This is a genomic window from Paenibacillus sp. Y301 (assembly GCF_059445505.1).
In genome coordinates this window covers 57,672-173,014 of record NZ_JCAIUL010000002.1, presented here as the reverse complement: position 1 = coordinate 173,014, position 115,343 = coordinate 57,672, and the positions used below count along the sequence as shown (strand labels likewise).

The following is a 115,343-nucleotide window of genomic DNA, read 5'->3' as shown; positions in this document are numbered from 1 at the left end:
TTCTAATGAATACGACTCGCCATCCACCGTCACCTTACCACTGCCGCCAACATTAAAAACACCCAATTCACGGCGTTGTAAGAAATAGTCAGCTTTAATCTCATCATATCCTTCTAAACGGACAGGTCCATTTACGGGTAGAATCCCCCCAGTAATCATTCGATCTTCAAGCGTATAACACAATTTCACTTCATCTGGAACGAATAAATCCTGAACCAGATAATGACTGCGTAATTCTTCCGTAGTAAAAGACTTCGCTTGTTCAGGATGAGTAGCATATCGTTTTTCCATAGCAACAAATTCCTCCTGTTTAATTAAAAGTTTAGTAAACTTTATAAATATGTTTTGTGATTACACTTGAAATACTAATTATAAGAGTCATATTAGTCAATATCATTTTTCACTATATTATTTTTATTTATTTATGCATATATGATAAACCCCTTATATATCAAGGATATTTTCATGAAATAAGAATTGATTTATTTATTTAAAGTCGTCAACAGCAGGAAATGTAATTGTTAAAAACCGATTTATGTGATAATTTCTAAATGAGCATTTTTGAATGCGATTTCATAAATCGAATTACTAAATTTTTTTTGCGATGGATAAACAGGAAGTACTTTGTTGATCTAATACGATAAGGAGGCATTTATAATGAATACTCATTTGGATGTAGTTACTTTTGGAGAACCTATGGCGATGTTTTATGCCAATGAACCCGGACCACTGCATGAGAGCAACTCTTTTTCCAAAGCACTTGCAGGTGCAGAAACGAACGTAGCGACAGGATTGTCCCGTTTAGGATTGCATGTGGGTCTAGTAACCAAACTAGGTGAAGATAACTTCGGTAGATTCATCATAGACGCTCTAAACAAAGAGAAGATTGATACCCAAAGTGTAGCATTTACAGAAGACTATCCGACGGGGATGTTAGTGAAATCTAAAGTTCTTACAGGCGATCCTGTTGTAGAATATTTCCGTAAGAATTCGGCTGCATCTAAATTAGATGTTTCTGATTTCAATGAGAATTATTTCTCTTCAGCCAGACATATGCATATGACGAGCATACCCGCAGCCTTATCTCCAGAATGTCGCGAATTCTCTATCCATGCTATGAAGTTCATGAAGAAGTCAGGAAAGACGATCTCCTTCGATCCTAATCTTCGTCCTAAATTATGGGCTGATACGGAAACGATGGTGAGTACCATTAACGAGCTAGCTACCCAATGCGATTGGTTCCTTCCAGGAATTAGTGAGGGTAGAACATTAACTGGATTGGAGAAACCAGAAGATATTGCTTCCTATTATCTAGACCGTGGCGTTTCGCTCGTCATCGTTAAATTAGGTGCTGAAGGAGCTTACTATAAAACAGCCGATCAAGAAGGATATGTACAAGGATTCCCTGTTGCAGAAGTCGTTGATACCGTTGGTGCTGGTGATGGATTTGCTGTAGGTGTTGTCAGTGCGATGCTTGATGGACTTTCGTTTGAGGAAGCAACACAACGTGGAAATGCAATCGGTGCACTTGCGGTCATGTCACCTGGAGATAGCGATGGATTGCCTACTCGTGAGGGTTTAGAGACATTTATGAAGAAGTAACTAACTAATTAAGACTAGTAAATAATAGGTAGGGATGCTAAATCAAGATTCTGGCGCTGTGGGAGTCACGTTAGCTGGAATTTCTCCTGCTAAATCGAATGGTATCCGCTATAGCGACTCGTATACGCCACTATGCAGGGAAACCTCCAGTAACTTATTACTTGTATCACACTTGGTGCAATTTAAGTCACATTAGCTGGAGGTTATCCTGCTAATTCGGATGGTATCCACCACAGCGACTCGTATTCTACTATAACGGGGAAACCTCCAGTAACTTATCCCCTAGTACCGTGCGAACTCTTGTTGGTTCGATGCTCGATGCTCGATGTTGGATGTTGGATGTTGGATCATTAGTAGGATCAAGGTCATAAAATTAAAGAGTGTTTGAGCAGAAACAACCTTCCGCCTAAACACTCTTTTATCATTTAAAATATATTCAGATATGTCCTAGTACATACTCGCCTAGTTCATATCTGCTTCTATGGTCTTAACAGACTTTCCTCTGTGTAATTGTGGGACGAAGCGATAGATGATCGGCACTGCTGTGCCCGTCTCTTCGATGCATTGAAGTAATATTTTGGCGGCTTGCTTGCCCATATCGTAAGTTGGTTGGCCGATGGTTGTAATGTTCGGGTTATAAATATGAGCAAAGTCAGCATCATCTATACCCATAACCGATATGTCCTCAGGAATCTGTATATTATGTGAACTGGAGTATTTCAACATCTCAGCGAGCACGATATCATTACCTGCAAGGATCGCCGTAGGTGGTTCCTGCATTCGAAGCAATTGCTCCATCGTCTTCTGGATATCTTCCTTCGGGACACTTCGGATATATTCTTCTCTGACCGTAAGGCCACATTCATCCATCGCTCTCTTGTATCCGCCCAATCTTTCCACCCTTGGAGTGATACGATGTGTCTCATGTGGCAAGGTAATTAGCGCAATTCGGTCATGGTGATGGTGTACCAACTCTTGAATGCCGATTTTGACAGCCATTTCATTATCTAGAAGTAAGCTATGTGTCGTGACCTGCTCAACAAGTCGATCCAGAAAGACCATTGGGAAGTTCTCAGCGATAAGTCGACTATAGGCTGCAGCATTATTCCCCGTTGGGAAAATAATCAATCCATCTACCTGGCGAGCTACCAACATCTCAATATATTTACTTTCTTTCTCCGGGTTCTCATCTGCATTGCAAATAATGACCTGTACGCCATGAGTTTGAAGCTCGCTCTCAATAGCTCTAATACACTGGATTGATAGGGTATAGTCGATATTCGCCACAATAACACCGATCATATGCGTCCGATTATTCTTTAGACTTCTGGCAAGCCCATTAGGCTTGTAATTTAGTTCATCCACAACTTCTTCAATTCTCTTTTTCGTGGAGTCACTCATATATTTGTATCGTTTATTTAGAAATTGTGACACAGTGCTCTTAGATACTCCTGCTTTCTGTGCTACATCATCAATCGTTAACTTCTTCATATCTTAAGCTCCTTCTTATCCTAAAAGGAAAACCATAAACAACTTTATAAAAGTATATCTTTTTTTTAGTAAATTTACCATAACAACTAGGACACACCATCCCCTATAGCCTCACTCGACGTATTTAACATCTTTTTTACAATTGTATGAGCTAACGTTAATCATCAACCGATAAAATACATTTATGATCCATCCACATCCCCGATGAACGTTAAATGAAGGAGACGACATTATGAAGATAGACTTTCATTTTCATCTAGAACAAGGAACTTATTCCCTAGAATGGCTTAAACGTACAGGATTAGCACTAGAACAAACTTCAAGAAATCATGCCCATCCGACAGAGCCCGAGTCACGTGCCTGGATTGAACATATCAGTAGAAGTTTAGCCCGCAGAATGAAAGAAGGATGTTATTCAGAGGATTGGATTACTAGATACTTAGAACAAGGACGCAAGAAAGGAATTACACAATTTGGGGTCGTTGATCATTTGTATCGTTTCCAAGAGTTCAAGGGTTATTACGAAGAATTCATGTTGGTTGATGATAGTCCACTAGGCAGAATGCAGCGAAAATGGTTGGACCTCGTATGTACTTACTCTATAGAAGATTATTTAACGGGAATGCGGAATGCAGCAAGATTCTATGAAGAATTATCTATTGGGGTTGAAGCTGATTATTTCCCTAGCAGTCAGGAGAAATTGAAGGCTCTTCTTGAACCGTACTCGTTAGATTATGTCATCGGTTCAGTTCATTTTCACGAAGGATTGAAGTTGGATCAACCCGAAGTACAGAATAAGTTGGCGAGTTACGACCCATCTTTGCTGTATATACAATATTATCACACTATCATTGAAGCGATACACAGTGGTATTTTTCAATTCATGTCTCAATTGGATCATATCACAATGTTCAGTCATACACCTCCAGAAGAGGAACTAGCCGTTCATTATAACGATGTAGCTGCTGCCCTCTGTATTGCCGATGTCGCTACAGAGATAAATACAGGGTTAGCCTATCGCCATCCAGCCATGGAAATAGGTCCAAGTGCTTCATTTTTAACTATTCTAAAAGATTATGACGTACCGATTACACTCGCTTCCAATGCTCATTATCCGGATGAATTAGGAACGATGCTCGATGATGCCATCCAACTTCTTCAACAAATCGGATATGAGGAAATCGTCTATTATAAAAATAAACAGCGACTCACGGTCCCCTTATCTTCACCTTCAACGCTTCCGCTTGTTACCCTATCTTAATAGCAGGATTCCTATGAAGACGATAAATACATGTGTGAATAAACTGTACGTTAAATATAGCAAAACAGGATACTCTTCCTTCAAAAGATCGAGGAAGAATATCCTGAAATGGAGGGACTACTTATTTATTCTCACTTCGGAATTTTAACCAGTACGTTATATACGACATCTTGTTGCAGGTCCTTGATGATGCCATCTTCTATATATTTGCCATTCACATATACTTCGGTTGTTGTAACCTCGGCATCTCGCTTCATATCGATATGCAGTTCTGCTCCTCTAAACAACCGCTTAACAGTAACCTCTTGCCACTCAGAAGGTAGTTGTGGCTTAATATGAATTCCTTCTGGACTGCCCTGTAATCCAAAAAGACCATCAATTAAACAGCGATACACCCAAGGAACCGTCCCTGTATTAAATAAATGACTGGATCGCCCAGCGGTATCCGGAAATTGTCTATAAGCACCACGATAATAATTGGGTATAAATACAGGCAATTGACCTCGTCTAATGATATCTTCTGAGTCTGGCCCTGGAATCATTTTTCGAAGTAGACGATACGCATTATCCTTCCCTCCTACAGCGTAGAGCCCATAAATATAAAATGCCGCAGCATGATTATATACCGCTCCATTCTCTGCCGTTCCCGGGTGTTTCTGCGTTACTCTCCCAACATCCTCTCGCATCACTGTGTAGGATGGCGCTAGCTTCTCCACACCATACGGAGTCTCCAACTGTTCCTCAACAGCCTGAATCAGCTTCTGTTGCTTCAATTCATCCGCAGCACCGCTGAGTAATGCCCATCCTTGAGGATTAATGAATATTCTACCTTCCTTATCTTCACTAATCCCAAATACAACATTGTCATCCGTTATGCCGCGTGCATACCATTCTCCATCCCACAAATACTGATTCACTACAGCATTCGTCTCTTCCGCAGCCACTAAGAATTGCTCGCTAATATTGGATCGGCCACTTCTACTAGCGATATCAGCCCATATCATAAAGGCATATGATGTAGCAATCGTTAGCCACCCGGAAACCCCTTTTCCTTTGTAGCCAACCATATTCATGGGGTCACACCAATCGCCTTGATTAATAAAGTTCAACCCTCGCTCATCCCGATCGTTCATAAGCCAGTGCATCGCACGGTTGATATGTTCGAAGACAGATTCGGTTTCCACACTATCCGCAAAAGGAAGCATTTCATCCAATACCGTATAATCATTTGTTTCATCTAAGTAGGTACTCAAACAGATCGGTAACCACACGCAATGATCCGTATGTGGGACTTGGTTAATATATTTCAGCTCCGCACCTTCGTACAGAATGATGCCGTCCGGCATGGATCCGTTTGCTTTTTGTTGGCTTAATGCTGTTAGAAAAGCATTTCTTGCTATCTGGGGTTTAATATAACTCATTCCCATATTGTCTTGAAGGTAGTTCCGAGTCTGAGGATCCGTTGAGAGACGGTTGGTCTGACCATGATAATACATTTGGCGCGGTAGCCAGTGGTTCACGAATTGATCGAGATCCGCATCTGGCGTTGTAATCTCAATACATCCTCTGCCTTCCTGTATGTATTCAGCATATTCCCGTTCAGCCAAAACAAAACCATCCTCACCCCTAGCATTCTTATCTAAGAAATAGCTTTGGCGGATTTGAGCAATCTCTTCCTCTGTTCTAGCTGGACCAAATATAAACCGATAGGCTTGTTCCTCACCCGGATCCAGATCGATTCTGTATTGCAAGGCAGCAACGGGCAATTCATAGCGGGATTCCCCTTTGGACAATGCTTCATTTTGGATCGCTGATGGGTTATGAATACCCCCTTCTCCTTCGAATGCCTCTTGGTTCACTTCCCATGCGAAAGGCTCTTGCTCTGCTAACAAAAATGTTTTATCTTTCAGGTTTTTGATCTTATCGTAATCTTGATATTTCTGATATGGCGTAATCGCAGAGCACACGATCCCTTGCAGATCTTCCTTGTACTCGCCTGATTGATTCATCCATGACATATAGCCTACGGTAAAATAAGGATAGATACTTAACTTCCTTTTCGTCTGCGAAAGGTTCGTCACTTTCACACGCCACAGTTCCATTGGATCCTCTTTAGGTAAACTCAGACTCATTTCGATCAGGATATCATTACTTTCAATTTTCCAGACAATGTTATGTTCCCCTACAGAAAATGTATAGTTATCAGGGAGTACGCGAACAGGCTCATACGGTGCAGAGAAAATTTCACCACTCACTTCATCCTTCACGTACACGAAACGGCCAGGATGATGCGCATAATAAGGTTGCTCAGGTTGCATGAACGTCTTGGCTTCCAAATTGGGTGCATAGGAGTACTTTCCAGGTTCCGGCTGCATAAATTGTGCCACAGCATACCCACGACAATTCATATGTATCATCATATTTTCATTCCACAAAAAACCTGAAGCCTTTGGAAGAACTGTAGGACTCGTCAATTCAACATATTCATTATTTTCAGTTGCTCTTATCATCAACGTACACCTCTTTATTTAGTATTTTAGAGAAAATTATTATTAAGTCCATTTAACTCAACGAATGATCAATGATTACCCTTTCATTTCATGGATGTAAATCCCCTAAATTATACTTGTCTTCAAACAATATTGCACCCTTCGCATCAGGACTTATTCGTAATCATGCAACAAATAAAACCACGAACCCCAACGATGAGTTGAGTATTCATGGCTTTTTCATGATCTTCGTTAGACTTTCTTTATAAATATTTCACTTAAGTCTACCGGTTCGTTTTCAAGAATGTTAATCCTTCTTCATAATTCTCCCAGTGTGTTTCAGTAGTATGTAATGATTCTCTTGTTGTTCGTTTAAGCTGCATTTTGGCTATAGTACCTGCAACAATAACGGCAGCCCGTCTCATTCCAAAGTTCTTTAAAGCCTTTTGATGCTCGACAAGTTTGGCTTGGGATTCTGGCATGAATAGTTTTACACTTCTCACGTCCACAATAACATCAAAACTACCCCCAAGTTCTTGTGCGAGGGCCTGAACCTCACTGGTCACTCTATCGAAATCTTCCGAATTGGCTTTAGCATCCCATACAATCTCAATGATTCCAATAGTACGATCTAATATATTCGTAGATGACGTACATATCCCCCTATAGTTGCTTATTCTGTATACGATTTAATTGCAGATATATCCATTGAGTATAACAGTATGGGTTGTCGAAGGATAGATTATATTCCCGAAAATAATAACACTCACGGTTAGACCGAGACATGGGTCTCAAGGCTATCAAAAAAGAGAAAACCAAAAAAAGCAAAGCCTCTGGGCTTCGCTTCTCTTGTCTTCTCTTGCCTTGTCTTGCTTTAACCAACCTGTTAATTTCTGTTAATTGCTGTTATTCAGCTTTCACAAGAATCTTCACTTGATTTTTTTCTTTCAAGAGTGCTTCAAATCCCTCTTCAACAACTTCATCAAGTGTAATTCGTTTCGTTACAAGCTTCTCAGCAGAGAAGTAGCCTTGAGTCATCAAGCTAATAACGGCAGGGAACACGTTGCGATAACCGATAATCCCTTTCATGGTACGTTCCATCATCACAATATCATTAGGTTTAATAGACGCTTCTTTCTCGAAAATGCTGACGATCATTAATTCGCCGCCAACTTTTGTCGAATTAAGAGCCTGTGTAAGAACAGGAGGCACACCCGTAACTTCATAAGCAACATCTACCCCACCGTTGGTACGATTGTGAATTTCTGCAACGACATCATATTCTTTAGGGTCAATGACGATTGCGCCAAGTTCAGTCGCTTTTTGCTTCCGTTCAGGTGACAACTCAACAGCGTAGATTTCTGCTGCGCCTGAAGCTTTCAACGCTTCAATAACGAGCAAGCCGATTGGACCTGCGCCGAATACGACAGCTTTATCACCAACTTTGAATTTGCTTTGACGAACAGCATGAAGCGCAACTGCGGAAGGTTCTACAAGTGCACCTTGTTCATAGGATACACTATCTGGAATTTGGTGAACCATATATTCTTCAGCGTTCACGTATTCGGAGAAACCACCGCCGCCGCCTGCAAGTCCAAGGAAGCCCATGGTAGAGCAAAGGTTATAGTAGCCTTCTTTACAAGCATCACATTTACCACATGCATAGATTGGTTCTACAACGACACGATCACCCACATTGACTTTGGTTACACCTTCGCCAATCTCTACTACTTTCCCGGAAAATTCGTGTCCCATAACGATAGGTGCTTTTTCTCCAGTGATTGGATGTGGTGTGCCCTCTGGAATAAAGATTGGACCTGCTGTATATTCGTGCAAGTCGCTGCCGCAAATACCGCACCATTCGACTTTAATTTTCACTTTACCTGGTTGAGCTGTTGGTTCTTCAATGTTCTCTAGACGTAAATCTTTCTGACCATGCCATCTTAATGCTTTCATTTGTGTCATCTCCCTAGATAAGTATAACCACGAATAATACGCTATAATTATGGAAATATAATAACTAATTCGGAAACGTTTCCATAAATAATTATGTCACTATATCAACATATTGTCAACCGAAATGGTGCAGTAAACATGATAGTATTCATATAATTCCCAAGTATGTTATACTTTAATTCATATTTTATGTATACTATTGTGGAAACAATTTCATACAGTTAAAGGAAGTGCTGGGATTGGCAAATAATAAAGTTACGATAGAGGATGTAGCTGCTCGAGCAGGTGTTGGAATCGCAACCGTGTCTAGAGCTATTAATAATACAGAGGGTATAAGTCCGAAGACAAAAGAAAAGGTGCTGACAGCTGTCGAAGAGCTTGGATTCGTTCCTAATTCCTTTGCACAAAACTTAAAGTTTCGTCAAACCAAACACATCGCCTTGGCTGTACCTGATATTCGCAACGCTTTTGTTCCGGAAATTGCTTATTCCGTTGAACAAGCGGCGAAGCATTATGGCTATCGTGTTGTTCAGATTAATACATTAGGGAATATAAGATCAGAGTTAGAGCTACTACGTGATATGAAGAAACTTCATGTGGATGGCCTTATTATTTTACCGCTTGCTTATCCCAAAACCATGAAAGATCTCATTAATAAAGCTAATCTTCCAATCTCCATCATCAATTATGGCAAGACATTAGAATCTGATGTTAAGGCCGATATTGTAAGTCTCTCCACACCCGAGGGCAGACTAGTCATGGAACATTTGCTAAGTATAGGGAGAACGAGAATTGGGTATGCTGGTGCTCCAAAAGAAATCATTGAGGAAAGATTCTTTGCCTATGAGGATGCACTAGATCAGATCGATCGATCATTAATCTATTTTGGGGATGACTTTTCTCTGCAGACCGGAGCTAAAGCAGCTGATTATTTTGTTAACCTGACGCACATTCCAGATGCGATCTACGCCGGAAATGATATGGTCGCGATTGGGCTATTGAATCGCTTCAAAGAACTAGGTATTCGCGTGCCAGAGGATATTGCTATCGTTGGCGTTGATAACAATTTATTGTGTACGATTACGACTCCAAAGATCAGCTCCGTCTCCATCATGGGTGCGGAGGTTGCAAAGGTGGCAACAGAACTGCTGTTACAACGTATAGAAGAACAGAAAAGGGGCCTTTATGAGAGGATACAATTCGAGCCAAGACTCATCGTTAGAGAGTCTAGTTTAAGCCGAACGCGTACTACGCAGTATATTGAATAGAGTGGAATGAACCTACATTCAAATATGTAGAGCGCCATAAATGTGTATTGCTAACTACACTCATTTACGACGCTCCCATATTGGAAATTATTGACTAAGTATAGGATGAGTCCTAGGAATAAATATCCATGTCAACGAGTTTACCTGCTACATATGTGTAGTCAACCTTTGAAAGCCCAAATCCTTGCATTGTTTCACTTACTTGAAGAACTTCCAATGCGGGTACAGTCCATTCTTTTTTAGTCATATTGTTCACCTCCTTTCAAGTGGTCTATTTCTTATTTCAACCTTTGGAGAAAGCGATGTGCGATTAAGCTTCGCATGAGGTATTGTACATGTGGATCCTCCGCTTGCTCTGGCTTAATTGTTGATCCTACCCGATCAAGTGAACTCTTTACTTGATCCATATTCAGATAGGAAGAAGTCAATTCATCACTGTATGACAATCGAATCTCTTCTTGGACAGCGTTCCAATTCGGAGCAATGCGATGTACCCAATCCATCCCTTGAGCACCACGAGTTCTCTGATTCAATCGAACTTTATCCGGAAGAACGTTTTCTGTTGATCTACGAATAAGAGAACGACCGAACCCATTATGGACGTATTGACTGAACGGAACTCCCAAACAAAATTTCACAACTCTCGAATCGCTAGTAGGATCTCGTTCCCATATCCCATAACGATAGGATAATTGGGCTGATATGGTACTCTGCATATTGAGAATAGACAGATTACCGAAGAAACTTTGTCTCTCATTCATAATTTGAACCGGAGATTCTCGCAGACCGACATCGTAATGCTCTAACTTCTCGTATATACCTGATTGAGCTGCGAATTCTGGATGAATAAGAGAAGGAACAATAGGTTGGAACTGAGAGGTTACCTTTTCTGGGAAAGCTTGCTGGCGCACCGCATGGATAATACGCTTCCTACCTATCCTAAGCTGTTTCCCATAATCCGATATTCCTTGGTACAATCGAATCCAACTAAGTCTTTTTAATAGCAAAGCATAGTAACCGACTGCCGAGCCCCAAGATACAGAAAAATTCCCCCTGACTCCTGTCAGTAACACACCTACTCCTTGCTGTGCCGCTTGCTGCTGAATACTTTTAATCCAGAATGAATTTTCTAAATTTTTGTAAGGTGCGTGAAGTATATCTAGCCAGTCATCAATCTCTGACAATGGACTCATTCCAGGAAAATCAAGATAATTCGCTTTTATATTCCCTACATAATCCACAACAGATTGTATATAGGGAGTTTCATCAGCAAATATGTTGCGAGATGTCCAATCAACGAAATCACGCGAGGGAATTGAACTATAAGCCTGTAAACATTTCCCTTCCTGCTGCAGCATCCCCGCTGCAAATCCTGCAACAGATCCAGAATCAAGTCCGCCACTTAAAGTAACGCCAACTTGCTTATAGGTCCGTAATCTTGACCGTATCGCTTCCTGATATATTTCCTGAAATGCCTCAACATACTCTCCATCCGTTCGATATGATATATCCTTCGTATCTGTAACTAGTGATCCATATTGCGTGAAAGAGAGTTTACCCTCATATAAGGTAAATGAATGTGCAGGTGGTATTTGCTTAATATCCTGATAAAATGTTGTATGTACATTAACTGCATCCAGTAACGTGGGAATCGCCAGAAATTCTGCGAATCTTTCTTCACACAGTCGCTTAGGTAAGTTACTTAAAGAAAACATGGGTTGTATGACACTACAGAATGCAAAGCGCTCTATATTGTGGGTATAATAAAGTGTGCGACTACCCACTAAATCCCGAGCACCAAAGAGGGTGTGGCTACGCCGATCCCATATAACAAAAGCAAAGTCTCCTATTAAATACTTTGGTGTTTCTTGGCCCCACTTGACATAAGCAAGAACAATTAATTCGCTATCTGTCATACTTAATCGTATGTCCCGCTTCACATTCAATCTCTCAAAAAGTTCATAACGATTATCGATAATGGCATCGGCTATTATGGCTACCCCATACTCTTCATCCCAGTAAGGAAGTTGTTCATGAACTGATTCTGGCGTAATCCATTGTGAGCGGCATCCGAGAATAGTTGAACCTTGAACCCACGTATCGAAGTCATCTCCTGGGAGATCTCGAATCGCATCCATAAAAGGGGCGACTTCATTGGGAGAAATAAAAGGCTTGTCGAATTCTATAACTCCTGCTATAACGCTGATGTCAACCGCCTCCTATCTATATTGATACAATTTGTATCATAAACGAAAACCTATTATTTTACAATTGTTTTTTTCAGAAAATTTTTAAATATAGTATTCATAGTATCTAATGACAAAAAGCTACCCATTAACCCCTATCTGATAATCCAGCAACTGCCTGAATGTCCCTTTCACTTCCTGCGATAGCTGGTGATATCCACCTTGTTGAATAACCTCACCTTGCTCCATAACAATCACCTGATCTGCATTGCGAATTGTAGATAGGCGGTGAGCGATAACTATAATAGTCATACTTCCTTTGAGCAGCTCCAGTGCTTCTTGAATCAGTCGTTCATTCTCACTGTCAAGCGCGCTAGTCGCTTCATCAAGCACAAGAATGGTAGGACGTTTCAATATGGCTCTTGCCAATACAATTCGTTGCCTTTCTCCTCCCGACAATCGGACGCCTCGATCACCAATGATCGTATCAAGCCCTTGTGGAAGTTTCCGTACAAATTCATCAGAGGCAGAAAATTCCAAAGCTTTCCATAACTCAGAATCATCAACATAAGGTGCCACTAGTTTCAGGTTATCACGAATCGTCTCATTGAATAGAAAGGGATCTTGTGCAACATATCCAATGGAGCTACGGAGAGACAACAATTGCTGATCATCTCGTAGCGTAATACCGTCTATTGTCACTTGTCCACTCTCAGGATGAATGAGACCCATAAGCATATCAATCAAGGTACTTTTACCAGCACCAGATTTACCAACAATGGCTGTCATCCGATTGACAGGGATATGGACATTAATGTCACGAAGAGCATATTCAGACTCACTAGGATCATAACGGTAATCCACTTGATTGCACGTTATTCCTTCTTTCATAAGAATAGGTTGGATTCCTTCAGTGGTATTGATTCCTTCAGTCAACTCTCTATCGGAGTCATACTCTCGCTGCAAATTTCTTAATGCCTTAAAAGCAGGAATATTCGATACAAGCTGTTCCATACTATTCTGTAGAAGAATAAACCTTGGCCATAATCTAGAGAAGATGAGTACAACAAGAATTAATTGTTCAGCAGGTGTATGAATAACCTCTAGAGCTAAATAGACCAACCCTACAATAAAAAGAATAGAAGATATCTTGTAGAAGAACTGCGAAAGTGAGTTAAGCTTAGCAAATTGAATGACATTACTCTCTAATCTCTGGCTAAGATGTTTGAACCAATTGATGTGTGAATATTCTAGCTTGTTACTCTTAATATCCTTGATCGCATTAAAATGATCACTAATGCCAGCAAAATAATGCTGAGATAACACTGAAGTCTCATCACCGATATGTTCAGCTTTCTTAATAAACCTACGTGAGAACAAAGCGAGGAAGATACCACTACCAAGTACTACAAGAGTTAAAACTGGCGATAATAAGAAGGCCAATCCCAACTGAATGATCGTGAATATCGTCGCAGTAATCATCTGAAGAAAGAGCGAGGTACCGAAGCTAACCCTTCCAAGCTCATTGGTCATAATATGATTAAAGTCTGACTTACGTTTTCTCAAGAAAAATTCCCACTTCGCCTGCATCAGTCCCTCATAAGTATTCATTCGAAGTGAACGGACGAATTCTTGGAGGATCTTTGTATTCATCACTAATTGGCTTCTCTGTAGTAATGCCTGCCCCCCCAAGATCATCACATAGATGGCTAGAACGATGGGTAGATTAAGATTGATAGACCATGAATCAACAAATCGAAATAGCGTTGACACAAGGGGTACCCCATCCAAATCCATTTGAATTACACCAATTATACTTAGAAGAGGGACGATCAAATAGATCCCTATGCCATCTAATAAGCTAATCACAAGTGTCATAAACATGTTGAGGTACAGTTTTATTCCTGCGACACGATGCATTTTACGAATATAATAGAATAGATCCTTCATTATACTAACCCCTTATGCGGATCACCGCTTCATAGTCGCTAGAGTTTCAGACTGCTTACTATTTCCGAACATCCCTACGACAGCATACCTTTCGTGTCCTTCACTTCCGGTTACAATATAAGATCCACTACGTAGCCAAGCATGCGCTACCATGTTCCCCGTGTCATCTCGCCCACTTCCCAAATACAAAGTACTTGGAATCCCTCTTCGCTTAAGCATCTTTAGTGCGGCAATACCCTTAACCAGGCATTGGCTCTCCCACCATGTTACGCGACTCATCGCATGAATGGCTATCGATATCTTACGCAATAGTATGAGCTCCTGCTCCGTACATCTAACATATTCCGTTTCCTTCATTCTCTCTCCTAAGGAAGGTGCTACTCTAGAGAAAGGAAGAAGCTTTAAGACTCTTCCCCATGCCAAATAGAAATAAGCTTCTATGAACATCCACTTAACATCCATCGGATAAGAAATGAATTTATGAGCTTTCTTATACAAGCTCATTATTGCTTCCTCACCTGTACGAGTCCATCAGTGGCAAGTTGCTGTATAAATGTGCATACTTGCTGTCTACACACATCTGGTTCAATTTCATACTCTGCCACTAATTGTTCGACCACTCCATTTATGGTGACAGGAGAAGCGATAAGTTCCCATATTTGGCCCCCAATCTGACCAAGGTTGTAATACTTACCGTTTTCGATGCTCAACATCACTTTCTCGCCATCCATATCACTTACCAGGTTACCTTCAGACTGAACGATAAGGTCATTAGCTGTGATTAGTTCAACGCTCATGATTAAAAGCCTCCTCTATTAGAATACTGTACAAAATCATGTATGATACAGATTGTATTATTAATTGTAAATTAGGGGAAGTCGCTCCGCAAAATTTATACAGACAGTCGTTTCAATCGACGCAATAAGCTTAGAAAAGGCCGAAGTGGGAAATATAGAAAATAAAGTGATTTAGGCAATGGTAACATTAAAGCATCGAGTGTGCTAGGAAGAAGTTTGTTTAACATGTATGCTATTATCTGTTTTGCCGACATTAACATAAAGAGGTAGCGATTATAATGCCAAGCGATACTTTTCTCCGGTACGGGATTTAATTTAACGATTCTTTTGACATAATATAGGGCCATTTCTGCTAGTCGTTGAGATTTTGAGTTGATCGTTAATAATTCTAAATCTTGAGAAATCTTCGTTAAAAGTAGGTTCGACAATAGGATGAATGCTTGTCCAACGTATTGCTGCCCACCATATTGATCGAAATGAATTTTCATATTTCCACTGCTTATTGTAGGTAGTAACCTTTCAATATCCATTAACCAGCGTAATCGGAACCAGCCATGTCTAGCACCATGATCCGTAAGATAGCAGAGTAGATCTTCATTTCCCAAACAGTAAAACGTTTGATTAGATATTGTCACATCATTTCTACGTTCCCATAGTTTATCGAATGAGTATGACTTACTGAAATGAGGGTTTAGTCTCCAATGAATTTCAATTTGTGCCGAATGTTCCCTATTCTCGAAGGATAAGTGGTGTGTTTTCTTCTTCCAGTTGTTTAAGATATATGGATCCTTCATCTCGTAACCAAGCTGAACTAATATTTCCTCGGCCTTCTCCACATCATCTGCATGAACTAGAATATCTATATCTTTGGATGTCCGATGAGTCAGATTACCGTAGAGTTGTATAGCTAGAACAGGACCCTTCAATAAAAGAGTACGTATGCCACTATTGGTTAACGCTTTGCATATATGATTCATTTCTCTGCTAAGGTGTAACATCTTCAGGGTATTGGTTTGATATTGATGATGAAGTGTTTCCATAACATTAGCTGGAATTAGTAGTGAGGTGCTAATTCTTTTCAACTTTAAATAAACAAGAGGATACACACGATGATGCATAACAAGCTTCATAAACAATGTCCAATCCAGATCGGATGTATATGGCTCAAGAATACTCTCATCTAGCATATCCTCATGTAAAATCAATAGTAAAAAGGATAACTCTTTGGATACATCACTCAGGTCCAACTCAATTGCATCTAACTTCAAAGTAACTACCCCACTATCTTTCGATATCAGTGATTGCTCGTAAGCTACGCTTCGCTTCAGGAAATATGACGATTACGTCTCCCATTCTGCTCTTACGTACATATCCATCTAATACCATTTTACCTTGTCCTGATATAACCGTCCATACCTCTCGCCGTAAAATATCAAAAGGGATAAGAACTGAACCTATGCACTTTCTTATAAAAGCTCATTATTGCTTACACATATCTGGTTCAATCTCATACTCTACCACTGATTATTCGACCACTTCATTTATGGTTACAGGAGAAGCGATAAGTTCCCATATCTGTCCCCGATCTGACCAAGAATGTAATATTTCCCGTTCTCGATGCCAACATCACTTTCTCGCCATCCATATCGCTTACCGGGTTACCTTCAGACTGTACGATAAGCTCATTAGCTGTGATTAGTTCAGTGGTAATGAAATAATTTTCTCCTTGGTTATATTTAAATTTATGAAAATTATAGTTCTAGTAGGCGAAAAAATCATGTTAACTTTCACAGTATGTATATCATGAAGATTGAAACTTTTTAAAATAACGCCATACTAAGAAAACAGGCCGTAATGGAAAATATAAAAAGTGCATTGTTTTAGGAAGTGGAAATTCAATGACATCCCAAGAATTAGGATAAAACCTAGTCAGTATATATATTACTTTTTGTTTGTTTGTTTTTAAGTTAAATAAATAACGTTGATAATACTTTTTTATATTTGGCTCAGGTTTTGGAGCTAACTGGTACTTATTCTCGATGAAAACAATAGTTTTATTAGCGAGATTATAAGCGTGTGGTGAATTTCTATAGGGGTTGAATTCATTTGGAATATTAGAATTTAACAATTGTTCTGTAAGCAGCAATGTTTGTCCTGTGACAAGTTGTAGACCTAGTTTATTTAATGTGCTAATCAAATGTTCGCTACTAAATGAATGTTTCTTTAACAATCTATCAATATCCACTAACCACCTAAGTCTAAACCAACCGTGACGCGCGCCATGAGAAATTAAATAAGCGAACATATCTGTATCCCCAAGTTGAAATGTAGGTGTTGTAGTTAGATTACTTAAATTTTTTCTATTCCATAATTCACCAAATCCAGATTCTGAACCAGCGTCAGGATGTAAACGCCAATGAAGCTCAACCATAACTTGATTTTGAGGATTAATATATCCAACATGATGGGCTTTACGTTTCCAATCATTAAGAACTCGAGGAACGTCAGAAGTTATTACATAACCTAAATTGATTAACACCTCTTCTGCTTTATTAATAGCTTCTATGGGTATTAACATATCTAAATCTTTTGATGTTCTAAGAGATAAACTACCATATAGTTTTTCAGAAAGTAATGGTCCTTTTAACATCAATACTGGTATTTCACTATTCGTAAAAGCTTTCGTTATTTTATCCATTTCATATGTTAAACCAAGCATTTTATATGTATTATTACTGTAATTTGAATATAGTGAACTAAGTACATAGTCTGGGATTGATATTTTTATATTTGTTAATTTAGTATAAATTAGAGAATATACTCGGTGATGATACACTAGTCTAAGAAATTCACTCCAATCGATATTATCCGTAATTAATGCAGCTATTGTTTCTTCCTCAGAGTAGTTACCAATTAAAAGTATTATTAATTTCAGTTCTTGAGAAAAAGAGCTCTTATCGATTATATAGCCTTGTTTCAAATACATTCACTCCTAGTTTACTGAATTAATAAGCACTCATTAATTACGCTTTTGATACATATTGTATCGTAAAAATAATATATTCACAAGTTACATTTGTACAATAACAGCCATTTCCTGTAAAACAATTTTACTATTATGGTCATCTGCCGACACGACCAATACCCTCTAAAGATAAGATATTAAGAATCGAAAGATCTAAATATCTAATATCTTATCAAAATCTTCTTAACTATTTTAAAGATAAATAATCTCATTAACTTGGACTGGAGGCTAAATCATGGCTAGAGTCATAAGAGGCTATAGAGGTTTAAAAGCAGCAAAGAGTTCAATTGAAAATATAGAGATTGAAAACCAGGTTAAGATAGATCACATAACGAAGAAGTGGGGATTGAAAAAAAACATCTTGGATTTCGGTATTGAGAACAATGGCTCCCAACCATCTCAATTTATTATTCAACAAGCTGAAGATGAAGCTAATCTATTAGCAACAACATTAGGCATTAGAGTAGCTTTGGAATTCCCTACTGGTGTTTATATGACTGAGAAAACAATAAATAAAAAATCTAATGTAGATTGGATTGGGCAAGGTATGATCATACGCGACCCCAATAATATCACCTCTCACTATGCCTTGTTATTAGCAGATGGAGCATCTGATTTTATTATTAGTGGAATAAAATTTTCTAATTTGCCTCATCATATAGCCCACACAATACCATCAAGCTACAGTAAAAGTATTAGAAACTGTTGTATTCATTTATATGAATCAGTGAATGCAGTTATTGATAAATGTTCCTTTGAAAACTACTCTGAAGGGGTTGTTAGAACTGCAAGTAAAGGCTATAAAATTACTGATAACTATTTCAACTCCAAAGTAGAGGGGAAATCTATAGATCAATTCTTAGATGATTCCTACACAGATATTGCAGGGGCACAGACTGGTGATATAACTGGCTGGGTATTGGCACTAGATGCACATAAATGTGATGAAGACTTTACTATATCAGGAAACCACTGTTTGAGTGTTGGATTACGAATAGGGATTGAAGTTATGACTCAAGCCGCTACTCATTCAAGAGGAATAATTACCGGCAACATAATAAAGGGACTTCACCAAGGAATTAAATTATACAAAGGGACATATGGAACATTATCTAATGCAGTTACAAATGTTCGCCAAACCATAATTTCAAATAATCAAATTAGTTACTGCAGGGAAATCGGAATATATATTCGTGCAAATCTTGGCACTTTATGTACTAATAATTTTGTATCCTATTGTGGTTTGTTTAATACGGGTGCTGGTTCTGCTTATGGGGGTATCGTATCTCGAATATCAGCAGAAGTTACCGATACGACATCTACTCTTGATGCAGGTAACTTTATTACCGGTAACTATGTTTATAATTGTGGAAAGTCTAATGGTATGCCAGTACCTCCACGAAGTATTCATGTAAGAAATGCTAATATTTCTGTGACTAACAATTATATTGTTCAAGATTCCAGACATACAACAAAAGTTGGATTTGGGATTCAGGGGGGTTCTGGTGATGATGCTCAAAATTTTAATATCTCGAACAATAGAATTTTCAATTTTGATGTGGCTATAGACATAGCAAATAATGTTACATTAGATCCCATGAATGTTTGTACAATTAATAATAACAATATTAGTAATGCTAATAAAGGAATATCCATTTATAAAGCAAATAGTATTCATATTCTATCTAATTTAATTAGTAGAACTACAGAAGGAATCTATATTAGGAGTTCTCTCTATTCTATTGTAAAAGACAACAGAATAATGAATGGGAATTTTGGGATAACTATCGCAGACGGAACATTTGCTAACAATATCAAGAGAACAAGTGCAACTATGGTTATTATCGGAAATATATTAGTGAGCATGACAGAACCCTTACGTGTAGTTAACACAGCTGTTGGAGATATTACCTTCTCTGGACGATGTAAGTATTTTGCAAATAATTTAGTGGATTGGATGGAAACGCCAATTTAATTGTTACAACTATAATAATCAAGTGTATTTATTTATCCTGTTAAATAAATACACTTGTATTAAATTTGAAATATTGATGTAAATAATCTATTTTTCAAATTTAAGTATTATAGAATTCGGACTAGAATTGTGTTTAATTCTTTGATTTGTAATATTAATTATATTTTCTTTTTTGTACGTGGCTATCATTATCCCACAAAAAACAAAAAATAATTTATGCATCCAAAATGTGAAGCTAAATTGCATTTCAATAAAGTTCATTAGTACCATACTTGCAATAAGTAATCTAATATCACTGTATTTAAACATTGTTCGCAACAATACAACTAATATTATTAAACTCATGATTGTAAAAATTATTCCACCTATTAAACCATTTTCACTTAATATTTCAAGAAATATATTGTGTGGGTATTCAAGGGAACCATAATATTGAAACCCCCCAGTACCAACTCCTACAATGTAATTATCTCGAAAAATTTGAATTGCTTCGGCATGAGCAACATTACGTTCATTGATTGATGATCCCTGGTCGTCACTTGTAATAAGTTCAATATTATTAATTACTTTAGTATAGGTTTCGGGTAGGATTTTAGACACTAAAAGTACGCAACCAACTATAACTATTGAACCTAGTAAAATGTATTTTAGTTTCACCTTTTTTTGAACTATAAACGCAAACATTATGAATATAAGTGATACAAATAAAGATAAAATCGTTCCTCTTGTATTTGTTGATATAAAAACAACAAATAGAACGAATAGCGGGAGCACAAGAATAAGTTTTTGTTTTTTTGTTTTTTCATTACCAAATAGCCAATAAATATTAACTAAAACACCTGATGCAATGAGCAAACTAAATGGAATAGGGTGTGCATTACCAATCGTAAGTCTAAAATAATCCATTCCAAATGATTGAATATAAGCGTAAGAACCTAATACAATCGACAACACCCAAGTAGTTACAAAGAAGTTATTCACGGCTTGAACATGGTTTTTATGCTTTGAAAAGTACAGCCTTGCAACATAATAATAACTAATACCAATAAAGAATAATCTTCCTGCCCTTCCAATTCCATCGCTTACTACAGGCGAATACGATACTCCGTATAATATAACAATTGCCAATAACATTAATAGCGTATCTAAATAACTAATGTTATATTTGTCTCCTTTCTTAATACTTTTTAATATAATAATAACAAAAACTACCAATGGTACTATGATGCTTATAATTTGATTATTATCTACAGATGCGCTCGAATTATTTATTAAATACGCAGGTGGATTAGGTGCAGATCGTATTAAATAAGATTGTAGAGCTATCGCAAGACCAACTTCTGGTCTCCAAATTGAAGTTGAAATAACTAACACTACTATCGCTATAGTAAACATCACAGTCCGTAAACTCCTTTTCTCAAATTAATTTGTAGAGGATTTGTAATTTATACTAGTACTTTTATAAACCTAACTATTTTTTTTACATTCATTTCATTTCCATTATCTGCTACACGATGTAATCTTTGTTCTGAAACCATACCTTTTAATGTTCTTTCTATATCTAATTCTATTAGCTCATTCCACGAAACTAGTTGGTATGATTGCCTACTACTTAGTTCCACAATCGTATTTTGGTCTTCATTCATTAAACCTCTATTAAGCAAAATTAGAGGCTTATTACATATAATCGCTTCCCCTACTGTTCCCCAGCCAGGCTTTGAAATGATGACGTCTGCTGCCGCAACATAATTTTGTGACTCCGTATAGTGATGTGGAATATGGTGGACATTTTTCCCACTAATATTCATATTGCTGGAAACGACAAATAAGCATGAATCATCATGCCACATCTTTAATGAATCTAGATTACCAACTTGAATACTTATACCAAGAGCGAAATAAACAATACATTTATTTTGTTCTGGATTTAATTGATGAGATATACGATTGATCTCTTCCGTATTAGGAGTTCTGCAATAAAAACTTGACTTGAGGACATTCCCACTACCCCAACGAGGTTCTATTGACCCCGATAAGTGAATAAAGGCATCCATATGGGAGTAAGCATCATATAATGGTTTGAGGAACTCCTGATCAATTAATTGTTGATAGGCTGTATACCACGTAAAGTTAGAGATTCCCATCGATTTAACATTTGCTAGTTTCGCAGAGCAAATTGGAACTGGCGATATGTCGGAAATGACCAGATCAACCTCCTCCTGGAGAATGAACTCTGCTTCCCTCTGAATTTCTATTGGCATTGTCTTCATATAATCTAAGTACATAGATTTAAATAACATCAGATCCGGCTCAATAGAATCCTTCTTTAGTATGTATCCTAAATCGGAAGCACATTCACGGAAATCTAAATTTAACATATCTAAATCTCGTAAAGAATCCCGTATAAAACCAAGTCCTTTACCGGAACAGATAATAATATGATAACGCTTAGGAGTATATAACATCAATGCTCTGATAATTGCAATACTACGAGTTGCATGCCCGTATCCATAGTCTGAAATATAGTAACAAATAGTCTTCAAAATGTAGCCCTATACCTTAATACAGTGTTGTTCTATCTCATTCCAAGTCTTATATAGCTCAATCATTTGATTGCATTCATGTGTGAATCCACTCTGAACCACAATAATTTCGAGTTCAGAAAAGGCTCTTATGCTGTGTAATGACTTCATAGGAATATGAAGAACATTTCCAGCATTCACATTCACAAAGTTACCATTCTGAATAAATTCGCCTTTGCCTTTAACAATTGTCCAGACCTCTTCACGACTTGCATGCATTCGATAGCTCAAACTTTTATCTTTTTGAATACTCACCCGTTTTGTGGTTACACAACGACCATCTTCGTAATTCTGATCATCTAATATTCTAATCCAGCCCCATTGTCTTTCTTCGTACATTGGACCCTGTTCAAAATTAATGAAATCCTTTATACGCGGGCTTGAACTTTTATCAGTCACTAAAATACCATCAGGACTTACAGCTACAACTATATTGGATAACCCGAGTATTGAAACTGGAATGTCAATTTCATTAATAAGATGTGTATTAACGCAGTCATCACTAATAATACCTTTACCAATTTGTCGATTCGGCATTTCTTCTGTTAACGTATTCCAAGTACCGAGATCCTTCCAATAACCTTCATAAGGAAGTACTACTATTTGAGATGCTTTTTCCAATACTTCATAATCAAAACTAATTTTAGGTATTTTATGATATTGCTTTGTTAACTCTTCGAATTGAATAGGTAGTCCTTTGCGTTCAAGCAGTTCAATAACATAACCAAGCTTGAATGCAAATACACCACAATTCCAAAGTGCATTTTGATCTATTAGCATTTCTGCAATTTCTTCTGTTGGCTTTTCCTGAAAATGGCTAACAGACATATATTCATTATCTTTCTCAATATTGTTCTCGGGATTTGTAGGAATGATATATCCATACTTTGTAGAAGGGTAAGTTGGTTGTACACCAATAAGTGCAATTTCAGCATCTGAGGAATTTAATATGGATTCTAATTTTTTTACAGAATCAAAGAAATGATTCTCCACGTAAGGATCTACAGGTAACACGACAACGACTTCATCCAATCCCACTCCGGCATAGGAATATAAATAGGTAGCTACCAACATGATAGCCGCATATGTATCTCGCCGATCAGGTTCTATGATTAAAGGAACATATTCTCCGATTTGACTTTGCATAATCTCAATTTGAGACTTACTCGTTGCGATATAACTTGAATCTTCTAATCCATTTGCAGTTATTTGCTCCCATACACGCTGTACCATGGAAACCATTTCATCACTATCATTCTCAAGCAACTTAAGAAACTGTTTCGATCTTGCATCATTGGATAAGGGCCATAATCTTTTGCCTGATCCTCCTGACAGCAGTACCAATTTCATATCTACACCTCCATTTATATTGTTGTTTTATATTGATATTAAAAGGCTCCGATACTTATCCAACGATTGTTCTTTTCTTAAATACTGTTCTAAGTATTCCCTTCCTTGTATTCCTTTGTATGCTAACAAATGTCGATCAAGTTTATACAAGGATTTCAACTCCTCTATCACCTCTGAGTAATTCTGTGGCTCGACAACGATTCCACATCCACTATTTTCGATTAATAGACAAGCCTCGCTACCTTTCTCGAGAACGCCTAATATAGGTTTACCAGCAGCCATTACACCATATATCTTGCTTGGAACAGAAACACCCTTAATCCCTTTCTGATTCACAACTAAATGAACGTCTGCTGCATTTAATGTATATTTAATCTCTGCCTTCGGTTGAAATGGTAGAAAGAAAACGTTGTTTAGTTGATTACGCTCCGCATATGTTTCCATTGTATTTTTCACTGCCCCATCCCCAATAAATGCAAATACAATATCATCATAATTGGAGAAGTCCTTCGTTATCTTAATCAAATTCTCTAAGTCATAGTAGAGTCCCATATTGCCAGAATACATAACTATAAATTTATTCTCCCAGCCATTCCCTTTAATAAATTCCTGTACTTTAAAATGGTCTTTCGCAAGAGGGACAACTTCCTTCTCGTCGGTCCAATTATTAATAACCGTACAATCTGTAATTGCCTGGTTAGCAAATCTCTTATACAGTGTTTCTTGCATATCGTGGCCAACCGTAATAATATGATCTGCGTACTTACAGTTCATTGTGTCAATCCACCGTGCTACACGGTAAACCGACTTATTCTTCATATAACTTACTGCTTCCGCCTGTTCTGGATTGAAATCTTGAATATTGTATATGTGCTTTGTACGTTTAAAGAACTTTCCAATCGTACCTATTAGTCCACCTAGAATAGGAGGTGTTGAGATGGTATAGAGAATCTGAACATCCTTTTGTTTCAGAACCAGTAAAATCGCATAAAAAAAATAAGTTGCAATATATCGCAACCTACTCCATTTATTTCGTTTATCCTGTTGGGGAAGCCTGATTCTTATGATATCGATATTCTCCATTCGATCTTTGGAAAACCTTTCACTTTTATTATTCCTCTCTATTTCTTCTTGTGTTTGGGCTGCTATGACCGTTATTCGAAAGTCATTTTGTATATGAAGGCATAGTTCTGTCAAAAGTTGTCCTGTTGATGCATAGTCAGGATAAAAGTAATTAATTATAAATACAATCTTTGGCTTCATATGGGCACAACCTCTTTCAATTGTTCTATCTCTTCTTTATCTTCAAATCTATACTTCATAAACCTTGCAGGTGTTCCGGCATGGATTTCATTTGATGATACATCCCTTGTAACTGTACTTCTTGCGGCTACTATCGACATCACACCTATTGTAATACCAGGATTCACAAAGACATCACTTGCGATCCAAGCGCCATCGCTGATTTTTATAGGCTTTGTAGTTAATCCGAATTTTGGATCATGAATATTATGCGTTCCAGTGCAAAGATAGCAATGTTGAGACACTACACAATGTTCACCGACTTCTATGTGATCTAGACTATAGAACTCTGCGTGATCTCCAATCCATGAATAGTCACCTATTGTTACTTTCCATGGGTATGTAAATGTAGCCGTAGATCTTATCTGAACTCCCTTACCTACATGTGCACCGAATATACGTAAAAGAAAATTACGCCATCTATACATAGGATGCAGAGAGAATCGAAACAGGCTTCCTTGAACAAGCCACCACAGTAATACGAACCATCCACTTCTTCCTCTTGAGTAACCGTCTTGATGGTAAAGGTCTAATCTTATCCTGTTACTTTTCATGAACGATCTTACTCCTATTATTAATTGGTTTACTGCTTAACAGTGTATTGTACACTGATAGGGTTGAATTCAAATAATGTTCACGTGTAAATCTATCAAGAACTTGTGTTTTACTATTAAGGCCAAATTGAGCCCTATCTTCATTATTAATCATTCGAATAATTGCGTTGGCAAGAGCATCGGCATTCATTGGGGGTACTAAATATCCTATATCTGGAGTAACCATTTCTGGAACTCCTCCGACATCAGTCGCTACGATTGGTAGTGATGCAGCCATGGCTTCAAGAATAACCGTTGGAAAGATATCATATACGGATGGTAGCACGAATACATCTGCTTGCAATAATAAGTCAGATACATCCCTTCGCAATCCTAGAAAGTAAACATTATTCAGATCTAATTCGGTTGCTAAGGTTTTTAATTGTTCTTTATAACTCATTTCCGATTCAAACGCCACATCACCAATAACCAAATACTTTAAATCTGGGTTTGATTGCTTAGTAATATACGCGGCCTGAAGTAAGTATTCAATCCCTTTCATAGGAGAGAGACGTGCGACGGTTATAAGAATCTTATCATTAGTAGCAATGCCTAACTCTTCCTTCAAGCTGTTTTCATATTTTTTATGAACTACTGATTGATTTATTTCAATTCCGTTATAAATTTTGATGAGCTTATGTGAGTAGCCCTTTCCCCACTTAAACATCACCTTACTCCGTTCACATAACACGATTACTTTGTCGTTGAATAAATGATTTAAGTACCCAATAAATTTATAAGCAACTAAGGGTTTTCTAGGAAGTTCATGAACAGTTTGAATGGTTGGAATACTAAGCAACTTCCCAACTATATTACCTCCCATTAATTCCATCTTGTGAGAATGAATAAGGTCAATTTTGTATTCTTTCACAATTTTTTTAATCGACTTAATGGATAGAAATAAATTTTTCAGATTTCGAAAATAATATGCAAGATCGGTCGGTTTGCCAAATACAGCAAGTGTTGTAAAAATCACCTTAGCTCCTGCTGCTTCATACTTTTCAACATAGGGACTAGGTGCGGGTAATACGACATATGGTCTATATTCTGTTTTATCCAACCCTTGAACGAGTTGAAGTAGCACGGTATCCACACCACCTACATGACTGGCATAGGGTTGAATATAAAGTATGTTAATCACTTTCTAAACACCTCCCGAAACTGCCTGTTTAATTGCTGTTGTAACAGCATTAGCATAAGAATTAGGATGAAGCTTCCTCCATAAGCCTAAGCTCATTCTCCAATTGGAGCGTACATACTCTTGATTATCCATTAACCAACGAAAAGCTCTAAGCAAATCTTCTTCATCCAATGGATCTATAATTAAACCATTTTGCTGATCTACGATAATATCCTTTGTTGCCCCAGCGTACTTCGAGGCGAGAACAAATGTATTTGTAGCTAAAGCTTCGTTTACAACCAATCCCCATACTTCAATTAACGAAGGAAATAGTAAGCAATCACTTTGAATTAAATAGTCAGTTAATGCTTCCTTTTGTTTATATCCTTCAAAATATATTTGCTTTTCTAAACCAAACTCTTTAACTCTTTCTTTCAATTTCTGCTCATCTGGGCCAGATCCAACAATTTTTAATTCCCAAGACGGATTATCAAGTATTCTAAGAGCTTCGATAATCTGCACTAACCCTTTACGTTCGATCAGTTGACCAATGAATAATAACTTCACCTTATCGTTCTTGGTCAGTTCCGGTTCTACATGAATAGAATTCTCATTATACTTGTTGCGAAAATACCGTATATCGACGGTATTGTAGCCTACAATAATTTTACTATCCTGTACACCATAGTGTCTTAGACATTTTGCCGATTCGGTACCGTAAGTTACAAACGAATCGGCGGACTTAAAAAATACCTTGCGTGTTCGATTAACTATGGTATTCTGAACTCTGCTACTCTCAAGGGTACTTCCCCACCATACAAGAAGTTTTTTTCTGAAAATTCTACAATAGAAGAGTGCCGACCAATATCCGAGTGAATCATATCCAGTAGTAATAATCACATCAGGATTTTCTCGTATGAGCTTATAAAAAATACCTAGGTTAACATGCACACCCATATCCAATCTTTGAATATAAGTATGAACCCCAGGCAAGCATTCATAATCGTATTTAATTTCGTGATGATTTATATTCCAATGCCTATTCTTTTCTCGTTCTTCTAAATACCAAACCTTTAGCTTAATATCACTATTCTCAACTAATTTATTGAGCACTGGTATTCTATAAGGAGCAATAGTGTTCGTAAGGAGAAGGGTTTTTATCATACACTCACCTCGAGCATTCTATATTTAACGTACGATGACTTATCTCTAATTAAATGATCAATATAATTTATTGTTGAGTGTACCCATCAGTCTGTCCCCATATTTCTCCCAAGTATATTCTTGGGCTTTGTTGGTCGCGTTCTGCTCCATACGTGTAATTTCTTCAGGATTCTCTACAAAGTATAGTATCGCCTGTTCAATAGCACCTACATTCCTAGATGGGATGATTAGTCCTTCTTCCTTATCAGTTATTACACTTCCAGCATTTATGGTAACAATTTGTGGTAATCCACAGCCCATAGCTTCATACGTAACAACAGCACTCCCTTCACAGAGGCTTGGAAATATAAACACATGTGAGGTATTATATAATTCCAGAAGCCTCTGTTGAGGAAGGAAATCGACATGTTTAAATACATCAGAATATCGGTCTAGATAAGAAACAAACTCTTTATCTACTCCTCCAACAAGTAATAGCTCAATAGGAACTCTTATATGCATACTCTTTAAATTTTTCACAGCCTCCAATAAATATTTTAAGCCTTTGCGATGTCCTATTTGACCCACAAATAATAATCTCAAACAATCTTTAGGCTTGATCATATTCATATCTCTTTTAAATAGTTTGGAGTCGTATCCGTATGGAACTAGAAGTAATTTGTTTTTTGAAATACCATTATTAATCATGGATTGATAAACAAATTCACTAGGAACAAGAATATAATTTGCCAACTCATACTCTTTTAACTTTCTTTTCACCATCAATGTATGTAAATTTGAAGGCACTTTTCCAAACTCAGTATTATAAATTTGAATTTCCGTCAAGACATGAGCTATTCGTTGCTCGAGGAATAATATAGTGTCCTGTTTCATTAACCTTTTCATTTGAATGAGTGTGTAGTTATTAAATCCAATTATAAAGTCAGCTTTACCCATCCTTATGGACACCATAAAGTCGAATAATATATCTGACAATAAATTATATGGGATGTGATGGCCTAGTAATGGTATCTTTCGCAATACATAACCTAACATTAGAGGAAGCGAAATACAACTTATATGCTCTTTTGGAATCGTGTTACTATTCACTTTTTTTCCGATATAGAACCTTTTTAACATCCCACTTCTTGCTAAGGATTCAGCTGTAAATGTAGCATGAAACTTAGATCCTACGGATACAATCCCTTGTTTCAGCATTTTATTCACCTATAACTTTCAGAGTATTTGCAGAGAAAAAAGCTTCATATTGCTGCCAAAAAAAGTCCTCCGATACCACTGCTTTATATCGTTCAACTCCCTTTTGATTCACCAAGCGCTCTCCACCTCTAAATTCATCAATATATCTCCCCAGGCTGATGGCAAGATCATTGGTATCTTCAACTGAATAGGTATATCCTAAATCGTATTTATTAATGGTATAACCTAACTCACCATGATTTGGGCCTATAATAAATTTCCCATTCGCAACCCCTTCAGTTAGCGGACCACTTTGTCCAGTAAATATCTTTCTATATGGTAAAACCACAGCATCAGTCATTCCAAAATAATAGGGAACTTCTTCGTCAGGGACAAATCCTAACTTGAAAATAATATTGTTTTTTACGGTAGTTCCTTCAAGCTTCTCCTCAAGAAACTTTCGATCGAAATGTTCTTCTTTCCCAATAATAAATAAAGTATATTTACGATCCCCAATTTTTTTAAGGGAGTCTATTAGTAAATCAAGACCTTTATCATAACGAAGCCCACCAAATAGCAATAAAAAGGGCCTTTCTAAATGTTCAATATTTGAGTTGTCTTCTATAATTAAATCATCCTCACTTGATTGAGATAATTCATGAAGATTAGGGTAAGGAACCGAAAATACTTTCTCATTTTCTGTTGGACCTAATAACTTTAATATATTATTCTTCGTATATTCTCCATGAACGATAATTTTTTCTAAAACATTTCCCTTTATTAATCCTTTTAATAATATCTTCTTCAATGTCTTATTAGGGGACCAATGTAACGTTGCTGTTACCTTGAACTTGAAAAGAATAATCAAAGGCCACATGAATAAAAGTAAAATGAGCAAACTGTCAAGATAAAGTAGATGAATATGCTTCAATTTTCGATTTCTTGCTATCTGTCCCATTTTTATTAATAAAGAGCAATCATGGAGTAAATGATGTTTTCTTGCTGTCGTAATATGCATGTAATTTACACCTTCTTTTTCAAGTAGATCCTGCATATTATTTGTAGTTTTGCTTACAAACAATACTTCCCGATCTTTAGACACTCCCTTTATCAGAGAGAAATCATATCTGGATCGATGTCCGCTGCAAGTAGTATCAAACAACAAAATTTTATCCATCTTTGTCCTCTATTCCAAGAAAACTAATCTTCCGGAGAATGATTAGTTTTTCTTATAACTTTATTCATTTCATTGTAATTTCATTTGTAGCTCCGTAACATTTACATCAGTCTCATGGTCATTCCTTGATTTAAATACTTTCTTTCGAACGAAATAAATTGAAAATAATACCAATGGTATAGCTACTAACTTTGAAATGCCTGTTGCAATATCTCCGATATATGGTGCTAACAGACTTAACAAGACTAATGTGAGAATAGAGCTGGACAATGAAATTACTGTGTTAATTCTTACATATCCAGTTCCATTCAAGCAGTAATAAGGAATGACACCAAAGGCTCCTATCGAAGTAGAAACTGTCAGCATACGAAATAACGTTACATGTTGATTAGCAAAATCTGCATCTATCCAAATTGTTAATATTTGATTTGCAAAGAAACATGCAACAAATGATGATGCAATTATAAATATAGACTTATACAACAGTGCTTTTGAATAAACTTCTCGTATTTTACTTATACTGTTGCTCTCGTATAGTGAACTAAATTTAGGCAAAAGGAATGCTGCTGCTGCAGTTGGGATTTCATGAATCTTTGCAATAAGTTGCATACAAACTGAATAATACCCCAGAGCACTTGGGCCTAGTAAAATTCCTATAATAAGTTTATCAGCTTGTGCATTTAATGCACTAATGATTAGTTGAAACCATGAGTATATACCGTAGCTAAAGATCTTTACAAAGGTTGCTTTATTTAAGGATAGCTTAAGCGATAAGTTTTTATTACTCTTTTTGGCTATATATACATTAGCTAAGAGCAGTATCACCGTCGATATGAACAAAAAGATAACGAGCACCTTAATATCTTTATATAGCAATGCCAATATTGTAAAAGTAATAGATGTAATTAAATTAAACACAATTATTATTTTACTATTAATGTCATAACGTTGTTTAGCCATATATGATCCAGATATTATGCTATTGATGATCCGTAATCCAACAACACCACCTACGAGATGAATAACGGGCATTATTTCTTCCATTCCTACGCTACCAAAAAATATAGGAAATAAATAAACTCCAAACAAAAAGGTTAATATGTTTATTGTTATAGCTAAAATAACTGAAAGTGTGAAAGATACAGAAAATAACTGATTAAACATTTTGCTTTCATTTGAACTCTCATATTCTGAGCCGATCTTGATAAACGCATTTCCTAATCCGAAGTTGGAAATCCCTAATACATTAATCAGAGAGTTTATTAAGACCCATATTCCATAGTTTGAACTACCCAAATTCGTGAGTAGCATCGGTGTAGTTACGATTAATACTATTGGTGTAATAACATAAGATAAGACGCTATAGAGTACATTTTTAAAATCCCTATTATTCTTAATCAAGGAAAGTTTGTTTATCAACTTCATGATAATGCGCTCCACTCTAAGAAATAAATATATATGAAACAAAATTCATACATTTAATAACAGGACTGAAATTCAGCCCTGTTGGACAATATCATTATACAGGAAGTACCAATTCACTATGTTTCATCTGTGCTTCTGCTCTTTTTAGATCCTCGTTTACCATCATATGAACAAGTTCTTCAAACCCGACTTCAAGCTCCCAACCTAAATTTTCTTTTGCTTTGGAACAATCCCCCAGTAAGAGATCCACTTCCGCTGGTCGAGCAAATTCAGGATCAATCACTACATAATCTTTATAATCCAACCCTACATAGGAGAAGGCAACTTCAACCAGTTCTCTAACTGTATGCATTTCACCAGTAGAAATTACGTAATCGTCCGGTTCCTCCTGTTGTAGCATCAGCCACATAGCCTTGATATAATCTCCAGCAAATCCCCAGTCACGTAAAGAGTCTAGATTACCCATACGGAGCTCACTTTGGAGACCGAGCTTAATTCTAGCAGCAGCATCCGTAACCTTTCTTGTAACAAACTCTAATCCTCTTCTTGGAGATTCGTGATTGAATAGAATCCCCGAACAAGCAAACATATTGAAGCTCTCGCGATAGTTTACAGTAATCCAATGCCCGTATACTTTTGCAACGCCATATGGACTGCGTGGATAGAAGGGTGTTGTTTCTTTCTGTGGAGTTTCGATTACTTTCCCAAACATCTCAGAACTTGATGCTTGGTAGAATCTAGCTTCAGGCTTCATGATCCGCACAGCTTCCAACATATTTGTAACTGCAATTGCAGTAATCTGCCCTGTCGCCAAAGGCTGTGGCCAGGATGCTGCCACAAATGATTGAGCAGCTAAGTTATAGACTTCATCCGGATCAGAAATTTTAACCGCTTCTATTAAGGAAGCCATATCGGTCAGATCACCGGAGATCCACTTGATTTTATCTTTGATATGCTGCACGTTCTCATAATTTGGTGTGCTTGTACGCCTCCGCATACCGAAAACCTCATATCCCTTTTCCAACAAAAATTCTGCTAAATATGAACCATCTTGGCCCGTAACTCCAGTAATTAATGCCCTTTTCATTGTTGATTCCTCCACATATCTTCAATTATTGGTTAATCAGATATTCCTTCTGAAATGATTGATATACAGACCGCAATCCATCTTCTAATGAGATCTTAGCTTCCCATCCCAGTTGATTTATCTTCGTTACATCTACAAGTTTCCTCGGAGTACCATCAGGTATCGAACTATTGAACACAATCTCACCTTCATAACCGACGATCGACTGAACAAGTTCAGCCAATTCTTTGATTGGAATATCATCGCCAACACCGACGTTAATAACTTCACTTTCGTTGTAATGGTTCATTAGAAACAAACAGGCTTCAGCCAGATCGTCTGCATGGAGAAATTCGCGTCTAGGATTTCCTGTCCCCCACACTTCTACCGTAGGAACATTATTTTCCTTTGCATCATGGAATTTTCGTATCAATGCGGGCAATACATGAGAGCTTTTCAAGTCGAAGTTGTCATTAGGACCATACATATTGGTCGGCATAACAGATATATATTTTGTTCCATATTGTCGGTTATAGGATTGGCACATGGTAATACCAGCGATCTTAGCAATTGCATATGGCTGATTCGTTGGCTCTAGTTCGCCAGTGAGCAGATACTCTTCTTTAAGTGGCTGTGGAGCAAATTTCGGATAGATACATGTAGAACCAAGAAATAATAACTTCTCCACATTGAACTGATATGCTGCATCAATGACGTTCGTTTGAATAAGTAGATTATCTCTTATGAAATCAGCAGGATAATCATTATTGGCTGCAATTCCACCAACCTTAGCGGCAGCTAAAAACACATATTCAATCTGTTCTTCATGGAACAAGCTATTTACTTCTTCCCGGTTCCTTAAATCTAATTCTGTACTCGTACGTAACACGAAGTTGTGATAACCTTTGCTCTGTAATGCTCTTAAAATTGCGGAACCCACCAGACCTCTATGTCCAGCAATATAAATTCTTGAATTCAATTCCAATTTACGGGTCAACTCCTGTCTTATACTTTAGTTCAATACATTAGCGATTTATTCGAACAAGATGTTCTCGTTGGAGTATAGTCTCCATCCCTTGCAACAATGGTTTACGCAATTCTTCACTCTGCAAAGCAAAGTTGAGAGTTGTCATGATGAAACCCAGCTTCTCACCAACATCGTAACGGGTTCCCTCGAAGTCGTATGCGTACACGCCTTGGCTCTCATTCAACTGTTGTATAGCATCAGTCAACTGAATTTCTCCGCCAATTCCTTCCTCTAGATGTTCAAGAATTTCGAATATTTCCGGTGTCAATATGTATCTGCCCATGATTGCCAAGTTAGAAGGTGCTTTGCCTGCTGGCGGCTTTTCCACAAAATAACCTACCTCATGCAAACGTCCCAACCTATCGATTGGAGCAACTATGCCATAGCGCTGTGTTTGGTCTTGGGGAACTGCTTGAACGCCAATCACAGACTTTTGTACTTGCTCAAATTGGTCCGTCAGCTGACGAATGCACGGTATCTCAGATTGTACGATATCATCTCCGAGTAGCACAGCAAACGGCTCGTTACCGATAAAGTTGCGAGCGCACCATACCGCATGACCAAGTCCCTTCGCCTCTTTTTGTCGTATGTAGTGAATTTCTACATTAGAGGAACGACGTACTTCCTCAAGTAAATCATGCTTCCCTTTACTGAATAAATTACTTTCCAACTCAAGTGCATGGTCAAAGTGGTCTTCAATGGCACGTTTACCTTTTCCCGTCACAATGATAATGTCCTCAATGCCAGATGCTACTGCTTCTTCCACAATGTATTGAATAGTCGGCTTATCGACAATCGGAAGCATTTCCTTCGGCATGGCTTTCGTTGCAGGTAAGAAGCGCGTCCCAAGACCCGCTGCAGGAATAATTGCTTTTCTCACTTTCTTCATCCTTGGTCCACATCCATCTCTATTTATTCTTGTACTAGTATCAATAGGAATTGCTTATATAATAGAAAAACCTAGCTATGTACTCTTCAATGGAGAAAAGAACATAGCTAAATTTTCTAATAAGGGCATTCAACCCATCCTCACATCACACTCTCGACAATCATGTCTAAGGTCCCTTATGACCCACAGCGTGAACGAGTGCCTACAGTAATAGAGGTGCAGTAGACATTACCTTTTATCCCAAACATTTCTCTAGTTATCTAGCCTTTCATTCCGTAATAATTCATGTAGAAGCCAGCTTGATTATCTCGATTGATCCGATTAACCACAATTCCCAACATACGAGCGTTGACATGATCCAACTGTTCTTTAGCTTTCCTCAATTGATTTTTCTTCACCTTACCTGCAGCAACCACCATAATAACGCCATCGCACAATGTGCTGATGATGACACTATCCGTTACAGCTAATACTGGAGGGGAATCAATGAGAATGACATCATATTGCTGTCCCAACTGCTCCAGCAATTCTCGCATGGCTAGAGAATCAATCATATCTGACGGATTACCTAGCATCGGCCCAGAAGGGATCAACGATAACTGACTTACCATGGTTTCTTGGATAACATCATGTACATTTATATGTCCAGCTAACACCGTACTTAATCCCTGGCGATTCGATTGAGAGAAAAGAAGGTGCAGTGATGGCTTACGCATATCCATATCAATAAGAAGCACATTCTTCCCTTCCTGTGCATAAGTAATGGCCAAGTTGCTTATCGTTGTGGTCTTTCCTTCTCCTGCCTGGGAGGAAGTGACCATGATAGTCTTCAATACCTGATCATTAGAAGAATAATTAATATTGGTTCGAAGCAACCGATATACTTCCGATATAGGTGATTCGGGATTCATCGAAACAATTAAGCCGCTACTATTGATTGATCGACGCATATTTTTTCTCACCTACTTTTTGATTTTGTAATGCCTTCATCCTACGAGAGGTCTTTAACTCTTTCTTAGTGATCTTTCCAACAACTGCAAGTACAGAAATATCCAAAATCTCAACAATTTCGTCTTCAGTCTTCAACGTATCATCAAGATAATCGAGCAGAAATACCAGTCCGATCCCAAGCATAAGTGAGACAATAATGCTTATTATAATGTTCATAATTGGATTAATATTGATCGCTGATGGAGCTAATGACGTGTTCGCTTTACTTAAAATGGTGATGTTATCAACATTCATGATGTGAGGAATTTCATCTTTAAATACCGTCGAAACAGCATTTACGATAGCGGCAGCTTTGGCATAGGAGGTATCCTGGTAGACTAGATTCATTACTTGTGAATTATTCGCTGATGTAACAGATATCTTGGAGGATAATTCTAGAGCAGTCACTCCCAAGTCAGGGAATTTATCAACGACTTTATCCATAATGGCAGATGATGTGATAATTTCTTTATAAGAGTTAATAAGAATGATACTCGTTTGTATAGTACCCGGATTGAGTGTTCCCACTTCATTCGCTGAAGCCGATTGATTAACGATTATCTTGGCGTTTGCCGAATAGATCGGTGTTGTAAAGTAAAGGCTCTTGAATCCTGTCGCTGCCATTGCGATAACAACAATCGCTACGATCAACCACCATTTCTTCTGAACAATCCTAAAATACTGTTTGAGTTCCATACTCTCGCAACCCCTCGCTCCACTTGTGGAATATAAGTAACAGACAAAAATTGTATTTGACTTCCATCATAGATAATTTGACAAAATATCTCCGGAATTCACTTACCCAAAAAAAATGTTGATACATTATGTATCATTCTTACCCCATACTTTACGATACAGTTTGTATCATGTCAAGAATATATTTCTATCACTTCTTCTGATAGCGCTTACTATTTTATCTATCTCATTCCTCTCTAACTAGTTGGACTACAACTGCGATTATGTTATATCATTCTGTACGTCATTCTACCGTTCGAGGTACAAATAACGACAAAAGAAAACAGCGTTAATGATATACTCATCATTAACGCTGTTTCCTTTAATTAGGAAATTTCGATCTTGAATCGCTAGTAGAGCTACTATATACTAACTTGGTTAGTTACGATTCATATCAAAATACTCATTCCAATTTCATCTCACAAAATTATACATATAATAGAAGAACTTTAAAATAAAGGAGATGTCTTATGCGTATTATCCTCACAGTAGGTTGGGCTTTCATTCTATTCGTATTCACTTGCTCGGTAAACTTTCATCTGCTCATTAGATATCATATTGTTGTTTTCAATTTTAATCCGACTCCAGATTGGTCTGAGTTACTTAAGCTTGATTTTCAATGGACAAGTCATGATTGGATGAATCGAAAAATAGGCCATTTCTTCGGTTTCTTTATCCTAGCCATACTCTCATCAAGCTTGGGCAAATATAAGTCCGCCTTCTTCTTCTCTATCGTCTACGCAGCCTTGACCGAAATTCTTCAACTATTCTTCTTCCGAGGCGGTAGGATCTATGATATTGCCAATGATTCTGCTGGTATTCTCTTAGCTTATATAATATGTCTATTCCTCTTACGCAAAAGTACGAGACGTACAAGTTACATAAACAAAGAGAAATAAACCATGAGTTGCTGAAGTGTGGTCTGGAGGTCCAGATCAAGCGTGTGGAAAACGAGACTGTTCAGTTATGGAATGTTGTTGTAACATAGAAGGGAAAGTTGAGTTGATAATAATATTATTAAAAATAACTTGATACAAAACATTTGTACGTTATATGATGATACGAATTGTATCGCGAAATTGTTACTCTAATTGATTAACAGAGGAAGTACGAATGAGCCCGCGCTTGTCGGTATTTATTTAATCGAGGATCCGTTCAGATCGAGTATGACAGCCTTATGCTAGGAAACTTTGGCTTTCCCTTTTTCAAAAAAATATAATTAATAGGGTGATGACAGTGGTTCATACAATGAGTACAACTATATATAAGGCTTTCGGGTATTCCATAAAAAGCGATATCCCGCTGCCTGAGCTGCAGCAGTTAGACATTCCTCCGAATAATATCGATATTTCCATCCGCTATGCTGACTTAACAGAAAGATGGGCAGAACTCTCTATGTTGACTAAGAAATACGTAGTAACCGAGAATCTGATTATGTTCTGGATACCGAATCAAGCTGTCTTCTCAGTGGAAGGCGGAACAATCATCACTATTTCTCCCGAGAAAGATGCGGATGAAGATAAACTCCGACTATACATTCTTGGGTCATGCATGGGTGCTATTTTACTGCAACGAAAGATCCTTCCATTGCATGGCAGTGCGGTAGTCATTGACCATAAAGCTTATGCATTCATTGGTGAGTCCGGACATGGCAAATCAACGCTTGCATCTTCCTTTATCCAACGGGGATTCCAATTATTAACCGACGACTTAATCGCCGTTACACTTGGTCCAGACAATATCCCTTATGTGACACCAGCCTATCCACAGCAAAAGCTTTGGCAAGAGAGCCTAGATAGCTTCGGCATGAATTCAGATGAATTCCGTCCATTATTTGATCGCGAAACGAAATATGCAATTCCTGTCGCCTCTCAATTTTCTACCGACATACTTCCTCTAGCCGGTATATTTGAACTGATCAAGATGGATTGCAGTCAACCCGATATTCGATTAATAAATAAGTTAGAGCGTCTTCCTCTCCTTTATCGCAATACATACCGTAATTTTTTTCTTCCAGACAGTGGGTTAACCAACTGGCATTTTGATATGACTGCCCGCATGTCTAGCAATATCGATATTTATCAACTCCAACGCCCATTACACGAGTCTACTGTGCAGCAGTTGACAGACATGGTTCTATCTACAATTGAGAAATAAACAACTGATAGCAATAGCCAATATATCTCATACGTACTACTAGCTCCTGAAATATAAGAACATAAAAACCCACTCCTTAATCATTCTACTTAGGAGTCGGTTTAGGTTGTTTCAGTCTTTCACTTAAATTTAATCCGATTCAACTTCTTTAATGCTATATTTCAATTGCGTGCTCCTTCCATTGAATTAGACCCGTGGGAATTTGACTCAGCTTACTGAATTTGATAGGAATATTGCATACAAATGTTTATAATTTAAATAGTTAAAATAATGACATGAAAAAAGGAGCGAAATACATTGATTAATATCGTCGGGCAAATTATGTTGTATGTAAATAACCAGGAAGAATCATTGAAGTTCTGGACAGAAAGGGTTGGCTTCTCCCTCATCTCAGAAACAGATAACGGCGAAGGAATGAAATGGTATGAAGTTGCGCCTACCAAGGGTGCTCAAACAAGCATCGTTCTACATAACAAGGAATTAGTTGCACAGATGTCTCCTGGAATCCATCTGGAGACTCCGTCATTATTGTTTTTCTCGGAGGATCTTGATCAACTGTATAAGGACTTCTCAGATAAAGGAATAACCGTCGGAGAAATGGTTAACGTGCCTGAAGGAAGAGTATTTAACTTTGCAGATGATGAAGACAATTATTTTGCTGTAGTGGAGAAGAAGTAACCGTTACATTTCATCTATTCACTCAGCAAACAACAAGCGCTTGTTGTTTGTATTGAGCTAGATTGATGGACGACCAAGTTAAACAAGCATAAACGGCTTCGCCGTCCTTTAGCGGCGATGAAACGTTTAGCGTTGGAATATAATCCTATGTATAAGCAGAAATACTTATACATTCTTATATTTTCAAAAAACAGCTTCTTAAAGGTTCTCTAAACCTAAGAAGCTGCTTGATACTTGGTATGATCAACCTAGAATAGCATGATCCATAAAACGGATCTCTCTAGTTTCCGTGCCATGTTGCTCGAATATAATAACCTCATTATCTCCTAATTTCAATAAAGGCGCTGGAATATACAATGTTTGCTGCGGACCGATTTCCCAATAACGACCAAGGTTAAATCCATTGATGAAGATTACTCCTTTTTGCCAGCCATCTAAGTGTACAAACGTATCCGCTATTTCCTCTATGCATAAGCGACCTTGATAGAAGCAAGGTTCCTTGGGAAGCTCTGACCCGATCGGTTCAAATGTAAGTTCAGACAAATTGTCCAGTGGTAATGGATAGCTTATCCACTCCGATAAGAATTGGAAGCCATGCCGAACTCCCTCCGTTATTCCCTTTCGATCTTCCAGATAAGGACCATAGTTAATGCGTCCCATATTCTCCACCAAGATTTCTATGGTAGCGCTTTCCTCTGGCACTTCAAAGGATAATCTCTGGTCCGGATTCCATCTCTCAAGAACACCCATTTCCTCACCATTCATATACACTTGTGCCCGATCACGCACTTCTTGCACTTCGAACTCCTTGCTCGGGCGTGGTCCACTAATATGTGTCGTGTATAGACAGTATCCGTACTCTTGGCCCAGCTTCTCCATCGTCTTAGGATAAACCGTATGGATCGGCGAAGAAATCTGAAGCAATTGATCACGCAACAGTGCTTGTCCCGTCATCTGAATCGAACCGTAATCCTTCTTAGGTATTGCAATGGGTAGTTCACGGGTACCTTTAAATCCATATTTGCTTAGTACATCACGAACCTTCCAATACTTATCCGTCGGTTCGCCAGACTCATTCAAGAGCGAATCATAATCATAACTGGTAACGGTTGCTTGATAATCGTACCGGTCTGTCATGCAATTCGCTCCGTTATACAATCCGAAATTCGTCCCTCCATGGAACATATAGAAGTTAACGGATCCCTTTAGCTTTAGCATATCCTCTAATACATTGGCTACATCGTCCGCGTCACGAGCGTGATGCGGTTTGCCCCAATGATCGAACCAACCATTCCAATATTCCATACACATGTATGGCGCATCAGGTTGATATTCACCAAGTTTGTGAAAAGACTCCTCTGCCCGGGAGCCGAAATTGGCCGTTGCCAATATCCCAGGCATCATTCCCCCTTGGATCATCGCATCCTCTGCTCCATCTGAAGTAAATAGTAGGACATTCATTCCATGCTCCAGCATCTTCCGCTTGATATGATCTAAGTACTTCTGATCATTCCCGTAGCTGCCATACTCATTCTCGACCTGCATGGCGATAATCGGGCCGCCATTGGTACACAATAGAGGCTCTAATCTGGGAAGCAGCTCGGCATAATAATCATCCACATGATTCAAATAGATAGGATCTGTGCATCTCAAGCGTAGTTCCGGCTCAGCAAGAAGCCAAGCCGGCAACCCTCCGAATTCCCATTCCGCACAAATGTAGGGTGATGGACGGACGATTACATGTAGTCCCAAATTCCCAGCGATTTGAATAAACTGAGCGACATTGGCCATCCCACTGAACTGGAATTGCCCCTTCTTGGGCTCGTGAAAATTCCAGGGAATATAGGTTTCCACGGTATTGAATCCGCAAGCTAGCAGCTTCTGCAACCGATCCTCCCAATATTCGGGTACTACGCGGAAATAGTGGATGGCACCTGAAATGATGCGCGTCGCTTGCCCATTATAGTAAAATTGATCATTTATATAACTAAAATCTGACATTGTGTTCACCTCAGCACTCGGTCTCTTTGAATTTCCTCTTTATAATAAAGTTGTACTAGTTGAGATCATACGATGATAGAGATTACAGAAACCGAGTTGATCATCCACCCAACTCGCTCCCCCATCATAGCTAAGTTTAGTAGTCTCCAATTCTTCTAAACTGGTAATATCTCCAGATACATAAGCTAGAAGACGTTGCTGCACTGATCTGATTCTTGCAAGTAACCCTCCGTAACGAAGATCAATAATCTCCCAACCGAATATTTTAAAAGTTGCCGTCCATTGCACACGGTGCGCATCATGTAATTCATTTACATAAGTCATTAGCTGAGCCAATTCCACATCCGCGATTCGACACAGTTCCTTCTGATCTTGTAGCTCATAGCCATTCTTAATACGAATCCCTATGTCCGATTTGATAGATAGAACCGCGCATAACTTTTCGTATACGAGGAACAGCATCGACCATTTCGGATTATTCTTGGCATAAGTCTGCATTTGGGCTGCCATATCCTCGTAATGCTTCGGTAGATTTCGTCCCTCTACGTGCTTATCGAATAACCCCAGCAACAGATCCTGCCATAATAAATACCTGGATGGATTAGCCTCTATTAAATTGTCCGCTGGTGTTCCAGGAAGCTCATCGATATATTTGGCTTGGATGAAATGATCCCATTCCCCGCCCGTACATGTTTTAAACCTTTGTTTCAGCTTCTGCACATCTAGCTCTTTCGCATAGGTGTGTTCTGCATATACCTGTAGTGCCGGCAGTCCGGAGAATATATTCCCTTCGTTGCCATTGTCACCCCACATGGTAGCAATGACCTCCGTTACCCCTTCCTCTTTACATACAGATAAAGCTGCATTTGTCGTTCGGAACGCTTTTCCATGATTCGGAATAATCCCGTTCCAGGTCCAAGCCCCTCCGGCAAAGATTGGTGATGAGCCAAATTTCTGGTGTTTCTGAATATAGTCCTTATAAAATGCAGGATCACTGTGATAATAATCCCAATAAACATATTGCATTTCTTTCGGCATGTCAGCGATGACATGAGCGGGAACGACTGAATTTGTATCGTAATAGTCTCCATCTTCGGAACCGAGCCGGAAATACATGTCGCTCCATATCATCGGTTTCAAACCATACTTTGCTGTAATTTGAAGGACCCGATTCAAATGCTCATTCATCAATTCAAATCGAGGACGATACCCATTTTTCTTGATATAGTTGCCCAGACCAAGGGTGTGGGCTTCATCCATCCCGATATGAATTCGTTTACTTCGAAGTGGCGCCGTCGCAGCCTGTATCATCTCATCGATGAATTGATAGGTTTCTTCCGATCCAATCAGTAGAATATCATCTGTATCCTTATATTCATCTGTATGTTGCCATTGAAGTGCCTGGCGCAAATGTCCAAGTGTCTGAATGCAAGCAACCATCTCGATTCCAAATATGGTAGCATAATCATCGCATGCTTTTATTTCATCATAGGTATATCTCCCTCGCAAGTAACCAAAGTACGGACGCGTCGGGATTTCATAAGTATCTTCGGTATACAGCATCAACTGATTTAACCCCATCGTTGCCATGATCCGAATCAACCTCTTCACGCTATCGATTGACAAGACGGCATTTCGCGAGTTATCAACCATAGCACCACTGGTACGAAATTGAGGTGTTTCTTCCACATCGAAAGCATCTTCCACCCTGGCATGTTCAATAAAAAGACCCATTGCCCGATAGAGATGGATAGGTTGTTCAAACTGAATGTTTCCTTGCCGATCTTCTAAACTGACCACCAGGTTCCCCGGTCTTTGCGTGACTTCAATACAAAGACCATCCTTGGATAACGTGTATCCGAGTTCCTCTTGTAGGATGTGAAGTCCCTCTAACAACTGTGGCTCCAACGAATTCTTAATATGGATCAACATTCTTTTTCATCTCCTTTTTTTGAAATAGGGATTATCCTTTAACACCGGAACTTGCAATCCCTTCAACAAAATATCTTTGGGAGAATGCGAACAAAATAATAGGAATAATAACGATAATACATGCCCCTGCCATCTGTAGCGCGTAATCGGTCCCTGCTTGCTCTTGGAAATATTCCAACCCTACGGTTACGACCTGCCTGTCTATACTGGAAATGAATATAAACGGATTTACAAAATCATTCCACGTCCAAATAAAGGTGAACAACAGCATTGTCACAAGCGCTGGCACGGCAAGCGGCAATATGATGCGGTAATAAATTTTGAATTGGGAACAGCCATCCACCTTAGCCGCTTCAGAAATTTCTTTAGGCAAGCCTGCAAAGAACTGTCGCAGTAAGAAAATAAAAAATACATCGAACGTGGCCGGAATGATCAACGCCCATTGTGTATTATATATATGTAATGATTTATACAACATGTATCTCGCGATCACTGTCGTATCGGCAGGAATCATCATTGTAGCAATGAACAGGAAGAAAATGCTCTCTTTAAATGGGAAGTCCAATCTAGCAAAAGCATAAGCAGCCATCGTAACGATTGCGAATCTGGCAATCATCGTCAGGACCACAATAATGACTGAGTTGCCATACCACTTGAAGAAATACTCATGATGAAAAATCGTTTTGAAATTATCCCAGTAGATCTGGTCTGGAATGAACTTCAGGGGTTCCGAGAAAATGAGTGCATTCGGTTTCAGCGCTGCTGAAATCATAAATAGGAACGGAACGATCATGAATAAACCAAGTACCAAAATCACGATCGAAGCGATGACCATGGAGGGTTTAACTTCGGTTCGCGATTTCTTTTTCATTAATAGTGAACCCATCTCTTTTGCCCCTTCCACTGAATGATCGTAATTACTAAGATGACCGCAAATAACAAAATAGCCTGTGCTGCTGCATAACTATACCGATTATAGGTAAAGGCTTCTTCATAAATGTTGAGTGAAATGACGCGAGACGCTACACCCGGTCCTCCGTTCGTTAACGCGCGCACAGATGCGTAGTTCTGAAAAGAACCGATAATACTTGTAATTACAAGGAAAAAGGTTGTAGGTGATACAAGCGGAATGGTTACGTTACGCACCCTTTGCCACCAGCTTGCTCCATCTAGATCTGCTGCCTCGTATAATTCACCAGGAACTCCTTGCAGAGCAGCTAGAAAAACGATGGTTTGAAACGAAAGACTCTGCCATACATTAATTAATGCGATCGTAGGCAGCGCCGTACTTACTCCTCCTAACCACATCGGTGGATTTTCAATTCCAATTAGATGAAGGAAAGCATTCACAGGGCCATCATACGGATCGAGGATCACCGAGAACACCATGGCAATGGCAACGACATTCGCAACGTAAGGAATCAGAATCATCGTGCGACTGACAGGACGAAGGAAAAATTTACGATTTAATAGAATCGCTAATAAAAAAGATAAAACAATCAGAACAGGTACGTAAATTAATGTGTATAGAAAACTGTTCCAGTAAGCCTTTATCGCAATATCATCGTGAAAGATGCGAACAAAATTATCAAACCCGATAAAGTTATAACTTGGTTTCAGCGTATTGTAATCCACCATGCTAATATAAAAGGCATACAGGAGCGGAAATAAGTTGAAGATTAGAAAACCTGCTAGAAACGGCAGGATAAATAGTAAACCCGCTTTTGCCTCGCCTGATTTCATCATTTCTCTGATAGAGGACATTCCATTTCACCCCATTAAATAATGTTGGGCTGCCCTAGGCAGCCCAACATAACAATTTGTTTAGTTCGACTATTGATTCGACTGCTCAATCTTTATTGCTTCGTCGACACGTTCTTTAATCGTTTTTACCGTATCGTCAAGTGACTTCTGTTCAATTAAATACAATTCGCTTTCCTGTAAAATAATATTGCTATACTCTTGCGCAGCTGGACCTACAATTTTCTCTTCCGCAAATCCCTGATCATTTTGGTAAATCGCTTTGTTCAGATCATCCACGGATACTTCCCCGTTAGTACGATCTACGATTTTTTGGAACATTTCATTAATGTCCTGATCCTTTAGATCCACTCGTGCAGGTAGGTCACCTGTATATTTATAGTTATTCTCAGCGAAGTATTTAACAAACTCGAATGCTTCTTTCGGTTGTTTCGAGTAGGCGTTGATCGCTAAACCATTAATTACAGCTAGATTATTTTTCTCAGTGCTATTCGCTGGTGTTGGAATTTCAGCAACGCCAAATTTCCAGTCACGCGGGTAATTTTCTTTATCTAGGAACATATTGGTATACCAAGTCCCAATGACGTGCATACCATATTGACCTGACATAAACCCATCCCAAGCCAGCTTTTTAGTTTTAAATTCCATCCAACTTGGTTGAACTTTATCTACATTTCCAAGATCACCATAGAATTGAAGTGCTTCTTTGAATGCAGGATCATCATAGTTCGAAGTACCATCTGCCTTATATCCCGATACATTTTTTTGGCGTGCCGTAAAGTACATATAGGCATCATAATCAAGCATATAAGAACCATAGATTTTTTTGCTTGGATCGGTTAATTTTTTAGCTGTTTCAACATATTGGTCCCATGTCCATGCGCCTGAAGGATAAGGAACATTTGCATCGTCGAATATTTTTTTGTTGTAGTATACAGCCCATTTACCAGCACCTGCTGGAAGGCTATAAATCTTGCCGTCTGTTTCTTGCAGATACTCTCCAAATTTCCCTTTTGCATCATAATTATCTTCTGTAATTAGATCATTAAGCGGAAGAAACGATTCGCTTCTCACATATTTATCCAATTGGATCGGTGTGCTGAAAAGAATAATATCTGTGGAACTGTCCTTTGCCCCTAGATCAATATCGATCTTCTTGAAGATCCCTACGCCATCTCCAGGAATGACATTAAATTCTACGTTGATACCTGTGTCTTTCTTAAATGCGTCAACGACATTCAAAAAGTTACTATCTTTAGCCCGATTTCCATCCACGTAGATTTTCACAGTTTTAGCGGCATCTGTTGTTGTACCTGCGGTTTCACCAGAGGATGTTTCCTGATTCGAATTATTTGATCCGCATCCCGCCAGTAAGCCTGTTAGCATTACTGTGGCAAGCAACAAACCCGTTATTTTTCTTTGCTTTTTCATTGGTCTATATTCCCCCTATTACTTAAATGACTCACTTACTATGCAAGTATAGAAAATCCAACCCATCATGTTAATGCACGAAATTCAGGAAATTTATCTTATCCAGCTCATTAGAAAAACAAGCTCATTAAAAACAATAACCCACTTCGTTTTTCTTATCTTTTTCTATGAAAAGTTATAAAAAATCCACATTGTCATTACGGGACAATGTGGACTATGATATCGCCGAATTACATTTTATATTTAGCAGGTGGCATACCAACCACTTTCTTAAACACCCGGCTAAAATACTGTTCACTGTCATACCCAACCATTTGTCCAACTTCATATACTTTATAATGGGTTGTTCGTAATAATTTTTTGGCCTGATCAATGCGATAGCGTGTAATAAATTCCACAACACTCTCTTGGGTCTCTTTGCGAAATAAATGACTTAAATAATTCGGAGATATATTTAATTCCTCTGCGATAGCTTCCAATGAAATATTATGAGCATAATGTGATTGAATAAATTGCTTCGCCTGGTGAATCAATCTTCGTGACTCACCTAAGCTATTGAATACTAAAGCGGTTACTTTCTCCAAACGCTGAATCCAGACAATATAATCATAATCCGTGTATAAATGACTCAAGGATGGATAAGGATCTGATTCCCATGCTTCTTCCAGCTTAAGTGTCGGATGTTGTTCAGCAACATATGAGCTTAAGGAGAACAGCAGTGCTGAACAAAGGCTTTTGACCACATGCTTATCATTGGCGTGCGTTTCCTTAACAAATTCTACAACGCTTCCTAAGCATTGTTCCATTCTGTCCATATCTGAGATCTGAATAATGGTGTCGAACTGCTTGATGTAGTCATTAACATTCAAGAACAACCTGTCCGGTTGGACGACTGTTTCGGCGAATGCCTTCGACACATGATGTTGTCTCGCGTGATCCATAGCTTCTTGGTAACCCGTCTTTATAGAGCCATATCCTGCATGGATATCGGAAACACCGATCAAACCCGTGATGTTTAAATACGTTTTCAACGCTTTTAGCATAGCCTCCATCAGGTCTTCGATCTTATGTGACATCTCAGCATGGTCCGCTTGTGCATACAGAACCGTTATTTCCTTAGAATGCGTAAACACGGTATGAGCATACCGATAGTCAGACACGATTTCGGAGATGATGTTCTGTACAGAAAACTGGAATAAATCAACATCTTTGTCTTTATATTTCTGGTATATCTCTGTTCCATTCAAAAGAATCACACCCGCTTGAATTCGGTCCTGGGGGAGAGTGACTCCTAAATCTCGTAGCTTTTGTTCTATTTCATTCTCTTTGTAATAACTACCTTGTATAATTTCCTTCAAAAAATTGTTTTTGACAATTTCAAAATCTTTCGACGATAAATGTTCAACATAAGATTGTTTCAAATACGGCTTCTCTAACCTTGTCTCACTACGCGCTTGGCTTACCCGATCCATCGTGGATATGAGTTGCTCGGGTGTCAGCTCCAATTTCAGAAAATAATCTTTTGCCCCAAGAACCAAGGCTTGTTTCACATAATCGAAATCATCATAAGAGCTAAGCACGATAAAATCGGGTGGATTTAACCGTTCTTTTGCCTGCTTGATCAAATCAATTCCATTCATTACAGGCATCTTTATATCGGTAATTACAATATCCGGATGCAGCTCTTCAATGATTTCCAATGCTTTTTTTCCATTTTCCGCTTCACCGACAACAACGTACCCTTTTTCATTACCGGATAGTAATGATTTGATTCCGATCCGTGCCAGCATTTCATCATCAACAATAAGTATTTTATTCAAACCGTCCATCCTCCTGTTGGTTAAAAATCACAGGTTGCATGATTCGAACTTTCGTATATGCTCCAATACTGCTTTCAAGCTCCAGACCGTAGTTCTTTCCAAATGTTCGTTGTATTCGTTCATGCACATTTCGCACGCCTATGCCGGCTTTGTCATCATGATCGGACAGCAGCTTGTCCAATACTTTCGGTGGCATTCCAACGCCATTATCATAGACTTCTATGACGAGCTGATCTTTGTCCTGAAATGCACGAATCGTGATTGTACCCCTTTCTTCTTTAGGTTCAATCCCATGAAAAATAGCGTTTTCAACGATAGGCTGTAAAATAAATTTCAAACAACGATAATCTTTCATCGACTCTTCTATTTCGAATACCACTTCGAATTTATCATTGTACCTAATTTTTTGAATATAGATATAATCTCTTAATAATTCAAGTTCTTTATAAATCGGAATGATCGTTTCTTTCATCTTTATCGTATTCCTCAGCAAACGACCTAATACTTCAACGGTTTCTCGAATATTGTCCGCCTGCTGAATCATGGCCATCCAGCGTATAGAATTCAATGTGTTGTATAGAAAATGAGGATTAATTTGCGCTTGCAGGGCACGGTACTCGGCGTCGTTCTTCTCCGCTTGCTCAAGGAGATGCTCTTGGTGCAGGCGTTCAATGCGCATCATCATATAGTTGAAACTATGGGTTAACTGCCCGATTTCATCTTTTCGATCCGTCACCGTAATCACGGCACCCTCGTTCCCCTGGACCCTTCTCATCACTCTCGCAAGTTGCTGGATCGGATTAACAATTTTTGAGGCAATAATATACCATACGATCCCCGAAATAAGAAATGATAACAGAAATACAATGATCGTCACCTTAAAGATTAACGAAGACCCTTCTGTTAATACATCTAAAGGAATGGTCTCAACAATACTCCAGCCTGTAGTGTAAAGGGGAAACTTTGCCTCTAGCTCCTTATTACCATTGGAATCTGTCAGCACAGAATAACCCTTACCCTGAATATTCAGGGTATTCTCATATCGCTGGTTGATATTGTTCAATTCGCGATTGTAAACAATTTTATTCTGTGTGTCCAGCAAGAACAAGTTGTTGTTGGGATCATGCTTCGTATTAAGCTTGTCGAAAAAAAATTGCGATTTAAAGCTCATATATACGATTACGTCATTCTTTCCATATTTCAAACGCTTGGCCAGTGAAATGACATAGGGATTGGGGTAATGAAAATCAGCATAGTTTTCGTGGATTCCTAGCCATACCAGTTCTCCGTTGGACTTCTCCAATTTCGGCATCCAATCCTTTTGGATGAGTTTATCCACGTCTAAATGACCTACATCTTCACCATATCGGATAATTTTCCCGTTACTTCCTATAAGAACTAGCGAGGAAATATACTTATACATGTTGGAAGCATACGCCCAATCATCAAATACTTCCCCTGCTTCTTTGACATCGAAAAAGTAATCCACCTCACTTTGATATTTGGACGCAAAGATCGATTCAATCGTATGGTTCACTTGTAACGAATCGATGATACGCTCCCATTCCCGCATGTCGAACTCGAGCGATTGTCCAAGGTATGACAGGTTATCCATGAAAGATTCACTTACTCGATCCTTCAATAGGGATTTGGAAATTAAATTCGAACTAATGCTGATACTGGCTGTAGGTAGAATTAATACAACAAGAAATGACACCATGATTCTCATTTTGATACTGTTTCTAAAGTTACGGATCATCTTGTTCCCCTTTGACGCATAATATGTATGTTTACTTTATTGATGTATTATTTTGACTGTGCTAAGATAAACTTAAATAAAGACGGTCCACCAACCGTCTTCAGCACAAACATCTTGAGTGGAGCATCCCTCGGATAAGTGTTACTCTAAGAAATGACCCACACTGGCGGATACCAATGAGTGGGTCATTTTCGTTTTTCGATGTATGTTAACAGCGCGATCAAAAAGATCCCACAAGCTATCAATTCACCGAACGAAATGTTCATGGCCTCACCTCCTTTCGGAGAGAGCCACCCACTCAAGGTGTGTTGCACTCAATTATTATATCAGACTGTGCCCAATTCAGGTATGGTCTTTTCTCTATGCCCTTTTTACTTTATTGATGTATTATTTTGACTATGATAAGATAAACTTAAATAAAGAGCCGTGCGCGAACACGACTCTTCAGTACAATCCGCACTAAGAGCGGTTGGCTTGCAAGGTGATCAGAAATAGACCGAATCCTTACTGGGGCGGTCTATTTCCTTTTATGGAAAGAAAGTATTAACACAACCAATGTCGCAAATGAAATCATAAGCGTCAAAGTTTGGTATACCTCCATTAGCATCACCTCCCTTCCGGGAGATTAGCCGACCGCCCTTATGCCATTGTACTCAATTAGTATATCAGACTACATGCAATTCTGGTAAAGATGTTTAATTTACAATAAACTTTTATTTATGGTTAATAGCAACATCTTCAACCGTTGTATGAATCGCAATCTGCTGCTCTTTACATGCTTCTTCGAACCATCCCTCTGGTTGCTTGTTTGTAATGATTCCCGTTGCCCGATGCAATGGGATAATCGTAAACAGAGCGCTTTTCTCAAGTTTACTTTCGTCAAATACGGCATATACTTCGCTTGAACGTTCTATCAGAAGTTGGGCAATGCGAGCTTCCAGCTCAGAATGCATCGTAAAACCGTGACCTAGTGAAACGCCATCTACCCCTAGAAACATCTTCGTCACGTTGATTTTGTCGATGACACTTTCCGCAAGTGGACCACTAAGCTCGTAGCTCTTAGCACGCATGATACCACCAATAACAACTACTTGAACTCCATCTGCATCCGCTAGCTCAGAAGCAATGTTCACGGCATTGGTGACGATCGTAATATTGCGATGCTGCTTCAATGCTCTAGCAATGAAAAACGTTGTTGTTCCTCCCGTTAGGCATACAATATCGCCTTCTACCACTAGCTTCGCAGCTACTTCGGCGATTCTTTCCTTACCTTGCCGCTGAAAAAAACGTTTATCTGCAAAAGGCAACTCGGATACCGATTGCATGAGTGCCCCTTCATAGATGGCTCCTCCAATGGTACGAATAATTTGCCCTGATTTCTCCAATAAGTCTAGATCACGTCTTGCGGTAGCTTCGGAACAGCCAATAGATTCAACTATTTCTTGAATTGATATTTTGCCGTGCAATTTAATGAGTTCTAGAGCTTTCAATCTGCGTAGCTCGCCCTTTGAATATTCCATAACTCTCTCCTTTGATGACAGCCTCTCATCCATTCTAATCCTAATATTGGAGGATGGAAGACTAAATTGCAAGTAGGCTGAAGTCAATTGCAATATCAGGAGCAACGATGCACATTATAAGGTTACGACCTGCATCTGCTTAACGTAATCTTGAAAAAGCTTATAGTCAATATGTCCTGCTTGGTCAGACATGGCATTCGCTGCTGCTGCCGCAGAAGCGATGCGTAGCTTCTCTATAGGAGAATCGCCACGTTCTTCTGCGAACGCCATACCTGCAACAAATGAATCGCCACAACCAACCGTATTTATGGCATGAATGGTTGGTGGAATGACACGGTACCCTTGTCCATCGATGAATGCAATAGCTCCCCTGTCACCCAATGTAACGCATACTTGTGCGATCCCCTCAGCTGCTAGCTTCTGCGCGGCCTCAGCCCATTCATTCTCTTGCAGTTGATCTTGTCCTAGCCATCCAGCTAGCTCATGTTCATTCGGCTTCACGAAATGTGGTCGAGCTTGCAGTCCGCTATTCAGTGCGGCGCCACTAGTGTCCAAGAATACGCGTGCCTTAGTTGACTGAATGATCCCAATAAGATCAGCATAGAGATCCGCTGGCGATCCTTGCGGTAAACTGCCGGATAGCACCATAACACTCGATTGCAGGGCAAGTCTGTGTATCGTCTCTTTCATCTCCGCAATGTGATTGTCATCGATTGTGGGTCCTTGTTCAAGTAACTCTGTCGAGGTTCCATTGGACTCATCAATGATATTCAGACACACGCGTGATTCTCCCGCTACATGAACAAAGGACGTTTGAATTCCCCGATTGCGTAAGCTACTTTCTATAAAATAACCACTACTACCCGCAACAAATCCAGTTGCCGTAACATCGCCACCGAGTAGTGTGATGACTTTGGCAACATTATTACCTTTGCCACCTGGCTCATCCATTTGCCGGGCGACACGTTGCACACCGCCTAGCTCAAGCGAATTCACATAGTACGTTTTATCTATGGCCGCATTTAGCGTGACCGTTGTAATCATCGAAGATCGCCGGCTTTTCCGATACATCCGCAAAGTTCCATCTTCTCCATCGCAAGACGCTTCACAGCTTCTTTAGCAGGAACCATATATTTACGAGGATCATTCTCTTCCGCATTAACAGAGAATACATCTTTAATTGCATTAGAGAATGCGATTCGCAATTCTGTAGCTACGTTCATTTTAGACATACCTAGCGCTACTGCCTTCTTCACTTGCTCAGCTGGAATTCCCGAACCGCCATGTAGAACCAATGGAACATCAACGATCTCAGCAATGTTGGCAATACGATCAAAATCAATGTTGGGTTCTCCTTTATAAATACCATGCGCGGTACCGATGGCTGGCGCCAATGTATGCACACCTGTACGTTCAATAAACAATCGGCAATCTTCAGGGTCAGCGAGCAACGCCTCGTGTTCAGCTACAACGATATCATCTTCAACGCCACCCACTTTACCAAGTTCCGCTTCCACATTTACACCTGCGGCAAGTGCAATTTCCATGACTTTAAGCGTGCGTTCTACGTTCTCTTCAAATGCAAACATAGAAGCGTCGATCATCACCGACGTATACCCTGCGCGGATACACTGAACAATCGTGGAGAAATCGGTACAATGGTCCAAGTGCAAAGCAATGGGTAGTCCAGTACGATCAGCAGCAACTTTTGCAGCTTCCGCAATGTAATCAGGCCCTAAGTGTTTAACGGTTCCAACCGTTGACTGAATGATGAGTGGAGACTGAGTCTCAACTGCTGCTTCAACAACCGCTTGAAGCATTTCTAATGTATGAACGTTGAAAGCACCAACAGCGTATTTATTTCTACGAGCGATCTGTAGCATTTCAGTGGATGAGATAAGTGTCATAATAAGTTCCTCCTAAGATTTTTTTCAGATAAAATGGCTATATAGTCGTAATTCTCTTCCTTTGTTTATATTGATGTGATGCCCACAGAGCGCTTCCAATAATGCCGGCATCGTCACTAAGTTCTGCACTCTTAATCGTAAAATGATTGCGATAATCCTGAAGTAATCTATGATTTAATTCATCTGTCATCGGTTCAAAAATAAGTTCGCCAGCTAATGCCCCGCCACCACCAATAACAATCACGTCGGGCGAGAGCGTCGGTACGACCCAAGCCAGTGCACGCCCGAGTGCACGTCCCGTATGTTCAAGTACATCGCGCGATAATTCGTCGCCTGCTAGACACGCACGAGAAACATCGCTTGAACGGATATCCTTCACATCAGTAAACCACTCGCTAAGTAGACTAGCTTCGCCTTGTTCCATTCGCGTCTGAGCTTGTCGAGCAATCCCCGTTGCCGATACAATCGTCTCGAGACATCCGATTCTTCCACAGCCGCAAGCATAGTTCTCATGATCGATGGGCACATGTCCGATCTCGCCCGCCATGAAGCGGTGTCCACGATGTAATTCTCCACGTTGTACAAACGCAGCGGCCAACCCCGTGCCAATGGTAATACCGTATACGTAATCATGACCGCGACCAGCACCTGCAACTGCTTCTCCATACACATACATGCGGACATCATTATCTATAAAGACAGGCTTACCTGTAAGATCCTTAAGTTTTGCCGCCACAGGTACTTGATTCCAGTTCAGATTAACTGCCCGAAGACTAATACCTGCCTCAGGATCCACAAGCCCTGGAATCCCTAAACCAATAACTTCGATATCCTCAATAGCGATTCCAACTTCTTCTCCAAGCTGTTCAAGCGTTAAAGCGATACTCGCAAGAATAGCCTCTACGCCTCTTTCAGGCTTGGTTGGATATTTACGTTTAACAAGGACATTGCCGAGTTCATCCAATATGCCGCACTCAATATTGGTACCACCAACATCGACACCAGCTACATATTTCATAGAAATCCCTCCTCTCCCGCTTCCAACTACTCAATATAGTCCGCACGAGCGTATACCTGATAGCCTTGCACAAATGTGTGACACACTTGGAAATGCTCATTCACTATGATTAAATCTGCATCCTTACCCAGCTCAATGGTTCCCTTAGCATGGTGAACACCAATCTGTGTAGCAGGATGAATGGTTAGTGCAGGAACAAGATCTGCAATGTCCATTCCTGTAAACTTAACTGCGTTAGCCAAAGCCTCAATCATCGTTAGAGAACTTCCTGCTAGACCACCTTCTGTTCCATCTTCTTGTTTCAAATACACCTTGCCTTGTTTCATAATGACCGGTAGCTTACCAAGCACGTATTCTCCATCCGGACATCCTGCCGCGCACATACTATCTGTGATCAGAAGAACTTTTCCCTCTGGTTTTATGTTGAAAGCCCATTGGATCAGACTAGGGTGTACATGAATACCATCGCAAATCAGCTCAACTGCTAATTGATCTAACATCAGTGATCCACCGGCTGCACCTGGTTCTCTATGATGTAAAGGCTTCATCCCGTTAAAGAGATGTGTAACTTGTGTAGCACCCCACTCCGTTGCCCGTTGCATCGTTTCGAAGTCGGAATCCGTATGTCCCAAGGAGATAACGACTCCTTTATGTACAGCATGACGGATGACTTCTTCTGCATGGTTCAGTTCAGGAGCAATCGTCATGAGCTTGATGATTCCTTTCGAAGCAGCCCAGAAGACATCAAATTCTTCAATAGATGGCTCACGGAGATCATTTGGATTCTGTGCCCCACATCTAGCTACATTCAGAAACGGCCCTTCCAGATGGACGCCTAATAAGTTAGCTCCATCTGGTTCACGTGCTCTCTTCATCGATTGTGCAGCACACTCCAGAGCCGCAACGATTTCTTCATGTGTCGCAGTAAGTGTCGTCGCTAGTAATGAAGTCGTTCCATTAGAAGCATGAAATCTGCACATACCTTGAATATGCTCTACACTTCCCAGCATGACATCGTACCCACCACCACCATGAACATGAATATCGATGAACCCCGGTAGCAAAATCCTTCCACAGGCATCTACACGTTCATGGTCTTCGCTCTCATCCTCTACACGCATTTCAGAAGAACTTGATATTCGTGAAATGGTTCCATTCCTGATCAGTAGGCTACCCTTCTCAATCCAGCCATCCGGTGTTAGAATACGCGCGTTATAAATTTCAGTATTTTTATGCTGCATCAACATTTCTCCCTTATATGTGGCAAAAACAATTTGATGTTTTATTTCATTTCATGATTATAATAATCGTAATATTTGATTTTATCAATCTTTTTTTGATTATATTAATAAAAATACAGAAATATGCCCATTTAAAAAGGTGAATATTGACTAGTTTAATTAACTTTTGATTTTATTTTTCTTTTTTATGATTGAAATAATAAAAGAATTGCATTACACTCACATTAGGTAAACACATTATTTAGGAGGTTATTATCCATGAGCCTAACTTATAGCGAAATTAAACAACAATATACGGCCTTACAACAAACCTATGACTACATGCTATCTAAAAGACAAGAAATTGTTTCCTTTGCGAAATCAAAATCCATCACTTCCGTTACCTTTGTTGGCTGCGGATCAAGCTACTGCTTAAGTGAATCCGCTGCATTCTCTACTCGTCTACGTGCAGGACTTCCGGCAAGTGCATTAGCCGGTGGCGATCTCATGCTAAACCCTGAGCGTTACAAGGCTATGTTAGAGAATACTCTCTTGGTTGCCCCGTCACGTTCGGGTAGCACAAGTGAAGTAGTTGAGGCACTTCGATTGCTCCAGACTGATAAGCCTATTGCTGTACTAACACTATCCTGCGTAAAGGATTCTCCACTTTCGAAAAAGGCACATTTATCGCTAGAGTTACCTTGGGCATTTGACCATAGTGTCTGTCAGACTCGTACCGTAACCAATCTTTATGTAGCCAATCTAATGTTGACCGCCTTCCTCGGCAACGATGAAGTTGTTATCGCTGATATCCAGAAGGCGATCGACCAAGGTGAAGCCTACATGGCACGTATAGAAAATGATATTCGTAAAGTAGCTGACTTTGCATGGACTAATGCCGTTGTGCTTGCTGATGGCGAACTTCAAGGTCTCGCTTCCGAAGGTGCTATCGCTTTAACTGAAATTGCGAAGGTGCAAGCACATTCTTACCACCTCTTGGACGTTCGTCATGGTCCGATGGTAACTGTGGGTCCCGATACACTTGTCATCGCAGCGATCACTGGCAATGGCACTGAACATCAGCGCAACCTGATGCGTGACATTAAAGACAGAGGTGCCACGATTATCGCATTCGCTGATCATGCGGAGGCCATAGCTGCAGAACTTGTCGATCTAGCTGTCATCTCCGACAACCGATTAGATGTTGCTGTGCAAGGTATTCCATTTATCTTCATTCCCCAAATCGTCGCTTTAACAAGTGCCGATCGTCAGGGCATCAACCCCGACCAACCCGATGGTCTCGTTGCTTGGGTCAAATTGTAGAGATTAACTATAAAGAGAACCTTCAGGAGATGTTCTGAAGGTTCTTTTGGCATGATATGTACCATGTAAGATTAGACCATGTAATATAGCGCATTAACCAAAGAATAGCGCATGAGTGATGTGCTATTCTTTGGTTTTCATATGTTTAGATTTCGTACCACTTAATCTCATTCGCTTCGAGCTTGAGGGAGAAGCTAGAACCATCACCACGATAAACGACGGTTTCCTGTGGCTCATAAGTGTTGTTAACAACGCAGTATTTACCATTCTTAACATAGGCGTGAACCTCAACATTATAGTTCTCACTCAGCCAGCGGTTGAGCTCGTGGTCGCTATGAGCGCTCCAGAGGATCGCACGGTAAAGCAGACGACTGTTCTCGAAACTATATGGCAATCCACTTATATATACGGCTCGTCCACGACCGAATTCATTCACTGCGAGTTGAACTTCTTTATCAACCTGACGGAGGACCGTGGTGCCTTCGAGAGCGAATATATTCTTCTTACCTTCACCGAAATCGATGATCTTCTTTCCATCTGAGTCTACAGCGCAATCTTCTGTAATAAAATGATCTTGCTCTTCCCAGTTGTATTTATCATAACCGAGGGTGAAACCACGTTCTTGTTCTACACCAAGGAGGCTTGCAAGCTGAAAGTACCTTCCGTTCGCTTGATGAGCTGCGGGTTCGCCTACCCCGATGAATCCACCACCATCGTGAACAAATTGCTTCACTGCTGTTACGATGTCTGTGTCCAGCCACCAATCCCCTCCGGTATACGCCGTATCGCCATCCCCTACATTCAAGATGACATCGATTCCTTTAAGAATGGAGGGATCCTTCTTAATATCTTCAAAACTGATGAATTTGACATCAAATGGTGCACCCGATAACGTCTCTATGATCCCTGCATAGCTATAATTCTGTTTCTGATAGAGTGCATGATGAACCATGTGATTACCCCATGCACGCATTTTACCCCAGCAGTTGAGGATCGCAACCGTTTTGACACTGTAGGGTGTTGTTCCTTGTACATTATCGTACAACGTACGGAATTCATCACACACGCTCTCAACGTAGTCCATGAAATCTGGGAAATCTAGTGCTAGTTTCAGATATCCCCCATACCCAATTCGATCAATCGGCTTGCGGAGGATGGCACGTCTTGCAGTAACCCAGTTCACTTTGGCTTCACGTACAGGATCTCCACCCTCATAGAATGTATCAGGGAAGAAATAAGGTAGGAAACGTCCCTCTGTATAATTCACGCCTGGTATATCACTAATCAACCGAAGTGTAGAACCATTCCCTACACTACCAACGACAGCATCTACCCCAATGGTTGAGAACTCTTCCATAAACGGTTCGGTACCAATCCAATGATCGCCAAGGAACATCATCGCTTCCTTCCCATATTCATGTGTAATATCGACTAATTCCTTAGCAAGTACAGCAACCTCGCGCCGTTGGAATGCCTGAAAGTCTTGGAACTCCTTGGTCGGAATACGATAGTTATTATTAAAATAACCCTGATCAATGATATATTCAGCTCTAAACGGATAGTCAACTTCTTGTTCAAATTGCTCAAGAATATATGGACTAACGGATGCGGAATATCCATACCAATCAACATACTTCTCGCGTGCTAGCTCATCAAAGACGAGTGTGAACTGATGGAAAAAAGTCGTGAAACGAATGACATTAACATAGGGATGTTCTTCGATAAATTGCCGTAATCGTTGAATCGTGAACTCACGCGTCTTGGGTTGACGAACATCAAAGGTTATCTGAGGATCAACGTTGTCCCAATCATTCGTGACTGCATTGTACATATGTACGGGATCCCACATGATATAGGCTAGAAAACTAACCGTATAATCATGGAAGGGAATCGCTTGAATAATGACGTTCCCCGTTTCTTCGCTATAGTTCCATTGCTCAGTGGATATGACCTCTCCTGTGGTTCGATCGATGACTTCCCACCAACGTGTGATATCGTCACGAGTATTCACCTTCAGCATATCTGGATAAAGCCCCTTCATTAAAGGGATAGCAAGACTAGATTGCTCAGCGGTATAGAAAGGTGTCATAAGATACATCTGCTGAATCTCATCCGGATTTGCTTGTGCCCATCCATTTTCTTTACGAGTCGTATAGTACGTGGAATACACCTTGGCATCGATATCACGCAATTCTGCGGGGAAGTCCGTACCATCGCAATCGCGTATAGCGTCTGCGCCCCATCGCTTCATGACTTCTTTTGTTTGAGGAATAACATCTAGATCCGTAGGAATCGTGACCCGTCCTTTTTTCATGTTGTATAACTCCTTTTATTTATATTTGCGATTATAGAACCAGAGAAGACCTATTAGAAGTGCTAATCCCAGTAGCATCGTTCCGAGCCCGGGTGCACCAATATTTTTTTGCCCAATAATAACGAGTACTATAGCGAAGATAAAGACAATTAGTATCAACAAATGACGCAACAAATTCCGCATGGATTCACCCATAAGTAGCACCTTAACCTTTCAGCCCGCCCATGGTCATGCCTTGGGTTAGCTTCTTTTGAACCAGAATATAAAGAATAAGGGTTGGCAGCATTACTAGTACTAGACCTGCATACATTTGACCATATTGGACGGCTGATTTCTGAGCGGCCATCAAGTTCATTAAACCGACTGGCAACGTTCGAAATCCCGGCTTTGTTAGTAAAGTCATCGAAATGATATATTCGTTCCAGAAAGAAAGGAAATTAAACAAGATAACAGTCACAATGCTAGGTTTAGCCATTGGCATAATAATCTGTACCATCGTTCGGAAATAGCCTGCACCATCTACAGAAGCTGCTTCTTCATATTCCCTGGGCAATGATTTGAAATAGCCCGACAATAGGTAGACTGTGAAAGGAAGTGCCATTGCAGCATAGACAATTGCTAGAACGAATAAATTATTCAGGAATATCGGGTGTCCGAAAAGAGTACGGGCAACCTTGTCGCCGTTATTAAGCATGAGAAAGATCGGAACGACAATATAGTTCACGTTGATAAATAAACCGGCCATAAACATCAAATTCAAGATGACGCTTCCTTTGAATTTATACCGTGCCAGCACATAAGCTGCTGGTAATGCAATGACGAGTAAAAGGCCAATCGCAATCACTGTTACGATAACGGAGTTGAGCATGTAACTGCCCATCTTCGCTTTTTGCCAAGCATCCGCAAAGTTCTGTAGATAGAATCCTTTCGGAAGCGCCCAGGGACTTGCGTAGAACTCTATATCCTGTTTGATGGAGGCCATGAACGCCCAAGCTACAGGGACGATAATGATAATTGCTAGTGCGAACAGTACAACATAGATGAAGCCCTTATAGAACTTATCGCTGACGCCATGATGTGCGAGTTTATTATTCTTCAAGTTGTCGCCTCCTTAATATTCCAAATGGTCGCGTTTGGTGACTGCGTTCAGGATAGCCGCTAGTGCGAATGAGAACAGGAACACAATAACACCGATTGCCATACCGTAACCATACGAGGAGTTGGTATAAGCCTCTTTGTACATATAGCTCAGGAATACCTCAGTGGAGCCATCAGGTCCCCCTCCGGTCATCGCCATCACGAATAGGAAACTCATATTGATCGTACTGATGACGAAGAAGGTAAGCGTGGTACGAATATTCGTCCAGATTAACGGGATCGTAATGGTGAAGAATTGATGCATCCGCCCAGCACCCTCGAGTTCAGCAGATTCATATAAACTTTCAGGGACATTCGCCATACTAGCCATATACATAACCATGTAATAACCGATAGCCTGCCAGATCATAGCACCTGCGAGGGAGAAAATAACGATTTTCTGATCGCCCAGCCACAGTGTAGGGTCTGACGTTGCGCTACGGAATAAATTTAAGAATGCATTTAGCAGTCCGCTATTCGGATCATATATTGCCGAGAAAATGGCACTGATAACGACAACAGACAATATATTCGGAATGTAGAAGACGACTCGTAAGAAATCTTGCCCTTTAATCTTTTCACGAGAAAGCATCGATGCGAACACAAGTGCAAAAGCAAAGGTAACAATGGTAACTAATATGATAAGTAAAAGACTGTTCTGAAACGCTTGATAGAATTTATCACTATGAAAAAGTTTCGTGAAGTTTTGCAGCCCTACAAAGGTCTTCTCATCTGTATATCCACCCCATTTGTAAGTGGACATTCGAAATACATCGATCGTTGGTATGATTAGAAAAACTATGAATAGGATTACGGCGGGAGCAAGACAGAAGAAAATAAAACGCCCTTGTCCTTTCTTGATGTCCATATATCTATCTCCTTCCTAAGGTAAAAATAACGGTGGCAGCTTTCGCATGCCACCATTATTCATAGATTGATTGGCTTTATTTATTTCAACGCCCCACGTAATGCATCGCTTGCTTTCGTAATGGATTCAACCCACTCAGCTTGTGTCTTAGCTTTTGTCACAAGGGAATCCAGTGTACCAAATACCGTATCCGAGATGCTTACACCTTCCACAGGATCGGTTGTAGCAAATGCACCCATAGCCGCTTTTGCACCTGTGTCATAGATGCTATAGAAGAGTTTATTGTCACCGTCCAATTTACTAGCCATATCTTTAATCGGTTGAACTGCGCCTACTTTAGCAAAAATAGCAGCTGCTTCATCGGAATAAAGATATGCAATAAATTGTTTAGCTAGATCTGCATTCTCAGCCTTCGCAGGAACCCAGATTTGTTCAAAGAAGGTATAGGAGAAGCGATCCCCGCCCTCTTTTACAGCTGGAAGAGCCGTGAATCCCCATTTAAATCCTTCTGCACGAGGGGCTTTAGCCATTTCACCTACTACCCAAGTTCCGTTTGGCATGAAGAGAGCCTTGTTATCCAAAATAAGCTGTTGGTTTTTAACAAAGTTATCTTTATTGCCATTGGCTGGAACGGTTTTCTCAGTGTACGTCGTAAGTTTATTGATAATATCAAAAGCTTGCGTTGCTTCTGGTGATTGCCATACACCTTCCGTGTAATTCATCGCTTTAGTGAAGAATTCGGGACCCCCCACTTCGTTAAGTAATGCATAGAAGAATGAATCGAAGTAACCCGTAGTTGGATAAGAGAACAATGCAATTCCCTCAGCCTTAGCTTTGTCGCCTAATGCCCACATTTCGTCCCAAGTGGTAGGAACGGCCCAGCCCTTCTGCTCAAGTAAGCCAGCATTATAGAACAGTCCCGTTGGACTATAGAACATTGGCATCAGAAAGGTCTTGCCATCCCCATAAGGATTCGTAATGGTTGTATCCGTAAACCCAGGGATAATTTTATCCTTCACAGTAACACTCTCACCAGGAACCGTCATCGAAAGCACGTCTGTAAGATCAGTCATGTTATTATCTTTAATAAAGGTTTCTGTCAATCCTTTGGGCTGACCTACTGCAAGATGGATAACGTCAGGGAAGTCTCCTGTTTTCATACTAGGTCCAATGACATCTTCAAGACTTTTGTCAATCGTAGTTTCTACTTTCACACCCGCATTAGCTTTTTCAAATCCTGCTGTAATCTCTTTCCATACATCAGATCCATAAGCGGTTTCTAAAGCAGCTAACTTAAGAGTACGAGATTCAGCAGACGGAGTTGAACTCGCTGGCTTATTGGAGGAATTTGCTGGTGTGGAATTAGAACCACTTTCAGAATTACTGCCACAGGCTGTAAGGCTAATAGTCAGTGCAGCTGTAAGTGTAAGGCTAACAATTTTTCTCATAATACCCCTCCGCATTTATCATTTGATTAGTGCTTTGTAATCGCATATAAGTGAGTCTCTCTACTCATTTATCTTATCCCATGGAACCGCTTTATTTCTACATACATGTTGCCGTTCATTTTATATATCTTGCTTTTATTACAAATATATAAATTGAAAACTATTCCAATTCATTATTATGAAGTCTAGTGGATGTGGTAAAGTAAACTTATATAATTGGAGAGGACTGACTCGATTTGGGAAATGTACGTTATTGGCTGCCCGGAGAGGGACGTGGAGAGATCGCCGCTAGATTGATCTATGTCAGTTCCGCAATTTATGAAGGTGATTGGTACAGCATGCGCCATTCTCATAATTTCTCAGAACTGTTTTACGTTCGAAGCGGACGTGGGAATTTCATTGTAGAGAACGAAATCTATCCCGTGCAACAGGACGATCTTGTCATCGTGAACCCGAACGTGGAGCATACCGAGGTATCTGTTAGTAGCGATCCTCTAGAGTATGTTGTGCTTGGAGTTGAGGGATTAAGCTTTGACTTCGGGGATCGAAGTGGTAGCCGGAATCATGAGATCATCAATTATCGAAATCAGAGAGATGAGCTATTCTTCTATTTCAAAGCAATGCTTCGGGAAACAGAAAACAAGGATGAAAATTATGAAGCCATCTGTCAAAACTTACTCGAGGTTGTTATCATTATTTTAATGAGAAGCTCTGGTCATCCATTCTCCGTCGTGGCTACCCAAAGGGCTAACAAAGTATGTAGTCGGATCAAGCGGTATATCGACTCGAACTTTGCGGAGGAGATCTCGCTTGACTATCTGGCAGAAAAGGCACATCTCAGTAAGTATTATCTAGTACATACGTTTGCGAAGTTCTATGGCATGTCGCCCATTAACTATTTAATTGAGGTCAGGCTTCGTGCGAGCAAGGAGCTATTAGAAACCACGGATCTTTCTATTTCACAAGTAGCGGAATCTACTGGATTTTCCTCTCAAAGCTATTTCTCTCAAAGTTTCCGCCGGAGCTGCGGTCTAACTCCAAGCGATTACCGAATTCAGACCAAGAGAGTAGTTCAATGACTATATGGATTTCAATAATTCTGAACGTTGCAAATGGGCATTAAAAAAGATGACTCCTGATAAATTCAGAAGTCATCTACTCACTGACTAAGAAAGGTCTTCTTTTTCCAACTCTCCACAAATACGGTCACAGTTCAACCTTCGCTAGAAGAGCCTTTCTTTTACTCCTCTTTACTTTGTCAGATTCAATGCTCTATATATCATTGCGACAAACTCTGCACGTGTCACGGGTTCATTTGGATTAAATCTACCATCGGATCCATCTACAATTCCTGCTTGTTGTAGTAAAGTAATGGCTTTATAGTACGGATGGCTTGGTGATACATCAGAAAAAGCTACCGCCTCACGTATTGGTTCGAACTCAAAAGCACGCATGAATATCAGGGCCATATGTTGTCTCTGGATTGATTCATTCGGTTGGAACGAGCCGTCTGGATACCCCGTAATCATACCTTGACTAGCTAATTCCTCAATCATTCTTTGTGTCCAATGTCCCGAAGTGTCATTAAAACTCAAAGTCGGCTTTGGATCTGGGGAAGTGTTTGCAATCCATTTCGCATACAATTTTGTATTTTTTGTCACACGATCGGTTATAATATCCCACTTTTGGTTCAACGCAACATCTTGATACCAACCTCCAAATATAAATCCTTCCTTAGTGGGTGTTGGAAGCTCTGCTAACCTTGAATTATTTACTACAGATAGATTGACTATAACGTTCCCGCCATTGGTTTCAAAATACACCGTTAAAGTTGGTGAGGCTGTTGGAATATAACCTCCTCCATTATTTCCAGAGGAACTATTACCCATCCATTTTGCATACAACGTCGTATTCGCTGTGACCAGATCCTTCGAGAAGATCCACTGGTTTGTTAATGTTGTCTCTTTATACCAACCACCAAATGTATAACCTGGCTTCGTTGGTGCACTCGGTTCAGTTGCCGTTTCATTGTATGATTCATTCTGAGTCGCTACGATACTTCCTCCATGTGACTCAAAAGTCAATGTATAATGATTAATATTCCAGGCTGCATATAGGATGACCTTAGATAGGATGACCTTAGCTGTGCTTATATTGAAAGCATCATTCACCACATAATTTGTCCCACTTCCATCTGCTTCGGTATTCCAACCCTTAAAGGTAAATCCCGTTTTGACTAGACTTCCAGTATTATTAGCTACTGTTACACTTTTCCCAGTCTCATAGGTTTGACTATCTATGGGTACGATTCCTCCAGTAGCTCCATTTCCATCGTAGCTTACTCTATATTTTAAGATGCTGAATGTAATGGTAATCGAGTTACCTGCAGCATCTGTAACAATAAGTTCATAGGAATCTTCAACATCTATAGGCGATCCGCTTATAAAGGAATTGCCGTTTAATGTTGCGGTACCTTCATTAAATGTAATTGTTCGTGAAGAACTATAGCTCTCTCCATCTTCTACACCTTGGACGATCGGAGCTGTCATATCAAGAATAATACTATCTTGAGCTGAGCCGACAGTGCCTGCATGATCAATAAACTGTACATAAACTGTCTTGTAATCATCCCCTGTTGGCAATGTAAATGTATATGTCTTGCCTGCTATATACAACTCATTAGCTGACCAAGTCAGATTGTCACCGGAGAACTTTACATACACGACATCCGTCACTCCTACCGCGGGTGTGATCGCAAGATTTACTTCTTGCTCTGTTGTATACGCATCTCCGTTATTAATAACTACAGTGCCCGTTGGGGCTACCGTATGTAGTGTAATGGTTGACGTGTATGGGGGAGATTCATTTCCTGCCCCATCTATGAGCTGTATCGTTACTGCTTTTGCTCCATCGACACTTCCTATAGGAAGTAAGAAGCTACTACTGTAAGCAATCGTCGTTGGTGCTGATCCATTGACTGCATATTTGATAGTTGCAATATCGGTTACGCCTGTTGCTGGTGTCACTTCAACCACTACATTCGATTTATTCGTAAAGGCTTTGCCATCATTCACAACTATTTTACTCGTCGGAGGAGTTTTGTCTATCGTAAATCGCACCATTTCTGACTCAATTCCTGCTGTAACAATTAGAGTGTATACACCTTCTGCTGTGACAGGTGTACCACTCGTAAAGGGGGATCCATTCAATGTTGCCGTACCGATGTTGAATTGTGGTATAACATTGTACTATATTTATCACTCGTACTTCGGTAGCCAGTCGCCGTGTGCTTCAATCATATCGTCGCACATCGCAACGATATCATCGATTGAAAGTTCTGCAGCCGTATGCGGATCTAGCATCGCCGCGTGGTAAATATGCTCGCGTTTACGGCTCATCGCTGCTTCAATCGTTAGTAATTGTGTATTAATGTTGGTTTGGTTAAGTGCAGCAAGCTGCGGTGGCAGGTCACCCACATACGTTGGCGTTACTCCACTACGATCCACTAGACAAGGCACTTCGACACAGGCCTCTTTTGGAAGATTCGTAATTAGGCCCGTGTTCATCACGTTACCACCAATTTTATATGGAATTCCCGTCTCCATCGCTTCTAGAATATAGGATGCATACTCATGCGAACGTACATGACTTAGATCTTTATTGTTGACCATGTCATCCCGCATCGTGGACCATTTCCCGATCTGATCGACACAGCGGCGTGGATACTCATCCAGTGGGATGTTAAAGCGCTCAATCAGCTCCGGATAGTTACGCTTGATGAAATATGGATGATATTCTGAACTATGCTCAGATGACTCCGTCACATAGTATCCGAAACGGAACATGAGCTCGAAACGTACCATATCGCTGTGCTTGTCCTTTTGCTTCTCTCGTGCACGCCGCTTAATTTCCGGATATAGATCTACACCATCCCTCTTACACTCCAATAGCCAAGCCATATGATTGATTCCAGCAATTTTAGTCTGTACGCCTGTCGTATCCATTTCTAAATTCATTAATAAATCAGGCATACATGTCTGAACACTGTGACAAAGACCGATGGTTTGGATACTGCCATATGTACTCATAACGTTCGTTAACACCGCCATCGGGTTCGTGTAATTCAAGAATAGTGCCTCTGGACACACTTCCTGCATATCACGGGCGAAATCCAAGACCACCGGAATGGTCCGTAAATTACGGAAAATGGCGCCGATCCCTAACGTATCTGCAATCGTCTGCCGCAAGCCGTACTTCTTGGGTATCTCAAAATCAGTAATCGTACATGGATCATAACCTCCCACTTGAATGGCATTGATCACAAATTTCGCACTACGCAGTGCCTCTTTACGATCCGTGTAGGTTTTTATCCGGCAGGTACTACCCGATGTATTTTTTATATTATTAAGCATATTCTCTGAATCCTTAAGCCGCTCCATATCAATATCGAACAGCGCTAATTCGAAATTCTGAAGTGCAGGCGTCAGCATGCAATCTCCTAGTACATTTTTGGCAAAAACCGAACTTCCAGCTCCGAGAAATGTAATCTTATCCATCATTGACCTCCTAAGTGTGATAGCGTTTACTATATATATACTCTACACTTCACATTGGAATAATCACATAGATGAAATCCACTTCTATATGGAGATTTGTAGTTTCTCGTATATAATGAACTTATAACGGATGGAAGAAAGGAAACAACCATAATGTCGTATACTCAACCTTCGGTTGCGATAAATCCTTTTCCCAGCAAGGGTGAGCTCGTCGTGCTCTTCGCTGGTCAACAACATACAGAACCTTCCCATTTGGCTGGTCCTCAGGTGTTAGACTATCATTTGGTTCACTATGTCGTTTCGGGCAAAGGACGCTTTCGTTGTTTGGGAAGGGATTATGAGTTGGGCCCAGGAGATCACTTTTTCATTTTCCCAGGGGAACTTGTACGTTATGAATCCGACAAATCGGACCCTTGGCACTACCGCTGGATTGGCTTCAAAGGAGACTTGGCCGATCAGTTGCTGAGTCTACAGAACATTTCTCCACATTCTCCTACGCTACAGTCAAAGAAGAGTTGTAACATCACCATGTTGTTTCACAATGTATATCGTGTACTCCATGCCGGGGATGCGGCATGTGACCTGCGAGCTGAAGCTTATTTACGTCTGTTGCTTGCCGAATGGGTCAAGCATAAAGGCTCCGTTCCCGCCCGTAGCGAGTTCGAGCATCCAACACAGCATCAGGTAGAACATGCCATTCGTTGGCTCAATCTACAATATTCCAAGCCGATCACTATTGGTGAAATGGCCTATTCGCTCGGTTATCACCGCACTTACTTATCCAAGATTTTCAAGCAACAAACCGGATTAACACCGATGGGTTACTTGCAAAATATCCGTATGGAACGTGCCAAGACGCTACTTCTGGAACGATTGACCATTGAGCAGATCGCTTCCTCTGTCGGATATCAGGATGCACTTTATTTCTCCAGACAATTCAAGAAATGGTGCGGGGCCTCGCCGACGGAATACCGCTTGCAGCAACCCGGACGAGACTATGGTTGCAGGTAAGGCTGGATTCTTATTGCTCATTGTTAGTTTACGGATAGTATCATATCAAATGCTTTTTGCCATCAAGGGCAAGAGCCTCTAAAGCTCCTAATAAAAACAGGAAGCGGGGATTCACCCCTGCTTCCTGTCCTGTATTACTGCGTCTATTTCAATTGATAAACTCTTGCTTCATAGGGTTTCAGGCTAAATGAAGCAATCTCTTCATTCGGATTAACCTCGTAGTTCGCAATAAGCAATTTCTTATCCGCAAATTTTATATCATTCGGTAGTTTAAACAAGGCTTGTTCTTCTGAGAAATTGCATATGATCAGTATCTTCTCATCGTTCAGGCTTCGAGTAAAAGCATATATTTGTTCATTATCAGCTAAGAGCAGCTCATATTTTCCATAAACGATATTAAGATTTTTCTTACGTAACTTGATCAGCTTTTTATAATAATGATATATTGAATCTTTATCCTCAACTGCCGCATCCGCATTAATGACTTTATAATTAGGGTTTACAGCTATCCATGGCTGCCCAGTTGTGAAACCTGCATTAGATTCTTTCGACCATTGAACCGGTGTTCGCGCATTATCTCTTCCCCGTTCATGGATCGCTTGCATGATTTCGTCCGGTGTAAGAAGATTACCTTCCATATAATCCCTATACGCATTCAGAGTTTCGATATCCCGGTATTGATCCATGGATTGAAATGCAACATTGGTCATCCCAATTTCTTCACCCTGATAAATGTAGGGTGTTCCCTTCAACATATGAAGGCAAGTAGCGAGCATTTTTCCGGAAATGACCCTATACTCTTCACTGTCATTTCCGAAACGTGAAATAGCCCTTGGCTGATCATGATTACTCCAGTACAAACTATTCCATCCATCTTCTTCAAGCCCAACTTGCCATCTGGAAAAGATCGTCTTTAAGTCCGTCAGCTTCCATGGAGCTGGTGTCCACTTGCCAAATCTGCCGTTGCCAACATCCACGTGTTCGAAATGGAAGACCATATTTAACTCATTCCGGTCATTGCCTGTGTACAACTTCGCTTCTTCCGAACTTACACCAGGCATTTCACCAACCGTGATGGTATCATACTTGGATAACACTTCTTTGTTCATCTCTTGCATAAATTCATGGATGCGGGGCCCGTTAGTATAATGTGGGCCCCCGTTTCCATAAGGGTTGCCATTCACCGTTCCATCCAGGAATCGCTGATCCTTGGATATAAAGTTAACCACATCCATTCGGAACCCGTCGACGCCTTTGTCCAGCCAGTATATCATCATGTCGTATACTTCTTTTCGTAAATCCGGGTTCTCCCAATTTAAGTCAGGTTGTTTTTGACTAAATAGATGCAAATAATACTCATCCGTAGATGGATCATACTCCCACGCACTCCCACCAAAAGAAGCACCCCAATTATTCGGCGGATTCCCTTCTTTACCAGGTTTCCAAATATAATAATCGCGATACGGATTATCCTTGGACGATCGCGATTCGATGAACCACGAATGCTCATCCGAGGTATGATTCACAACCAGATCCAACATAATTCTGATATTGTGCTTATGAGCTTCCTCCAACATTTCATTGAAATCGCTCATGGTTCCGAACTCATCCATAATGTTTCGGTAATCACTGATATCATAACCATTATCATCATTCGGCGATTTATATACTGGGGACAACCAGATAACATCAATACCCAAATCCTGCAAGTGACCCAGCTTTTGAGTAATTCCTTTGATGTCACCAATGCCATCCCCGTTGCTGTCCTTGAAGCTACGAGGATAAATTTGATACACTATGCTTTCTTTCCACCATTTTCTCTCCATCTATACTCTCTCCTATCCAGAAGTAAGGTTACTATTTAATCGCACCCTGGGTAATACCATTAATAATCCATTTTTGTGCGAACAGATACACAATGACCATAGGCAATAAGGCCAGCAGATAAGAAGCGAACGCTAGATTGAAATCGGTACCGAACTGTCCCTGAAACACATATTGCACCAGTGGGAGCGTGTAGGAATCTTGGTCTCCCAGTAAAATTAGCGGTAACATGAAATCATTCCATGACGACAGGCAGGATAAAATTCCGACCGTTGCACTGATTGGCGCAAGGAGAGGAAAGATGATTTTCCAATATGTCCCCCATGTCGATGCCCCATCAATGTTCGCTGCTTCTTCAAGCTCTACCGGAATGGAGCGGATATAACCCACATACACGAACACATTGAATGCAAGGCCGTATACGACGTTGAGAATGATCAGTCCCATAATATTGTTCATATGCAGGTCTGTTGTCACCTTAACCACAGGTAACATAATGATCTGAAACGGGATGAACATGGCACTGATGAAATAGAAATACAGCCCTTTGAAGAACCTCTGTTTCATATTTCGCGCAATCGCGTAAGCCACCATAGAATTTGTCAGCAGAATGAATACGACTGAAGTAATAGTTATAACGGCACTGTTCTTGAAGGCATTGAAGAAATTCGTCGCCTTAATTGCATTACTGAAATTCTCAAAATGCAACCCCGTTGGCAGTGCGAAGATCGATTGAGCCATTTCCGCCGGGTTCTTCAGTGCGATGCTGACGGTCATATAGAGCGGGAATAAAATGAGCAGAGAGCCCAGTGCAACGAGTATAGTAATGGTCCAGTTCGTCTTCTTTGTCATCACATGTCCATCTCCCGTTTCTGTAGAAATTTAATCTGAATCACGGAGATCACGGCGATAAGAATAAAGTAAATGACGGCATTGGCCGATTGATAGGCAAATTCTCCGCCTTGAAATCCTCCTGTATAAATAAGAAGCGCAATCGATTGTGTAGAGCGTCCCGGGCCGCCTCCCGTAAGGGCAACAATCTGATCAAACACCATCAGTCCGCCCTTCATGGCAAGTACCATGTTAATGGTAAAGGAAGGAGCCAGAAGTGGGAACGTAATGTTCCAGAATTCTCTGATTTTTCCTGCACCATCCAGATTCGAAGCCTCGTACAAATCCTGTGGTATCGTCTGAAGACCGGCCAAATACAAAATCGTGTTAAACGCGATACCTTGCCATACGCCAACTATAACAATCCCAACCCACGCCCAATCAGCGTTTCCGAGAATATTTTGCGAGAGAAATTCACTACCTATTTTTTCTCCCCAGACAGTAAAAACATTGGAGAACAAGTAGTTGAAGATAAAGCCGATAATCAGGACGCTGAGAATGTTGGGCAAGAAGTATACGCCGCGAAAAAAGTTTTTGAATTTGATCTTAGCGTTCAGTCCTAGCGCAATAAGCAGGCTGATTATATTAATGAAGATCGTCATGATAATGGCATACTTGAAAGTGAACAGGTAGGAATTCATCACATTTGAATCTTTAAAGAGGTTCACAAAGTTCTTGATTCCTACGAAACCGTAACTCTCGCTGAAGCCATCCCAATTCGTAAACGCATAAAAGATTCCCTGTAACGTAGGAAATGTATGAAAGGCAAAGAACAATAGAACTGCTGGGATGGTCATTATGTAAAAGGCGATGCGGCGTTTAGCCATTAGTGTGTCTCCCTTCTATACTGCAAATAAGAAGAAACGGATGTACCGTCCCTTTTTAAAGTTCGGTATCCGTCTCTGTGACATATAAGGTTAAAGGATAGAATGCAACTCTGTATTATTTACGATTGGCAACTTTGTCCCACTCGGTGTCGAGTGAAGCTAGATAAGCGTCAATATCCTTCTCTTGCAAGAAGCCTTGAATGATTGAATCTAACTTCATAGCCGCAGGGATATAGTGATCTGCGAAATCAATGAGATGGCCATTTTTGAATGATTCCGTCAGGTCAGCAACACTAGCATCGTCTAGTGTAACACCTGTCACTGCAGAGAATGCTTTTTGCTCAGAGATATATTGCTTCACATTGTCCGGCTGAAGTAAGAAGTCCACAAATTTCTTAGCTTCCTCTTTGTGCTCCGAACTCTTAGAAATGGTAAGTATAGTATCTACACCGGAAACGAGTTTGTTCTTGGCTGGATCATTCGTGCTTGGGAAGGGGAATACACCCAGTTCAATATCCGGATTACCCTTTTGAATTTCTGGAATAGCCCATACTCCCTGCAGATACATTGCAGACTCACCCTTGGCAAAAGCGGTGTTGCCGTCGTTATATCCCTTGCCGTAGATATCCTTTTGAGCAAAGTCCAGGAGCTTCAGTTGCTTCTCAGCAATCTCACGATACGTATCCTTGAATGTTACACTGCCTTCCGCGCGCTGGGAGAAGAAATCAAGGCCTGCGATATTACCCGCCAGTGAGTTGAACTGGTGAAGGGATGTCCATGCATCTTTTAGTGTGAGATAAAAGGCGTTCTGTCCAGAATCCTTAACCTTTTGGGCAACTGCAATGAATTCATCCCAGGTTGTTGGAACAGTAAGTCCTAGCTCCTTGAAGATTGCTTTGTTGTAAATAACGCCGTTAGCATTTGTTGAGAAAGGAATGCCGTTCAACTCTGTCAGCCCGGTCATGCCTTTCAGCATATCCAGATAAACCGGTTGAATGTTCTCAATAAGCGGGTCATTCGTGAAATTCTCAAACAGTCCGCTTTTGGCAAGAGTCGAGAACGTATCCGTTGCGCCCGTTCCGATGACGTCAGGAATATCCTGTTTCGCAACGCGGGTCTTTAGAACCGTTTCTGCATCCGGTGGATTTACTTGGGTTACCTTAATGTTCGGGTTAGCTTCATTGAACTTGGTTACGAGCTTGTCGAAAGTAGCTTTAGCTTCAGTCTTGTTCTGGAAGAATTCAATTTCCACCGTCTTACCAGAAGCTCCTTCGGAATTACCACCATTATTGCCACATGCACTAAGTAAAGAGATCGCCAGTACGCCTACTAAAAGAGGTTTAATTACCTTTTTCATCATCTATTCCCCCTGAGAAAATTAATTTGTTGGTTATTGTGATCTGTGGTTATTCCTTCACCCTCAACTTAATTCTTGAGAGTAAACGTTTACGTTCTTTTGATGTGTTAACCTTTTCTCCTATTTCTGATCCCTCTCTCTCGTAATAACCATTTAATTTCAGATAGTAAACGTTTACGTTATATTGAAAAAAACTTTAGGTAAGTTTCCTTACCGACTGTCTTTCAACAATCTTATGAGGCATAATACTGCTTTCTGCTACGCAGTCGTTCTCAATCATATTAATCAGCTTCCCTGTAGCTAATTTCCCCATTTCATACAGCCGCTGATCCACTGTTGTTAAGGGGGGCACTGCCATTTCAGCAAGCTTCAGATTATCGTAACCGATTACGGAAATGTCTTCTGGAACCTTGAGACCATGCCTCGCAGCAACGGACAGAACTGCAACTGCCATCTCGTCACTCGCTGCAAAGATAGCCGTAACCTCCGGCGCAGTCTGAATCAGCTTCTCCATAGCTATACATCCATCATCAAACTCGAAATTCCCAAAGACCAGGTGAGACTCCTTAAAGGGTATCCCATAATTCTGTAACGCCTTCTGGTAACCTTCTATTCTCGTGATGCCAGCCATTTTATCAGTCACAGATCCGCTAACCATGGCAATTTCCCGGTGACCTTTTAAGATCAAATATTCCACCGCATCATATGCTGCCTGCTTATCATCCACTTTGATGTAGGGAACAGAAGCATAATCCGTTTTGGTAGATACCAATACCACAGGTACTTTCATCGCTTGTAGCACTTCATAATACTCTTCCTTCAGCATTTCGCTGGAGAATATAATGCCGTCTACCTGCTTCTCACGTAACACATGCAGATATTTCATCGTACGCTTGCCATCCGCATCCGTATTACAGACAAAGACGCTGTAGTTATGGTCGTTGGCGTACTCTTCTATACCATGGAGAATGTCCGCAGAGAAGTAACTTGATACAGTCGGGAACATTACCCCGATCGTCTGCGTCCGCTTATTGATGAGGCCGCGGGCGATTGCATTAGGCTGGTATCCTATTTCTTTAATAACCTGATTCACCTTTTGCTTCGTTTTGTCCGAATACCCGGGAAGATTATTCAGCACCCGAGAGACCGTAGCGATAGATACATTAGCTTTCCTTGCTACATCTTTGATCGTTGGATTGTTCATATCAATTCCTCTTCAACCTGTCCTACAACAGTAATGTAAACGTTAACTTTTTATTTTATGAAATGTAATACTTTCTACGTAAACGCTTACCTAAAATATAAATGTTACTGTTATTTTTGTCAACCATTAATGACAATAAATATACTTTGGACCAAACCTAATATTCCGCAAAGCCACGATTTCGTTGAGTTAATGGTTTCAATCAAAATACAATTGGCTTTTGAGGTTTGGAATAATCAAAAGGAAAAGAGGCACCGGTTGAGTTTACGAACTCAACCGATGCCTCTTTTTTTACACAATGGAGTAACAATATGGTCAAACGGCGTTTCCCATGCGGAAAACCCTTTGATGCATAAGGGTTTTAATCCCTTATTACATCATGCCGCCCATACCGCCCATGCCGCCCATATCAGGCATACCTGGTTTTTCTGGTTCTGGCTTGTCAGCGATAACTGCTTCAGTAGTCAAGAACATTGCAGCTACAGATGCAGCATTTTGCAATGCTGAACGAGTTACCTTAGCAGGGTCAACGATCCCAGCTTCGAACATGTTTACCCACTCATCAGTAGCAGCATTGTAGCCGATTCCGATAGCTTCTTTCTTCAAGCGTTCCACAATAACGGAACCCTCTTGGCCAGCATTTGCTGCGATTGTACGGATTGGTTCTTCAAGAGCGCGCAATACGATGTTTACGCCTGTTCTTTCATCGCCAGTCACGTCTACAGCATTTACTGCTTTATATACGTTCACGAGTGCAGTACCACCACCGGATACGATACCTTCTTCAACCGCTGCGCGAGTTGCGTTCAAGGCATCTTCGATGCGTAGTTTGCGTTCTTTCAATTCTGTTTCAGTTGCAGCTCCGACTTTGATTACTGCTACGCCACCTGACAATTTAGCCAGACGCTCTTGCAATTTCTCTTTGTCGAACTCGGAAGTTGTATCTTCCAATTGAGCGCGGATCTGATTAACACGAGCGTCGATATCAGCTTTGTTTCCAGCGCCATCAACCACGATTGTGTTTTCTTTTGTTACACGGATTTGACGTGCAGTACCCAATTGATCAACAGTAGCTGTCTTCAGGTCAAGACCCAATTCTTCTGTAATCACTTGTCCGCCAGTCAATGCAGCGATATCTTGCAACATTGCTTTACGACGATCACCGAATCCTGGAGCTTTAACAGCAACTGCGTTGAAAGTACCACGCAATTTGTTAACTACTAGCATAGCTAGTGCTTCGCCTTCGATATCTTCAGCAATGATCACAAGCGGTTTAGCTTGTTGAACGATTTTCTCAAGCAACGGCAAGATTTCTTGTGTGCTTGTGATTTTCTTATCTGTGATTAGGATGTATGGATTCTCAAGAACAGCTTCCATTTTGTCCGTATCTGTAATCATGTATGGAGAAATGTAACCGCGGTCGAATTGCATACCTTCCACGACTTCCAATTCAGTAGCGAATCCACGGGATTCTTCAACAGTGATAACACCGTCATTACCCACTTTTTCCATAGCTTCAGCGATCAATTCGCCTACTTCTTCGTCAGCAGCAGAGATCGATGCAACTTGTGCAATGGATTGTTTGCCTTCGATTGGTTTAGCGATACTCTTAAGCTCGATTACAGCTGCTTTAACAGCTTTCTCGATCCCTTTACGGATAACCATAGGGTTAGCTCCTGCAGTAACGTTCTTAAGACCTTCACGAATCATCGCTTGAGCAAGAACTGTTGCAGTAGTTGTACCGTCACCAGCTACATCGTTGGTTTTAGTAGCAACTTCTTTAACAAGTTGTGCACCCATATTTTCAAAAGCGTCTTCCAATTCGATTTCTTTAGCAATAGTTACACCATCATTAGTAATCAATGGGCTACCGAATTTCTTCTCAAGAACAACGTTACGACCTTTAGGTCCCAAAGTTACTTTTACTGCATTTGCCAAAGCATCAACTCCGCGCAGCATAGAGCGGCGTGCGTCTTCACTAAATCTAATATCTTTTGCCATGGTGATGTATTCCTCCTTATGGATTATATATTACATTTCGTGCATTCCTATGTTCGAGGTGATTAACCTACAATTGCATGTATGTCGCTTTCTTTCATAATCAAATATTCTTTACCTTCATATTTGATTTCTGTTCCGGCATATTTGGAGAAAAGAACTTTGTCGCCTTCTTTTACTTCAAGAGCAACACGTGCACCATCTTTTACCGCACCGTTACCTACAGCAATAACTTTACCTTCTTGCGGCTTTTCTTTAGCAGAGTCCGGAAGGACAATCCCGAATGAAGTCGTTTCTTCTTGCTCGATTGGTTCTACCAGTACGCGGTCACCTAAAGGTTTGATCATGAAAAATAGCCTCCTTATTAAAATAGTATATTGTGTGAGACAGTACCATCTGTCGAAATATGTATTAGCACTCGACAAGCCTCAGTGCTAACAACCAATTTTTATGATACTCAACTTGGGCACATTTTTCAAGTCTTTTGTACCTATTTTCAAAAAAAAATGTGTAAGCCCTCATACATTCTATCCATACCGCTGTTAAATATGCCCCTATCCTTCTAAATGACATTCTCCATAGAAAAAAAGACACCCCCTTCAGATGAAAGGCATGCCGATGAATGGAATAAGTCCGTTCTACTTAGATCTATTTATCTGTGTCATCTTCTTGCCGATATCTAGCTTCGATCTCTTCATCAGTTGCTAGCTGCTTACGATAGATCAGTGATGATACGAATACACTGAACTCGTACAATAATAAAAGAGGAATCGTCACTAGAAAGTCAGAAATGAAATCCGGTGGCGTGATTACCACGGCTATAAACACAAGTACAAAATATGAAATCTTCCGCATTTTACGTAGACGTAATGGATTCAGAATTCTAATCTTGGTTAAAAACATAACCACAAGGGGTAGTTCAAAAAGGAGTGCAAGAGGAATCACTAAACTAAACATAAAGCTGAAATATTGCGTAATCCCATACGTTTCTTCTAGGCCCATACTTGTGGTGACTGCCGTAGTAAAAGACAGAGCCATTGGAAACACAATATAATAAGCAAAGGAGATCCCTAGTAGGAAAAGAATCAACACAAACGGTACATATCTTAACGCCGCTTTACGTTCGATTTCCCTTAAGCCAGGGCTTACGAAAGCCCACAATTGATACACAATAAAAGGTAAGGATATCACTAGCGATATCACCATGGATATTTTCATGTAGATTCCAATACCATCCCAGAATGAAAAGGCATGAAGTACATAATCCTTGGCCGTATCCGCATCAATTAAATAATGATATATAGGATTGGCTAGAAACAAACCAATGATAAGTCCTCCCAGAAATACACATAACACATAAATAATTCTTTTACGTAGTTCACCTAAATGTTCAAAAATGGACATCTCATCCTGCACTGCAGACATGCTTGTCACCTCGGTTTTCACATCAATTGTGGCCAACACAAAATCCCTCCCCGCAGGAAGGGATCAATCTGTCAGTATGCTCCTGACGTACTATTCTGGAAGGCGTTTATTTTCTAACTCATTCGGAGTATTGGTAGCTTGTTTCACTTCAGTCTTCTGTGGAGAAGCTGAATCCTCCATAATGTCACGTGCTCCATTTTTAAATTCCCGGAAAGTCCGTCCTACAGCACGTCCTAATTCAGGTAATTTGTTGGGGCCAAATAGTAGTAACGCTAATATTACAAGCAAAATAATACCTGGAGTTCCAATTCCCATAATGAATTCCTCCTTATTTAAAAACAGTATCGCTATCCTTAAGTACTTGTGTTAAATCTATAAATTCAGCTAACACGAACACTAACACAATATTTAATATACGAATTATACCATAACTTATATCACATAAACACAGCTATTTTCGTTACTAATTCGCCATTATATATCGTTCTATTGACGATATTGACCTGTTACCATTAGGAGTGCTTCAGGCAACTGATCCATAATCGCCGCTAGAGATTCGTGTACGCCCTTTGGAGTGCCCGGAAGATTCACTATGAGAGTTCTGCCTCTAATGCCACAAATACCTCGGAAGAGCATTGCAGAAGGGTTACGCTGCATTACTACTCCCCTCATCGCTTCCGACATCCCAGGAACCTCACGTTCAATAACCTTTCTAGTTGCCTCTGGGGTAACGTCGCGGATGGCCAGTTCTGTCCCACCTGTCGTTAACACTAAATCTGCTCTGAAATAATCGGTTAGTTCAATGAGTGAGGCCATAATCTCATCTTGTTCATCGGGGACGATGCGGTATTCTACGATCTCTCCGCCCAATTCTTCTTCCACCAACTCCCGGATGACCTGGGCACTCGTATCTTCGCGCTCACCCCTGGATCCTTTATCGCTAGCAGTTAAGATCGCTGTTTTCCACACCATGTGATCACCCGCCTCCTTCTCTTCTTATTCTACCCTCTATTTTTAAGTGTTAAGTTGATAATCTCCGCTCTTCCCACCACTCTTCGACTGTAGATAAGTGGGTCCAATCACCATATCCTTTTGAAGCGCTTTGCACATGTCATACACTGTTAGAGCTGTAGCAGATACGGCGGTTAATGCCTCCATTTCTACCCCTGTCTTTCCAGTCGTCTTTACAGTTGCATCTATGTATAGTTCATTATGATCATTGTCAGTGAAATGAATATTTATGCCTGTGAGTGATAGAGGGTGACACATTGGAATCCAATCGGATGTTTTCTTCGCAGCCATTACACCTGCTACTTGCGCTACCGCAAGTACATCACCTTTGCCAATTAACCCAGCTTTAATCTTCGCAAGCGTATCTGGTGCCATCGTAACCGTAGTGTGCGCAACAGCAGTCCGTGCGGTCACTTCCTTGTCCGATACATCCACCATACGTGCTCTACCTTGTTCGTTGAAATGAGTCAATTCCATTTAATAAACCTCCTTATTGCAATTCATAACGCCATTCTCAGTAACGAGAATATTTAGCATTGCATCATGTCTATCCATGGGTACCTGGTGCACGACCTGCATTTCATAGCCAAGTCCGATCAAAATTGGAGGGTTCTTATGATTAACGTATGGCTGTAACCGCTCAAGATATCGATCATAATAGCCGCTGCCGTAACCCAACCTTCCACCTATCCTATCAAAGGCCAGTCCCGGTATAATAATGACATCTGGAACAAAATCATGTCTAAGAGCGCTTAAACGCAAAGGATCGGGCTCTTCTATTCCGTAAGCACCTGGTTCTAATTCATTCCAATCTCGAAGTGGGTAGATCTCCATAGAATACTCTCTAGGATCACATCTAGGAACAAGTACTTGTAAGCCTTTATTCCATCCCCATTCAATTAAACTTCTTGTATTTAGTTCAGAGCGAAACGGAATATAGACTAGAAAATGACTTATTCTCATAGATTCCATCTCTTGTGTTATATGACGAATAGCTTCATTAGACCACTGCTCACGTTGAATACTGGAACATGCATTTCGAGCTTTTGTCATAGTGAGACGTAAGTTTTTTTTAACATCGGATAATGGGTGATTATTCCCGTTCATTCCCATTCAGCCGCCTTTTCTATGTTTACGTATACATATGTTTTGCCTATAGTGTACCACTGTTGCTTTCTTTTCGCCAAGATCGGACTGAAGTCCTGCAACTGAAGTCGCGTAATCCCTCCATTTCATGTAAAATAACTAACAAGTAGAAGCGGACGTGCTGTCCTTTTTTCAAGAACAGAATCCGTTATATCGGAAATATTAGCAATATATTATCATGGATCAATATTTTCATATATACGCAAATGGATTTAGATACCTCAGCGATTATGAAATTGATCATGTGAGACTTAATGCTTTCTTATCATTTAAATAAGAACAAAGATGGAGGTTTCTATCGCATGTTACTTCAAGCTACTGGAATTAAAAAACTATACGGAGTTCATCCGGTTCTCGACGGTATAAATATACAGATTCTTGAAAAAGAGCGCGTCGGTCTCGTAGGTGTAAATGGTGCAGGTAAATCTACCTTTCTACAAATTCTAGCAGGGGAAATATCCCATGATGGAGGACAAATTTTCAAAGCAAAGGAAACTACGATAGGCTATCTTGCTCAGAATAGTGGTCTCCAATCCGATCGAACACTTTGGGAAGAAATGCTAGCCGTGTTTACTCCCTTAATCGATGCCGAACAGGAACTACGCTTAATGGAGAGTCAAATTGCTGATCCTGTTTCGATGGAGAATCCTAAGAAATATCAAGATCTATTAGATCGTTATGCAGTTCGTTCCGATTGGTTCAAAGATCATGGCGGTTACGAAATGGAGACCAAGATCCGCAGTGTACTTCATGGGATGGGGTTCGGAGATTTTGCACCTAATACGCCAATCTCAACACTTAGTGGTGGGCAAAAGACTCGTCTTGCGTTAGCACGTATTCTTTTATTAGCTCCCGACTTACTTATGCTGGATGAACCTACGAATCACTTGGACATTGCGACATTGACTTGGTTAGAAGATTACTTACGTTCATATTCAGGTTCATTATTAGTCGTATCCCATGACCGTTATTTCTTAGATCGTCTAGTAACAACCATCGTTGAAATTGAACGTCATCAATCCAAGCGTTACACGGGAAATTACAGTCGATATGTTGATCTAAAGGCTGCTGAATACGAATCACAAATGAAACAATACGATAAGCAACAAGGCGAGATTGCCCGTATGGAGGATTTCGTTCAACGCAATATCGTACGCGCCTCATCCACCAAGAGAGCACAGAGTCGTCGCAAATCCCTTGAAAAAATGGATCGATTGGATAAGCCACTCGGCGATCTGAAGAAGGCACACTTTTCTTTTGAAGTAGAATATTCGTCAGGTAAAGAAGTCCTACAGGTCAATGAGCTGTCTGTCGCATTTGATCCGTTAGAACCTTTATTCCAACATGTATCATTTGATATGCGTCGAGGAGAAACCGTTGCCTTAATCGGACCTAACGGAATTGGGAAATCCACCTTATTTAAATGTATGCTAGGTACACTCGAACCTGCTGCCGGCAATATCCATTGGGGAACGAAAGTGAAGATTGGCTATTATGATCAAGAACAGACCAATCTAAATTCGAAGAATACCGTTCTTGAGGAGCTCTGGAGTGAGTACTCTCATATGGATGAAGCTCGTATTCGTACGGTACTTGGCAACTTTCTATTCAGTGGCGAGGATGTTCTCAAGAAAATCTCTGCTCTCAGTGGGGGTGAGAAGGCTCGAGTTGCATTAGCTAAACTCATGTTGCTAGAAGCTAACATGCTCATCCTGGATGAGCCTACCAACCATTTAGACTTATTCAGTAGAGAAGTGCTTGAGTCTGCATTAATCGATTATGAAGGGACTCTTCTATTTATTTCACATGACCGTTATTTCCTTAACAAGATGGCAGAACGCATTGTTGAGCTCTCTCCAACAGGTACTGAACAGTTCCTAGGAAATTATGATGATTATACCGAAAAGAAACAAGAACTAGCTGAAATACAACAAGAGGCACTTCTTGCGGCAAAAACAAGCTCGAAATCAGACATCCCTTTAGATTCTATGGATACTTCTGGAGCTTCTTCATTCGAAGCGGAGAAATTAGCCAAACGTGAAGAACGTAATCGTCAACGACGACTGGTTACATTAGAAGAAGAGATACATGTATTAGAAGAGGAAATTACTGATCTAGAAAACAAGATGGCCCTCCCAGAAATTGTTCAAGATTATATGGCTCTACAAGAACATCAACAGAAGGTCGATTTGAAAAGAACCGCTCTCGAAAGCGTGTATAGCGAATGGGAAATCCTTGCTATGGAATAAGCAAAAAACATTCGTAAATGCAATGATATAAGAAACACAAAAAAAGTTTATTTCATATATTTGGGGTTATGCACAATGTTATCCCCGTAAAACGTGCATAACTCCTCACAAAAAATAGCCCTAAGGGCTATTTTTTTGCGTTTTAGTGCGTTTTTTCCGAATAATCCACTTTTATCCACTAAGTTATGCACATTATCCACAATTTTCTTGAAAATAATATCCACGGTTTCAAAATCAATTTCAAGCTAGATATATTCCTATTCGAGCTTATTTGTACACAATTCCACTTGGATATGTGGATAACCTTGTCCACATCTTGACAAGCTTATTTGTCTTTCTATAGAGACCACCAAAGTAACAAATAAGAATGGTTTTGTTGACTAATTGTTCTTACTCTTGTGGTTGACAGCCATCGTGCACCGCGCGCTAGGAGTTACGCGAACGATCAGTCTTGCAATCACTCAGTCATCTCTACGTTAGACTGAAGAATTGAGGGATATTTTGAAAGAGCGCTATTACAAGCGGCAACATATGCAAGACCGGCAGCCATCACAATATCTTGATGGATTGCTGTCCCTCGATAGGTCTTATCTTCCCATACCACCGTTACGGCAGCTTCGGCATGCGCCTCTTCACCTGTACTAAGAGAATGTAACTCCAGATCACCAAATACGATCTCTGCATCAATCCCTTGGCTAATCGCTGATATTAGTGCTTCCAGTGGTCCTTTCCCTGCAGCGGTATGAACAGATTCTCGATCTTCATGTAGATGTCTCAGTGTGACAGATGCAATGCGCTCTTCTGCACTTCCCGATTGTACCTGAACTTCTCCAAGTTCAAAGTTCTGAATCCTTTTGCCTGTCGTATGACTGACCATCTTCAGCAGCAAGTCATCGGTGACCACTTTTAAACGATCCGCAGTGTCCTTAAAGGACCCATAAAGGACTTCCATCTCTTCATCCTTCATCTGAACTCCGTATCTAGCTATACGATCTTTCAGAGCATGTCGACCCGAATGTTTACCTAGAATAATCATGTCACGTGGAATACCTAGTGATTCAGGACTCATAATCTCATAAGTACTTCGATCCTTTAAAAGTCCATCCTGATGAATACCAGACTCATGCTGAAATGCGTTACGACCTACAATAGGCTTGTTATAAGCCATCGGAAAATGCATGGAACTACTAACTGCCTTCGATACTCCGTATAACTTCTCCATCGATATACCTGTTGTATAGTTCAGCGAATCTTTCCTTACTTCCAAAGCCATGACCAATTCTTCAAGCGCACAATTTCCTGTTCGCTCTCCAACTCCGTTCACCGTCACTTCAATCTGAGATGCTCCATTCTCAATCGCAGCAAGGCTATTTGCAACTGCAAGGCCCAGATCATTATGGCAGTGAGCGCTATACAGGACACCCGCTCCTCCTCTTGCTCCCTCACGAACTTTCCGGAACATATCTCCATACTCCCTCGGTAAAGCATATCCTACCGTATCTGGTAGATTGATCATGGTTGCTCCTTCTTCAATCACAGCCTCTACGATCTCAATTAGGTCATCTATTCCTGTACGAGCAGCATCCATAGCTGTGAATTCAACATGCTCACTAAATTGTTTGGCGTAAGCGGTCATCTCACGTGCCTTAGCTACGACCTCCTTACGACTCATACGCAATTGGTACTTCAAGTGAATGTCCGATGATGACAAGAAGAGGTGAATTCGACGACTTTCCGCATCCTTTGTAGCTCGAACAGCAGCATCAATATCTCCCTTTACAGCTCTTGCGAACCCGCATATTTCTACTTGCCGAAACTGCCGCGATATAGCCTCTACAGCCGCAAATTCACCTGGACTTGAGATTGGAAATCCTGGTTCCAACACATCTACCCCTAGCTCAACAAGCTTAGCAGCAAGTTGCACTTTCTGCTCGGGCTGTAGGCTTGCACCTGGTGCTTGCTCCCCGTCACGTAGCGTTGTATCAAATATAATAATCTTTGGCGATGTTGGTTGGTTTGTCATTTTATGACCTCCTAAAAGTTTTGTGAGCAATGCTCCTTTGCTGTACTCTTCGTAACAAAACTAGCTTCGGAAGCATGATCCATTTTGAAGAGTTAATTTCTTCTCTGATTAGGTCTTCGTTTCAAAAAAACACCTCAGAAGCATATTCCCGATATCACTACTCCACTATAGTGCGTTCAGAGCGCGCTGCCATGTGTGTTCCATCAACAACAATAGAACATTGGAGATTCACCCTTCACCCTCTCCCGTGGCCGATTACTATCGTATTTACATGGAAAATCTCCCGTTAAATTATCGTAAAAACCACTAATTCTTTGTCTAACTGGAATTTCTCCTGTTAATCTAACCCGTTACCCGTTATTTTCGCTTCAAATTCGGAATTAGATGGATATTTTCCAGTTAGATGGTTTTCTAATAGCATTTAGGTGATATTAACTGGAAAATTTCCTGTTATTCATCTTCAGCTCATCAGGAGCACCACATTTTAGCCTTTAATTCCTCACTCCAATCCTTCATTACCTTCAAACCTCATCCCTCACTCCAATCCTTCCTTCATTCAACCTCAATCCCCTGATCATTCATTCCTTCGTTCAACATCAATCCTTCATTTCCTTCATTTCCTTATTTCCTTCAAACTCATTCCTTCACTCCAACCCTTCCTTCCATCGATCATCATCCTCATCTTCATCCTCACCCTCGTTCCCTCACTCCCTTCACTCCGTCATGGCCCTAGGACGTAACGCCAGCACACACAAAAAGCCTGCCATCTCTTATAAATAAGAGACGACAGGCTTTCACCCTCCGCGGTACCACTCTTGTTGGTGCCTTATCGACATGACTGTCTAAGCACCCCACTTTGTTCTTTATGACCGGCTGTATGACCGTGTGCATAAAGATCTCCCTTTAACGGTGGATCACCGAACTCATGTACACTTCCTAAGTGGTTATTCAAAAAAGTCACCTTATGATCACGAAGTATGCCAAGTGAGTAATTCGGCATCGAATATCGATCTTGCGATAAGATAAGGTTTAAGGTAAGGTTCAAGCTTAGATAATACATCATCTAAAGTTTGTTCTCACATCTGACTTTTTGAACTCGCACTTAGCAAAGTTCCATGAAAATTAACTCCCGGGCGAGATTCAAAGGGGATTGCCACTGTGTCACACCAATTCCACAGCTCTCTGAAAGACATTAGCCTTTTACTACTCCCGATCATGGTCTGTATTGATATCTATTTGTGTATACAAAAAAGCCCGTCATCTCTTAAATCAAGAGACGACAGGCTGTTCACCCATTCGCGGTACCACTCTTGTTGTCCTTCTTACCTATGTAAACATAGGATCATTAGAAGAACCCCTCAAACGCCATCAGCCATAACTCACAATACGCTGGACTGACAGGCTTACCCTCTCACGGAGGTCAACGTAACGGTATACTTCCCCGGTGTGCACTACCAGGACTGCGACGAATGATTACTCGCCGTGTTCCACCATTCCGCTCCCAAGCGAGTTCAGGTCCCCTCGACTGCGTTGCACCATCCCGCAGCTCTCTATAATTATAATATCCCGGGGTTTACCTTACTACTCTTGTTCATCACGTTTGCTTCTATCTGAAATTTAAAATGATTATATCTACCCTAGATAAAATTGTCAATATAGGAATAACGTAAATAATAGTTCATCCCAACACTCATTACCACACCATTTATTCTAAATTATTGTTGCCCCAATCTTCTAAGGAAAGTTGTGGATCTGCCTTCATATCAAGAGATGTGAAGTATTGTTCCTTCCATTTGAGATAGGCTGCAGCTCCAATCATGGCAGCATTATCTGTACAATATTCAAATGGAGGAATGGAGAGATCTATTCCTTCTTTGGCACATTGTTTACTGAGTTCAGCTCGAATCCCACGATTAGCCGCAACGCCTCCACACAGTAGAAGTTGCTTCACATCGTAAGCCTTCACTGCACGAATCGCCTTCGTAACAAGTACATCCACGACGGATTCTTGGAATCCACGAGCAATAGCGGCGGACATAGGCTCGTCTCCACGCATTTTTCGCTGATTAATAACATTTAATACGGCAGACTTCAACCCACTGAAGCTGAAATCATAGGATCCCGGTTCTAGCCATGCCCGTGGCAGATCGATCGTCTCTTCGGACTCCAACGCCATCTTATCTACATGAGGTCCACCAGGATAAGGGAATCCAATGGACCGTGCTACTTTGTCGTACGCTTCCCCTACAGCATCATCCCTTGTACGTCCGATCACTTCGAAATGACCCTCTTGCTTCATATAGACAAGCTCTGTATGACCCCCAGATACAACCAATACCATGCAAGGATATTGAATTTCACCAATTAATCGATTGGCATAAATATGTCCTGCGATATGATGTGTACCAATAAGTGGTTTAGATATAGCGACAGACAGGCTCTTTGCAGCTACTACACCTACCAATAATGCCCCTACAAGTCCTGGACCTTGCGTCACAGCAATGGCAGATAGGTCACTCATTTGGATTCCTGAGGCAGCTACCGCCTCATCTAACATTAAGGTGATACTTTCTACATGTTTACGTGAAGCCACTTCGGGTACAACTCCACCAAAAGCTTTATGCGTCTCAATCTGACTTGCGATCAAGTTGGACATCACTTCATGTCCATCCTTCACGACAGCCACAGCTGTTTCATCACAGCTTGTCTCTATGCTTAAGATATAACAAGGACTCTCTTCATTCTTGTGTTCATTCATCAATCTAACGCTTCCTTCCCTACGGCTGTACTCCTAGTATTGTGGTAAGTCTGCCCACATGATCATAGCATCCTCATTATTATCCGAATAATAGCCTTTACGGATGCCAGCTGATTCAAAACCCTTTTTCTCATACAGACTTCGAGCAACGATATTAGACACACGAACTTCCAATGTCATCCGAATCATTCCTTTAATAGAGGCAATCTTCATTAAATGATCTAAAAGACGGTCACCCAACTTCCGTCCACGAAATGCTTCCAATATCGCAATGTTCGTCACATGTGCTTCATCAACAATCGTCCACATTCCTGCATATCCAATAGGCTTACCTTCGTACTCCATAACCATATAATGTGCAAAAAGATTGTTCGTCAATTCATTTTGGAAGGCTGTCTCTGTCCATGGTAAAGTAAACGCCTCGTGTTCAATGATCATGACATTAGGGATATCTTCTATTTTCATTTTTCGAAACGAGAAATCCTCATGCTCTTCATTATCCATCTGTTCTATTAACATAACTTACTCCCTTCATGACTTGCGAAGGAGATTGGCTTCCGCCTCAGCAAGTTGGGTATAATTCGGAATCAACGAATGCATATCGTCTTGTTCTCCAGCAAGAAACCTCTCCGTTCCTAACACCCCAACGTATCGACCTTCCATATCGTAAGAAACAACATGAAGTGCATCCCCTAGATATATTCTAAGTCGTTCTGCTGTTTCCTTATGAAGATTAACGTCTCCCACGAACCAGACCGATTGAGGTTTCTCATGTTCTGGAGTCTCCTCTATACGAGTCATAATCTGCTCGATCCATTTCTCCATTAAGCGGATAGCATCCTGCTCGATCCGTTCAGGCGCACTTCCATCTGATGAACTAAATAACGCTGTATATACTTGACCACGGCGAGCATCGATCAGAGGAATAATCCATTGAATATGCCCTATCTTCTCCCGATCTTCTTGTGCATTCATAGCATGGCTGAAACCACCATAAGCCAATGAATGTAAGCTAGATATCCCCACCACAGGAACATTCCATGCCCAAGCCAACGTCTTCGCTGCTGTAACGGCAATGCGTGTACCCGTGTAAGAACCTGGACCAACACCAACCGCGATCCCTTGCACATCTGAGTTTAATGTTGATGATGCTCTCAATACTTCTTCCACAATTGAGAGAATACGAATGGAATGGTTTCGCTCACCGAATTCATTGATCTCGTGTAGTACTTTTCCATTGTCCATCATCGCTACGGATAACGAAGTTGTAGATGTATCCAAAGCTAGAACCCTTTGTATGGGTTCTGTCTCTTGAGGTTTGTTCATGATTTAAAGACTCCATTCTTTTTCAGGTTACAACACCATTCCTCATAAGGTTCTCCAGAACCACGGACTGTAATCTTACGTTGTTCAAGCCCGGTAGTCTCTAGATAGACATGCAAATGCGATTCAGGTAGTAGTTCACTTATGATCTGAGACCATTCTACCAGGCAGACTCCCTCGCCATAGAAATACTCATCCAGTCCAAGCTCATCCGCTTCCTCGATCGAAAGGCGATAAACATCCATATGATAAAAAGGTAATCTACCTTCATATTCTTTAATAATCGTAAAGGTTGGACTATTAACAATCCCCTTCACACCTAAATGTTTAGCGAATAGTTGTGAGAAGGCTGTTTTGCCCGCACCTAAATCACCATCCAATCCAATCACAGTACCAGGTACCGTAGCTTCAGCAAGCCAAGCTGCCAACGCCTCAGTATCTTGTAATCCATTGGAGGTAAACATGTATTGTTCTTCATTATGACTCATTTCCAATTCAATCCCACCTTTACGGCCATTTACACCATAACTTGACCTTAATTATATCGGTCAATGCGAACACCCGCAAGAAGCGACAACTTCTATTTCTTAATAAAGAGTTGAGGCTTAGATATGAATAGGAACCTTCTCAAGAAATCAAAGGATTAGAAATTCCATAATATGCACAAAAATGAGGCACACGGCTTTTTCCAAAGAAATACGAATGCACAAAAAATAGCAGTTCAAGGTGGTTATCCTTGAGCTGCTATGTGGCGATTGTTGGTCATCGTAGCTTGGTCTATTATTTCTCTTCTTCAAGAAGCCGATCCACGCTCACTGTATGCGTATTGGTTGGGCGTGAGCCGACCTGAACAGTAGCCATTCCATTTATTTCATCCACATGCTCAATCCAGACAGGCTCTCCTTCTAATTGAACAGCAACGGTATCCTTAGTCTGATAAATATCAATGGCTCTCTTAACATCCATTTATGATTGCTCCTTTTCACTTTCATAATCTAACCCATTACCTTCTAAATCCAGAAACTCTTCTTCTCGATCCATATACAGTTTCTCAGGTGCAATATCACCAATATACCCATTAGCAATCGTCACTTCTCCACCACCAAGACCCTCATTCACCATTCGATCCACGTCCAATAGATAGGCTTCTTCTTCAGCCATGTCCGGCTCAGAACTTGTAACGTTGTACCAATTAACCTCTTCTGCACCAACTTTATCTTGATCTTGATCGTCCATGATGATTCATCTCCCCCTATTTTCTTGTTATAGGTTTTTAACTCTTCTCAATATGCCCTGCGACGTACGTAATCATGCGCGAAATCCCCACTAAAATGAATGAAGATGGGGCATACTATATTTTAAAAAAAGAAGAAAATAGAGGTGACTATTCATGCATACAGTGTGGAAAGGTGCGATCAGTTTCGGATTGGTCCATGTTCCTGTCAAAATGTTCTCGGCAACAGAAGATAAAGATATCTCAATGAGGTATGTACACAAAGTCTGCGGTAGCCCACTTTCCTACGTAAGGAAATGCCCTGTCTGTGAGAAGGAAGTGGAATGGGAGGAAATATCCAAAGGATATGAATATGAGAAAGGGAAGTTCGTGCTGTTTGAAAAAGAAGAAATGGAACAATTAACGGAACAAAATAATAAGAACATTACCATTTTAGACTTTGTTGATTTGACGGAGATCGATCCCATCTATTTTCAAAAAACGTACTACCTCTCTCCAGATCAAGCAGGGTCAAATGCCTATATGCTTCTTATGGAAGCCATGCGTCAGTCAGGCAAGATCGGAATAGCCAAAATTTCTATTCGCTCTAAAAGTAGTCTAGCAGCTATTCGTGTACTTGATGAATGTCTTGCTATTGAGACGATCTTTTATCCCGATGAGATTCGACCCGTATCCCAAGTTCCTAATCTCCCAGAACATATGGAAGTGAACAATAAGGAACTGGATATGGCCAAAATGCTCATTGAACAGCTCTCAACTCCCTTTAGTCCTGATAAATACACAGACGATTATCGGGTATCATTACAACAACTGATTCAGAGCAAGATTGCTGGTGAAGAGTTCAAGATTGCTCCCGCTCGTCAAGAATCCAATGTCATTGATCTCATGGCAGCTCTTCAAGCTAGCATTGAAGCTGTACAACCCATTATTACAGATCCCGGTAAACCGAAGCGAAAAAGAAGTACAAGTACAAAAACGGAAACTAGTGGTATAGATAATGTAACAAAACCCAAGGCTCGTAGCACATCCAAAAAAACCAAAAAAACCATATCTTAAAGGGGTTACTGCAATGGCTACTCGTCAAAAAGGAAGTATTATTGTGGAAGGCCAGCATATCCCTGTAACTAATCCGGACAAACTTCTGTGGCCAGAAATGGGGATCACGAAGGCAATCTATTTACAAAAGCTTGCTATCCTTGCTCCCTATTTACTTCCATACTGCAGAGACCGACTGCTGACGACGATCCGATATCCACATGGCGTGGATGGAGAATTCTTCTATCAAAAGAATGCACCAGAACCCCGTCCACCTTATGTATCTACGGTTTCAGTCGATGATATTTCATATATCGTTCTTCATAGTCTGCCTGAATTACTATGGTTAGGAAATCTAGCCGCATTGGAATTTCATCCATCTCTCCATTATGCACATAGTGAGTTACCCTGCGAATGGATGATTGACTTAGACCCTTCCCTAGAAGTTGAGCCTCGTATCATGGAAGCGACAGCGATTGTGGGTGATGTTCTAACCTCATTAGGAATTCAGTCCATTCCTAAGACGTCGGGTGCAACCGGTGTTCAAATTATCATCCCAATTGAAGAGGGAATTACTTTTGACGACTTACGAATGATTGGACATTTCGTAGGACGTTATGTTGAGGAGCGTCACCCCGAGTTATTCACCTTAGAAAGATTTAAGAAACATAGGGGAGATAAAATATACTTTGACTATTTACAACATTATTCAGGGAAAACGTTGGCCGCGCCCTACACTCCGCGTGCTAGAGCAAAAGCTACCGTATCTACACCTCTATCCTGGGAGGAAGTTCAACACAACGTCTCCCCTACAGATTTCCATCTATTAAATATTGAGGCGAGACTATTGGACAAAGGGGATCTACTCAGAACGATCTCACCTCAACCTCTTCAGCATATACTGCATCATTTAAAGCACAGATAAACCCGGAGTCAGACACCCCGGGTTTATCATATATATACACGTCATATTGATTTTAGATTTAATGGATCGCTTTCTTCTTGAAGCGTCCGCCTTTGACATCATGAATATTACCTATAGCAATGAAAGCTTCTTTATCCCATTCAGCAACTATCGTCTTTAATTTTGCTTCTTCTAGACGAGTAATAACAACAAAGATAACCTTCTTATTCTCACCAGAATAAGATCCTTCACCATCTAGATAAGTTACACCTCGTCCAAGCCGTTGTGTAAGCGCGTCACCAATATCTCTGTATAGATCACTGATGATCCATACTGATTTCGATTGATCCAAACCTTCATTGGTTACATCAATTAATTTGAAAGCAATGTAATAAGCAATAAGAGAATACATAGCATGGTCCCATCCAAACACGAATCCGGCACCACTAAGTATAAAGACGTTAATAAACATAACAACTTCACCAACAGAGAATGGCGATTTCTTACTCAACAGAATAGCGACGATCTCGGTACCATCTGTTGATCCTCCACCACGAATAACAAGTCCTACACCAATCCCAAGAATAACACCACCGAATACCGCTGCAAGAAGGGCATTACTGGTAAGTGGGGCAACTGGATGTAAAAGATAAGTTCCTATAGACATCACAAGAATGGAGAACAATGTCGATAAGGCAAATGTTTTACCAATTTGCTTGTAACCTAGAAACAGAAATGGAAGGTTAAAGAGTGTAAGAAATATGCCCAGTGGTAAATGTGAAAAGTGAACTCCCATGATCGATATCCCTGTTATTCCTCCATCAATGATATCGTTGGGTACTAGGAAAATCTCGAGCGCTACGGAGACAAGACCTGCTCCAATAAGCATAATAACCGCTCGAAGTAACTGCGTTTTCTTCATAACTGGATTTTTGGGTGGGTAATTTGTTTCTTTCTGAATATTTCCTTCAATCGTTTCTATACTCGTACTCACACAACTCCCCCTATTCATAATATCAGCCTTTCGTCCATGGTATATATTATACCATAGACTTTTATCATGAATAAAATTAATGCATATTTTTTTTGTTATAGAGGTTGTTCATAATAATGGAGACAACATACGGCATAAAATCTCCCCCCCTTTTTGCAAACGAGACCTTGCCATAAATTCATTAGGCTGTATTTCTGTTGAATCTTGGAGATCTTTTATGAAATCGTCCTCTATCCGTTGGATGGCATTCTGTTCAAATAACACGGCAGTCAACTCGAAGTTACAAAAGAAGCTACGCATATCCATATTTGCAGTACCAACCGATGCCAGAAGATGATCCACAATCATGATTTTGGCGTGTATGAAACCTTTACGATATTGGTAGAATCGAACTCCAGCCTCTAGCAGTTCTTCTACATAAGACAAGGAAGCCAGATGGACCAACTTTGAATCGGAGTTCCAAGGAATAATGATTCGTACATCTACACCACTAACCGCCGCCGTTTTGAGCCCCTCATAAATGGCTGGATCAGGAATAAAGTAAGGAGAAGTAATCCATATTCTTTCATTAGCAACCGTTATTCCTCCAAAACACATCTCCTGCAACGCATCCCATACTTGATCCGGACCACTACTCAGAATTTGAACTTGCTCCTCTCCCTGACATTCATGTACTGGGAATAACTTAGGATCTGTAATTCGTTCATTAGAAGCTAATTTCCAATCGTTCAGAAATATATTTTGCAGAAAATAAACGGCATCCCCTTCGACTTCCAGATGAGTATCTCTCCAATATCCCATTTTGGGGTATAGACCCAAATAGTCATCTCCTACATTTAATCCCCCTACAAATCCCTTCTTCCCATCCACAATGACGATCTTACGGTGATTACGGTAATTAATGCGACGTTCAAAGGTAGCGATACGCGGAGGAAGAAAGAAAAGAAATTCTACACCCGTCTCTTTCAAGCGATTAATAAAGGGACGTTTCAAGTGATAACTCCCAATTCCATCAAGAACCATCCGAACTTTAACTCCCTCTTTCACCTTTTGAATCATCACCTCCTGAAATTCAGTACCAATCATATCTTCCCTGAAAATATAGAACTCAATATGGATATGATCCTTTGCCAACTCCATCGCATCAAGCATGGCTTGGTAAGCTTCTTTCCCATCGGTTAGAACTCTACTTGTATTACACCCTGTTATGGGACTCTCTGATATATTCGATAGAAGTTGAAACAATCTCTTTTGGTTACGAAATGTGTTATTATGCATCTCTTCTACGTTGTCTACAATGACTGACTCTTTCCATAATAGTCCATGTATTTCCTGAAACAACCGGGAACCTCTTGAACGAACTTGCTTACGCTTACTATATTCCTGGGCTACAAAGTAATACACTACAAATCCAACCAGTGGAAAACAAAATAATATAAACATCCACGCTATAGCTTTGGTTGGATTTCGAAATTCAAGAATTAGGATCGTCGCCATTTGAAAAATAAATACGAATAGTGCAATAAGGAGCCACAACATGCGACTGACCTCCTCTAGAAAAATCATAATCTCACAGATTCTATCTCTCCCAGTAACGTTCATCATTGACCAATGAGATAGGGATTTATTCATTACATACCCTGGCTAAGGACAAATTCAACCAATAATCTCCAAAGAAATTGACATGTTTATAGATTCTCACGAATAAATAGAATATAACCAAGCTATTCACAACTCATCTATAGAAAGGAGTCCCTATGAAAAGTACGAAACCGAAACAACCTTTAACTCTTCTTGTTTTACGTGATGCACAACATTCGGTTAAACAAGTCCATCTCTCCAAACCTTTACTTATTGCCGTACCAACTATTGCTATTCTGTCCCTTTCTGGCTTAATTATCTCCATGCAAGTTCACTCTTCCCAAATCATTTCTAATATGGAACAGGAAATGCACCTCAAAACGATGACAACCCATCAGATGGAAATCACAGTAAGTAACCGTGATGAGGCTATCTCCAGATTGCAGAATGAGATTATCAACCTTTCCTCTGAGGCACAGGACATGAAGGGTAAGATGCAACGTGTGAATGATCTGGAGAAAGAATTACAAAAGTTCATTAATATGAATAAAACCAGTATGATTCCGAAGACGTCAACGAGTGTTTCTTTATCTTCTACTAACAATAACGCCGATCATATAGGTGGTGAGTTTATTGCCATAGACTCGACAGATATTCTTGACCTTACACGTGAGACAAAGGATGACTTTGAGGAGATCCGAGCTTTACTTGATTCCATGGAGAACAATATCCCACAAATGCTTGAAAAAGCCCAAGAAACACAAGATATGTTGGCTGGCATTCCTAATATGTGGCCAACCCCCTCACACGTTGTTTCATCTAGCTTCGGTTATAGAACAGATCCTTTTACCGGAGTTGCGTCCTACCACGCCGGTCTTGATATTTCTGGAGACACAGGGGATCCTGTCTACGCTGCAGGAGCAGGCATCGTGCTAGAAGCTGAGCAACAGGGCGCACGTGGACTTTATATTAAGTTAGAACATCCTGATGGATTACAGACAGTATACATGCATTTAAGCAAGATCAAGGTCGATGTGGGAGACGCAATCTCAAAGGGTCAAACCATTGGGGAAATGGGAAGTACGGGGCGCAGTACGGGATCACATCTTCATTTTCAAGTTGAGAAAAAGAACACCGTCGTAAACCCTCTATCTTATATTAAATAGTTCGGGGAGTTCAGCTCTCCAAAAACTAGGTTTATGCTTTCGAAGTATTTTTGTTACGAAGATTATCTAAGGAGCGTTGCTCCACAAAAATTAAGATTATGCTTTCGACGCTATTTTTTGAAACGATGGTTATTCGGGGAGTTTCGCTCTCCAAAAAATTTTAGGAGGTTATCAAACATGGCAAGATCAAGAAACTCAAATAGAAAGGCAAACGCAGCAACAGATACATTAATTGGACAAGGTTCTGAGGTTACTGGAAAGTTAAACTGTGAAGCCAACTTACGAATTGAAGGTACCTTTAATGGTGAGATTGAGAGCCAAGGGGATGTAACGGTGGGGGAATATGCGGTAGCTCGCTCTACTATTCAAGCAAGAGAAGTAATCATCGCCGGTAAGGTATATGGAGACATCGCCGCAACGGGTAAACTTACAATTACAGCAACTGGACAAATGTATGGGGATGTAACCGCCTCTTCTCTTATCATTATGGAAGGTGGTGCCTTGAGTGGTACTAGTACGATGAACCTTGCTGATTCTGTGACTGAGAAGTCGAAGGAAATGAATCCACGTTTCTTACAAACTGAAGTAAGCTAGCATTTATCTGACCATTGCCATCTTCTCAATTATGCTACGTAACCCTGTCATGTTATGTATTCACCACACAATAAAGCCCTGTAGAATAGACTCAATCCTATTCCTCAGGGCTTTGTGAGTTAGCGATCGCTGACCTTATGTTGATACATCACGTTTCTTGAATACCACCCAAGAAATGAGTAAGAAACAAATATAGTAAATGGCCAGTACCATTACCGAGAAGAGTAACGTTGATCCTGCTGGCCCAACTGGATTATCAAGATATCCCTTTAAATCCATATGTGTGAATATAACATACTTCATCCACTCATATTTCTCTGGATTAAGAAGAGCTAAGAAGATATCCTTCGTGAACAAAATAAACAATGCTACCACCATAGCGAACGTACTCGAACGAAATAAGGTGGAAATCATAAATGCGATCGTAGTGATTAATAGTAGCTCAACATATCGTGATCCTAGCGTCATTAATGTATATGACATATCACTCCATGAACTACTGATCATTCCTGCATTACCCTCATAATTAAACCAAATGTTAGAGAAGATGTATGCGAAGATGAACAACACTAAGCTACTTATCATCCCAAATAGGATGACGGAGATGTACTTTGATAATAAAATTTTGGATCGACTCCACGGTCTGATCAGAAGCAGTTTAATGGTTCCCCATGAGAACTCACTAGCTACAGAATCACCTGCAATAACGACTGCGAATATAATGTTCAGAAAAAACGTAATCGTCATGGATAACATCGTAACTTCCCATACATTAGGGTTATCTTCTCCTCCAGCCATGTAGAATACAAACGGCAGAAGTATGCTAAATATAGCTAATAGACATAACATGATCCATGTACGCACGCGACGATATATTTTCATATTCTCATTTAATACTAATTTATAGAAGCTAGACAATTTGTTCACTTCCCGTCATTTCCAAGAATTGATCTTCGAGCGTTCGAGTTACTTCGCGAATGCCATATACTTTGAGTCCTGCCTGAACAAGGCGAGCGTTAATATCAGCTATTTCTTCACGTGAGACCTGCATAATAAGCATATTATTCTCCACTCTGTCGACTCCCAATATAGCTGCAGCTTGCTGTGGTTGATCCACATCAAATGCTATTTCCGCAGCGGATACAGCCACCCCATCATCATTCTTCAATTGACGGACATCAATTAGGCGACCATTCTGAATAATAGCCACTCGATCACACATCAGTTCCATCTCAGAAAGTAAATGGCTCGATACGAATACCGTTGTTCCCTCAACTCTGCACAGATGACGTAAATAGTCCCGTAATTCTCGGATACCTTGCGGGTCCAATCCGTTAGTAGGTTCATCCAAAATAAGTAATTTCGGATTATGTAGAATAGCTTGAGCTACACCTAACCTTTGTCTCATGCCAAGAGAATACGTTTTGACCTTATCATGAATTCGATTATCTAGTCCCACAAGAGCAATAACCTCTTGTATGCGTTGCTTCGTAATCATAGGCATCATCCGAGCAAAATGCCATAAATTCTGATACCCGCTCAGATATTTATACATCTCTGGGTTTTCCACAATAGCCCCTACGTTCGCTATCGCCTCTTCGAATTCATTCTTAATACTTTTCCCACATATACGAATATCACCCTGGCTAATAGATATTAAACCTACCATCATGCGAATGGTTGTGGTTTTCCCTGCCCCATTGGGACCGAGAAATCCAAACACTTGACCAGGTGTAATTTCTAAGCTGAGGTTATCAATAATTGCCTTGGATGAGATAATCTTAGAGACACCCTCCAATTGAACTACGGGTTCCTGCTGCATCTAAATTCACTCCTTAGGATAAACAAACACGAAACGACACCGATCGAATCTTCCTCTAGTCTAACAAATATTTAGAAATTTTTCTCAACATTATTATTATTTGTACATAACGTATATTGATTTACAGCGCATTCCTCACAACACCCCATCTTTATATCATACCGATAGAATCCCGTCTTAAAAATGGGACTCTTAATATTTCCTTCTACAATACGTTCACAATACACACAGTAAAACTGAAACTGTTTAACCATACTAACTACCTACCCCTCACAGATATCACTCTTATTCGACATATTGTGTCATTCAAAATACAAAAAGATACATTTTGTATCAATAACTGTAATGTACTCGACATTTATTGTATTGTCAAGTAATTCCTAATGAGTAATTTATTTGGAAATTTTTTTCCATTGTTTCAGACTACTCTCGTCTAGTTCTTGAAAATTTGAAATAATAAATCTACGTCCTTCAATATCACTTAGAAGCCAACTAACTTGACTCAAAGGATGTACACTTTCATGCATTTCATTCATTCGAAAGGTCATTCTACCATAGCTCGTATCCACGACCCATACCCATTCACTTTCTGGTCGTACTATAGATATAATTCTATGAATTGTTGGTACCATATAATACTGCTTGAGTTCCTTCTCTGCTTCTCTTCTACTATTATCTTCCAGCATTGAAAGATCCGTAATCATCGTAATTTCTTCATCCGTTTGTGATCGAACTGAAATGTACTGATCCGGCATTGTTAACGGGAATGTTCGAATTAATTTCACACCTGCATATTTACTACCAGACTCATCCATTTCAAGTACCCCATCAAAATTTCTTGATAGTTGTATCATATGTATTCCTCCACTTTCTGTACTCCTTCATTCATTTACTTTCTGATAATTACCCAATCCGAGACAGATTCAAAACTACTTATCAAAAAATGACCTCGCCGTCAGGAAATCATGAATTATGGGTACACTGTTTTTGTAATTTGGACAACGTTCGACGGAGTTCGGACCGATTATGATGAAGCGAGGGAAAATAGCTGGGATTGAGGGAACACAAAAATAGGCTAGTTCTCACTAGCCATTACACCATCACCTAAAGAAAAGAAATCATTATTCTTTCTCATTCATTGTCTGCCTTCTTCAGATGCTCTTCTATCTCATTGTGAACTCGATCTTTCTCGACACGATCTACTTGGTAATAATAAATCCCGTTTATCATCTTGCCTTGACCAACTAGCTCTAGTGTGTCAATTCTATTCAGATCTGAACGATAATCTGTTACAAATTTCTTCATTTCATCAAAACTAATATCTGTTTTCACATTATTTCCCACTTCATCAAGCATCGATTGAACACGTACAATATTACTAACCTGCAACATATTCTTTAACGTCTGCGTAAGCACCTCTCGTTGTCTAGCATTGCGTCCGAAGTCTCCTCGCGGATCATCATACCGCATACGTGAGTATGCAAGTGCTTCAGCTCCGTTTAATTTCAGAATACCTTCTTTGAAATCATGACTATCATATTGAAAGGAAAATTGATTATTAACCTCTACGCCACCCAGCAAATCGATAATTTGGCTGAAACCCTCCATATTTACTTTTATATAATAATTCATCGGAACTTGGAGGAAATTCTCAACCGTCTGTATTGCCATATTCACACCACCAAAAGCATAAGCATGATTGATCTTATCTGTTGTACCATGTCCTATAATTTCAGTTCGTGTATCTCTTGGAATATTGAACATTAGAATGGATTCCTTAGATGGGTTCACACTTAATACAATCATAGTATCCGATCGACCCACGTCATTCTCACGTTGATCGACCCCCATAACTAGTACAGTATAAGGCTCTCGTTCATTCATACTCACAGGCAAGCCACCTTGAGGGGACTTATCTGTCGTTACAGGTTTAACCGGTTCCCTAGGTTCATAGATGGCATTCGCTGTCGATTTCACAGATTGATACAAGTAGATTCCGTAACCAACGGCAATGAGGATAATCAAAGATAGAACTAGCAAAGTTATTTTAATCCAACGTTTCATAGGTGTTACCCCTTTTTGTACTTCTATTCAATTAACCTCAATACATCACTGAAGAACAGGTACCGCATATTTATCGTCATCAATTGTATTCAAGTTAGGTCTGCCTACCGAATAATAAACAAAGGGAGAGTTCTTAATTTCCTGTGATCCGTATACATTCCGTCCATCAATCATGACTGGCTGTTTCATGATTGATGCAAGGTTTACTAACTCGATTTCAGCAAATTCTGACCACTCTGTTAGAATACAAATCGCATCACAGTCCATTGCAGCCTCCATAGCACCTTTCGACCATTCGATCTCAGGAGCATCCATCACAAGTCTGAAATTGTCCATCGCAATTGGATCGTAAGCCTGCACAGTTGCTCCTTTCTTGACCAACGTATTGATGATATCTATCGCAGGTGCATCACGTACATCATCCGTATTTGGTTTAAAGGCTAGACCCCACACCCCGATTCTTCGACCCTTCAGACTCCCTAATGCATCTTCTAACTTATGGATGACATTGAAACGCTGATCCTTATTCACTTCGACTACCGACTTCAATAGTTTAAACTCGTAATCTACGTTGCCTGCAATTTGAATAAGTGCTTCGGTATCCTTAGGAAAACAAGAACCTCCATATCCAATTCCAGCTTGTAGAAAGGAATGTCCAATACGTTTGTCATATCCCATTCCTTCCGCTACCTTTGTTACATCCGCTCCAACCTTTTCACAAATATTTGCAATTTCATTAATAAAAGAAATCTTGGTAGCTAGAAAGGCATTTGACGCGTATTTTATCATCTCACTAGAGCGAATATCTGTAATAATGATATGATCTGTTAAGGGCTTATGTAGTGCTTGCAATGCTTCTATAACTCTTTCGTTATCAATTCCAATGACAACACGATCAGGGTATAACGTATCCTTAACTGCCGTTCCTTCCCGTAGGAATTCAGGTATAGATACGATATCAAACGGCTGATCCGTTAATTCCCCAATCCATTCCTTCACTTTATAGTTCGTTCCAACAGGAACTGTACTTTTTGTAACCACGATTTTATAGTCATTCATGACGCTACCTATTTCTTTAGCAACTTGCTCAATATAACTCAGATTCGCCTCACCATTTGGCATCGAGGGCGTACCCACAGCGATAATAATCATTTCAGAATCCCTTACCGCTTCTCCGATATCTGTTGTGAAAGATAAATTCCCACGTGCAGTATTGTTGATTACTAACTCCTGAAGTCCAGGTTCATATATTGGAATCTCTCCGTTTCGGAGCATATCTACTTTACTTGGATCATTATCAACACAGATCACTTGATTTCCTATTTCTGCGAAACAAACACCTGATACTAAACCTACATATCCAGTACCTATCACTGCTATTTTCAACGAAAACACTCCTCTTCTATATGCAATTCGCCATACCCTCAGACTCCTGCAATATGACTTATATCTAATTTCGTTCCTTAAAATGCATCTTTAGCTCCAAATAACATTTTTACGGTTTTGAAAATAATCTTAAGATCATACGATATGCTTCTACGATCGATATATCGAATATCCAATTCAACCATTTCCTTAAATCCAACACTATTTCTTCCACTTACCTGCCATAGACCAGTACAACCTGGTGTTACACGAAGCCTTTGTTTATCATATGAGGAATACTCTACGACCTCTCTCAACAGGGGCGGCCTTGGACCGACCATACTCATATCTCCACGAAGAACATTCCACAGTTGAGGTAATTCATCCACGCTTGTTTTTCGAATGAATTTGCCGATTCTTGTAATCCTAGGATCATTCTTCATCTTAAACATCGCACCACTTACTTCATTCTGATCGAGTAATTCATCTAATAAATCTTCAGCATTAGAGACCATCGATCTGAATTTAAACATTTTAAATCTCTTTTCATTTTTACCAACACGAATTTGATGAAAAAACACCGGACCTTTCGGGTCCTCTATTTTAATAATTAGGGCTAAAATTGCAAAAAAAGGAGACAAAAGGAGTAGACCCAATGAAGCTCCCAGGATATCCATCATTCTTTTCATGAATAGATACGGATTACCCGACCGTGCACGATTAGGTACTACATGAGGATATGGCAAGTGTTTCTCAAGAAACAGTTCACCTTCGTTCCTTTGAGACGTTGGTATCATTTATACTCCCCTCCACCGATTATTAATTGGTTGGCTTGTTTCTCCATTAACTCTTCAAGTGCAGCAAGCATAGGAAGTCTTAACTCGTTATTCTTTAGGGCGAAATCCAGAGTCGTTAAAATAAACCCCAATCTCTCTCCAACATCATATCGGAGACCCTCGAAGTCATAAGCATATACCCCTTGATATTCATTTAGCATTTGAATAGCATCGGTTAACTGAACTTCTCCCCCAGCACCAATTCGATGTTCCTCTAAATACTGAAATATATCTGGTGTCAAAATATATCTCCCCATAATTGCAAGATTAGAAGGAGCATGACCTTGCGCTGGTTTCTCAACGAATTGATGAACCGAGCTTAGTCTACCTTCCGCCTTCAATGGGTCTATAATTCCATACCGATCCGTCTGATGAGGCAAGACCGTTTGCACGCCAACGATGGATCTTCCCGTAATTTCATATTGCTCTATCAATTGCTTCGTACAAGGCACTTCCGACACAACAATATCATCACCTAATAATATAGCGAACGGTTCATTGCCTATGAAATTCCTGGCACACCATACGGCATGACCTAATCCCTTGGGTTCCTTCTGTCTTATATAATGAATATCAACATTAGAAGACTTTCTTACTTCTTCTAACAATTCCAACTTCCCTTGTTCAATAAGCGTTTGTTCAAGTTCAAAGGCATTGTCGAAATGATCTTCAATTGCTCTTTTCCCTTTGCCTGTTACTATAATGATGTCTTCAATCCCAGAAGCAATGGCCTCTTCTACAATGTACTGAATCGTTGGCTTGTCGACGATCGGTAACATTTCCTTCGGCATTGCCTTAGTAGCCGGTAAGAATCGGGTGCCTAGTCCTGCTGCAGGGATAATTGCCTTCCTTACTTTTTTCATCACTTACCACCCTATCCTTATCTCTATTTTATTGTGTAGCCAAACTTCCACGATTCGACTACCATCATTCGATAATCTAGTAGGTCTCCTATTACATGATCAAGATATGAATATCTAATGAAATGAAATGTAATTTATATTTCTTCCATAAATGACCTCACGATTTTTTTGACTTTTTCAATAAAAGTCACAGTAAGGCTTTTTTCTTTGAATTTAATATTTAAGATGCAATTACTCTTATTTATTTAGTCTTTTATGCACCTTTATGGGTTAATCGGCCTAATGCACTTCACAGTAATTTATAGTAGAATGAGAATAAGTGTATTCATGGGGTTTCTTTTCCGTTTTATATGGAGAGGTTGATCCTTCTATGTATTCCAAGTGTATGTTTAGAAATTAGAAAGTAATTTAAATTAATTAGCATTTTTTTCAGAAGCCTTGTATTATACAATTGATTTACTTGATTCACCTTTTCGTTATTTAGTTTGACACGATATTGGAATACTTCTTCGTACAAACCTTTAGATTCTATTTCTCCAAAAAGTGTAACGGTTGAGCTGGTGTCTTCAATATCAAAGCCAAACACTACATTCTGTATCGTTGGAATATCTAAGTCACTTAGGAAACATATTGCGTTATCCCCTAATTCCATTAAGAATATAGGACGTCGCTTACTGTTTACCATGTTGCCCCTTACTTCTCTAATATAGATATGTGCATTTAGAGAAAGGTTGGCCCAATCATCAATATTGGGATTCATAGCTTCATTCCTTTAGAATAGTATAGGATGTATAAATAAGAATAAGTTTGGTAAGAATCAATGATACGTGTTGTATCGTACAAATCCCACCTATTGATACTTTATGTATCTCATACTTCCAATTTACGATACATATTGTATCATGTCAAGCACAAAAATTGTGTTTTCTTGTTTTTCGCTTTACTTTTAATCATAGAAATGATAGACGTAGATAGCCACAGGGAGGATATTTCATGAATCACGGGAATCGTATAGCGGAATTACGCGAGGTTCGAGGATGGACACAAGAAGAGCTCTCCCACTCAATTGGTATTACGAGAGCATCCCTTTCCCATTATGAGAAGAATCGACGTAAGCCTGACTTCGAGATCTTAACCAAACTTGCTGATGTGTTCGGTGTATCTATTGATTACCTCATTGGTCGAACTTCTCAACCTGCCATCGTAATGGATGACGATGTAAGACTCTTTGTGGATGATTTAGAATTATCCGACGATAAGCTATTAGAAAAATTTAATCTCACCATTGATGGGCAAAGCCTATCAGAGGAAGAAGCAAGAAGATTTATTGCTTTTGTTCGTATGGAACGAACGATGAAATAGAAGATTGTCTCACAAGCATAAACGGCTTCGCCGTCCTTGAGCGGCGATGAAACGTTTAGCGTTGAAATATAAGTCTATGTATAAGCAGAAATACTTATAAATTCTTATATTTTCAAAAATACCTTAGTCCCCAAAGTAACTTCTTTGGACACTAAGGTATTTCTTTGTAAACCCCTTATTTCTGTAAATTTCTTATGTAATCCTTCCATACTTCGGGATGAATACCACATTGTTGCATAATCTTTAGTATATCCACACTTTCCTTATCCGGTATCTCACGATTGGACCGGGCTTCGGTACCTACTTCATTTCTTTCTTTCATCGAAGATAACCTCACTCTACTTTTCATTGTTACTTTCATTCCGAACATCTTTTCTATGCTTTCTATCATATTATATAATACCTATTTTTTTTATGTTGTCGTCTTTTGGCACTGTTTCTGAAAGAAATAGGTTCTTATTTTGTCGAAAAAAAAACTTACCTACACAGTTCGATAAATCGAGTCTGTAGTAGGTAAGTTTATCACGAAATCTGTTCATCATTTCGTGAAATCCCTTTAATCATTCATTTATTAATTGCCACCGGTACGGGCTAGTTCACGCATATTAGCTTCAAATGCGGCAAGAAGAGCAGCCTCACCCGTTAATCCACTTTCGTAAACCTTCTCAATCTGTCTTGTCATCTTTTTATAGTCCTTTGGAATAACTCGAACGAACTGACTCAAACTTTCTGTCCATTGATCAAGCACTCGTTGTCCAAGGGTACTCTCCGTGTACGCAACATGATTACGAATGAGACCCTGGAGTTCTGCAGCTTCTGCAGCCTCTTCTACACGCTCAAGTAATACCATTTCCAGATTACAGCGTTCAATAAAGGTCCCCTCTGGGTCGTATACATAAGCAATACCACCTGACATTCCCGCTGCAAAGTTACGTCCAGTCTCACCAAGTACGACGACACGTCCACCCGTCATATATTCACAACCATGATCGCCCACACCTTCTACGACGACCTTAACCCCAGAGTTACGTACCGCGAATCGTTCACCTGCTATTCCACAGATATAGGCTTCACCACTAGTTCCACCATAGAACGCTGTGTTACCAATAATTATATTCTCTTCCGCTTTAAAGGTAGACTTCTCAGAAGGTTTCACAACCAATTTACCACCTGAAAGACCTTTACCCACGTAATCATTCGAATCTCCCACAACAGTTAGGGTTACTCCCTTCGGTACGAAGGCACCGAAGCTCTGACCTGCTGTTCCTAAGAATGTGAATTGAATAGAATCGTCTGGTAGACCAACCGCTCCATATTTACGTGTGATTTCACTTCCTAATATCGTACCTACAGCACGGTTAACATTCGTAATCGGTAGAACAGCTTGCACCGGGGTACCATTCTCTAAGGCAGGCGAAGCAAGTTCTAGTAACTGTTGAATATCTAATGTCTCATCTAGACCATGGTTCTGACGTTTACTGTTAAATCGAGTACTATCTTCAGGTAGTTCAGGAGAATGAAGGAGAACGGACAAGTCTATTCCCTCCTTCTTCCAATGACCTGTTGCTGTGATCGCATCTAGACAATCTGTACGTCCTACCATTTCCTGAATGGTTCGGAAGCCAAGATCAGCCATAATCTCACGTAAATCTTGGGCTACAAATGTCATAAAGTTAACTACATGGGCTGGATCTCCCATGAAGTTCTTACGCAATTCTGGGTTCTGTGTAGCAACCCCAACTGGACAAGTATCCATTTGACATACGCGCATCATAATACAACCTAGAGCAACCAAAGGTGCTGTAGAGAATCCATATTCTTCTGCTCCCAGCAACGCAGCAACGGCCAAATCACGACCATTTAGCATTTTGCCGTCTGTTTCCAGTACAACCCGATCACGGAGATTATTCAGAATAAGGGTCTGATGTGTCTCAGCAAGCCCAAGCTCCCATGGAAGTCCTGCATGACGAATCGAACCTTGTGGTGATGCGCCTGTGCCTCCATCGTAACCACTTATGAGGATGATGTCTGCACGTCCTTTAGCAACACCAGCAGCAATCGTTCCTACACCAACTTCAGATACCAGCTTCACGTTAATATTCGCACGTGGGTTAGCATTCTTAAGATCATAGATCAATTCTGCTAAGTCCTCAATCGAATAAATATCATGGTGAGGAGGTGGAGAGATCAAGCCCACTCCTGGAGTAGATCCTCGAACTTCCGCAACCCAAGGATATACTTTACGACCTGGAAGCTGACCACCTTCTCCTGGCTTAGCTCCTTGAGCCATCTTAATCTGAATCTCATCTGCATTAACTAGATAATTGGATGTAACTCCGAATCGTCCTGAAGCGACCTGTTTGATTGCACTACGACGTGAATCCCCATTAGGATCTGGGATAAACCGAGCTGGATCTTCTCCACCTTCGCCCGTATTGCTCTTCCCACCAATACGATTCATCGCAATAGCCATGCTTTCATGGGCTTCTTTACTAATCGAACCGAATGACATAGCGCCTGTCTTGAAACGTCTCATGATAGACTCTACGGATTCAACCTCTTCAATAGGAATAGAAGCTCCTACGGGCTTCAATTGTAGAAGGGAACGAATCGTTTTACGCTGTTCATTCTCACCTTGAACTAAGCGAGCATATTTCTTATAAAGGGTATAATCATTCGTACGAACCGATTGTTGAAGTAAATGAATGGTTTGAGGGTTGAACAGATGCTCTTCCCCATCTTTGCGCCATTGATATTCACCACCAGAATCGAGTTCTTTGTCATTTCCATCTTTATCTGTAAATGCACGATTATGATGAGACAATGTCTCTATAGCCACTTCTTCTAGACCGATACCAGCGATCCGGGAAGGTGTACGTGTGAAGTACTGATCCACGAACTCTGAGTTCAATCCGACAGCTTCAAAAATCTGTGCACCTCGATAAGACTGGATCGTCGAGATACCCATCTTGGATAATACTTTGACCACACTCTTCGTCGCTGCTTTAATATAATTCTTTACAGCTTTCTCATGTGAAATCCCACGCAACATTCCCTGTTGAATCATATCGTCCAAGCTCTCGAATGCTAGATATGGATTAACTGCACTCACGCCATAGCCTAATAAAAGAGCATAATGATGTACTTCACGAGGTTCACCAGATTCCAATAGAATACTTACCATGGTTCGAGTACCCTGACGGATCAAATGATGATGCAGACAAGATACCGCTAATAGTGCTGGTATGGCTGCATTATCTTTATCAACACCTCGGTCAGAAAGAATAAGAATATTATGCCCTTTATCAATAACACGATCTGCCGCTTTACATAGGACATCTAATGCTTCCCGCATTCCTTTCGCACCATCGGCCGCAGGAAAGAGGATCGGAATGGTCATGGATTTAAATCCTGGGCGGTGCACATGACGGATTTTACCGAAGTCTTCATTAGATAATACGGGCGTATCCAAGCGAATCTGACGACAGCTCTCAGGTTCTGGATGCAGCATGTTACGTTCAGGTCCGATCGTTGTTCCAGTTGCGGTAATGATCTCCTCACGAATCGCATCGATGGGAGGGTTCGTTACTTGCGCAAACATTTGTTTGAAATAATTATACAGACGCTGTGGGCGTTCTGAGAATACGGCTAGAGGGGCATCATAACCCATGGAGGCTATCGCCTCTGCTCCAGTAGAAGCCATAGGTTCTAAGACTTTACGTAGTTCCTCAAAGGTATATCCAAAAGACTGTTGCAATTGTTGAATGTTATCATGCTTCGGATCTGGTAGCTCGGGTGCATCTGGCAGTTCATCTAGGTTAATTAAATGTTCATCTAACCATGCACGATAAGGTTTCTCTGAGGCAATTTCAGCTTTCACTTCCTCATCGGAAATAATTCTACCTTCCTTCGTATCTACCAATAACATACGTCCTGGACGCAACCGATCTTTGTAGAGTATATCTTCAGCTGGAATATCTAATACACCTGCTTCGGAAGAAAGTACAATAAGATCATTCTTGGTTACATAATAACGAGCTGGACGTAATCCGTTACGGTCAAGAATAGCCCCAATCTGAACACCATCAGAAAAGGCCATCGCAGCTGGTCCATCCCAAGGCTCCATAAGTGTGCTGTGATATTCATAGAATGCCTTTCTAGTATCATCCATTGTCTCGTGGTTATTCCAAGGCTCCGGCACCATCATCATGGCAACATGAGGTAACGAGCGTCCACTTAAATATAAGAATTCAAAAGTGTTGTCAAACATCGCTGTATCTGAACCATCTGGATTGATGACAGGCTTCACTTTCTCCAGATCATCACCGAATACTTCGCTTGCAAACAGAGACTGACGTGCATGCATCCAGTTCACATTACCGCGGAGTGTATTAATCTCCCCGTTATGAATCATATAACGATAAGGATGGGCGCGTTCCCAGCTTGGAAATGTATTCGTGCTGAATCGAGAATGAATAAGTGCAATAGCGGACTCGAACGATTCATCCTGTAGATCCACATAGAATTGGCCTACTTGGATTGTCGTCAACATACCTTTATATACGATTTTGCGACATGAGATGCTGGTAAGATAGAAACTTTCTCCTTCTTCATCCCCACTATAACGAGTAGCAAGTTCGATACGTCTACCAATCACATACAATTTACGTTCAAAAGCCATTTCATCTTGTAACGTACTATTTCGACCAATGAATACTTGGCGTACATAGGGTTTAGCATCCTTGGCAGATTTACCAAGCATATCGTCTACTGTAGGTACGTCACGAAAGCCCAGACAAACCTGACCTTCCTCTTCAATAATAGACTGTAATTTCGTCTCATGAGCTTCACGAATCGTTGGATCTTGTGAAAGGAAGATCATCCCTACACCATAGTGTCCTGGCTGAGGAAGGTTAAATCCTAACTTCGTGGCTTCCTTCTTGAAAAAACGATGTGGAATTTGTAGCATAATACCGGCTCCGTCACCTGAATTCGGCTCACTTCCTTGACCGCCACGGTGTTCCATATTAACGAGCATCGTGAGTGCTTGACTGACAATCTCGTGAGAGGTCTTCCCCTTAATATTAGCTACAAATCCCATTCCGCATGCATCTTTCTCATGTTGTGGATCGTAGAGTCCCTGTTTCGGTGGGAGTGCTGTGTGTCTCATGGTTCGCAACCTTTCTATATATAGAATATGAATTCACAAGTAAACAAAACCGATTGCTATTAGAACGTTCTAATTTGGTTATATTATTTTATCATCAACCTAATATCTACACAATTTAATATTTTTTATTATGGCGATAATAATTGTTTTGCATGAAAGCTTTAATGCATAGAAGTGTATTTTTAATAATTATGCATAATTAAGGTTCACTATTCAATACAATATTTCAGGAGATGAATATAAATAGTAAAAAAAGAGCGAGCCATCAAGGTCATTATGATGACCTTGATGGCTCGCTCCCATGATTTTCTTTTAAATTATGCTCTCAAAGTATGTTCTTCGTTAAGACGTTTTGTCTTTGTTAAGAAGTACATGAGTGTAGCAATCAGGAAGATCCCTGCAAATATTGCTAGAACTCCTACATCAGACCACATGGAACCGAAATTACCCGTAGAAATAATAGCTTTGTATCCTTTCACGCTATAAGTCATTGGGAACCATGGGTTGATTGCGCTCAACCAACCTGGAATCAATTCTTTAGGGAATGTTCCTGCACTTGTTGTAAGTTGTAGAATAAGAACAACAATAACTGCGAAGCGCCCTGGTTGATCGAACCATGTTACAAACGCCTGTACTAAGAACATAAAGGTAAAGCTAGTGAGTACGGTGAATAAGTAGAACAAAGGTACACTTTGAACTTCGAGACCTAATCCATATAGCGTTACCACTGCTGCAAGAATCGATTGAATGATCCCTATGCTACAGAATGCTAGTGTACGACTTACAAATTTGTTCCAGCCTGAAGCATTTGGCACACTAGATTCACGACTTGGTAATACGATCGTTGAAATAAGTGCTCCTACAAATAGTCCTAAGGATAAGAAGTACGGAGCGAACCCTGTACCGTAGTTAGGAACCTTATTTACCTTTTCTTCTTTGACTATTACTGGCTCAGCAAACATACCATACGTTGCGTCTGTTCCTTTTACTGCTCCAGTTGTATCTGCTGCTTCATTTAATTTAGTAGCAAGTTCATCAGAACCGTCTTTCAACTTCACAAGACCATTTTCTAATTCCCCAGCACCATCACTTAACTTCTTAGATCCATCGGTAATCGTTCCAATACCGCCACCTAGTTGACTCATACCACCAGATAACTTCTCAGAACCTGCCGCTATTTTATCGGCACCACCGGCTAATTGTTGACTTCCTGTTACAGCATCTCCCATCTTAGTCCCGAACAATTGAAGACCATCAGCCAATTGTGATTGACCCGACTCTAATTGTGTGGCACCTTGGACAAGTTGCTGCTGCCCTTGATGTAATTCTGTACTTCCTTTCAACAATTGTTGTGCTCCTTGATTTAACGCACTCGCACCGACATGAAGTTTCTCTGCACCTTCATGAAGTTTCGTAGCCCCTTGTGCTAACTGTGTCTGTCCTTGATTCAATTGGGTAGCCCCTTGCACTAATTGTTGCTGCCCTTGATTTAACTTGTCACTACCTTGCGCTACGGCTTGACTCGCTGCTAGTAGTTTCTGGACATCTTCACTTGCAGCAAGTTCTGGGTTCGATGCCGCTAATTGTTTCAAACCCTGTGCTACACTAGCTGCACCGCTAGCTACTTGTTCACTACCTGTTGCAGAATCCTTTAATCCTTGTTCCAGTTTAGCACTTCCTTCTACGGAAGCATTAAGACCCGTTTCCAATTGCGATGCTCCATCTACCGTAGACTTAAGTCCAACTTCTAGTTGTGAACTTCCATCTACAGAAGATTGTAGACCCGCTACAATCTTAGCACTTCCCTGTTCAGAGGACTCTAGACCTGCTTGCAATTGCGTAGTACCTTCGTGGGCTTGAACCGCACCTGTCTCCAACTTTTTCTGAGCTGCTTGTAGTTGCGTTAGTCCACCTGCAAGTGTTGAAGAGCCATCCTTCAATTGTGTTGCACCTGCTCCAAGATCATTAACACCTTGAGTCAGAGGCTGAATGCCATCTTGTAATTTTATTGAGCCGTCAACCAACTTCCCTAGATTATCTTTCAGCAAAGTGGCTCCATCATCCAATTTGCTTGCACCTTCATTAATATCACCAGCTCCAGTACCTGCCTCCTTAAATCCAGTAGATACTGTTTTGATCTGATCAAATAACGTTTGCGTGTATACTTCAGTCACTTTGGCAGCGACTTGTGCTCTGATCCGTTCTACCGCAGTACCACCAATCTGTCCTGCCAAGAAGTTATTCCCTTCGTTTGGCTTGAACACAATCTGAGCAGGCTCAGGTTGTTCATCTAATAACGTCGTAGCTTTAGATGAGAAATCCTCTGGAATAAGAATGGTCATATAATATTTATTATCGTCCATTCCAGCTTCAGCTACTTGCTTCGTAACGAATTCCCATTTGAATCCGTCTGTCTTCTTCAATTCCGTCATCAAATCATTACCGACATGGAGCGACTTGCCTTCATAATTAGCCCCTTTGTCAGTATTGACTACGGCTACAGGAAGATCGTCCATTTTACCATAGGGATCCCAAAAGGCCCCTAAGAACATGCCACTATACATGACTGGGATAAAAAGAATAGCAATCATACTGATCAATAATTTACGATCTCTGACCGCTGACCCCATATCTTTCAAAAATACGGATATCGACTTCATTATTATTTTCTCTCCTTATAGTACAAATACTTAATGACTATATTCCTCATCCGGTCAGTTTTAGACCTAAGAAAACTCCTCTACGAAATCCGATGCCGTGCTACTTATGCACACCGCTTCCTTAGGAAATTTTTTTCTCTATGTTTACTATTTGGGGTTATGAATCATTCATAACCTATCTGTTGGGATCTCTTATTTCCGCCAACCCTTCAGAGAGAAACAAGCGAAAGTAACGCTTAATCTCTTTCTCACTTAGTGGCTCGTAAGATTTTCGAGTTTCTGTTGTTAATGTAATGTAGAGCCTCAATATCACATTAGCTACAATCTTAGGATCGCATGGCTTAATTTCCTTATTGTCCAAAGCGGCCTGCAACTCACGCTCCATATACCCCAAGATCACATTCTCCACTTTATCGAGCGCTTCAAGTGCTTGTGGGGTTCCAAAATCACGTACCTCATGCGAAAGCTTGATAAACAACTCATGCTCACTACGGAATTCCAGCAAACGATCCAGAACTCTGTATAGATTATCAAAAAATTCCTTATCCCGACTGATTTCACGATCAGCAATTTCTTTCATATCTATGATAACTCCATACAGAATTTCATCAAAGAGCTCTTCTTTATTCGCAAAAAACGTATAGATCGTTCCTTTGCCCACGTTAGCGATCTTAGCTACCTGATCCATGGTTGTTGCTTTGTATCCAAATGTTGCAAATGACTGACCCGCAGAAGCTAGAACTTGCTTACGACGATCCGTCACAGCCATTTTATCGCCTCCTCTCTCCTTTAATTATGGTTACTCTCTTTAATGACCAGTTTTCTCAATTGGTCATTTAGTCATTTGTTAGTTTAACATGCTCTATTTTAAATATCAACCTCATCCTAAAAGAATGAATTTAAAATAATTATCTGGGAACTTACTCGTATATTCTTCCCCCCGTCCTAGGTCTAGGAAAAACTACCGCCTCAAGTCTATTTAGAAAAGGTTGCATCTCCCTTATAATAAATACATAATTACATAATAATGCTCTAATTTCTGTAAGTGTAAATATAGAACGAATAAGAAATAGGTGAACTCATGAGAAAAAAAAGAGTACTCCTGTTATCGGAAGGTTTCGGAACAGGACATACGCAAGCCGCTCATGCCTTGGCCCACGGAATGAAGTTGCTTTATCCACATTTACAATGCAGAGTTATTGAACTAGGTAATTTTTTAAATCCAACCATTGGCCCTTGGATATTATCTGCTTATCGTAAAACTGTAAATACATCTCCGGCTATTGTAGGCATGTTCTACAGGAATAAATATGACAAGTCCTTAAATAAACTTACACAACTTGCTCTTCATCGCATTTTCTATGCTCATGCTGCTCAAGTCATTTCACAACTGAAACCTGACGTTATTATATGTACACATCCAATCCCTAACACGATCATTTCTAGATTAAAGAAACAAGGGATTGATGTACCACTGATTACACTGATCACCGACTATGATGTTCATGGTACATGGATTAGTTCTGAAGTCAGTCAATATTTAGCTTCATCACCGAAGGTTAAGAACCTTCTGATCCAACGTGGTGTAGAACCTGACAAGATTCAAATAACGGGGATACCTGTTCATCCCGATTTCTGGCAAGTCGGAGATAAAGACCAACTTCGTAAAGAATTAAAGTTAAAGGATATGCCCACCGTTTTAATTATGAGTGGAGGTTGGGGTCTAAACTTGAAGCCAGATTTACTTCAACAGTTAACGTCCTGGGCAGACCGAATCCAACTTATTTTTTGCTTGGGTAGTAATATGAAGCTTCTAGAGAAGATGGAGGACAATCCGATGTTTGATCATCCCAACATCAGAATTCTCGGATATACCCACCAGATTAACAAACTCATGGATGTATCCGACTTACTGATTACGAAGCCAGGTGGAATGACTTGTACTGAAGGACTCGCGAAAGGAATACAAATGTTATTCCTTCAAGCCATTCCAGGTCAGGAAGAGCAGAATAGTCGCTTTTTTGTAAACCAAGGTTTTGCTGAAACCATTCATTCTCCAGAAGTGATTGAACAATGGTTCAACCTAATCACACAACAATACAACCCTTTCGAGGCTGGTAGACAACAACCGAAACGAGACGAGACGTATCTACAACCCGATTATTGTGCACATACTGTCTTAAATATGGTGATTGAACAATCCCATGTCCCCACGGCTTGGGTAGCCGCCTCTAATCCATAAGATTCCCCAAACAGCTCCTTACTATCTCTTAGTAGGGAGCTGTCTTTGTGTTTGTTTGAGACTGGTTCCATGTGTATTCTGTGAATATAGATAACTCGAATATAAGAAGTTGACACGCGTAGCCCAACGTACCTCACTATTCACAGCCCTGTATAATTCCCTCTGCATATAAGGATCACGATTAGAGAGTAGTAATTCCGAATAATTCCTGGCAGACACTAGAGCATGATCTAAAGACTGTTCAAGCCCCAAGATATAATTCACTGGGAATTCAACCTTATCAAACAAAGGATAGCATCCAATATGAGCATAATAATGACGAGTTAAATCGGCAATTCTTCCATGACGTTCCTTCTTTTCAGAACTGTGAAAGTGATGCTTATGATTGGCTGGTGCTAGATCTTCTAACCTCTGAATATACAACAGGCCTCTATACTCACTTTGAATAATTCTATTCAGCTCAACATATACAGCTTCCCGTAATCCTGAACTATAACCAGATATGAAATTAGTCATAACTTTTCCTGCCTTCCTTTAGGCTACTCCACATAACATATGCCTACGGATTGCGAAAAGTTAATAAAGGCTACAATATCGTTCTATTTATAGAATGAATGATTGCCAATCGTCTTATAGAATGTACGTGTGTTATGAACAGTAAGATCATCAGCTAATTTTAGTGACAGGAAATAATACGTATCGTCACTAACTTCTTTACGTCCATTTAAGGCCTCATTAACCGCATGAATGGTATCCCCATTAGGTTTAACACGATCAAATCGTCCATTAGCTACAGGACTAAATTGATATTTCTGATATATAACTTTATATATAGTATCGGGGAAATTAGCTGACCGTAGCCGGTTTAAGACAACATTGGCAACTGCCACTTTGCCTTGGTACGGTTCACCTTCCGCTTCTGCCATCACGATTTTACGGAGCATTAGCAGTTCTTTAT

100 protein-coding genes and 1 pseudogene (2 of these 101 cut by a window edge) are annotated in these 115,343 nt (G+C 40.3%); 17 read left to right on the top strand and 84 right to left on the bottom strand.

Annotated elements, in window-relative coordinates:
- Nucleotides 1-291: the start of a 5-dehydro-4-deoxy-D-glucuronate isomerase gene (kduI, locus tag AC1D69_RS04220; RefSeq protein WP_495454909.1), read on the bottom strand. 540 nt of this gene lie to the left of the window's left edge; only the first 291 of its 831 coding nucleotides appear in the window; its start codon is at nt 289-291; its stop codon lies beyond the left edge, outside the window.
- Nucleotides 292-657: 366 nt separating this feature from the next.
- Between kduI and AC1D69_RS04215 the strand changes: the two genes are divergently transcribed.
- A complete protein-coding gene (locus tag AC1D69_RS04215; RefSeq protein ID WP_495454908.1) occupies nt 658-1,602 on the top strand; it encodes a sugar kinase in 945 nt (314 codons plus the stop codon).
- A 462-nt stretch (nt 1,603-2,064) separates the two neighbouring features.
- Here AC1D69_RS04215 and AC1D69_RS04210 read toward each other — a convergent pair whose 3' ends face one another.
- The gene (locus tag AC1D69_RS04210) at nt 2,065-3,093 is read right to left on the bottom strand and encodes a LacI family DNA-binding transcriptional regulator (RefSeq protein ID WP_495454907.1); all 1,029 of its coding nucleotides are present in this window, start codon (nt 3,091-3,093) and stop codon (nt 2,065-2,067) included.
- A 232-nt stretch (nt 3,094-3,325) separates the two neighbouring features.
- Between AC1D69_RS04210 and AC1D69_RS04205 the strand changes: the two genes are divergently transcribed.
- Nucleotides 3,326-4,354: a PHP domain-containing protein gene (locus AC1D69_RS04205; RefSeq protein ID WP_495454906.1), complete on the top strand. Its 1,029-nt coding sequence runs from the start codon at nt 3,326-3,328 to the stop codon at nt 4,352-4,354.
- 131 nt (nt 4,355-4,485) lie between these two features.
- Here the strand turns inward: AC1D69_RS04205 and AC1D69_RS04200 are convergent, their stop codons facing one another.
- The 3 genes from AC1D69_RS04200 to AC1D69_RS04190 all read right to left on the bottom strand — a co-directional run bounded on the left by AC1D69_RS04200 (nt 4,486) and on the right by AC1D69_RS04190 (nt 8,799).
- Entirely contained in the window at nt 4,486-6,864 is a 2,379-nt protein-coding gene (locus AC1D69_RS04200; protein ID WP_495454905.1) for a GH36-type glycosyl hydrolase domain-containing protein, read from the bottom strand.
- Between the two features lie 263 nt (nt 6,865-7,127).
- Nucleotides 7,128-7,409 (bottom strand): hypothetical protein, encoded by a 282-nt coding sequence (locus AC1D69_RS04195; protein ID WP_495454904.1) that lies wholly within the window; start codon nt 7,407-7,409, stop codon nt 7,128-7,130.
- Between the two features lie 340 nt (nt 7,410-7,749).
- Nucleotides 7,750-8,799, bottom strand: a complete 1,050-nt coding sequence (locus tag AC1D69_RS04190; RefSeq protein ID WP_495454903.1) for a 2,3-butanediol dehydrogenase — start codon at nt 8,797-8,799, stop codon at nt 7,750-7,752.
- A 239-nt stretch (nt 8,800-9,038) separates the two neighbouring features.
- Between AC1D69_RS04190 and AC1D69_RS04185 the strand changes: the two genes are divergently transcribed.
- Nucleotides 9,039-10,067: a LacI family DNA-binding transcriptional regulator gene (locus tag AC1D69_RS04185; RefSeq protein WP_495454902.1), complete on the top strand. Its 1,029-nt coding sequence runs from the start codon at nt 9,039-9,041 to the stop codon at nt 10,065-10,067.
- Nucleotides 10,068-10,179: 112 nt separating this feature from the next.
- Here AC1D69_RS04185 and AC1D69_RS04180 read toward each other — a convergent pair whose 3' ends face one another.
- From AC1D69_RS04180 to AC1D69_RS04145, 8 genes and pseudogenes are all read right to left on the bottom strand, one after another.
- The gene (locus tag AC1D69_RS04180) at nt 10,180-10,314 is read right to left on the bottom strand and encodes a paeninodin family lasso peptide (protein ID WP_495454901.1); all 135 of its coding nucleotides are present in this window, start codon (nt 10,312-10,314) and stop codon (nt 10,180-10,182) included.
- A gap of 31 nt (nt 10,315-10,345) precedes the next feature.
- The gene (locus AC1D69_RS04175) at nt 10,346-12,253 is read right to left on the bottom strand and encodes an asparagine synthase-related protein (protein ID WP_495455288.1); all 1,908 of its coding nucleotides are present in this window, start codon (nt 12,251-12,253) and stop codon (nt 10,346-10,348) included.
- A gap of 141 nt (nt 12,254-12,394) precedes the next feature.
- Nucleotides 12,395-14,203: an ABC transporter ATP-binding protein gene (locus AC1D69_RS04170; RefSeq protein WP_495454900.1), complete on the bottom strand. Its 1,809-nt coding sequence runs from the start codon at nt 14,201-14,203 to the stop codon at nt 12,395-12,397.
- 21 nt (nt 14,204-14,224) lie between these two features.
- A complete protein-coding gene (locus AC1D69_RS04165) occupies nt 14,225-14,707 on the bottom strand; it encodes a lasso peptide biosynthesis B2 protein (protein WP_495454899.1) in 483 nt (160 codons plus the stop codon).
- Nucleotides 14,707-15,000 (bottom strand): lasso peptide biosynthesis PqqD family chaperone, encoded by a 294-nt coding sequence (locus AC1D69_RS04160; RefSeq protein ID WP_495454898.1) that lies wholly within the window; start codon nt 14,998-15,000, stop codon nt 14,707-14,709. Before AC1D69_RS04160 ends, AC1D69_RS04165 begins: the two co-directional genes overlap by 1 nt.
- A 95-nt stretch (nt 15,001-15,095) precedes the next feature.
- Nucleotides 15,096-16,268 carry a nucleotidyltransferase domain-containing protein gene (locus AC1D69_RS04155; RefSeq protein WP_495454897.1) on the bottom strand — a complete coding sequence of 391 codons (1,173 nt, stop codon included), beginning with the start codon at nt 16,266-16,268 and terminating at the stop codon, nt 15,096-15,098.
- Between the two features lie 262 nt (nt 16,269-16,530).
- Nucleotides 16,531-16,711, bottom strand: a pseudogene (locus AC1D69_RS04150) (lasso peptide biosynthesis PqqD family chaperone); the annotation flags it as partial.
- Nucleotides 16,712-16,801: 90 nt separating this feature from the next.
- Complete coding sequence (locus AC1D69_RS04145) at nt 16,802-17,980, bottom strand: nucleotidyltransferase domain-containing protein (RefSeq protein WP_495454896.1); 1,179 nt, start codon at nt 17,978-17,980, stop codon at nt 16,802-16,804.
- 280 nt (nt 17,981-18,260) lie between these two features.
- Here AC1D69_RS04145 and AC1D69_RS04140 point away from each other — a divergent pair, with 280 nt between their 5' ends.
- A complete protein-coding gene (locus tag AC1D69_RS04140; RefSeq protein ID WP_495454895.1) occupies nt 18,261-20,000 on the top strand; it encodes a right-handed parallel beta-helix repeat-containing protein in 1,740 nt (579 codons plus the stop codon).
- 87 nt (nt 20,001-20,087) lie between these two features.
- On the opposite strand, the gene AC1D69_RS04135 is transcribed toward AC1D69_RS04140, so the two are convergent.
- The 15 genes from AC1D69_RS04135 to AC1D69_RS04065 all read right to left on the bottom strand — a co-directional run bounded on the left by AC1D69_RS04135 (nt 20,088) and on the right by AC1D69_RS04065 (nt 36,557).
- Nucleotides 20,088-21,395 carry an O-antigen ligase family protein gene (locus tag AC1D69_RS04135; protein WP_495455287.1) on the bottom strand — a complete coding sequence of 436 codons (1,308 nt, stop codon included), beginning with the start codon at nt 21,393-21,395 and terminating at the stop codon, nt 20,088-20,090.
- Between the two features lie 50 nt (nt 21,396-21,445).
- Complete coding sequence (locus AC1D69_RS04130; protein ID WP_495454894.1) at nt 21,446-22,465, bottom strand: glycosyltransferase; 1,020 nt, start codon at nt 22,463-22,465, stop codon at nt 21,446-21,448.
- Between the two features lie 87 nt (nt 22,466-22,552).
- Complete coding sequence (locus AC1D69_RS04125; RefSeq protein ID WP_495454893.1) at nt 22,553-23,932, bottom strand: sugar phosphate nucleotidyltransferase; 1,380 nt, start codon at nt 23,930-23,932, stop codon at nt 22,553-22,555.
- A gap of 27 nt (nt 23,933-23,959) precedes the next feature.
- Nucleotides 23,960-25,195, bottom strand: coding sequence for a glycosyltransferase family 4 protein (locus AC1D69_RS04120; protein ID WP_495454892.1), 1,236 nt, complete (start codon nt 25,193-25,195; stop codon nt 23,960-23,962).
- Nucleotides 25,192-25,788 (bottom strand): WcaF family extracellular polysaccharide biosynthesis acetyltransferase, encoded by a 597-nt coding sequence (locus AC1D69_RS04115; protein WP_495454891.1) that lies wholly within the window; start codon nt 25,786-25,788, stop codon nt 25,192-25,194. Before AC1D69_RS04115 ends, AC1D69_RS04120 begins: the two co-directional genes overlap by 4 nt.
- A complete protein-coding gene (locus tag AC1D69_RS04110) occupies nt 25,778-26,968 on the bottom strand; it encodes a glycosyltransferase family 4 protein (RefSeq protein WP_495454890.1) in 1,191 nt (396 codons plus the stop codon). The genes AC1D69_RS04115 and AC1D69_RS04110 overlap by 11 nt, the downstream gene beginning before the upstream one ends.
- Before the next feature lie 3 nt (nt 26,969-26,971).
- Nucleotides 26,972-28,111, bottom strand: coding sequence for a glycosyltransferase family 4 protein (locus tag AC1D69_RS04105; RefSeq protein WP_495454889.1), 1,140 nt, complete (start codon nt 28,109-28,111; stop codon nt 26,972-26,974).
- Nucleotides 28,112-28,168: 57 nt separating this feature from the next.
- Nucleotides 28,169-29,047: a glycosyltransferase family 4 protein gene (locus AC1D69_RS04100; RefSeq protein ID WP_495454888.1), complete on the bottom strand. Its 879-nt coding sequence runs from the start codon at nt 29,045-29,047 to the stop codon at nt 28,169-28,171.
- A gap of 262 nt (nt 29,048-29,309) precedes the next feature.
- Nucleotides 29,310-30,389, bottom strand: a complete 1,080-nt coding sequence (locus AC1D69_RS04095; RefSeq protein ID WP_495454887.1) for a glycosyltransferase — start codon at nt 30,387-30,389, stop codon at nt 29,310-29,312.
- Nucleotides 30,390-30,533: 144 nt separating this feature from the next.
- Nucleotides 30,534-31,889: an oligosaccharide flippase family protein gene (locus tag AC1D69_RS04090; RefSeq protein WP_495454886.1), complete on the bottom strand. Its 1,356-nt coding sequence runs from the start codon at nt 31,887-31,889 to the stop codon at nt 30,534-30,536.
- A gap of 94 nt (nt 31,890-31,983) precedes the next feature.
- On the bottom strand, nt 31,984-32,976 hold the full coding sequence (gene gmd, locus AC1D69_RS04085; RefSeq protein ID WP_495454885.1) for a GDP-mannose 4,6-dehydratase: 993 nt from the start codon (nt 32,974-32,976) through the stop codon (nt 31,984-31,986).
- Nucleotides 32,977-33,001: 25 nt separating this feature from the next.
- Nucleotides 33,002-33,940 carry a GDP-L-fucose synthase family protein gene (locus tag AC1D69_RS04080; RefSeq protein WP_495454884.1) on the bottom strand — a complete coding sequence of 313 codons (939 nt, stop codon included), beginning with the start codon at nt 33,938-33,940 and terminating at the stop codon, nt 33,002-33,004.
- 40 nt (nt 33,941-33,980) lie between these two features.
- Nucleotides 33,981-34,871, bottom strand: a complete 891-nt coding sequence (gene galU, locus AC1D69_RS04075; RefSeq protein WP_495454883.1) for a UTP--glucose-1-phosphate uridylyltransferase GalU — start codon at nt 34,869-34,871, stop codon at nt 33,981-33,983.
- A gap of 260 nt (nt 34,872-35,131) precedes the next feature.
- Complete coding sequence (locus AC1D69_RS04070; protein ID WP_495454882.1) at nt 35,132-35,821, bottom strand: CpsD/CapB family tyrosine-protein kinase; 690 nt, start codon at nt 35,819-35,821, stop codon at nt 35,132-35,134.
- Nucleotides 35,802-36,557: a YveK family protein gene (locus AC1D69_RS04065; protein WP_495454881.1), complete on the bottom strand. Its 756-nt coding sequence runs from the start codon at nt 36,555-36,557 to the stop codon at nt 35,802-35,804. The genes AC1D69_RS04070 and AC1D69_RS04065 overlap by 20 nt, the downstream gene beginning before the upstream one ends.
- 509 nt (nt 36,558-37,066) lie before the next feature.
- On the opposite strand from AC1D69_RS04065, the gene AC1D69_RS04060 reads away from it, so the two are divergent.
- The 3 genes from AC1D69_RS04060 (at nt 37,067) to AC1D69_RS04050 (ending at nt 39,431) form a co-directional block, all read left to right on the top strand.
- A complete protein-coding gene (locus AC1D69_RS04060; RefSeq protein ID WP_495454880.1) occupies nt 37,067-37,495 on the top strand; it encodes a VanZ family protein in 429 nt (142 codons plus the stop codon).
- 337 nt (nt 37,496-37,832) lie between these two features.
- On the top strand, nt 37,833-38,753 hold the full coding sequence (locus AC1D69_RS04055) for an aldolase (protein ID WP_495455286.1): 921 nt from the start codon (nt 37,833-37,835) through the stop codon (nt 38,751-38,753).
- Nucleotides 38,754-39,050: 297 nt separating this feature from the next.
- Nucleotides 39,051-39,431 (top strand): VOC family protein, encoded by a 381-nt coding sequence (locus AC1D69_RS04050; RefSeq protein ID WP_495454879.1) that lies wholly within the window; start codon nt 39,051-39,053, stop codon nt 39,429-39,431.
- A 243-nt stretch (nt 39,432-39,674) separates the two neighbouring features.
- On the opposite strand, the gene AC1D69_RS04045 is transcribed toward AC1D69_RS04050, so the two are convergent.
- The 13 genes from AC1D69_RS04045 to nagA all read right to left on the bottom strand — a co-directional run bounded on the left by AC1D69_RS04045 (nt 39,675) and on the right by nagA (nt 55,821).
- On the bottom strand, nt 39,675-41,432 hold the full coding sequence (locus AC1D69_RS04045) for a glycoside hydrolase family 35 protein (protein ID WP_495454878.1): 1,758 nt from the start codon (nt 41,430-41,432) through the stop codon (nt 39,675-39,677).
- Nucleotides 41,433-41,471: 39 nt separating this feature from the next.
- On the bottom strand, nt 41,472-43,364 hold the full coding sequence (locus AC1D69_RS04040) for a beta-N-acetylhexosaminidase (RefSeq protein ID WP_495454877.1): 1,893 nt from the start codon (nt 43,362-43,364) through the stop codon (nt 41,472-41,474).
- Nucleotides 43,365-43,395: 31 nt separating this feature from the next.
- Nucleotides 43,396-44,235 (bottom strand): carbohydrate ABC transporter permease, encoded by an 840-nt coding sequence (locus AC1D69_RS04035; RefSeq protein ID WP_495454876.1) that lies wholly within the window; start codon nt 44,233-44,235, stop codon nt 43,396-43,398.
- The gene (locus AC1D69_RS04030; protein ID WP_495454875.1) at nt 44,235-45,110 is read right to left on the bottom strand and encodes a carbohydrate ABC transporter permease; all 876 of its coding nucleotides are present in this window, start codon (nt 45,108-45,110) and stop codon (nt 44,235-44,237) included. Before AC1D69_RS04030 ends, AC1D69_RS04035 begins: the two co-directional genes overlap by 1 nt.
- An 87-nt stretch (nt 45,111-45,197) precedes the next feature.
- Nucleotides 45,198-46,556, bottom strand: coding sequence for an ABC transporter substrate-binding protein (locus AC1D69_RS04025; RefSeq protein ID WP_495454874.1), 1,359 nt, complete (start codon nt 46,554-46,556; stop codon nt 45,198-45,200).
- A gap of 230 nt (nt 46,557-46,786) precedes the next feature.
- Complete coding sequence (locus AC1D69_RS04020) at nt 46,787-48,376, bottom strand: response regulator (protein ID WP_495454873.1); 1,590 nt, start codon at nt 48,374-48,376, stop codon at nt 46,787-46,789.
- Entirely contained in the window at nt 48,369-50,135 is a 1,767-nt protein-coding gene (locus AC1D69_RS04015; RefSeq protein WP_495454872.1) for a cache domain-containing sensor histidine kinase, read from the bottom strand. The genes AC1D69_RS04020 and AC1D69_RS04015 overlap by 8 nt, the downstream gene beginning before the upstream one ends.
- 517 nt (nt 50,136-50,652) lie before the next feature.
- Nucleotides 50,653-50,736, bottom strand: a complete 84-nt coding sequence (locus AC1D69_RS04010) for a putative holin-like toxin (protein WP_373887467.1) — start codon at nt 50,734-50,736, stop codon at nt 50,653-50,655.
- A gap of 112 nt (nt 50,737-50,848) precedes the next feature.
- A complete protein-coding gene (locus AC1D69_RS04005; protein WP_495454871.1) occupies nt 50,849-51,655 on the bottom strand; it encodes a DeoR/GlpR family DNA-binding transcription regulator in 807 nt (268 codons plus the stop codon).
- Nucleotides 51,656-51,769: 114 nt separating this feature from the next.
- On the bottom strand, nt 51,770-52,726 hold the full coding sequence (gene pfkB, locus AC1D69_RS04000) for a 1-phosphofructokinase (protein ID WP_495454870.1): 957 nt from the start codon (nt 52,724-52,726) through the stop codon (nt 51,770-51,772).
- A complete protein-coding gene (gene fba, locus AC1D69_RS03995) occupies nt 52,696-53,562 on the bottom strand; it encodes a class II fructose-1,6-bisphosphate aldolase (protein ID WP_495454869.1) in 867 nt (288 codons plus the stop codon). The genes pfkB and fba overlap by 31 nt, the downstream gene beginning before the upstream one ends.
- A gap of 37 nt (nt 53,563-53,599) precedes the next feature.
- Nucleotides 53,600-54,580, bottom strand: a complete 981-nt coding sequence (locus AC1D69_RS03990) for an ROK family protein (RefSeq protein ID WP_495454868.1) — start codon at nt 54,578-54,580, stop codon at nt 53,600-53,602.
- 26 nt (nt 54,581-54,606) lie between these two features.
- Nucleotides 54,607-55,821, bottom strand: coding sequence for an N-acetylglucosamine-6-phosphate deacetylase (gene nagA / locus AC1D69_RS03985; protein WP_495454867.1), 1,215 nt, complete (start codon nt 55,819-55,821; stop codon nt 54,607-54,609).
- A 258-nt stretch (nt 55,822-56,079) separates the two neighbouring features.
- Here nagA and AC1D69_RS03980 point away from each other — a divergent pair, with 258 nt between their 5' ends.
- A complete protein-coding gene (locus AC1D69_RS03980) occupies nt 56,080-57,123 on the top strand; it encodes an SIS domain-containing protein (RefSeq protein ID WP_495454866.1) in 1,044 nt (347 codons plus the stop codon).
- 145 nt (nt 57,124-57,268) lie between these two features.
- On the opposite strand, the gene gnpA is transcribed toward AC1D69_RS03980, so the two are convergent.
- The 5 genes from gnpA to AC1D69_RS03955 form a co-directional block, all read right to left on the bottom strand.
- On the bottom strand, nt 57,269-59,437 hold the full coding sequence (gene gnpA, locus AC1D69_RS03975) for a 1,3-beta-galactosyl-N-acetylhexosamine phosphorylase (RefSeq protein ID WP_495454865.1): 2,169 nt from the start codon (nt 59,435-59,437) through the stop codon (nt 57,269-57,271).
- A 15-nt stretch (nt 59,438-59,452) separates the two neighbouring features.
- Nucleotides 59,453-59,632, bottom strand: coding sequence for a DUF6903 family protein (locus AC1D69_RS03970; RefSeq protein ID WP_495454864.1), 180 nt, complete (start codon nt 59,630-59,632; stop codon nt 59,453-59,455).
- A 10-nt stretch (nt 59,633-59,642) separates the two neighbouring features.
- A complete protein-coding gene (locus AC1D69_RS03965; protein ID WP_495454863.1) occupies nt 59,643-60,536 on the bottom strand; it encodes a carbohydrate ABC transporter permease in 894 nt (297 codons plus the stop codon).
- A gap of 12 nt (nt 60,537-60,548) precedes the next feature.
- Nucleotides 60,549-61,442: a carbohydrate ABC transporter permease gene (locus AC1D69_RS03960; RefSeq protein ID WP_495454862.1), complete on the bottom strand. Its 894-nt coding sequence runs from the start codon at nt 61,440-61,442 to the stop codon at nt 60,549-60,551.
- 80 nt (nt 61,443-61,522) lie between these two features.
- Nucleotides 61,523-62,890, bottom strand: a complete 1,368-nt coding sequence (locus AC1D69_RS03955) for a carbohydrate ABC transporter substrate-binding protein (RefSeq protein WP_495454861.1) — start codon at nt 62,888-62,890, stop codon at nt 61,523-61,525.
- Nucleotides 62,891-63,126: 236 nt separating this feature from the next.
- Here AC1D69_RS03955 and AC1D69_RS03950 point away from each other — a divergent pair, with 236 nt between their 5' ends.
- Nucleotides 63,127-63,969: a helix-turn-helix domain-containing protein gene (locus tag AC1D69_RS03950; protein ID WP_495454860.1), complete on the top strand. Its 843-nt coding sequence runs from the start codon at nt 63,127-63,129 to the stop codon at nt 63,967-63,969.
- A 171-nt stretch (nt 63,970-64,140) separates the two neighbouring features.
- Here the strand turns inward: AC1D69_RS03950 and AC1D69_RS03945 are convergent, their stop codons facing one another.
- A complete protein-coding gene (locus AC1D69_RS03945; protein ID WP_495454859.1) occupies nt 64,141-66,099 on the bottom strand; it encodes an InlB B-repeat-containing protein in 1,959 nt (652 codons plus the stop codon).
- Nucleotides 66,100-66,147: 48 nt separating this feature from the next.
- Nucleotides 66,148-67,446, bottom strand: a complete 1,299-nt coding sequence (locus AC1D69_RS03940) for an alpha-glucosidase/alpha-galactosidase (RefSeq protein WP_495454858.1) — start codon at nt 67,444-67,446, stop codon at nt 66,148-66,150.
- A gap of 153 nt (nt 67,447-67,599) precedes the next feature.
- Here AC1D69_RS03940 and AC1D69_RS03935 point away from each other — a divergent pair, with 153 nt between their 5' ends.
- A complete protein-coding gene (locus AC1D69_RS03935) occupies nt 67,600-68,457 on the top strand; it encodes an AraC family transcriptional regulator (RefSeq protein WP_495454857.1) in 858 nt (285 codons plus the stop codon).
- Between the two features lie 143 nt (nt 68,458-68,600).
- On the opposite strand, the gene AC1D69_RS03930 is transcribed toward AC1D69_RS03935, so the two are convergent.
- The 12 genes from AC1D69_RS03930 to AC1D69_RS03875 all read right to left on the bottom strand — a co-directional run bounded on the left by AC1D69_RS03930 (nt 68,601) and on the right by AC1D69_RS03875 (nt 80,101).
- Nucleotides 68,601-70,283: a glycoside hydrolase family 13 protein gene (locus AC1D69_RS03930; protein ID WP_495454856.1), complete on the bottom strand. Its 1,683-nt coding sequence runs from the start codon at nt 70,281-70,283 to the stop codon at nt 68,601-68,603.
- 31 nt (nt 70,284-70,314) lie between these two features.
- Nucleotides 70,315-71,133 (bottom strand): carbohydrate ABC transporter permease, encoded by an 819-nt coding sequence (locus tag AC1D69_RS03925; protein ID WP_495455285.1) that lies wholly within the window; start codon nt 71,131-71,133, stop codon nt 70,315-70,317.
- Complete coding sequence (locus AC1D69_RS03920; RefSeq protein ID WP_495454855.1) at nt 71,133-71,999, bottom strand: carbohydrate ABC transporter permease; 867 nt, start codon at nt 71,997-71,999, stop codon at nt 71,133-71,135. The genes AC1D69_RS03925 and AC1D69_RS03920 overlap by 1 nt, the downstream gene beginning before the upstream one ends.
- A 115-nt stretch (nt 72,000-72,114) precedes the next feature.
- On the bottom strand, nt 72,115-73,356 hold the full coding sequence (locus AC1D69_RS03915) for an ABC transporter substrate-binding protein (protein ID WP_495455284.1): 1,242 nt from the start codon (nt 73,354-73,356) through the stop codon (nt 72,115-72,117).
- A gap of 196 nt (nt 73,357-73,552) precedes the next feature.
- Nucleotides 73,553-74,560 carry a LacI family DNA-binding transcriptional regulator gene (locus AC1D69_RS03910; RefSeq protein ID WP_495454854.1) on the bottom strand — a complete coding sequence of 336 codons (1,008 nt, stop codon included), beginning with the start codon at nt 74,558-74,560 and terminating at the stop codon, nt 73,553-73,555.
- Nucleotides 74,561-74,932: 372 nt separating this feature from the next.
- Nucleotides 74,933-76,561 (bottom strand): chaperonin GroEL, encoded by a 1,629-nt coding sequence (gene groL / locus AC1D69_RS03905; protein ID WP_495454853.1) that lies wholly within the window; start codon nt 76,559-76,561, stop codon nt 74,933-74,935.
- Between the two features lie 62 nt (nt 76,562-76,623).
- Nucleotides 76,624-76,905, bottom strand: coding sequence for a co-chaperone GroES (groES, locus tag AC1D69_RS03900; RefSeq protein WP_495454852.1), 282 nt, complete (start codon nt 76,903-76,905; stop codon nt 76,624-76,626).
- Between the two features lie 301 nt (nt 76,906-77,206).
- Nucleotides 77,207-77,983 (bottom strand): twin-arginine translocase subunit TatC, encoded by a 777-nt coding sequence (gene tatC / locus AC1D69_RS03895; protein WP_495455283.1) that lies wholly within the window; start codon nt 77,981-77,983, stop codon nt 77,207-77,209.
- A gap of 90 nt (nt 77,984-78,073) precedes the next feature.
- The gene (gene tatA / locus AC1D69_RS03890) at nt 78,074-78,298 is read right to left on the bottom strand and encodes a twin-arginine translocase TatA/TatE family subunit (RefSeq protein WP_495454851.1); all 225 of its coding nucleotides are present in this window, start codon (nt 78,296-78,298) and stop codon (nt 78,074-78,076) included.
- Nucleotides 78,299-78,469: 171 nt separating this feature from the next.
- On the bottom strand, nt 78,470-78,955 hold the full coding sequence (locus AC1D69_RS03885) for a MogA/MoaB family molybdenum cofactor biosynthesis protein (protein WP_495454850.1): 486 nt from the start codon (nt 78,953-78,955) through the stop codon (nt 78,470-78,472).
- A 42-nt stretch (nt 78,956-78,997) separates the two neighbouring features.
- On the bottom strand, nt 78,998-79,471 hold the full coding sequence (gene moaC, locus AC1D69_RS03880; protein WP_495454849.1) for a cyclic pyranopterin monophosphate synthase MoaC: 474 nt from the start codon (nt 79,469-79,471) through the stop codon (nt 78,998-79,000).
- Nucleotides 79,472-80,101 (bottom strand): 5-formyltetrahydrofolate cyclo-ligase, encoded by a 630-nt coding sequence (locus AC1D69_RS03875; protein WP_495454848.1) that lies wholly within the window; start codon nt 80,099-80,101, stop codon nt 79,472-79,474.
- A 341-nt stretch (nt 80,102-80,442) separates the two neighbouring features.
- Between AC1D69_RS03875 and AC1D69_RS03870 the strand changes: the two genes are divergently transcribed.
- Nucleotides 80,443-82,389: an ABC-F family ATP-binding cassette domain-containing protein gene (locus AC1D69_RS03870; RefSeq protein ID WP_495454847.1), complete on the top strand. Its 1,947-nt coding sequence runs from the start codon at nt 80,443-80,445 to the stop codon at nt 82,387-82,389.
- 457 nt (nt 82,390-82,846) lie between these two features.
- Here the strand turns inward: AC1D69_RS03870 and AC1D69_RS03865 are convergent, their stop codons facing one another.
- The 8 genes from AC1D69_RS03865 to AC1D69_RS03830 form a co-directional block, all read right to left on the bottom strand.
- Nucleotides 82,847-84,412: a 2-isopropylmalate synthase gene (locus AC1D69_RS03865; RefSeq protein ID WP_495454846.1), complete on the bottom strand. Its 1,566-nt coding sequence runs from the start codon at nt 84,410-84,412 to the stop codon at nt 82,847-82,849.
- A gap of 826 nt (nt 84,413-85,238) precedes the next feature.
- Complete coding sequence (locus AC1D69_RS03860) at nt 85,239-85,457, bottom strand: hypothetical protein (RefSeq protein WP_495454845.1); 219 nt, start codon at nt 85,455-85,457, stop codon at nt 85,239-85,241.
- A gap of 660 nt (nt 85,458-86,117) precedes the next feature.
- A complete protein-coding gene (gene tsaD / locus AC1D69_RS03855) occupies nt 86,118-87,170 on the bottom strand; it encodes a tRNA (adenosine(37)-N6)-threonylcarbamoyltransferase complex transferase subunit TsaD (RefSeq protein WP_495454844.1) in 1,053 nt (350 codons plus the stop codon).
- Between the two features lie 33 nt (nt 87,171-87,203).
- The gene (rimI, locus tag AC1D69_RS03850) at nt 87,204-87,689 is read right to left on the bottom strand and encodes a ribosomal protein S18-alanine N-acetyltransferase (RefSeq protein WP_495454843.1); all 486 of its coding nucleotides are present in this window, start codon (nt 87,687-87,689) and stop codon (nt 87,204-87,206) included.
- Between the two features lie 12 nt (nt 87,690-87,701).
- Entirely contained in the window at nt 87,702-88,496 is a 795-nt protein-coding gene (gene tsaB / locus AC1D69_RS03845; RefSeq protein ID WP_495454842.1) for a tRNA (adenosine(37)-N6)-threonylcarbamoyltransferase complex dimerization subunit type 1 TsaB, read from the bottom strand.
- A complete protein-coding gene (tsaE, locus tag AC1D69_RS03840; RefSeq protein ID WP_495455282.1) occupies nt 88,493-88,981 on the bottom strand; it encodes a tRNA (adenosine(37)-N6)-threonylcarbamoyltransferase complex ATPase subunit type 1 TsaE in 489 nt (162 codons plus the stop codon). The genes tsaB and tsaE overlap by 4 nt, the downstream gene beginning before the upstream one ends.
- Nucleotides 88,982-89,273: 292 nt before the next feature.
- Nucleotides 89,274-89,459 carry an H-type small acid-soluble spore protein gene (locus tag AC1D69_RS03835; RefSeq protein WP_495454841.1) on the bottom strand — a complete coding sequence of 62 codons (186 nt, stop codon included), beginning with the start codon at nt 89,457-89,459 and terminating at the stop codon, nt 89,274-89,276.
- On the bottom strand, nt 89,460-89,729 hold the full coding sequence (locus AC1D69_RS03830) for a hypothetical protein (protein WP_495454840.1): 270 nt from the start codon (nt 89,727-89,729) through the stop codon (nt 89,460-89,462).
- A gap of 154 nt (nt 89,730-89,883) precedes the next feature.
- Here AC1D69_RS03830 and ku point away from each other — a divergent pair, with 154 nt between their 5' ends.
- Both ku and ligD read left to right on the top strand, forming a co-directional pair.
- Nucleotides 89,884-90,783, top strand: a complete 900-nt coding sequence (gene ku, locus AC1D69_RS03825; protein ID WP_495454839.1) for a non-homologous end joining protein Ku — start codon at nt 89,884-89,886, stop codon at nt 90,781-90,783.
- Nucleotides 90,784-90,796: 13 nt separating this feature from the next.
- Nucleotides 90,797-91,687, top strand: a complete 891-nt coding sequence (gene ligD / locus AC1D69_RS03820; protein WP_495454838.1) for a non-homologous end-joining DNA ligase — start codon at nt 90,797-90,799, stop codon at nt 91,685-91,687.
- Nucleotides 91,688-91,745: 58 nt separating this feature from the next.
- Here ligD and AC1D69_RS03815 read toward each other — a convergent pair whose 3' ends face one another.
- Nucleotides 91,746-92,588 (bottom strand): YitT family protein, encoded by an 843-nt coding sequence (locus AC1D69_RS03815; RefSeq protein ID WP_495455281.1) that lies wholly within the window; start codon nt 92,586-92,588, stop codon nt 91,746-91,748.
- Between the two features lie 180 nt (nt 92,589-92,768).
- Complete coding sequence (gene cls / locus AC1D69_RS03810; RefSeq protein WP_495454837.1) at nt 92,769-94,199, bottom strand: cardiolipin synthase; 1,431 nt, start codon at nt 94,197-94,199, stop codon at nt 92,769-92,771.
- Nucleotides 94,200-94,417: 218 nt separating this feature from the next.
- Here cls and AC1D69_RS03805 point away from each other — a divergent pair, with 218 nt between their 5' ends.
- Both AC1D69_RS03805 and AC1D69_RS03800 read left to right on the top strand, forming a co-directional pair.
- Nucleotides 94,418-95,407, top strand: a complete 990-nt coding sequence (locus AC1D69_RS03805; protein ID WP_495454836.1) for a M23 family metallopeptidase — start codon at nt 94,418-94,420, stop codon at nt 95,405-95,407.
- 177 nt (nt 95,408-95,584) lie between these two features.
- The gene (locus AC1D69_RS03800; RefSeq protein WP_495454835.1) at nt 95,585-96,001 is read left to right on the top strand and encodes a bactofilin family protein; all 417 of its coding nucleotides are present in this window, start codon (nt 95,585-95,587) and stop codon (nt 95,999-96,001) included.
- 135 nt (nt 96,002-96,136) lie between these two features.
- Here the strand turns inward: AC1D69_RS03800 and AC1D69_RS03795 are convergent, their stop codons facing one another.
- The 8 genes from AC1D69_RS03795 to AC1D69_RS03760 all read right to left on the bottom strand — a co-directional run bounded on the left by AC1D69_RS03795 (nt 96,137) and on the right by AC1D69_RS03760 (nt 103,711).
- On the bottom strand, nt 96,137-96,928 hold the full coding sequence (locus tag AC1D69_RS03795) for an ABC transporter permease (protein WP_495454834.1): 792 nt from the start codon (nt 96,926-96,928) through the stop codon (nt 96,137-96,139).
- Nucleotides 96,912-97,823, bottom strand: coding sequence for an ABC transporter ATP-binding protein (locus tag AC1D69_RS03790; RefSeq protein ID WP_495454833.1), 912 nt, complete (start codon nt 97,821-97,823; stop codon nt 96,912-96,914). Before AC1D69_RS03790 ends, AC1D69_RS03795 begins: the two co-directional genes overlap by 17 nt.
- A gap of 392 nt (nt 97,824-98,215) precedes the next feature.
- On the bottom strand, nt 98,216-98,677 hold the full coding sequence (locus tag AC1D69_RS03785) for a DUF1854 domain-containing protein (protein WP_495454832.1): 462 nt from the start codon (nt 98,675-98,677) through the stop codon (nt 98,216-98,218).
- Nucleotides 98,678-98,954: 277 nt separating this feature from the next.
- On the bottom strand, nt 98,955-99,887 hold the full coding sequence (locus AC1D69_RS03780; protein WP_495454831.1) for an LCP family glycopolymer transferase: 933 nt from the start codon (nt 99,885-99,887) through the stop codon (nt 98,955-98,957).
- A 45-nt stretch (nt 99,888-99,932) separates the two neighbouring features.
- On the bottom strand, nt 99,933-101,273 hold the full coding sequence (locus AC1D69_RS03775; RefSeq protein ID WP_495454830.1) for a UDP-glucose dehydrogenase family protein: 1,341 nt from the start codon (nt 101,271-101,273) through the stop codon (nt 99,933-99,935).
- Nucleotides 101,274-101,350: 77 nt separating this feature from the next.
- Nucleotides 101,351-102,049 (bottom strand): sugar transferase, encoded by a 699-nt coding sequence (locus tag AC1D69_RS03770; protein ID WP_495454829.1) that lies wholly within the window; start codon nt 102,047-102,049, stop codon nt 101,351-101,353.
- On the bottom strand, nt 102,046-102,951 hold the full coding sequence (galU, locus tag AC1D69_RS03765) for a UTP--glucose-1-phosphate uridylyltransferase GalU (RefSeq protein WP_495454828.1): 906 nt from the start codon (nt 102,949-102,951) through the stop codon (nt 102,046-102,048). Before galU (AC1D69_RS03765) ends, AC1D69_RS03770 begins: the two co-directional genes overlap by 4 nt.
- 346 nt (nt 102,952-103,297) lie before the next feature.
- Complete coding sequence (locus tag AC1D69_RS03760; protein ID WP_495454827.1) at nt 103,298-103,711, bottom strand: hypothetical protein; 414 nt, start codon at nt 103,709-103,711, stop codon at nt 103,298-103,300.
- A gap of 233 nt (nt 103,712-103,944) precedes the next feature.
- Here AC1D69_RS03760 and AC1D69_RS03755 point away from each other — a divergent pair, with 233 nt between their 5' ends.
- The gene (locus AC1D69_RS03755) at nt 103,945-104,313 is read left to right on the top strand and encodes a helix-turn-helix domain-containing protein (protein WP_495454826.1); all 369 of its coding nucleotides are present in this window, start codon (nt 103,945-103,947) and stop codon (nt 104,311-104,313) included.
- Between the two features lie 175 nt (nt 104,314-104,488).
- On the opposite strand, the gene AC1D69_RS03750 is transcribed toward AC1D69_RS03755, so the two are convergent.
- The 4 genes from AC1D69_RS03750 to AC1D69_RS03735 all read right to left on the bottom strand — a co-directional run bounded on the left by AC1D69_RS03750 (nt 104,489) and on the right by AC1D69_RS03735 (nt 112,912).
- Nucleotides 104,489-104,635, bottom strand: coding sequence for a hypothetical protein (locus AC1D69_RS03750; protein ID WP_495454825.1), 147 nt, complete (start codon nt 104,633-104,635; stop codon nt 104,489-104,491).
- A 249-nt stretch (nt 104,636-104,884) separates the two neighbouring features.
- On the bottom strand, nt 104,885-109,483 hold the full coding sequence (gene gltB / locus AC1D69_RS03745; RefSeq protein ID WP_495454824.1) for a glutamate synthase large subunit: 4,599 nt from the start codon (nt 109,481-109,483) through the stop codon (nt 104,885-104,887).
- A 317-nt stretch (nt 109,484-109,800) separates the two neighbouring features.
- Complete coding sequence (locus AC1D69_RS03740) at nt 109,801-112,143, bottom strand: YhgE/Pip family protein (RefSeq protein ID WP_495454823.1); 2,343 nt, start codon at nt 112,141-112,143, stop codon at nt 109,801-109,803.
- Nucleotides 112,144-112,318: 175 nt separating this feature from the next.
- On the bottom strand, nt 112,319-112,912 hold the full coding sequence (locus AC1D69_RS03735) for a TetR/AcrR family transcriptional regulator (protein ID WP_495454822.1): 594 nt from the start codon (nt 112,910-112,912) through the stop codon (nt 112,319-112,321).
- Between the two features lie 312 nt (nt 112,913-113,224).
- Here AC1D69_RS03735 and AC1D69_RS03730 point away from each other — a divergent pair, with 312 nt between their 5' ends.
- Nucleotides 113,225-114,385, top strand: coding sequence for an MGDG synthase family glycosyltransferase (locus AC1D69_RS03730; protein ID WP_495454821.1), 1,161 nt, complete (start codon nt 113,225-113,227; stop codon nt 114,383-114,385).
- A gap of 21 nt (nt 114,386-114,406) precedes the next feature.
- Here AC1D69_RS03730 and AC1D69_RS03725 read toward each other — a convergent pair whose 3' ends face one another.
- Nucleotides 114,407-114,901, bottom strand: coding sequence for a hypothetical protein (locus AC1D69_RS03725; RefSeq protein WP_495454820.1), 495 nt, complete (start codon nt 114,899-114,901; stop codon nt 114,407-114,409).
- 83 nt (nt 114,902-114,984) lie between these two features.
- Nucleotides 114,985-115,343, bottom strand: the 3' end of a protein-coding gene (locus AC1D69_RS03720; protein ID WP_495454819.1) for a cell wall hydrolase. It continues 436 nt past the right edge of the window; the window shows 359 of its 795 coding nt (coding positions 437-795); its start codon lies beyond the right edge, outside the window — the gene reads right to left on this strand; its stop codon occupies nt 114,985-114,987.

Bases quoted from the DNA above. Each gene is read 5' to 3' on its own strand.
- AC1D69_RS04215 (WP_495454908.1), top strand. From the start codon at position 658: ATGAATACTCATTTGGATGTAGTTACTTTTGGAGAACCTATGGCGATG.
- AC1D69_RS04210 (WP_495454907.1), bottom strand. From the start codon at position 3,093: ATGAAGAAGTTAACGATTGATGATGTAGCACAGAAAGCAGGAGTATCT.
- AC1D69_RS04205 (WP_495454906.1), top strand. From the start codon at position 3,326: ATGAAGATAGACTTTCATTTTCATCTAGAACAAGGAACTTATTCCCTA.
- AC1D69_RS04200 (WP_495454905.1), bottom strand. From the start codon at position 6,864: ATGATAAGAGCAACTGAAAATAATGAATATGTTGAATTGACGAGTCCT.
- AC1D69_RS04190 (WP_495454903.1), bottom strand. From the start codon at position 8,799: ATGAAAGCATTAAGATGGCATGGTCAGAAAGATTTACGTCTAGAGAAC.
- AC1D69_RS04180 (WP_495454901.1), bottom strand. From the start codon at position 10,314: ATGACTAAAAAAGAATGGACTGTACCCGCATTGGAAGTTCTTCAAGTA.
- AC1D69_RS04170 (WP_495454900.1), bottom strand. From the start codon at position 14,203: ATGAAGGATCTATTCTATTATATTCGTAAAATGCATCGTGTCGCAGGA.
- AC1D69_RS04165 (WP_495454899.1), bottom strand. From the start codon at position 14,707: ATGAGCTTGTATAAGAAAGCTCATAAATTCATTTCTTATCCGATGGAT.
- AC1D69_RS04160 (WP_495454898.1), bottom strand. From the start codon at position 15,000: ATGAGCGTTGAACTAATCACAGCTAATGACCTTATCGTTCAGTCTGAA.
- AC1D69_RS04140 (WP_495454895.1), top strand. From the start codon at position 18,261: ATGGCTAGAGTCATAAGAGGCTATAGAGGTTTAAAAGCAGCAAAGAGT.
- AC1D69_RS04135 (WP_495455287.1), bottom strand. From the start codon at position 21,395: ATGTTTACTATAGCGATAGTAGTGTTAGTTATTTCAACTTCAATTTGG.
- AC1D69_RS04130 (WP_495454894.1), bottom strand. From the start codon at position 22,465: ATGTTATATACTCCTAAGCGTTATCATATTATTATCTGTTCCGGTAAA.
- AC1D69_RS04125 (WP_495454893.1), bottom strand. From the start codon at position 23,932: ATGAAATTGGTACTGCTGTCAGGAGGATCAGGCAAAAGATTATGGCCC.
- AC1D69_RS04120 (WP_495454892.1), bottom strand. From the start codon at position 25,195: ATGAAGCCAAAGATTGTATTTATAATTAATTACTTTTATCCTGACTAT.
- AC1D69_RS04115 (WP_495454891.1), bottom strand. From the start codon at position 25,788: ATGAAAAGTAACAGGATAAGATTAGACCTTTACCATCAAGACGGTTAC.
- AC1D69_RS04105 (WP_495454889.1), bottom strand. From the start codon at position 28,111: ATGATAAAAACCCTTCTCCTTACGAACACTATTGCTCCTTATAGAATA.
- AC1D69_RS04100 (WP_495454888.1), bottom strand. From the start codon at position 29,047: ATGGGTAAAGCTGACTTTATAATTGGATTTAATAACTACACACTCATT.
- AC1D69_RS04090 (WP_495454886.1), bottom strand. From the start codon at position 31,889: ATGAAGTTGATAAACAAACTTTCCTTGATTAAGAATAATAGGGATTTT.
- gmd (WP_495454885.1), bottom strand. From the start codon at position 32,976: ATGAAAAGGGCATTAATTACTGGAGTTACGGGCCAAGATGGTTCATAT.
- galU (WP_495454883.1), bottom strand. From the start codon at position 34,871: ATGAAGAAAGTGAGAAAAGCAATTATTCCTGCAGCGGGTCTTGGGACG.
- AC1D69_RS04070 (WP_495454882.1), bottom strand. From the start codon at position 35,821: ATGCGTCGATCAATCAATAGTAGCGGCTTAATTGTTTCGATGAATCCC.
- AC1D69_RS04065 (WP_495454881.1), bottom strand. From the start codon at position 36,557: ATGGAACTCAAACAGTATTTTAGGATTGTTCAGAAGAAATGGTGGTTG.
- AC1D69_RS04060 (WP_495454880.1), top strand. From the start codon at position 37,067: ATGCGTATTATCCTCACAGTAGGTTGGGCTTTCATTCTATTCGTATTC.
- AC1D69_RS04045 (WP_495454878.1), bottom strand. From the start codon at position 41,432: ATGTCAGATTTTAGTTATATAAATGATCAATTTTACTATAATGGGCAA.
- AC1D69_RS04040 (WP_495454877.1), bottom strand. From the start codon at position 43,364: ATGTTGATCCATATTAAGAATTCGTTGGAGCCACAGTTGTTAGAGGGA.
- AC1D69_RS04035 (WP_495454876.1), bottom strand. From the start codon at position 44,235: ATGAAAAAGAAATCGCGAACCGAAGTTAAACCCTCCATGGTCATCGCT.
- AC1D69_RS04030 (WP_495454875.1), bottom strand. From the start codon at position 45,110: ATGATGAAATCAGGCGAGGCAAAAGCGGGTTTACTATTTATCCTGCCG.
- AC1D69_RS04025 (WP_495454874.1), bottom strand. From the start codon at position 46,556: ATGAAAAAGCAAAGAAAAATAACGGGTTTGTTGCTTGCCACAGTAATG.
- AC1D69_RS04015 (WP_495454872.1), bottom strand. From the start codon at position 50,135: ATGATCCGTAACTTTAGAAACAGTATCAAAATGAGAATCATGGTGTCA.
- AC1D69_RS04010 (WP_373887467.1), bottom strand. From the start codon at position 50,736: ATGGAGGTATACCAAACTTTGACGCTTATGATTTCATTTGCGACATTG.
- AC1D69_RS04005 (WP_495454871.1), bottom strand. From the start codon at position 51,655: ATGGAATATTCAAAGGGCGAGCTACGCAGATTGAAAGCTCTAGAACTC.
- pfkB (WP_495454870.1), bottom strand. From the start codon at position 52,726: ATGTATCGGAAAAGCCGGCGATCTTCGATGATTACAACGGTCACGCTA.
- fba (WP_495454869.1), bottom strand. From the start codon at position 53,562: ATGACACTTATCTCATCCACTGAAATGCTACAGATCGCTCGTAGAAAT.
- AC1D69_RS03990 (WP_495454868.1), bottom strand. From the start codon at position 54,580: ATGAAATATGTAGCTGGTGTCGATGTTGGTGGTACCAATATTGAGTGC.
- nagA (WP_495454867.1), bottom strand. From the start codon at position 55,821: ATGCAGCATAAAAATACTGAAATTTATAACGCGCGTATTCTAACACCG.
- AC1D69_RS03980 (WP_495454866.1), top strand. From the start codon at position 56,080: ATGAGCCTAACTTATAGCGAAATTAAACAACAATATACGGCCTTACAA.
- gnpA (WP_495454865.1), bottom strand. From the start codon at position 59,437: ATGAAAAAAGGACGGGTCACGATTCCTACGGATCTAGATGTTATTCCT.
- AC1D69_RS03970 (WP_495454864.1), bottom strand. From the start codon at position 59,632: ATGGGTGAATCCATGCGGAATTTGTTGCGTCATTTGTTGATACTAATT.
- AC1D69_RS03960 (WP_495454862.1), bottom strand. From the start codon at position 61,442: ATGGACATCAAGAAAGGACAAGGGCGTTTTATTTTCTTCTGTCTTGCT.
- AC1D69_RS03955 (WP_495454861.1), bottom strand. From the start codon at position 62,890: ATGAGAAAAATTGTTAGCCTTACACTTACAGCTGCACTGACTATTAGC.
- AC1D69_RS03940 (WP_495454858.1), bottom strand. From the start codon at position 67,446: ATGGATAAGATTACATTTCTCGGAGCTGGAAGTTCGGTTTTTGCCAAA.
- AC1D69_RS03935 (WP_495454857.1), top strand. From the start codon at position 67,600: ATGTCGTATACTCAACCTTCGGTTGCGATAAATCCTTTTCCCAGCAAG.
- AC1D69_RS03930 (WP_495454856.1), bottom strand. From the start codon at position 70,283: ATGGAGAGAAAATGGTGGAAAGAAAGCATAGTGTATCAAATTTATCCT.
- AC1D69_RS03925 (WP_495455285.1), bottom strand. From the start codon at position 71,133: ATGACAAAGAAGACGAACTGGACCATTACTATACTCGTTGCACTGGGC.
- AC1D69_RS03920 (WP_495454855.1), bottom strand. From the start codon at position 71,999: ATGGCTAAACGCCGCATCGCCTTTTACATAATGACCATCCCAGCAGTT.
- AC1D69_RS03915 (WP_495455284.1), bottom strand. From the start codon at position 73,356: ATGAAAAAGGTAATTAAACCTCTTTTAGTAGGCGTACTGGCGATCTCT.
- AC1D69_RS03910 (WP_495454854.1), bottom strand. From the start codon at position 74,560: ATGAACAATCCAACGATCAAAGATGTAGCAAGGAAAGCTAATGTATCT.
- groL (WP_495454853.1), bottom strand. From the start codon at position 76,561: ATGGCAAAAGATATTAGATTTAGTGAAGACGCACGCCGCTCTATGCTG.
- groES (WP_495454852.1), bottom strand. From the start codon at position 76,905: ATGATCAAACCTTTAGGTGACCGCGTACTGGTAGAACCAATCGAGCAA.
- tatC (WP_495455283.1), bottom strand. From the start codon at position 77,983: ATGTCTGCAGTGCAGGATGAGATGTCCATTTTTGAACATTTAGGTGAA.
- tatA (WP_495454851.1), bottom strand. From the start codon at position 78,298: ATGGGAATTGGAACTCCAGGTATTATTTTGCTTGTAATATTAGCGTTA.
- AC1D69_RS03885 (WP_495454850.1), bottom strand. From the start codon at position 78,955: ATGGTGTGGAAAACAGCGATCTTAACTGCTAGCGATAAAGGATCCAGG.
- moaC (WP_495454849.1), bottom strand. From the start codon at position 79,471: ATGGAATTGACTCATTTCAACGAACAAGGTAGAGCACGTATGGTGGAT.
- AC1D69_RS03875 (WP_495454848.1), bottom strand. From the start codon at position 80,101: ATGAACGGGAATAATCACCCATTATCCGATGTTAAAAAAAACTTACGT.
- AC1D69_RS03870 (WP_495454847.1), top strand. From the start codon at position 80,443: ATGTTACTTCAAGCTACTGGAATTAAAAAACTATACGGAGTTCATCCG.
- AC1D69_RS03865 (WP_495454846.1), bottom strand. From the start codon at position 84,412: ATGACAAACCAACCAACATCGCCAAAGATTATTATATTTGATACAACG.
- tsaD (WP_495454844.1), bottom strand. From the start codon at position 87,170: ATGAATGAACACAAGAATGAAGAGAGTCCTTGTTATATCTTAAGCATA.
- rimI (WP_495454843.1), bottom strand. From the start codon at position 87,689: ATGTTAATAGAACAGATGGATAATGAAGAGCATGAGGATTTCTCGTTT.
- tsaB (WP_495454842.1), bottom strand. From the start codon at position 88,496: ATGAACAAACCTCAAGAGACAGAACCCATACAAAGGGTTCTAGCTTTG.
- tsaE (WP_495455282.1), bottom strand. From the start codon at position 88,981: ATGAGTCATAATGAAGAACAATACATGTTTACCTCCAATGGATTACAA.
- AC1D69_RS03835 (WP_495454841.1), bottom strand. From the start codon at position 89,459: ATGGATGTTAAGAGAGCCATTGATATTTATCAGACTAAGGATACCGTT.
- AC1D69_RS03830 (WP_495454840.1), bottom strand. From the start codon at position 89,729: ATGGACGATCAAGATCAAGATAAAGTTGGTGCAGAAGAGGTTAATTGG.
- ku (WP_495454839.1), top strand. From the start codon at position 89,884: ATGCATACAGTGTGGAAAGGTGCGATCAGTTTCGGATTGGTCCATGTT.
- ligD (WP_495454838.1), top strand. From the start codon at position 90,797: ATGGCTACTCGTCAAAAAGGAAGTATTATTGTGGAAGGCCAGCATATC.
- AC1D69_RS03815 (WP_495455281.1), bottom strand. From the start codon at position 92,588: ATGAAGAAAACGCAGTTACTTCGAGCGGTTATTATGCTTATTGGAGCA.
- cls (WP_495454837.1), bottom strand. From the start codon at position 94,199: ATGTTGTGGCTCCTTATTGCACTATTCGTATTTATTTTTCAAATGGCG.
- AC1D69_RS03805 (WP_495454836.1), top strand. From the start codon at position 94,418: ATGAAAAGTACGAAACCGAAACAACCTTTAACTCTTCTTGTTTTACGT.
- AC1D69_RS03800 (WP_495454835.1), top strand. From the start codon at position 95,585: ATGGCAAGATCAAGAAACTCAAATAGAAAGGCAAACGCAGCAACAGAT.
- AC1D69_RS03790 (WP_495454833.1), bottom strand. From the start codon at position 97,823: ATGCAGCAGGAACCCGTAGTTCAATTGGAGGGTGTCTCTAAGATTATC.
- AC1D69_RS03785 (WP_495454832.1), bottom strand. From the start codon at position 98,677: ATGATACAACTATCAAGAAATTTTGATGGGGTACTTGAAATGGATGAG.
- AC1D69_RS03780 (WP_495454831.1), bottom strand. From the start codon at position 99,887: ATGAAACGTTGGATTAAAATAACTTTGCTAGTTCTATCTTTGATTATC.
- AC1D69_RS03770 (WP_495454829.1), bottom strand. From the start codon at position 102,049: ATGATACCAACGTCTCAAAGGAACGAAGGTGAACTGTTTCTTGAGAAA.
- galU (WP_495454828.1), bottom strand. From the start codon at position 102,951: ATGAAAAAAGTAAGGAAGGCAATTATCCCTGCAGCAGGACTAGGCACC.
- AC1D69_RS03760 (WP_495454827.1), bottom strand. From the start codon at position 103,711: ATGAATCCCAATATTGATGATTGGGCCAACCTTTCTCTAAATGCACAT.
- AC1D69_RS03755 (WP_495454826.1), top strand. From the start codon at position 103,945: ATGAATCACGGGAATCGTATAGCGGAATTACGCGAGGTTCGAGGATGG.
- AC1D69_RS03750 (WP_495454825.1), bottom strand. From the start codon at position 104,635: ATGAAAGAAAGAAATGAAGTAGGTACCGAAGCCCGGTCCAATCGTGAG.
- gltB (WP_495454824.1), bottom strand. From the start codon at position 109,483: ATGAGACACACAGCACTCCCACCGAAACAGGGACTCTACGATCCACAA.
- AC1D69_RS03740 (WP_495454823.1), bottom strand. From the start codon at position 112,143: ATGAAGTCGATATCCGTATTTTTGAAAGATATGGGGTCAGCGGTCAGA.
- AC1D69_RS03735 (WP_495454822.1), bottom strand. From the start codon at position 112,912: ATGGCTGTGACGGATCGTCGTAAGCAAGTTCTAGCTTCTGCGGGTCAG.
- AC1D69_RS03730 (WP_495454821.1), top strand. From the start codon at position 113,225: ATGAGAAAAAAAAGAGTACTCCTGTTATCGGAAGGTTTCGGAACAGGA.
- AC1D69_RS03725 (WP_495454820.1), bottom strand. From the start codon at position 114,901: ATGACTAATTTCATATCTGGTTATAGTTCAGGATTACGGGAAGCTGTA.